The organism is Mucilaginibacter oryzae (genome assembly GCF_003148845.1).
GTDB classification, from domain to species: Bacteria; Bacteroidota; Bacteroidia; order Sphingobacteriales; family Sphingobacteriaceae; genus Mucilaginibacter; species Mucilaginibacter oryzae.
Map to the genome: position 1 here is coordinate 1 of NZ_QGHA01000016.1, position 86,793 is coordinate 86,793.

At 45.6% G+C, this 86,793-nt stretch carries 80 protein-coding genes; 47 read left to right on the plus strand and 33 right to left on the minus strand.

Annotation, left to right across the window (positions count from 1 at the left end):
* Nucleotides 1–320 (plus strand): transposase (locus LX99_RS23260; protein ID WP_146203123.1); only part of this gene is annotated, 320 nt, incomplete at its 5' end.
* Between the two features lie 232 nt (nt 321–552).
* Here the strand turns inward: LX99_RS23260 and LX99_RS23265 are convergent.
* The 4 genes from LX99_RS23265 to pdeM form a co-directional block, all read right to left on the minus strand.
* Nucleotides 553–1,338, minus strand: a complete 786-nt coding sequence (locus tag LX99_RS23265) for a succinate dehydrogenase/fumarate reductase iron-sulfur subunit (protein ID WP_109610157.1) — start codon at nt 1,336–1,338, stop codon at nt 553–555.
* A 107-nt stretch (nt 1,339–1,445) separates the two neighbouring features.
* Nucleotides 1,446–3,380: a fumarate reductase/succinate dehydrogenase flavoprotein subunit gene (locus tag LX99_RS23270; protein WP_022829940.1), complete on the minus strand. Its 1,935-nt coding sequence runs from the start codon at nt 3,378–3,380 to the stop codon at nt 1,446–1,448.
* A gap of 41 nt (nt 3,381–3,421) precedes the next feature.
* Nucleotides 3,422–4,213: a succinate dehydrogenase cytochrome b subunit gene (locus LX99_RS23275; RefSeq protein WP_109610159.1), complete on the minus strand. Its 792-nt coding sequence runs from the start codon at nt 4,211–4,213 to the stop codon at nt 3,422–3,424.
* A 182-nt stretch (nt 4,214–4,395) separates the two neighbouring features.
* Entirely contained in the window at nt 4,396–5,055 is a 660-nt protein-coding gene (pdeM, locus tag LX99_RS23280; RefSeq protein WP_109610161.1) for a ligase-associated DNA damage response endonuclease PdeM, read from the minus strand.
* 164 nt (nt 5,056–5,219) lie between these two features.
* On the opposite strand from pdeM, the gene LX99_RS23285 reads away from it, so the two are divergent.
* On the plus strand, nt 5,220–5,597 hold the full coding sequence (locus tag LX99_RS23285; protein WP_022829943.1) for a DUF6249 domain-containing protein: 378 nt from the start codon (nt 5,220–5,222) through the stop codon (nt 5,595–5,597).
* A 71-nt stretch (nt 5,598–5,668) separates the two neighbouring features.
* On the opposite strand, the gene LX99_RS23290 is transcribed toward LX99_RS23285, so the two are convergent.
* Together LX99_RS23290 and LX99_RS23295 are read right to left on the minus strand one after the other, a co-directional pair.
* A complete protein-coding gene (locus LX99_RS23290) occupies nt 5,669–6,184 on the minus strand; it encodes a DinB family protein (RefSeq protein ID WP_022829944.1) in 516 nt (171 codons plus the stop codon).
* Nucleotides 6,159–7,376: a sensor histidine kinase gene (locus tag LX99_RS23295; protein ID WP_109610164.1), complete on the minus strand. Its 1,218-nt coding sequence runs from the start codon at nt 7,374–7,376 to the stop codon at nt 6,159–6,161. Before LX99_RS23295 ends, LX99_RS23290 begins: the two co-directional genes overlap by 26 nt.
* Before the next feature lie 165 nt (nt 7,377–7,541).
* Between LX99_RS23295 and gltX the strand changes: the two genes are divergently transcribed.
* From gltX to LX99_RS23315, 4 genes are all read left to right on the plus strand, one after another.
* Nucleotides 7,542–9,065: a glutamate--tRNA ligase gene (gltX, locus tag LX99_RS23300; RefSeq protein ID WP_109610166.1), complete on the plus strand. Its 1,524-nt coding sequence runs from the start codon at nt 7,542–7,544 to the stop codon at nt 9,063–9,065.
* A gap of 212 nt (nt 9,066–9,277) precedes the next feature.
* Entirely contained in the window at nt 9,278–10,006 is a 729-nt protein-coding gene (locus LX99_RS23305; protein ID WP_109610168.1) for a 6-phosphogluconolactonase, read from the plus strand.
* Nucleotides 10,007–10,053: 47 nt separating this feature from the next.
* A complete protein-coding gene (locus LX99_RS23310) occupies nt 10,054–11,769 on the plus strand; it encodes a GMC oxidoreductase (protein WP_109610488.1) in 1,716 nt (571 codons plus the stop codon).
* Nucleotides 11,770–11,799: 30 nt separating this feature from the next.
* Nucleotides 11,800–12,549, plus strand: coding sequence for a 3-keto-disaccharide hydrolase (locus LX99_RS23315; RefSeq protein ID WP_109610171.1), 750 nt, complete (start codon nt 11,800–11,802; stop codon nt 12,547–12,549).
* Between the two features lie 130 nt (nt 12,550–12,679).
* On the opposite strand, the gene LX99_RS23320 is transcribed toward LX99_RS23315, so the two are convergent.
* From LX99_RS23320 to LX99_RS23370, 10 genes are all read right to left on the minus strand, one after another.
* A complete protein-coding gene (locus tag LX99_RS23320; RefSeq protein ID WP_245927999.1) occupies nt 12,680–13,171 on the minus strand; it encodes a phosphatidylglycerophosphatase A family protein in 492 nt (163 codons plus the stop codon).
* Between the two features lie 198 nt (nt 13,172–13,369).
* The gene (locus LX99_RS23330; protein WP_109610175.1) at nt 13,370–14,191 is read right to left on the minus strand and encodes a DUF475 domain-containing protein; all 822 of its coding nucleotides are present in this window, start codon (nt 14,189–14,191) and stop codon (nt 13,370–13,372) included.
* A 10-nt stretch (nt 14,192–14,201) separates the two neighbouring features.
* Nucleotides 14,202–15,164, minus strand: coding sequence for a hypothetical protein (locus tag LX99_RS23335; RefSeq protein ID WP_109610177.1), 963 nt, complete (start codon nt 15,162–15,164; stop codon nt 14,202–14,204).
* Between the two features lie 141 nt (nt 15,165–15,305).
* Nucleotides 15,306–16,475, minus strand: a complete 1,170-nt coding sequence (locus LX99_RS23340) for a toxic anion resistance protein (RefSeq protein WP_109610179.1) — start codon at nt 16,473–16,475, stop codon at nt 15,306–15,308.
* Nucleotides 16,476–16,603: 128 nt separating this feature from the next.
* Complete coding sequence (locus LX99_RS23345) at nt 16,604–17,218, minus strand: TerD family protein (protein ID WP_109610181.1); 615 nt, start codon at nt 17,216–17,218, stop codon at nt 16,604–16,606.
* Between the two features lie 4 nt (nt 17,219–17,222).
* Entirely contained in the window at nt 17,223–17,777 is a 555-nt protein-coding gene (locus tag LX99_RS23350) for a TerD family protein (protein ID WP_022831410.1), read from the minus strand.
* The gene (locus LX99_RS23355; protein ID WP_109610184.1) at nt 17,767–18,612 is read right to left on the minus strand and encodes a phosphoribosyltransferase family protein; all 846 of its coding nucleotides are present in this window, start codon (nt 18,610–18,612) and stop codon (nt 17,767–17,769) included. The genes LX99_RS23350 and LX99_RS23355 overlap by 11 nt, the downstream gene beginning before the upstream one ends.
* On the minus strand, nt 18,609–19,304 hold the full coding sequence (locus LX99_RS23360) for an HAD family hydrolase (protein ID WP_109610186.1): 696 nt from the start codon (nt 19,302–19,304) through the stop codon (nt 18,609–18,611). The genes LX99_RS23355 and LX99_RS23360 overlap by 4 nt, the downstream gene beginning before the upstream one ends.
* A gap of 143 nt (nt 19,305–19,447) precedes the next feature.
* A complete protein-coding gene (locus LX99_RS23365) occupies nt 19,448–20,119 on the minus strand; it encodes a TerD family protein (protein WP_022831407.1) in 672 nt (223 codons plus the stop codon).
* A 4-nt stretch (nt 20,120–20,123) separates the two neighbouring features.
* Entirely contained in the window at nt 20,124–20,699 is a 576-nt protein-coding gene (locus LX99_RS23370; RefSeq protein WP_022831406.1) for a TerD family protein, read from the minus strand.
* A 938-nt stretch (nt 20,700–21,637) separates the two neighbouring features.
* Here LX99_RS23370 and LX99_RS23375 point away from each other — a divergent pair.
* The 3 genes from LX99_RS23375 (at nt 21,638) to LX99_RS23385 (ending at nt 25,880) form a co-directional block, all read left to right on the plus strand.
* Entirely contained in the window at nt 21,638–22,885 is a 1,248-nt protein-coding gene (locus LX99_RS23375) for a DEAD/DEAH box helicase (protein WP_211319081.1), read from the plus strand.
* A gap of 178 nt (nt 22,886–23,063) precedes the next feature.
* Complete coding sequence (locus tag LX99_RS23380) at nt 23,064–24,059, plus strand: glycoside hydrolase family 43 protein (RefSeq protein WP_109610188.1); 996 nt, start codon at nt 23,064–23,066, stop codon at nt 24,057–24,059.
* 204 nt (nt 24,060–24,263) lie between these two features.
* On the plus strand, nt 24,264–25,880 hold the full coding sequence (locus LX99_RS23385; RefSeq protein ID WP_109610191.1) for an aminopeptidase P family protein: 1,617 nt from the start codon (nt 24,264–24,266) through the stop codon (nt 25,878–25,880).
* A gap of 94 nt (nt 25,881–25,974) precedes the next feature.
* On the opposite strand, the gene dinB is transcribed toward LX99_RS23385, so the two are convergent.
* The 3 genes from dinB to LX99_RS23400 form a co-directional block, all read right to left on the minus strand.
* Complete coding sequence (dinB, locus tag LX99_RS23390) at nt 25,975–27,093, minus strand: DNA polymerase IV (protein WP_109610194.1); 1,119 nt, start codon at nt 27,091–27,093, stop codon at nt 25,975–25,977.
* Between the two features lie 318 nt (nt 27,094–27,411).
* Nucleotides 27,412–27,972 (minus strand): DUF922 domain-containing protein, encoded by a 561-nt coding sequence (locus tag LX99_RS23395; RefSeq protein WP_109610196.1) that lies wholly within the window; start codon nt 27,970–27,972, stop codon nt 27,412–27,414.
* A gap of 26 nt (nt 27,973–27,998) precedes the next feature.
* Nucleotides 27,999–28,946 carry an SPFH domain-containing protein gene (locus tag LX99_RS23400; protein ID WP_109610198.1) on the minus strand — a complete coding sequence of 316 codons (948 nt, stop codon included), beginning with the start codon at nt 28,944–28,946 and terminating at the stop codon, nt 27,999–28,001.
* Nucleotides 28,947–29,038: 92 nt separating this feature from the next.
* Between LX99_RS23400 and LX99_RS23405 the strand changes: the two genes are divergently transcribed.
* Nucleotides 29,039–29,227, plus strand: coding sequence for a hypothetical protein (locus LX99_RS23405; protein WP_022831045.1), 189 nt, complete (start codon nt 29,039–29,041; stop codon nt 29,225–29,227).
* Here the strand turns inward: LX99_RS23405 and LX99_RS23410 are convergent.
* Both LX99_RS23410 and LX99_RS23415 read right to left on the minus strand, forming a co-directional pair.
* A complete protein-coding gene (locus tag LX99_RS23410; protein WP_170122778.1) occupies nt 29,224–30,354 on the minus strand; it encodes a CapA family protein in 1,131 nt (376 codons plus the stop codon). The genes LX99_RS23405 and LX99_RS23410 overlap by 4 nt on opposite strands.
* 64 nt (nt 30,355–30,418) lie before the next feature.
* On the minus strand, nt 30,419–31,024 hold the full coding sequence (locus tag LX99_RS23415; protein WP_022831496.1) for a C40 family peptidase: 606 nt from the start codon (nt 31,022–31,024) through the stop codon (nt 30,419–30,421).
* A 468-nt stretch (nt 31,025–31,492) separates the two neighbouring features.
* Between LX99_RS23415 and pdhA the strand changes: the two genes are divergently transcribed.
* Together pdhA and LX99_RS23425 are read left to right on the plus strand one after the other, a co-directional pair.
* Nucleotides 31,493–32,488 carry a pyruvate dehydrogenase (acetyl-transferring) E1 component subunit alpha gene (gene pdhA / locus LX99_RS23420; RefSeq protein WP_022831497.1) on the plus strand — a complete coding sequence of 332 codons (996 nt, stop codon included), beginning with the start codon at nt 31,493–31,495 and terminating at the stop codon, nt 32,486–32,488.
* Between the two features lie 130 nt (nt 32,489–32,618).
* Nucleotides 32,619–34,274, plus strand: a complete 1,656-nt coding sequence (locus LX99_RS23425) for a dihydrolipoamide acetyltransferase family protein (protein WP_109610202.1) — start codon at nt 32,619–32,621, stop codon at nt 34,272–34,274.
* A gap of 320 nt (nt 34,275–34,594) precedes the next feature.
* Here LX99_RS23425 and LX99_RS23430 read toward each other — a convergent pair whose 3' ends face one another.
* Nucleotides 34,595–35,509 carry a hypothetical protein gene (locus LX99_RS23430; RefSeq protein ID WP_022829737.1) on the minus strand — a complete coding sequence of 305 codons (915 nt, stop codon included), beginning with the start codon at nt 35,507–35,509 and terminating at the stop codon, nt 34,595–34,597.
* 335 nt (nt 35,510–35,844) lie between these two features.
* On the opposite strand from LX99_RS23430, the gene LX99_RS23435 reads away from it, so the two are divergent.
* Nucleotides 35,845–37,407 (plus strand): glycoside hydrolase family 10 protein, encoded by a 1,563-nt coding sequence (locus LX99_RS23435; RefSeq protein WP_109610204.1) that lies wholly within the window; start codon nt 35,845–35,847, stop codon nt 37,405–37,407.
* Between the two features lie 95 nt (nt 37,408–37,502).
* Here the strand turns inward: LX99_RS23435 and LX99_RS23440 are convergent, their stop codons facing one another.
* On the minus strand, nt 37,503–38,312 hold the full coding sequence (locus LX99_RS23440) for a hypothetical protein (protein WP_109610207.1): 810 nt from the start codon (nt 38,310–38,312) through the stop codon (nt 37,503–37,505).
* 244 nt (nt 38,313–38,556) lie between these two features.
* Between LX99_RS23440 and LX99_RS23445 the strand changes: the two genes are divergently transcribed.
* The 3 genes from LX99_RS23445 to nadD all read left to right on the plus strand — a co-directional run bounded on the left by LX99_RS23445 (nt 38,557) and on the right by nadD (nt 40,737).
* Entirely contained in the window at nt 38,557–39,420 is an 864-nt protein-coding gene (locus LX99_RS23445; RefSeq protein WP_109610209.1) for a YicC/YloC family endoribonuclease, read from the plus strand.
* A gap of 54 nt (nt 39,421–39,474) precedes the next feature.
* Nucleotides 39,475–40,077, plus strand: a complete 603-nt coding sequence (gene gmk, locus LX99_RS23450) for a guanylate kinase (protein WP_407937416.1) — start codon at nt 39,475–39,477, stop codon at nt 40,075–40,077.
* A gap of 87 nt (nt 40,078–40,164) precedes the next feature.
* Nucleotides 40,165–40,737 carry a nicotinate (nicotinamide) nucleotide adenylyltransferase gene (nadD, locus tag LX99_RS23455; RefSeq protein ID WP_022829741.1) on the plus strand — a complete coding sequence of 191 codons (573 nt, stop codon included), beginning with the start codon at nt 40,165–40,167 and terminating at the stop codon, nt 40,735–40,737.
* A gap of 127 nt (nt 40,738–40,864) precedes the next feature.
* Here the strand turns inward: nadD and LX99_RS23460 are convergent, their stop codons facing one another.
* The 5 genes from LX99_RS23460 to LX99_RS23480 form a co-directional block, all read right to left on the minus strand.
* Nucleotides 40,865–42,592 carry a glycoside hydrolase family 13 protein gene (locus tag LX99_RS23460; protein WP_245928000.1) on the minus strand — a complete coding sequence of 576 codons (1,728 nt, stop codon included), beginning with the start codon at nt 42,590–42,592 and terminating at the stop codon, nt 40,865–40,867.
* A 485-nt stretch (nt 42,593–43,077) separates the two neighbouring features.
* Nucleotides 43,078–44,058 (minus strand): 6-phosphofructokinase, encoded by a 981-nt coding sequence (gene pfkA, locus LX99_RS23465; RefSeq protein WP_109610215.1) that lies wholly within the window; start codon nt 44,056–44,058, stop codon nt 43,078–43,080.
* Nucleotides 44,059–44,200: 142 nt separating this feature from the next.
* Nucleotides 44,201–45,967, minus strand: coding sequence for a protein-disulfide reductase DsbD family protein (locus LX99_RS23470; protein WP_109610217.1), 1,767 nt, complete (start codon nt 45,965–45,967; stop codon nt 44,201–44,203).
* 20 nt (nt 45,968–45,987) lie between these two features.
* Nucleotides 45,988–46,440, minus strand: a complete 453-nt coding sequence (locus tag LX99_RS23475; protein ID WP_109610219.1) for a protein-disulfide reductase DsbD domain-containing protein — start codon at nt 46,438–46,440, stop codon at nt 45,988–45,990.
* Between the two features lie 20 nt (nt 46,441–46,460).
* Entirely contained in the window at nt 46,461–47,234 is a 774-nt protein-coding gene (locus LX99_RS23480) for a biotin--[acetyl-CoA-carboxylase] ligase (RefSeq protein ID WP_109610221.1), read from the minus strand.
* A 47-nt stretch (nt 47,235–47,281) separates the two neighbouring features.
* Here LX99_RS23480 and rsfS point away from each other — a divergent pair, with 47 nt between their 5' ends.
* From rsfS to LX99_RS23495, 3 genes are all read left to right on the plus strand, one after another.
* Nucleotides 47,282–47,656 (plus strand): ribosome silencing factor, encoded by a 375-nt coding sequence (gene rsfS, locus LX99_RS23485; RefSeq protein ID WP_022829690.1) that lies wholly within the window; start codon nt 47,282–47,284, stop codon nt 47,654–47,656.
* A 90-nt stretch (nt 47,657–47,746) separates the two neighbouring features.
* Nucleotides 47,747–49,864 (plus strand): ATP-dependent zinc metalloprotease FtsH, encoded by a 2,118-nt coding sequence (gene ftsH, locus LX99_RS23490; protein WP_109610223.1) that lies wholly within the window; start codon nt 47,747–47,749, stop codon nt 49,862–49,864.
* A 56-nt stretch (nt 49,865–49,920) separates the two neighbouring features.
* Nucleotides 49,921–50,559 carry a LutC/YkgG family protein gene (locus LX99_RS23495; RefSeq protein ID WP_109610225.1) on the plus strand — a complete coding sequence of 213 codons (639 nt, stop codon included), beginning with the start codon at nt 49,921–49,923 and terminating at the stop codon, nt 50,557–50,559.
* Between the two features lie 77 nt (nt 50,560–50,636).
* Here the strand turns inward: LX99_RS23495 and LX99_RS23500 are convergent, their stop codons facing one another.
* On the minus strand, nt 50,637–50,819 hold the full coding sequence (locus tag LX99_RS23500; protein WP_109610227.1) for a hypothetical protein: 183 nt from the start codon (nt 50,817–50,819) through the stop codon (nt 50,637–50,639).
* Nucleotides 50,820–51,328: 509 nt separating this feature from the next.
* Here LX99_RS23500 and LX99_RS25820 point away from each other — a divergent pair.
* From LX99_RS25820 to LX99_RS23620, 26 genes are all read left to right on the plus strand, one after another.
* On the plus strand, nt 51,329–51,502 hold the full coding sequence (locus LX99_RS25820) for a hypothetical protein (protein ID WP_170122779.1): 174 nt from the start codon (nt 51,329–51,331) through the stop codon (nt 51,500–51,502).
* Complete coding sequence (locus tag LX99_RS23505; protein WP_109610230.1) at nt 51,502–51,693, plus strand: hypothetical protein; 192 nt, start codon at nt 51,502–51,504, stop codon at nt 51,691–51,693. Before LX99_RS25820 ends, LX99_RS23505 begins: the two co-directional genes overlap by 1 nt.
* Nucleotides 51,686–52,651: a sterol desaturase family protein gene (locus LX99_RS23510; RefSeq protein ID WP_109610232.1), complete on the plus strand. Its 966-nt coding sequence runs from the start codon at nt 51,686–51,688 to the stop codon at nt 52,649–52,651. Before LX99_RS23505 ends, LX99_RS23510 begins: the two co-directional genes overlap by 8 nt.
* Nucleotides 52,651–53,790, plus strand: coding sequence for a formylglycine-generating enzyme family protein (locus LX99_RS23515; RefSeq protein WP_109610234.1), 1,140 nt, complete (start codon nt 52,651–52,653; stop codon nt 53,788–53,790). The genes LX99_RS23510 and LX99_RS23515 overlap by 1 nt, the downstream gene beginning before the upstream one ends.
* Nucleotides 53,791–53,983: 193 nt before the next feature.
* Nucleotides 53,984–54,157, plus strand: a complete 174-nt coding sequence (locus tag LX99_RS25825; protein ID WP_170122780.1) for a hypothetical protein — start codon at nt 53,984–53,986, stop codon at nt 54,155–54,157.
* On the plus strand, nt 54,154–57,243 hold the full coding sequence (locus tag LX99_RS23520; RefSeq protein WP_109610236.1) for a SusC/RagA family TonB-linked outer membrane protein: 3,090 nt from the start codon (nt 54,154–54,156) through the stop codon (nt 57,241–57,243). Before LX99_RS25825 ends, LX99_RS23520 begins: the two co-directional genes overlap by 4 nt.
* Nucleotides 57,244–57,267: 24 nt before the next feature.
* A complete protein-coding gene (locus tag LX99_RS23525) occupies nt 57,268–58,824 on the plus strand; it encodes a RagB/SusD family nutrient uptake outer membrane protein (RefSeq protein WP_109610238.1) in 1,557 nt (518 codons plus the stop codon).
* Nucleotides 58,825–59,173: 349 nt separating this feature from the next.
* Nucleotides 59,174–59,650, plus strand: coding sequence for a hypothetical protein (locus LX99_RS23530; RefSeq protein WP_109610240.1), 477 nt, complete (start codon nt 59,174–59,176; stop codon nt 59,648–59,650).
* A 13-nt stretch (nt 59,651–59,663) separates the two neighbouring features.
* Entirely contained in the window at nt 59,664–61,499 is a 1,836-nt protein-coding gene (locus LX99_RS23535) for an arylsulfatase (RefSeq protein WP_109610497.1), read from the plus strand.
* A 19-nt stretch (nt 61,500–61,518) separates the two neighbouring features.
* Nucleotides 61,519–63,396: an arylsulfatase gene (locus tag LX99_RS23540; RefSeq protein WP_109610242.1), complete on the plus strand. Its 1,878-nt coding sequence runs from the start codon at nt 61,519–61,521 to the stop codon at nt 63,394–63,396.
* Nucleotides 63,397–63,398: 2 nt separating this feature from the next.
* Nucleotides 63,399–64,130 carry a thioredoxin domain-containing protein gene (locus LX99_RS23545; RefSeq protein ID WP_109610244.1) on the plus strand — a complete coding sequence of 244 codons (732 nt, stop codon included), beginning with the start codon at nt 63,399–63,401 and terminating at the stop codon, nt 64,128–64,130.
* Between the two features lie 5 nt (nt 64,131–64,135).
* On the plus strand, nt 64,136–65,719 hold the full coding sequence (locus tag LX99_RS23550; RefSeq protein ID WP_109610247.1) for an arylsulfatase: 1,584 nt from the start codon (nt 64,136–64,138) through the stop codon (nt 65,717–65,719).
* Between the two features lie 318 nt (nt 65,720–66,037).
* Nucleotides 66,038–66,823, plus strand: a complete 786-nt coding sequence (locus LX99_RS23555) for a UDP-2,3-diacylglucosamine diphosphatase (RefSeq protein WP_109610249.1) — start codon at nt 66,038–66,040, stop codon at nt 66,821–66,823.
* A 221-nt stretch (nt 66,824–67,044) separates the two neighbouring features.
* Nucleotides 67,045–68,118: a peptide chain release factor 1 gene (prfA, locus tag LX99_RS23560; RefSeq protein ID WP_109610251.1), complete on the plus strand. Its 1,074-nt coding sequence runs from the start codon at nt 67,045–67,047 to the stop codon at nt 68,116–68,118.
* 199 nt (nt 68,119–68,317) lie between these two features.
* The gene (locus tag LX99_RS23565) at nt 68,318–69,970 is read left to right on the plus strand and encodes a S8 family serine peptidase (protein WP_109610253.1); all 1,653 of its coding nucleotides are present in this window, start codon (nt 68,318–68,320) and stop codon (nt 69,968–69,970) included.
* Nucleotides 69,971–70,130: 160 nt separating this feature from the next.
* The gene (locus tag LX99_RS23570) at nt 70,131–70,652 is read left to right on the plus strand and encodes a YceD family protein (protein WP_022832148.1); all 522 of its coding nucleotides are present in this window, start codon (nt 70,131–70,133) and stop codon (nt 70,650–70,652) included.
* A gap of 15 nt (nt 70,653–70,667) precedes the next feature.
* Entirely contained in the window at nt 70,668–70,859 is a 192-nt protein-coding gene (rpmF, locus tag LX99_RS23575; RefSeq protein WP_109610255.1) for a 50S ribosomal protein L32, read from the plus strand.
* Nucleotides 70,860–70,875: 16 nt separating this feature from the next.
* Nucleotides 70,876–71,814, plus strand: coding sequence for a phosphate acyltransferase PlsX (plsX, locus tag LX99_RS23580; protein WP_022832150.1), 939 nt, complete (start codon nt 70,876–70,878; stop codon nt 71,812–71,814).
* 10 nt (nt 71,815–71,824) lie between these two features.
* Nucleotides 71,825–72,814 (plus strand): beta-ketoacyl-ACP synthase III, encoded by a 990-nt coding sequence (locus tag LX99_RS23585; RefSeq protein ID WP_109610256.1) that lies wholly within the window; start codon nt 71,825–71,827, stop codon nt 72,812–72,814.
* Between the two features lie 242 nt (nt 72,815–73,056).
* On the plus strand, nt 73,057–73,530 hold the full coding sequence (accB, locus tag LX99_RS23590; protein ID WP_022832151.1) for an acetyl-CoA carboxylase biotin carboxyl carrier protein: 474 nt from the start codon (nt 73,057–73,059) through the stop codon (nt 73,528–73,530).
* 149 nt (nt 73,531–73,679) lie between these two features.
* Nucleotides 73,680–75,014 carry an acetyl-CoA carboxylase biotin carboxylase subunit gene (gene accC / locus LX99_RS23595; protein WP_109610258.1) on the plus strand — a complete coding sequence of 445 codons (1,335 nt, stop codon included), beginning with the start codon at nt 73,680–73,682 and terminating at the stop codon, nt 75,012–75,014.
* A 76-nt stretch (nt 75,015–75,090) separates the two neighbouring features.
* The gene (tatC, locus tag LX99_RS23600; protein ID WP_022829522.1) at nt 75,091–75,957 is read left to right on the plus strand and encodes a twin-arginine translocase subunit TatC; all 867 of its coding nucleotides are present in this window, start codon (nt 75,091–75,093) and stop codon (nt 75,955–75,957) included.
* 156 nt (nt 75,958–76,113) lie between these two features.
* Nucleotides 76,114–76,551: a ribose 5-phosphate isomerase B gene (gene rpiB, locus LX99_RS23605; RefSeq protein WP_022829521.1), complete on the plus strand. Its 438-nt coding sequence runs from the start codon at nt 76,114–76,116 to the stop codon at nt 76,549–76,551.
* Between the two features lie 184 nt (nt 76,552–76,735).
* Nucleotides 76,736–78,301, plus strand: coding sequence for a M28 family peptidase (locus LX99_RS23610; RefSeq protein WP_109610261.1), 1,566 nt, complete (start codon nt 76,736–76,738; stop codon nt 78,299–78,301).
* A 371-nt stretch (nt 78,302–78,672) separates the two neighbouring features.
* Complete coding sequence (locus tag LX99_RS23615) at nt 78,673–80,064, plus strand: LutB/LldF family L-lactate oxidation iron-sulfur protein (RefSeq protein WP_109610473.1); 1,392 nt, start codon at nt 78,673–78,675, stop codon at nt 80,062–80,064.
* A gap of 4 nt (nt 80,065–80,068) precedes the next feature.
* Nucleotides 80,069–80,617: a dihydrofolate reductase family protein gene (locus tag LX99_RS23620; RefSeq protein WP_109610475.1), complete on the plus strand. Its 549-nt coding sequence runs from the start codon at nt 80,069–80,071 to the stop codon at nt 80,615–80,617.
* 43 nt (nt 80,618–80,660) lie between these two features.
* On the opposite strand, the gene LX99_RS23625 is transcribed toward LX99_RS23620, so the two are convergent.
* The 3 genes from LX99_RS23625 to LX99_RS23635 all read right to left on the minus strand — a co-directional run bounded on the left by LX99_RS23625 (nt 80,661) and on the right by LX99_RS23635 (nt 82,742).
* Nucleotides 80,661–81,221, minus strand: coding sequence for a hypothetical protein (locus tag LX99_RS23625; protein WP_109610478.1), 561 nt, complete (start codon nt 81,219–81,221; stop codon nt 80,661–80,663).
* Nucleotides 81,222–81,357: 136 nt separating this feature from the next.
* The gene (gene gldD / locus LX99_RS23630; protein WP_109610481.1) at nt 81,358–81,939 is read right to left on the minus strand and encodes a gliding motility lipoprotein GldD; all 582 of its coding nucleotides are present in this window, start codon (nt 81,937–81,939) and stop codon (nt 81,358–81,360) included.
* On the minus strand, nt 81,936–82,742 hold the full coding sequence (locus LX99_RS23635; protein WP_022832738.1) for a shikimate dehydrogenase family protein: 807 nt from the start codon (nt 82,740–82,742) through the stop codon (nt 81,936–81,938). The genes gldD and LX99_RS23635 overlap by 4 nt, the downstream gene beginning before the upstream one ends.
* Nucleotides 82,743–83,128: 386 nt before the next feature.
* On the opposite strand from LX99_RS23635, the gene LX99_RS23640 reads away from it, so the two are divergent.
* Together LX99_RS23640 and LX99_RS23645 are read left to right on the plus strand one after the other, a co-directional pair.
* The gene (locus tag LX99_RS23640) at nt 83,129–85,837 is read left to right on the plus strand and encodes an ATP-binding protein (protein WP_170122781.1); all 2,709 of its coding nucleotides are present in this window, start codon (nt 83,129–83,131) and stop codon (nt 85,835–85,837) included.
* Nucleotides 85,838–85,986: 149 nt separating this feature from the next.
* Nucleotides 85,987–86,208: a hypothetical protein gene (locus tag LX99_RS23645; RefSeq protein ID WP_109610484.1), complete on the plus strand. Its 222-nt coding sequence runs from the start codon at nt 85,987–85,989 to the stop codon at nt 86,206–86,208.
* A 258-nt stretch (nt 86,209–86,466) separates the two neighbouring features.
* On the opposite strand, the gene LX99_RS23650 is transcribed toward LX99_RS23645, so the two are convergent.
* On the minus strand, nt 86,467–86,793 hold a 327-nt coding region (locus LX99_RS23650; RefSeq protein WP_109610486.1), incomplete at its 5' end, for an ISAs1 family transposase.

Sequence of the window (86,793 nt, forward strand, 5' to 3'; positions counted from 1 at the left end):
ATAAAGGCTATATATCCAAAGCTTTGGCCGACCTGCTTTGGGGAAATGGTATACAGATGATCACCAAACCCCGTAAAAACATGAAAGACTTTAACATCTCTCAGGCCGATAAAATAATGCTCAGAAAAAGGGCTATCATTGAATGTGTAAACGATGAGCTAAAGAACATCTGCAAACTTCAGCACACCAGGCACAGATCCGTGAATAACTTTCTGATGAACACAATGGGCGTGCTTTGCGCTTACCATTTCTTCCCTAAAAAACCTTCCCTTAATATTATATTTCAAGAAAATGACGACCAGCTTTTATTAGCTGCTTAAACCGAACTCACGTTAAATTACCTGTAAAATGCTAAAATGCCAAAACCGCTTTTGCCGGAATATTAAAAAATCATTTGGCTGCTTAGATTATTTTTAATGATAACGTGTATTCGCTGTTTGAGTCGGCATATCGTGGCTTTAACCAGGTATTTACTACGTTAGGGGGGCGCCTTTAAAACAAAAGCGGCCTGGTTTAACCGGGCCGCTTTTCATATCTAAACAACAAAATCAATTAATGATTTTGTTCGTGGATCTCTTCCTGCCTGAACAGTTTCGCGCTGAAATAGTCGTTGTTCATGCGGGCAATGTTCGTCAGTTTGATCTCTTTCGGGCACTCAGCTTCGCAGGCACCGGTGTTGGTACAGTTACCAAAGCCTTCTTCGTCCATTTGGGCCACCATTGATTGTACACGACGGTAGCGCTCGGGCTGGCCTTGCGGTAATAAGCCCAATTGAGTGATTTTTGCCGATACGAACAACATAGCCGAAGCATTTTTGCAAGCCGCAACGCAGGCACCGCAACCAATACACGTAGCCGAGTTGAAAGCCTCGTCGGCAATTACCTTAGGGATCGGGATGGCATTACCATCGGGTACACCGCCGGTGTTTACCGAAACGTAACCGCCGGCCTGTTGGATCCTGTCGAAAGCAGAGCGGTCAACCGCCAAATCTTTTACAATAGGAAAAGCTTCCGCGCGCCATGGTTCAATGGTAATGGTTTCGCCATCGTGAAACGTACGCATGTGCAGCTGGCAGGTAGTAACGCCTCTTTTTGGGCCGTGCGGGTGGCCGTTGATATATAATGAACACATACCGCAGATCCCTTCGCGGCAATCATGATCAAAGTTGATTGGCTCATCACCTTTATGGGTAAGGCTTTCGTTAACCACGTCGAGCATTTCAAGGAACGACATATCGGGCGATATGTTCTCAGCTTTGTAGCTAACAAATTTACCCGCGGTTTGAGCATTTTTTTGACGCCATACTTTAAGCGTCAGGTTCATATTTCCGTTACTCATCTTTTTAATTAGATTTGAGATATCGTTGTTTTTTGTTGATTGAGTGAGCAATTGATGGAGTGAATGGTTTGTTAACTTAAGCAACCACTCACCAAATCAACTATTCACTATGCATAATTTCTTTGAGACAGGTGTACTGCTTCAAATGTCAGCGGCTCTTTGTGCAGTTCTTCAGGCTGATTTTCACCTTTAAACTCCCAGGCCGCTACAAACGCGAAGTTTTCGTCATCGCGTAGCGCTTCGCCATCAGCAGTTTGCGATTCAACCCTGAAGTGGCCGCCGCATGATTCTTTGCGCATCAAAGCGTCGTCAATCATCAGTTCGCCCAGTTCAATGAAATCGGCTACCCTGCCGGCTCTTTCTAACGAAGCGTTTACTTCTTCGTTCTCGCCGGTTACTATAGCGTTTTTCCAGAAATCAGCTTTTAACGCCTGGATCAACCCTTTGGCTTTTCTCAGGCCTGCGTCGGTACGGGCCATGCCGCAGTACTCCCAAATAATGTGACCAAGTTCGCGGTGGTACTCGTTAACTGTTTTGTTGCCTTTAAGGGCCAGTAATTTATTTACGTGCGCTATAACATCCTGTTTGGTTTGCTCAAAAGCAGGATGGCTGGTGTCAACCTTTTTAGGGCCAATTTTAGCAAGGTAGTCGCCAAGGGTATAAGGTATTACAAAGTAACCATCAGATAAACCCTGCATCAACGCCGAAGCGCCGAGGCGGTTGGCTCCGTGATCGGAGAAATTACACTCACCCAAAGCGTATAAACCAGGGATGGTAGTGCTCAGGTTGTAATCGACCCAAAGGCCGCCCATGGTATAGTGAACAGCCGGGTAAATACGCATTGGCTGTTTGTATGGATTTTCGTTGGTAATTTGATAGTACATATCAAACAGGTTACCGTATTTGGCCGCCACGGTTTCTTCGCCTAAACGTTTAATAGCGTCGGCAAAATCAAGAAATACCGCGAAACCTGAACCGCCTACGCCTTTACCTTCTTCAACCATTTCTTTGGCGTTGCGGGAGGCCACATCGCGCGGAACAAGGTTACCGAAGGCCGGATATTTACGTTCAAGGAAGTAATCGCGGTCATCCTCTTTAACCTGGTCGGCTTTTAAGGTGCCTTTGCGCAATTGCTCTGCAATTGCGGCGGTTTTTGGTGCCCATACCCTGCCGTCGTTACGTAATGATTCAGACATAAGCGTTAATTTCGACTGATGATCGCCTGTTACCGGGATACAGGTTGGGTGGATTTGGGTGTAGCAAGGATTGGCGAAGAGCGCACCACGTTTGTGTGCCCTCCATGCCGCGGTTACGTTAGAGCCGATGGCATTTGTTGACAGGTAGAATACGTTACTGTAACCACCTGTACATAACAATACCGCATGAGCTGCATGGGTATCAATGGCTCCGGTTAGCATGTTACGGGTAACAATACCTTTAGCATGGCCATCAATAGTTACTACATCCAGCATCTCATGACGGGTGTACATTTTTACTTTACCGGCATGAATCTGGCGGTTAAGCGCAGAGTAAGCGCCTAATAATAACTGCTGACCGGTTTGGCCCCTCGCGTAAAATGTACGCGACACCTGCGAACCACCGAATGAACGGTTATCCAGCAAGCCGCCGTACTCGCGTGCAAATGGTACACCTTGTGCAACGCACTGGTCGATGATATTTACCGAAACTTCGGCCAGACGGTAAACGTTGGCTTCGCGGGCGCGGTAATCGCCGCCTTTAATGGTATCATAAAATAAACGGAAAACGCTGTCGCCGTCGTTCTGGTAATTTTTTGCGGCATTGATACCACCCTGCGCGGCAATAGAGTGCGCACGGCGCGGGCTATCCTGAAAACAATATGCCTTAACGTTGTAACCCAGCTCGCCTAAGGTGGCAGCTGCCGAAGCGCCGGCCAAACCGGTACCTACAACAATGATGTCGTATTTACGCTTGTTGGCGGGGTTAACCAGCTTCAGATCAAATTTATGCTTGCTCCATTTTTCGGCTAATGGGCCTTGAGGAATTTTAGCATCTAATGTCATCTCTTCTTGATATTTATGTTTGTGGCTTTTAGCCAGCTAACTTAGTGAGCTCCCTGGGTTGATAAATAATAATAGTAAACCGGCATGGCGGCGAAAGCCAGCGGAATAATTACCGCGAACAGCCATGTGCCGATAAAGTAAACTATCGGGGTATATTTACGGTGTACCCAGCCCAGCGTACGGAACGCGCTCTGGAAACCATGCAGCAGGTGAAACGCCACAGCGCCCATAGCTATTACATAAAATAAAACGTAAATGATGTTGCTGAAGCTGGTTGCAACGCGGGTATGCAGGTCTTTCACCCTTACAATCTCCACATTGTTTTCGGTTGCTACCGAATGGCTGAACTCCGCATTGGCCGGGGTATAGTCTGCAACGGTTGTTACGCCTGTAGCCAGATCGGTGCGGTACTCTTTAAAACCCATGTTTTTATCGTTATGGTAACGGTACCAGAAATCGCCCATGTGGATAACGATAAACAGGAACAGGATTGAACCCAAAAGGCCCATGTTTTTTGACGACCAGGAGGCATCAGATTTTGTAGCTACCGCGTAACCTACCGGACGCGCTTTGCGATTTTTTACCGTCAGGATCAGGCCGTACAGTGCATGCACCAAAATGGAAAGGTACAACAGGTATGCGATCACTTCAATAGGCGGAAAATGCGTAAGGAAGTTGGCATACACGTTAAAACTGAAACCATTATCGTTGTTAAACAACAGCAGGTTGCCGCCCACGTGCACAATTAAAAACGTGCACAGAAACAAGCCTGTTAAAGCCATGATCAGCTTTTTGCCCAGCGACGAGTTAAAGGTTTGTTTGAATTCGCTCATTATGAAATAGATTTATTTGGCAAAAGTATTTATTAAATAACAAAACATAGAAGAGGTTTTGGCTTATTGAACACCAAAAAACTATTTAGAATCAATCTAAAGCAATGCGCTGTGTTTTAAGCTATAAATACAATAAAATGACGGTAAATTGCTGTAATAAAGGATTATCAGCGCGGTGATTTTTAATCTATAGCGATCACTTTATCTTTCAATACCGCAAAAATCCTGTCGGTTTGCCGGCTGCGGATAGCTACGCGGCCGGTAAACTTGCCGAATGATGGTAGCACCGCCTGCCTGGCGCCAAAAGCGAAGCAGGGAAGCGTGATACTTTGCCTGGCGCGGCCGCTCAGGTTTACGCCGGGGTGGATATGCCCGCAAAAAACATAACCCGCAGCTTCCTGCGTATCGGCGGCCAGCGGATGGTGCATCATCAGGAAAGGACCGATCAGCAATTCATCGTACAGCCTGATATTTAAATTTTGGTAGTGCTTATCTGAAATAATATCGTGATTGCCTTTTACCAGGATAATGTTGAGCGCCGGGAACTGGCTGCGCCAAAGTACAAACCAATCCCAGTCGTTATTTAAATCGCTGTGAAAAAGATCGCCTAAAAAAATCAGCTTTTCTGGTTGGTATTCGTAAATCAGATCAGAAAGCACTGCAAGGTCGCTCTGTTCCATATCCCTTGGTACGGCAATCCCGGCTTTACGAAAATGGCCAACCTTACCCAAATGCACATCGGCAATGATGAGCGCTTTTTGTTGCTGCCAGTAAATTGCTTTTTGAGGGGTTAATAAAAGATCCTGCCCAAGCAGGTTAAAAGGAGTAGCCGCACTTATCATTAAGGCAAAGTTAAGAAAGCCCCCTGAGCCCCTGAACCTGGATTGAAAAATTTTTCAAATACGGTGTAACCTGTTTAAAAACCACGTGGTCATAGCTTACAAATACACCACGGTGAGTGATTTATACAGAAAACAGAATTAACTAAATTTAAAAAATAAATATTATGGATACCGGAAACTTAGCCATCTTGATGATCATCATTGTATCACTTGGCTTATTTTTAATGATTTTTGGGATAGTTTATCTTAACAAACGGGAAAATTTAGCAATGATTGAACGCAATATAGATCCCCGTAGCTTTAAGCCACAATCCGCTCCTTATCAAAACTTAAAATGGGGTTTATTATTGATTGGCGCAGGAGTGGGATTGTTTATCGCATTTATTTTAAACCATGCCGTATTTAATGGTTTTAACGATGATGTGTTTTTCCTATATGTGGCATTGATCGCCATCTTCGGCGGAGCGGGTTTGTTCATCTCCTACCGCATTGAAAAACGCGAAGTGCTGGATAAAGAAGACCAGCGGGTTGAAAAGCTATAAAACCACAATCGGATATTTTCATAGCCCTGCCCTGTGGCGGGGCTTTTTTGCTTTAAGCTCATCAAATAGCGCTATCCGATACCATATCGCTCTTTAAAAATATTCAGGTGGTGGCGCTCATGCCCGGCCATCATAAATACCAAAGCCGCTACGGTAAACAAGTGGTTGCTGGCAATGCCGGTACGTGCCAGTTGCTCATCGCTGAAGGCTTTGATCATATACAGGTTTGCCCGGCGAAGCAGCTTAAACTCTTCGGCCAATGCTTTGATGTCCTGGCTGTTGAAATCGGTATTGTTTACATAAATGTCCTGGTCAAAACCCGGCAGCTCGATATGGTTCCGCGAAAAAACCAACGCGCGGTAGGCAAAAGTGCGCTCGGTATCAATCATATGGCCAAGGGCCTGCTTCACCGTCCATTTGCCGGGAGCATAAGCATATAAACCCTGCTCATTACCGAGGTTGCTGAATAATTGATAGCTATGATGCATTTGCTGCTCCAGCATCGCAATTACATCAGTGTCGCCTACCAGGCCCACATATCCTGCCGCGAATGGTGAATAATCACCCGTGTTTGGTTTTTTTATCATTACGCGTGTTTTTAAGTACGATCCTGAAAGTTGTGCCTTTACCTAATTCCGAATCTTTTACAAAAATCTGCCCGTTATGGTAATTCTCCACCATACGCTTGGTAAGCGACAACCCTAAACCCCAGCCCCGCTTACGGGTGGTATAACCCGGTTGAAAAACGGTATCGAATTTAGAACGCGGGATACCTTTCCCCGTATCGGTAACATCAATAAAAATCTGGTTTTTTACCTTGTTGCCGCCTATTTCAACCTTGATGCTCCCTTTCCCCTCAATAGCGTTAACCGCGTTTTTCAACAGGTTTTCCAATACCCAATCAAACAGCGGAATGTTCAGGCCTGCTTTAAGATGGGGGTTGCCGGTTAACTCAAAACTGATGTTTTTACTTACGCGTACCTTAAAATAATCCACAAAATCTTTCACCACGGCATAAACGCTGTGCTCTTCCAGCACCGCTTTCGAGCCTATTTTCGAAAAACGGTCGGCCACTATTTCCAGGCGTTTTACATCGTTTTCCATTTCGGCTATCAGCACATCGTCTTCGGCATTAAACTTCTCCTTCATTAACTCTATCCAGGCAATGAGCGATGATATAGGCGTACCCAACTGGTGGGCGGTTTCTTTGGCGAGGCCCACCCAAACCTGGTCCTGTTCTGATTTACGGGAGGAACTGAACGCGGTATAGGCCATCAGCAAAAATATAGCGATAACGGTAAGCTGCACATATGGAAAAAGGCGCAACTGCGAAAGCAATTCCGAATCTTTATAATAAACAAAGTTATCCTCTCCAAAAACTTTGAGTTTAATAGGCGCGTGCTGGCCTTTCATGTAGTTTAGCTCCTCTTTAAAGTAAGCCGGATCATACTTTTTATACTTTTTGGTTTCTGCCTCAAGTTTGATGGCGGTGCGGGTTGTGTCGAGGCCACGATAGGTAACGATCTCGCCCTTACCATCGGTAATGATGGCCGGTACGGTAAGGCTATCGCGTACGGCAAATACATAATTTAAAAAGTCGTTATCGTCCGATGCCAGGATCTGCCTCATGCTTATAGCCCAAACCTGCGCGCGTGTACGTTCAGATCTGGCTATATTTTTTACCAGGTAGCTGGTATAAAATAACGAACCGCTGGCTATCACTACCGCGAACGCGAGGAGCAAATATTTCCAACGTTTTTTATGTTGATATGGGTTCATGGCGGACACAAGCCAAATAACGTAAAATTGGTTTGGAAAATATAATTTTATTGTAGGGAGGCTAATTGTCCATGGCCGATAGTCGATAGTCCATGGACATATTTAGGTAATACTATGGGCTATCGACTATGGACTATGGACTTTCCTCTTATCTTTGCCCCCATCATGACCGATAAAAAAGTAAGAGTTCGTTTTGCACCCAGTCCTACCGGTGGTTTACACCTTGGCGGCGTGCGTACCGTATTATTTAACTACCTGTTCGCCAAAAAGCATAATGGCGATTTTGTTTTGCGGATTGAAGATACCGACCAAACCCGCTATGTGGAAGGTGCCGAACAATATATTTTAGATTGCCTGAAATGGTGCGGCCTGAACCCGGACGAGAGCCCGGAGATTGGCGGCCCTTACGCCCCTTACCGCCAAAGCGAACGCAAGGCGCTTTACCGCGAATATGCCGAGCGCCTGGTAATGGAAGGCCATGCTTATTATGCATTTGATACTGCCGAAGAACTGGATAAAAACCGTAAAGAGATCCCTAATTTTCAATACGGGCAGGCTTATCGCCAAACTTTGCGCAATTCGTTATCATTACCTCAGCACGAGGTTGATGAGCTGCTTGCCGCGGGCACCCCGCACGTAATCCGCATTAAAATGCCGGAGGGGGAAACAGTGAGCTTTAATGATATGATCCGCGGTTATGTAAGTTTTGAAACCGGTTTGGTGGATGATAAGGTGTTATTGAAAGCCGATGGCATGCCAACCTATCATTTAGCCGTAGTGGTTGATGATTACCTGATGAAGATTACCCACGCCTTCCGCGGGGAAGAGTGGCTGCCATCTGCCCCTGTGCATTTATTGCTTTGGGAATATTTAGGTTGGAAGGCCGATATGCCGCAATGGGCACATTTACCATTGATACTAAAACCAGATGGCCACGGCAAGTTAAGCAAACGCGACGGCGCACGGCTCGGTTTCCCGGTATATGCCATGAACTGGTTCGACGCTAAAACCGGCGAATTAACGCCCGGTTTCCGCGAGCTTGGCTTTTTACCCGAGGCCTTCCTGAACCTGCTGGCAACTTTAGGCTGGAACGATGGTACCGACCAGGAACTGTTTACGCTGGATGAACTGATCGAAAAGTTTTCGATTGAGCGTGTTAATAAATCGGGCGCTAAGTTTGATTTTGAAAAAGCCAAATGGTTCAATGCCGAGTGGATTAAAAAATCGGGAGCCGAAAGCCTGAAGTTGGAAGTTGCGAAAGTTTTGGCTGAGAAAGGAATATTGGTTGAAGATCAGGAATATCTTGAAAAAGTTATTAAACTGGTAAAAGAGCGCTGCACCCTGATCCCTGATTTTTACCAGCAGGCGGGTTTCTTTTTTGAGCAACCTAAAGAATACGACCTGAACGCGGTGAAACCAAAATGGACGGATGCTAAAACCGACTTCTATAATACCTACATCACCCAGCTAAGTGCAGAAACAGCTACCGACCCGCACGAGCTTGAAACTAAATTCAAGGCTTTAGCCGAAGAAAAAGGTTTGAAAATTGGGGATGTGATGCTGCCTTTCCGCGTTATGCTGGTTGGTGGCAAGTTTGGTCCACACGTGTTTGATATTGTGGCTTTGTTAGGGAAAGACGAAACCATTAGCCGGATTACCAAAGCGCTTGTTGAATTTACAGCCGCTTAAAAACCGATAAAATAAAAGCGAAGGCCATGTTGAATTTATTCACATGGCCTTCCGCTTTTTAGGGCACTGGTTTTCGGTTTGATATTCACAGCGGGACCGGAATATCGTCTCCGGCTACTCGCACGGATACCGTCTGTACGGGAAAATGTTGTACCTTTAAAACATACTTTTTTGCCGCGGACTCAAAACCATCCGCGCTATACCAATTAATAATGAAAATACATATCTATCCTGACTACAACACCATGTCTAAAGCGGTAGCCGACCTGGTGGTTACCCTCGTAAAACAAAAACCCAACGCGCTGATCTGTTTCCCTTCCGGCGAATCTCCTACCGGGATGTTCGATTACCTGGTACAATATGTTAGCCTTGGCCAGGTTGGTTTTAGCCAAACCAATTTTGTTGGCCTCGACGAATGGGTTGGCTTAAGCAAAGAGAACGACGGCAGCTGCACACATTACCTCGAAAAGCACTTTTTTAAACCCTTAAATATATCTTCTGCCAAGGTTAAATTTTTTGACGCCACCGCTGCCAACCTGGATGCCGAGTGCGCCGCGATGAATGAGCATATTGAAAAACACGGCGGCCTTGATATGATGATAGTAGGCGTAGGCCTGAACGGGCATATTGGCTTAAACGAACCCGGGGCCGATTTCCATTCGTACGCGCACCACTCGCCGCTGGCCCAAATTACTATTGATGTAGCACAGAAATATTTCACCAACGATACCGCTGTGTTAACCGAGGGGATCACCTTGGGTTTGCGTCATCTTGCGGAATCGGCCGTGCCGGTGCTGATTGCAGGCGGCGCAAAAAAAGCAGCGATCATAGCCGAAGCCCTGGAAGGCGTGGTGACCAATGATGTACCGGCCTCGATATTTAAAACGCTGCCCAACGCGCAGGTGTTTTTAGATAATGCGGCTGCATCAAAGCTTAATTAAAACCTAATTGCTGTTTGATAGTTAATTATCCATAACCAATTATGCTGATGCCGGATCAACCTGAAAATAAAGCCGAACAGCTTACGTATGATGCCATTGTAATAGGCTCGGGCATTAGTGGCGGCTGGGCTGCCAAAGAGCTTTGCGAACAAGGGCTGAAAACGCTGGTACTGGAACGTGGCCGTGATGTGCAGCACATCAAGGATTATCCGACCGCTACCATGGATCCCTGGGAATTTAAACACCGCGGCCAGGTGACCAAAGCTATTTTGGATGAAAATCCGCTGATCAGCAAGGCGGCAGGTTACGGCGAGGATAATAGCCACTTTTTTGTAAAGGATAAAGATCATCCTTATATCCAGGAAAAACCGTTCGATTGGATCAGGGGCTACCAGGTTGGCGGTAAATCGCTGATCTGGGGGAGGGCCTGCCAGCGCTGGAGCAAGTATGAGTTTGAAAACCCCGCCCGCTTTGGTTATGGTATAGAATGGCCTATTGGTTATGATGATGTAGCGCCCTGGTACTCGCATGTGGAAAAATTTATCGGCGTTTGCGGAAATAAAGACGGAATAGAAGCTATGCCCGATGGCGAGTTTTTACCCCCCTTTGAGATGAATGCCGTGCAGGAACATATCAGCAAAAAAATAAAAGAAAACTATCCCGACCGCCATTTGGTACATGCCCGCTGGGCACATATCACCCAGCCCGAACAGATCCACATCGATCAGGGCAGGGTGAAATGTATGGCCCGGAACCTTTGCATGCGGGGCTGTCCCTTCGGCGGGTATTTCAGTTCGGTAAGTTCAACATTGCCCTGGGCTAAAAAAACGGGTAACCTAACGGTAAGGCCGTTTTCGGTAGTACACTCCATTATTTATGATGAAAAACTGGGTAAGGCAAGCGGGGTAAAGGTTATTGATACGAATACCAAACAGGAGATTGTTTTTAAAGCGAAAGTTATTTTTATGAACGCCTCAGCCTTAAACACCAATCTGATCCTGCTTAATTCAACCTCCCGTCGTTTCCCGAATGGTTTGGGGAATGATAACGGATTGCTGGGCAAATACATTGCCTTTCAAAATTACCGCGCCTCTGTTAGCGCCGATATTGATGGCTTTTTAGACAGATACTATTTCGGGCGCAACCCTACAGAACTGATCCTTGCCAATTACCGCAACCTGCACCGGCAGGAAACCGATTACAAGGGTGGCTTTACCACGTTTATGGGCGCATATAGAAATCAACACCGGGATGAAAGCGACAGTGGTGAAGTGGGAGGCGCTTATAAAGATTCGCTTACCGAACCGGGGAGCTGGAGCGCGTACATGTACCTGCAGGGTGAAACGATCCCGAAGGAAAGTAACCATGTGCGGTTGAGCAAAGATCAGAAAGACCAATGGGGTATACCTTTGCTCATCACATCGGTTGAGTATGATGATAACGACGAGCGTATGATTAAGGATTTTTTAACCCAAACAGCGGAGATGTTTGAAAAGGCGGGCTGCAAAAATATCCGCAAACACGAAAACAAACAGGCCCCGGGATTAGATATTCATGAAATGGGAGGCGTACGCATGGGTAAAGACCCGGAAACATCATTGCTTAACAAATGGAACCAGCTGCATTTATGTAAAAATGTTTTTGTTACCGACGGGGCCTGTATGACAACTACAGGCAACCAAAGCCCGTCGATATTATACATGGCCCTTACCGCCCGCGCCGCTACTTACGCGGTTAACGAAATAAAGAAAGGTAACTTATAATACTGCTTACAAACTAAACAGATAACCAAAATGAATAAACCACTTTTAGCACTGCTTGCAGGCGGCATAGCCCTGAGCGCCTGCAAGTCATCCACCCATAAAAATTACAATAAGGAGGATACTACAGCTGCAGCTACCGCCGCCAAAGATACCGGCTTTACGCCCTTGTTTGATGGCAAAACCACCAGGGGCTGGCATGCTTACGGCAAAGCGGTTGCGGGCGCGGCCTGGAAAGCAGAAGATGGCGTACTGCATCTTGATGCCTCGCAAAAAGGCGACTGGCAAAGTAAAAACGGCGGCGACATGGTAAGCGATGAAGAATACACCAACTTTGATCTGAAACTGGAGTGGAAAATCTCGAAAGGGGGTAACAGCGGCATCTTGTTTTTGGTTAAGGAGGATACCGCCAAATATAAATACAGCTACTATACCGGTCCCGAATGCCAGGTGGTTGATAATAAAGAGAATGCTGATGGCAAGCTGATTAAACACCGGGCCGGCGATCTGTATGACCTGATCTCGATATCGAAAGAAGTAGTGAAGCCGGCTGGCGAATGGAACCAGGTAGAGATTGTGTGCAACAATGGCAAGCTTGATTTTACCATTAATGGTGAACAGGTGCTCTCAACCACGCTTTGGGATGATAACTGGAAAAAACTGGTAGCAGGTAGCAAATTTAAAGAATGGCCCGATTTCGGCACGTTCAAAACAGGTCACATCGTGCTGCAGGATCATGGCGCTGATGTGTGGTATAGGAATATTGAGATGAAGAAGCTATAAGGGCTAAAGGAATTTGTTCTTGCGCTCTCGTTTATAATATTCTTGCGCTCGTTTAAAACGAGCGCTTAACATGGTTTGGCGTTTGCAACGCCATCCGCGTTCTTATACTTGTTTAAGCGAGCGCAGGATTTTATTTCCCAAACTTCATCCACAAAAAATACCCTGCCCAAAGCAGGATGTTTGAATAAACACCTGCCAGCACATCGTCCATCATTACACCTAAGCCGCCACCCAGGTCTTCCATTTTGCGTATGCCAAGCGGCTTCACAATATCAAAAAAGCGGAACAGCACCAAACCAGCCAGCAGAAAATATAAATTGGCCGGGATAAAAAGCATTGCTATCAGCATGCCTGCCACCTCGTCGATCACTACGCGCGAACTGTCTTCGCCCCACTCCGGTTCAACTTTGTTGCCTACATACACGCCAAGCGCTGTTATAAAAATGGTAATAGCGAATAGGTACCAGGGGTTTTGCAGCGCCGGGCTTTGCCAAAGCAGCCAGATCAACCCGCAGGTTACAATAGCCGCGTAGGTGCCGCCGCCTTTTAAAAAGCCGATTCCGAATATAGAGGCTATGGTTTTGTTTAAGAACATGGTATAATTAATAAAACGAATTGTCATTTCGACGAAGCGGTAATGGCCTTGCGCAAAAGGGTGAGGAGAAATCTTGTACATCCTTCTGCGCAATTTGTATTGCCTGCAAGCATGGCGTATAAGATTTCTCTTTCGCCCCGGTGCGCTTTCCTACCCACAGCTCTATCGAAATGACATTTTTCGTAAGTGTTTTTAACTGCAAACAGCCCAACTGCCTGATTTGAACTACTGTTTATCCAAAACATCCTCTGCCGCTTCGGCAACCTCAGGCTCAATAGTATGCCTTTTGGGGAAGTTGAATAGCATAGAGGTTATTACCGGGATAATAAATATAGCTACGGTAAATACCGATGTAAATATATCGGCGCTTTCGCCTTCCATCAATTTGGAGAAGCCTGCTTCCGGGTAAAAATGTACATATAACGAAGATGCCAGTTTAATGCCCAGTACGCCGATTACAATGAACGCTACGGTTTCAAGGAAAGTGAATTTTTCCATCAGCTTAACAAAGGCCTGCGCTACAAAACGCATAGCCAGGATGCCGATGAACACGCCGATATAGATGAGCATTTTATGATCGGTAAAAGCAACAGCGGCAAAAACGTTATCGATAGAGAAGGCGAGGTCCATTAATTCAACCAGCGCTATTGTGGCCCAGAGCTGCCCGATCACACCAACGGTTGATTTATACAGCCAGTTTTGGGTTTTATCAACAGCTTCATCTTCGCCGCCGCCGTTGGCTTCCTGTATTTTGCCTTTAAAATAGTTAAAGCAAAGGTAAATAAGGTATAAACCGCCAAGGGGTTTTAACCACCAGACAGATACCAGCCATGCCGCTAAAAACAGGCAAACGCCGCGCAATACATAAGCGCCGATAATTCCATAGCGCAGCGCTTTTTTACGCTGATGCGGAGGCAGATCGAGCACCATGGTAGCCAGTACGGCGGCATTATCTACCGAGAGCAAACTCTCAATAACTATCAGGTTTAAAATGATCAGAACGCCGGCCTTCAGGTCGGGGCCAAGCAGGTAGTGTAAAAACTCCATAAAAAATTATTTATATGATATCGGTGTTAAGCATTGATTTTAATATGTTGGCCTGTACGTCAATTTCGCTGATATTTTGCAGAAAATTGATATCGTTTAGCTTTTTATAGTTTTCGGCAAGCAGGCTTTTAATTTCGGCAGGCATTTGTGTTTTCATAGCTGTTACATCGCTTTGCAGTTTGTTGGTCTTGTTCTGTAGTTCGTGCATCAGCCGCTCTTTGCGCGATAAGTTATTGGAGCGGTCGATGCCATCCAGCTTATCTACATCGCAAAATAGGAATAAATTATTGGCGGGTGAAAATAAAAAGTGCCTGTCCTCATCCAACAACCGGTAAACTTCGAGTACCAGGTTACCCGCCTTTAAACCGCAATAAAATTCGGAGCGGAAGGCATATTTATTTAAGATGCCCATCAATTTACGCTGAATAGTGGCGTAGGTGTTATGATAGGTGTCGTTATAATTGTAATTAATGAGCTCGGTATAAAGTTCCGGATTGATATTGAAAAAGAAATCGGGCGCATAACGCAGGCTAAAAGCATTGATGTTTTTAGAAAAAGGATAATCGGCCGAGTTATCTGAAAGTACCTGGTAAAGCTTCCGTAACGACAGGTTAATTTTTAAAGCCTGCCGCTGCTGGTCAATCTTATAGCTTTGTTCGCTCAGTTGGTTATCCTCCATCTTATCGATCATCTCGCGGGTAAGCTCAATTTCATCAAAAACCAAACTTACATTGGCTTCATTATTCTTTTTGATCTTCCGTAGCAGATCGACCAGGCTGGCCGTAAATTGCAGGTGAAAAAGCTCGAGTTTATTGATATCCAGCTCGGGGTTGGTTTCAAAAAGCTTGTGGATAACCTGGGTACGCAGGTAAATCTTGTAAATAAGTTCATCCTCGAAAAAAACCGAAAGCAGCTGAAGCTTGCTCAGCATCCTGTTCGATTCGTTAAGAATATTTAACCTGTTTTCATCCATCAACGTGCAGCACCCAAACTTGGTAGATGTAAAAATACAAAATTGTAGCCTCACCCCAAACCCCTCTCCAAAGGAGAGGGGCTTAGAAGGCCCCTCGTTGTTTTTTTAAGCCTTCCCCCTATGGGGAGGGTTGGGAGTGGTTTAACTTACATTCGTAACCGTTTTCTTCAATTCTGTTTCCAGGTTTTGAAGCTCGGTATTCAGTGTGCGGCGGTTGGCGGTGCCTTCGTCGTGGATGCGTTTCACCTCGGTAAGGGTTTCAATGAGCGATGCTGTGGTACGTTTAAGCGTATCCAGCGATACTACCGTTTTTTCATTTTCGCGGGCCACGTCAATGCTGTTTTGTTTCAGCATTTCGGCATTTTTTTGCAAAATGGTGTTGGTGGTATCCGAGATCTTTTTCTGCATCTCCACGTTTTCCTTTTGGCGGTGCAGGGCAACGGCAATGGTTAACTGGTTTTTCCAGACAGGGATAGTGGTAGATACTATAGACTGTGCTTTTTCGGCAATGGTAGTGTTATTGTTCTGTACCACGCGGATCTGCGCCAGCGATTGCAGCATTATGAAGCGGACTACTTTTAAATCGGCCAGGCGTTTATCAAGGCGGGTAACAAAATCGCGCAGGTCGGCAATTTCATAATCCTGGTAGCCCGATGGGTTGCCTTCCATCACGGCCAGCTTTTCGTTAAGCTCGTTGTACTTGATCTGCCCGGCAATAATCAGGTCTTCCATTTGCTTAATGTAGGTAACATTGCTATCAAACATGGTTTGCAGCGAGCTGTTATCCTTCAGCGAGTTTACACGGCCGGCCTTAATCTTGTTGGTGATCTTATCAATGTTGTTCACCACGGTATCATACTTCTGGAAAAGCTTTTTGGTATCAACCACCAGCTTTTTCATAAAAGGGATATGCGATATGAATGAGGTGAACGCGTTTTGGTTCAGTTCGTCAACATCAATATAATTCAGCTCGGTAAGCAGGTCATTGATCAAACCGCCAACCTCGCCCGAGTTATAGGTACGTACCGATGTGAGGAAGTTGTTACTGTATTTCTCCATCGAACCCTGCAGCTCAACACCATAGTTCAGTATCGAGTTAACATCGGCGGGATTGATATCCTTGCCCATGTCATTATATTTTTGCAGGTCTTGCGTAGGTATAGCCTCAAGGTTTACGTTGCCTTGCTTATCTACCTTCATGGGCACATTGCTGCCCTGTGGAGCTGCAGCCGCCGGTACATCCAGGCTGGTTGGCGTAATTAGCGGCGGTATATTTAAGTTTAGTTCATCATTATTTGGTGCACTTTCCATAATCTTATTTTTAATTATTTAGTGGTAAGGGCTACTAAGTTTTGGTTAGCAGTCTGTTTAAGTATATATGAAACAATTCATGTTGAAAGCCATCCGACTTAATACTCAAGACTAATGACTTTAAACTTCTACAAATAAGTCGCCGTTACGGTTTTAACAGTTTCTTCCAGCTTGCGGTCGCGGGTTGGCTCGCCAATGGCATTAAATTTCCATTCGCCGTTCTTTTTGTAAAATACGCCCATCACCATCGATACATGGCCTGCAAAATCTTTGCTGTGCGCTATATCATAAGTAGCGAACACTTCGTTAACCCTGGTGGGTGTGCCTTCGTAAATGCGGATGGAGGCAAACGGAATGGTACCAAAATCCTGCCCGCGGAAACTATTCAATACAAAGGCTACATAGGTTACTGTGGGGCTTAACGTTGCAAAATCAACAGTAATCACCTCGTTGTCGCGGCCATCGTTACCGGCCATATCCCCGGTCAAATCGTCGCCGCTGTGTTTTACAGCACGATCTTTTGATTGCAGGTGGCCGAAGTAAACTACATCAATAAGTTTCTTGCCTTCATCATATAATATACAGCTGGCATCAAGGTCAACCGCTTCCTTAGTGGCGCCTAAACCAAAAAAACCTTTTTTTTCGATAGCGCCCCAGTTTATACCCACGCACACATTTTGCAGTTTACTTCCATTGCTTTTTTCAAGGCTGATGCGTTGCCCTTTTTGAAGATTGATTGCCATGTTATTAATTGTATTTGGTTAGATAATCCTGCAGGCCGCCTTTCATGCCTACCCCTACAGCTTCAAACTTCCAGTTGTTATCTTTTTTGTAGATCCGGCCAAACTCAACAGCGGTTTCTATCGAAAAATCTTCTTCCAGTTCGTATTTAAGCAGATCGGTACCGGTAGCCGAATCAAAAATGCGCACGAACGAGTTGCGCACCTGCCCAAAATTCTGGCGGCGGCTTTCAGCTTCGTGAATAGTTACCACGATGCAGATTTCGGTAACACGCGGGTCGATCTTCGACAGGTCGACAATAATCTGCTCATCATCGCCATCACCTGCACCGGTAAGGTTGTCGCCGGTATGTTCAACCGCGCCATCCGGAGATTTGGGGTTGTTATAGAAAACGAAAAACTCGTCGGCCAATATTTTTTTGTTATCACCCATGATGAATACCGAAGCGTCAAGATCAAACGCCGAACCGGTAGATGAATTATTGGTGTCCCAGCCAAGGCCTACAGTAAATTTGGGAGCGTTGATGGCCTCCCGCTGGCCTTTTTGCAAGTTAATTGCCATGTTTAATTAGTTTATGCTTGTTTGTTAATAGGTTATGTTTAATAAAGTTAAGGTTACCGGCATAGGCTTCAATGGTGTGATAACCGTTGCCTAAGGCCATATCATACAGCAAGTTTATAAAATTGCTGCTTTGATCCTGAATAAAGATGCAAAAACTTTCATGCTCGTAGTTCAGGATGTATTTTACGATGCGGGTGTTGATGCAAAAGTTATCGGCCTTGATGATATCATTAAGATGAAAGATGTTTTTTACATGATGGTAGTTCAGATAGTTTTCGATGTTGGGGTGGATGTTTTTATTCACCAGCTCGGCAAAGTACAGCATGTAAATATCGTTCTGCAGGCCGTACTCATCCACCATTTTCATGATCATGCGCTCATGGCTGCCCGTAATCCTGATGTCATCTAAAAACAGAAGTGTTTTACCGGCCAGGAAATCTTTGTCAATATGGAACGAATCGTTACCAATCAGCTTTAAACGTTGCTCGGCGTTCAGCGCGCCGTAATCTTCCTTATAGGTTATGGTGCGGTGTACCTTGGTTTCCTGTACTACGGGGTGCCCATGTTCGGCCAGCCAGCGGTTAAGGCCGCACACAAAATGGTTTTTCATGGCGAAGGTAGCCGTAGGGATAAATGAATACGGACTTGAAATCACCACGATTTGTTGATGGATAGGTTGTTTACTTAACTGCCCGCGGATAAAACCATCGGCCAGATCGGTACCGAAGGAGCGGGATACATCTCCATCGCCAAATTTAAAGCGGCTGTAATCGTCGGCATCAAAACCAAAATGCGTGGCACTGTTGATGTGGTGTAATGACCAGGTTGCTTTCATAAACTGAGCAGGCTTAGTATGGATGTATTGTTTGAGTTGATCAAATGGCTTTTCAACCCGGCGGCATTGGCCCCTTCAATATCAGCCTTTGGGTTATCGCCTATGTGGATAATGTTTTCGGGCTTTATTTGTTTGGTTTTATTGCAATCCTTAACATTTTGTATCATCAGGTTAAATAAGGTTTGGTTAGGTTTCGACATGCCTTCCTCGTCAGAATACAGCTGGAAACTGAAAAAATCATGCAGGCCTAAGTTAACCATTACTTTTCTTAAAGTTTGTCCCTTTATAAAACCTGTATTACTTAAAATACTGAGGGTGCAATCACCTTTTTGTTTTAGAGCATGCAAAACCTCAATTGTTACAGGCGAGTAAATAACAGGGAGGTAATAGAACAGCAGTTTCTCCATATCCCGGTACAGTTTATCCGCATCAACATCGGTAAGCGGGTACTGGTTATCGTTAATTATGCTGATCACCATCAGGTACATTTCGTCGGCATCAATATTTTTACCTGTACGCTCGTTCACGGCATTGCACATCAGGTCGACCTGGCGAAAGGCCCTGGCCACATCATCAATACTTTTACCGGAAGGGTTAAAATCGCGGTGAAAAATTTTGGTGCGCTCAACCTTAAAATATGGGTTTGATTTGATGAGCGTAAGCCACAAATCAAACGAATAGTGGTGGTACATGTTTTTTAGGAAGATGTGATGTTTTCTGATAGGGAAATAACCGCGACGTCATTGCGAGGATACGAAGCAATCGCACGGAAGCATAGCCGCTCTGCATAGTTCGCGATTGCTTCGTATCCTTATAATGAAGTAGTGGGTGTTTTTTAATATCCTTTCAGTATCTCCACAAAAGTATCCGTCATATGCGGTTCGCCGATGGCGCGGAATTTCCAGGTGCCATCTTTGCGGTACACCTCGGCAAAGGTCATGGAGCACATGCCGTTGTAAGTTGAATCGCCGGATAAACTGAACTTAGCTATCTCCTTGCCGTGATTATCAACCGCACGGATAAAGGCGTTCTCCACCATGCCGAAGTGCTGGTTGTTTTTGCGGCCCTGGTATATGGTCACGATGAAAACAATCCGGTCATATTTCGGGTCGAGCGCGTCCAGTTTAACAATAATCTGCTCGTCGTCGCCTTCGCCCGCGCCTGTACGGTTATCGCCCGTGAGCCAGATGTGGCCCGATGGGTGACGCATAGAGTTAAAGTAAACCACATCACCCTCAAACATGTTAATGGTGCGCCCGTTTGGTGTTTGCTTAACATAACCGCGATTGGCCACTTTACCGTTTTTATCTAACAGAAAGGCTATCGCATCCAGGTCGTACTCGGCCTCTTCGGCGGCGCCCCCAAATAGTTTTCCTAAAAAGCCGCCGCCATGGTTTTTGCGCACATCCCAGCCTAAACCGATAGTAACCGATGAAAGATCAAAACTTTCACCTTTATCATTTTTACGAAGATCAATGGTTTGACCTTTTACCAGATTGATTGCCATTATCTTATTTAATTATTTGTCCTTTAAAATATTTACCTAAAAAGAAGGCCAGGTCTTCTTTATACCCCACGCCAGACGCCTCAAATTTCCAGGCGCCGTTACGTTTGTACAGCCTGCCAAATTCGATGGCAGTTTCTATAGAAAAATCCTCGCCAAGCTCGTATTTGCAAACTTCTGCACCGGTTTGGTCGTCCAGGATGCGGATATACGAATCGCGCACCTGGCCAAAATTTTGCCTGCGGGCTTGCGCTTCGTGAATGGTAACCACAAACAGGATCTCCTGGATGCGGGCATCAACTTTGGTAAGGTCAACTATAATCGATTCATCGTCACCCCCGGCGCTGTTGCCGCCTGTAGGGTCATCGCCGGTATGGTGTACGGATTGTTCGGGCGAATCGACATTATTATAAAAAACAAAAAACTCGTCTTGAGGAACCAGGCGGTTGGCATCGATCATGATGGCGGATACATCCAGGTCGAAATCATAACCTGTACCCTCGTTGGGGTTCCAGCCCAAACCAACTGTCATTTTTGAAAGGCCGATATCTATCTTCTGCCCTTTTTGTAAATTAATTGCCATTGTGTTAGTATTATTTTTTGATAAACCTGTATCACCTGTTGGGTTTAGCGCGGCGCTGCAGGCGGTAGCCGGTTATAAACCGGGATTTAAACATTTAATCTAAGGTAGATGTTTTATTCGGAGTGGTATTGTAAAATTGTTTACACCATAGTAAGACTAATTTATTTTCCCGATGTTACAGATTTCAGGGCGATATACGATAGTTTTATTGCCAGATAATGGATTATGATTTCGGAGATCTCCCGGTGACTTCATTGCTATATCGTACAGGGTGAAAAGCCAGTCAATCAAAATAGCCGTCTGAAAGCGGAAGCGACCGATACTTTACAGAAAACAGTGATTAAAATCACTATTATTTAACATAAAGCATACTCCCTTTAGCTATATTTGAACCACCAATAGTATACCAAATTTATGGGCAAGAATTGATTAAACTTATAAATTGGTTATGCCCCCTACATTACCTTCTAAAATTTCTGCAAAAACGTGCCGTTGCGGTACCCCCGGCTCTGATTTTGAACGAATTCCGCGGACATTATTCATGAAAACTTTCTTGTTTTGGCTACCTTTAAAACGATATCAATGTTTGCGGTGCATGCGTAAGCATTGGATCATTGACAGCAAGTAAGGCTGTTTTTTAGTGGTGACTGATGAATGTAAAATGCATGCAAGCTATGGCATGAGGCTTTGAGCGCAGCATATTCAGGCCTGGAAACTTGTTTTAAAGAATGTAACAAAAGGCCTCAGCTCGATCCTCGCCAAATGGAGCGGGCTTAAATAAACAAGGCTCTCCCGCGCATTGGCAGCAGGCAGGGGTGATGCTATTTCATGCAGCCAACTGCAGCCCTGTTTTCAAAACCATTTCCCTGCTAATTAGGCATAAAACCCTCATTTACCGTTAAATTTTTATACCTTGCATATCTTACATACAAGATAAAGTGACTTTTCAGGATTTTAATTTTAACGAGCAGTTGTTTGAGGGTGTAGAGAGCATGGGGTTTACAACGCCCACCCCTATACAGGCCATGGCCATACCTACCATTATGGAAGGGCGGGATTTAATAGCCTGCGCCCAAACAGGCACAGGTAAAACCGGCGCCTACCTGCTGCCGGTACTCAACGCCATTAGCCAGGGTAATAAACATCATACGTACGCGCTGGTTTTGGCGCCCACCCGCGAACTTGCACAACAGATAGACCAGCAGATAGAAGGGCTGGCCTACTTTACCGGCATCAGCTCGATAGCTGTATTTGGCGGCGGCGACGGTATTGTTTACGAGCAGCAGCGCCGCGGCATCCAAAACAATGTTAATATTATTGTGGCTACGCCGGGGCGGCTAATCGCGCACCTCACATCGGGGGTGCTGAAGCTTAACCACCTTACCCATTTGGTGCTTGATGAGGCCGACCGCATGCTGGATATGGGTTTTTCGGACGATATTATGCGCATTATCAGCTACCTGCCCAAAGAGCGCCAAACGCTGCTGTTTTCGGCTACTATGCCCGGCCGCATCCGTTCGTTAGCCAAGGCTATTTTGAAAGAACCGGAGCAGATCAATATCGCTATTTCACAACCGGCGGTAGGTATCGATCAGCAGGTGTACCGGGTGCACGATCAGCAGAAAACACCGCTGGTACAGCATATACTTAAAGACGCGGTTTTTACCAGTATCATCATTTTCGCATCCCGGAAGGAAATTGTTAAAGCCTTATACAAAGAGTTAAAGGCTATCAAAATCAAAGCGATGGCATTCCATTCCGACCTGGAACAGAAAGAGCGGGAAGAAATACTGCTGCAGTTTAAAAACAAACTGTTGCCCGTTATTATTGGCACCGACGCGCTTTCGCGCGGTATTGATGTGGAAGGAATTGACCTGGTAATTAATTACGATGTTCCCGGCGATCCGGAAGATTATATCCACCGCATAGGCCGTACTGCACGCGCGGCCACCACAGGCACCGCCATCACCTTTGTAAACCACCGCGACGAGCGTAAGCTGAAAAACATTGAAAAGCTGATTGAAAAGCCTATCAAGCTGATGACCCTGCCCGATGAGCTGGCCGCCATACAGCCCCTTAAGCCCGAGCAGCCACAAAGCGGGGGAAGCGGGGATAAAAAGCGGAAGCCCAACCGCCGCTGGGGTAAAAAGAAACCCAGGCAACAGAATACGGGAAATCAGGGTTAAAAACCAATCCCTTAATTTAAATTTGTTTCAGGCGAATTACACGGATTATTGAGTTTGTTGGCAAACCTTGCCAGGGAGGATAAATGATCCGCGTAATTTGTTCTGACGATAAGTAATCAGCATTCAAAGTAAAACGTTTTACTAATTTTAATATCTTAGGGCTCAAATCTATCTGTAAATGCATATCCTCAAAAAACTCACTTTCCTGTTAGGCGCCGGTTTAACATTGTTACCGTTTGCCAATAAAGCATTGGCACAGGAGAAAAAAACATCAGGCAACCCCATTTTTGAAGGCTGGTATGCCGACCCGGAAGCCAAAATATTCAACAAACAATATTGGGTATACCCCACGTACTCGGCCAAATATAACGAACAGGTGTTTATGGATGCCTTTTCATCGCCCGACCTGGTGCATTGGACAAAGCACCCGCGCATTATTGATACCGCTGCCGTTAAATGGGCCAAACGGGCCATGTGGGCCCCGGCCGTAACTGAAAAAGATGGCAAATATTACATTTTTTTCGGCGCGAATGATATTCAGAACAATAACGAGGTTGGCGGCATAGGCGTTGCGGTTGGCGATAAACCGGAAGGGCCTTTTAAAGATTTATTAGGTAAACCATTGATAGGGCAGATCATTAACAAAGCGCAGCCAATTGATCAGTTTGTTTTTAAAGATGATGATGGCCGGTATTACCTGATTTACGGCGGCTGGGGCCAGTGTAACATTGTAAAACTTAAAAGCGATTTTACCGGGGTTGAGCCTTTTGATAACGGCGAAACCTATAAACTGATTACGCCGAAAGATTACGTGGAAGGCCCGGTGATGTTTAAACGCAAGGGCAAATATTATTTTATGTGGAGCGAGGGCGGCTGGACCGGTCCGGATTACCGCGTGGCTTATGCCATCGGCAATTCGCCTTTTGGGCCGTTTAACCGTATTGGCACTATCCTGAAGCAGGATGCCAACATTGCTACCGGCGCGGGCCACCATTCAATGATCCAGGTGCCGGGTAAGGATGAGTGGTATATTGTTTATCACCGCCGCCCGCTTACCGAAACCGACGGTAACCACAGGGTTACCTGTATCGATAAGATCTACTTTGATAAGAACGGGAAAATCCTGCCGGTGAAGATAACCAATGAGGGCGTAGCTGCGAGGAAAATCAAGTAAGCCTCCTTTTATACATTATCGTCATTATAAGGAACGAAGCAATCGCATGGAAGCAGGCCCCCGCCCTGTATAGTTCGCGATTGCTTCTTTCCTTATCATGGTGTTTTTTTATTACCTCTCATCTTTTCCCCCTAAAAGGGTGACGATAATTTACCCTGATATTTAGTATCTTAATCCGTTTAATTGACTGACATATCCTTTATCATGATGACAACCCGATCTTTCTGCAGGGCCCTGGTAGCAGTACTTGCCTTTTGTGGTAGCAGCAGTTTCGCGCAAACAGCCCAAAACCTGCCCACCGATTATTTAAGTAAAGAGTTTCATGCCGGGAGGCGGCAGGCGCTTCGCGATCTGATGCCGCCTAATTCGGTAGCGGTACTTTTTTCGTTTCCCGAGCAGGTTTTTGCCAACGATGTAAACTATGTTTACCATCCCAACCCGGATCTGTATTATTTTTCGGGCTATAAGGAACCCAACAGCGTGCTTTTGATATTTAAAGATCTGCAGGCCGACGGCGACAGCAGCTATAACGAAGTGCTATTTGTGCGCCACCGCGATGCTGCACGGGAGCAGTGGACCGGGCGCCGTTTGGGTGTGGAAGGCGCCAAAACGCAATTGGGCTTTAAACGGGTTTACAACAGTGAAGACTTTGCCAGTTTTGCCATCGATTTTAAAAAGTTTGCCAATGTTTACTACGATAACCTGCCCGAAGATGTTACCGGCGACGGAACTGCCGGAGAACTTAAAAAGCTGGTGGCCGCTTTTAAAGCCAAAGCCGGTATACCGGATGTTGACCGGCAGACCATGAGCGATATGATGATTATCGCTAACCGTACTACGCCTCAAAACCTGCCCCGAATGGTTACTTTTTTCAAAAGCCGGTATAGTGATTTAAGCAAGGCGAGCCCGCTGGTGCAGCAGTTATTAGCTAAACCCGATTCTGTTACCCTTGCGGCTGTTAAAGGCAAAATTGGCAATACTTTAGGCGGCACCATGGGCTTTAACAACTTTACCTCGAAGTTGCGCGGCGTAAAAACCCCCGAAGAAATAGCGGTACTGAAAAAAGCCATCGAAATATCGAGCTTGGCCCACCTCGAAGTGATGAAAGCGATCAAGCCATCCATGAGCGAGCGTGAGGTAGAAGGCATCATGCTGTACGTACACAAACGTTACGGCGCCGAAGATGAAGGTTATCCGCCAATTGTTGGCGTGGGTGCCAATGGCTGTATCCTGCACTATGAAGAAAACTCGGCCACTGAATTGGATAATCAGCTGTTACTGATGGATGTGGGCGCCGAATATCACGGCTACTCTGCCGATGTTACCCGTACTGTACCTGCCAACGGCAAATTCAGCGAAGAGCAAAAGGCTATCTATCAATTGGTATATGATGCACAGGAAGAGGTTTTTAAACTGTGTAAAGCCGGTGTACCATATGTCGGGCTTGAGCAAAAAACAGCGGAGGTGCTTTCGGCCGGCCTGATTAAGTTAGGCATTATTAAAGATGCATCAGAATTGCGCAAATACTACCCGCACGGCGTTTCGCACCATTTAGGGCTCAATGTGCATGATAAGGGCGGTCGTGGTAACCTGGAAGAAAACATGGTAATCACCGTTGAGCCCGGCATTTATATTCCGGCAGGTAGCCCATGCGATAAAAAATGGTGGAATATTGGCGTACGTATTGAAGATGATGTACAAATAGGTAAGGATGGGCCAACAATCTTATCGGCAGACGCGCCGCGCAAATGGCAGGATGTGGAGAAAGCTGCTACCGAAAAAAGTATTTTTGAAGCGGCTAAATTCCCCGCTTTGAAGTAAGGCCTGAAAACCGGCTCTTCAGCAGTTTATTGCAACCGGGCTACCAGGTAGCAAAGCAGGGAAAGCCATGCGAAAGATAGCGCACTTAAATGCGTTACAATTCCAGCTCCAACTGGTCGCCCGGTCCCGGTTCTCTATCCACTTGTTGTTTAGCGGCTACCTCGCCGAAATTGGAAAGGGAAATACCCAGCAACCGTACTTTAACATCATCCACTCCGGTAGCCGCCATTAATTGTTTGGCGGTATTGCTGATGGTTTCCAGATCATTTATAGGCGAAGGGAACGATTGGTTACGGGTGATCTGCTTAAAATCGTGGTATTTTACTTTGAGGGTAACTGTTCGTCCTTTCAACTCATATTTCAGCAGGCGGTTATGTACGGTTAGCGCTATTTTATCCAGCTCCGCTTCCATCTCCTCAAGCGTGGTAAGATCGTAAGCAAAAGTATCCTCGGCCCCCATGGATTTGGTTTCGCGGTGGGGCTGTACTTCGCGGTTATCAATGCCGCGTACTATCTGGTAGTAAAACCGGCCTGCCTTACCAAAATGCTTTACCAGTTCGGCTTCTTGCAGCCGCTTCAGGTCGGCACCGGTGTGCAGGCCCATCTGCTTCATTTTTTGAGCGGTTACCTTGCCAACGCCAAAAAATTTATCCACGGGCAGTTGCTCCATAAAAGATTCGATACTTGACGGGCCGATGAATTTTAAGCCGTCGGGCTTATTGATATCAGAAGCGATTTTAGCAACAAATTTATTGATAGATACTCCGGCTGAGGCGGTGAGTTGCAACTCATCTTTAATAGCCTGCTTAATAAGCCTGGCGATCTCGATAGCGGAGCCTACACCCTGTTTGTCGTGCGTTACATCAAGGTAAGCTTCATCAAGCGAAAGCGGTTCGATCAGATCAGTATAGCGGCTGAAAATTTCGCGGATATGCTGCGACACTTCCCGGTAAACATTAAACCGTGGCCTTACAAATAAAGCATGGGGGCACAGCTGCAAGGCCTTTTTAGATGACATGGCCGAGCGGATCCCAAACTTCCGGGCTTCATAGCTGGCGGTTGCCACTACGCCCCCGCGCCCCTCGGGCAAGCCGCCAACTACGATGGGTTTACCACGGTACTCCGGAAAATCACGTTGCTCAACCGACGCGTAAAAAGCGTCCATATCAATATGGATAATTTTACGGTGGTTTACGGATTGTTGGTCGGCCATTGGATAATGGCAAATATAGGCCAGTTAAAGTATAAAAGAGGCAAGACTACAAGAGCCATGAAGCAAGACTTGAAAAAGGATACCTGTTTGTAGAAGATGGAAGCGGACAGTTTTTGCCTCGTAGAGGCTATCCTCTTCAGGACATTTATAAGCATGGTTTATAGGGGTAGTCTCTACGAGGCAAAGGGTTTTTATCTTTATACTACAAACGGGTTGCGCCTAACGGCGCATTGGAAAATTTGCATATAGCAGCTTAAGTTAACGGCTATGGCGAGGACTCTTGCGATAGCAGACGGTTCTTAAATATAAATAACTTATTTACCCCTCATCATCCTCAGGCAAAAACTTCAGCTTTTTTTGAAAATACAGGTCCCAGCTATGCTGCTGAACACGGTCTGCCATGTGGGCGGTATCCTCGTCATAATCGATATTCAGCTGTTTATATTTGGCATCTATGCGGTTAAAAACAGCCATGGCCTCGTAGTTGTAATTGCTGCTGAAGCGCATCCGGCTTACTGTACGCAACAACTCCTGTTGTTCCAGAAAGGCGATGGTATAATGACCCTGCTCATGTTTCAAGATCTCGGCCATTTGTTGTGCCGTACTTACCCTGCTCCTGTCAAGCCATGATTTATTATTATTGAGGATGAGCCTGATGTTAAAGTTGAGCCTGTAACCGCCGTTTTCACGCCGGGCCTGGTAACGGTAATCGATAGTGCAATTGGTATAAGCAACAACGCCACCGGCATTAGCCCGCGGCGTTCCCCAAAAATCATTGGCGGTAAGCTGATGAAATGATGTTTGTGCCGAAGCTGCCGTTATCAGCGTTAATAAACACAAGGCCGCAAAGCCCATCGTTTTCACAATATTATTTTTCATTTAAAAAAAATGGCGGTTTCAAACTTTTACTTTTTGACATTGTCAGTATGTAAAAGGTTTAAAGCCATCATTTCCTTTAACGTATGCTGCATCTGATCGGTTGAGCCATCAAGGAAAATAACATTGCCCTTTGAGTTTTCCGAAAAATGTTTGATGGATTCTGTCCACATGGTAAACAAAATCACCGAGGTATCCATATTGGCTTCAGCCATTTCTTTGGCGGCAACAGTCATACCGCGGGCAACCTCTTCACGGAATAAGGCGATGCCCTGCCCGCGTAGCTGGGCGGCTTCGCGCTCGGCCTGCGCCGAAATTTTGATAGCGTTACCCTCGGCCTCGGCGGCTTTGGTTTTGGTGATCAGCAGGGCCTGGCCTTCGTTTTCGGCGGCAGCTTTCAGGTTGTTGGAGGCTACTACCTGGCTCATCGATTTCATGATCACGTCATCAAAGGTAATATCGTTCAGTTGCAAATCCTGCAGGTGATAACCCCAGGTTTCCAGGATCTGGTCCAGTTGTTCTTTTACGTGCTCAACAATATCCCGGCGCAAAATCAACACCTCGCTCTGGCGTTTTGTGGCCACAAAGGCACGTATCGACCCTTCAACCGTACGGATGAGGGCCTGCATCAGGTTGCGCTCATCAACAAACTTAAAGGCTACGTTTTTAATGGTTTCTTCCTGCTGATCAAGCACCGAGTAAAGCAACATGGCCTTGAAGTAAACGTTGGCCTGATCATAAGTAACGGCCTGGAACTCCAGCTCAACAGACCGGTTCTGGATGGAAATTTTGGAGTAAATACTTTCAATAAAAGGGATCTTGAAATTAAGCCCCGGTGTAAGAATGCGGCGGTACTTGCCAAATACGGTAATAACTACTATTGTGCCCTGTTTTACAGACACAAACGAGGTGAAAATAGTTATCAGGATCACTACAAAAATGAGTAATCCAACAAATGATCCTAATGATTCGGGCATGGTTTAGCTTATTAGTTTAAAATAAAAGTAACACTAATTATTGGTGTGTTATTTGTTTTTGTAAAAATGCTTACAAAAACAAGCGTATTACCATGAACTTGAAACGTACATTCGGAACAATATTAAGCGTACTCGGTATTATTGGCCTCATTTACACAGGTATCGCCATTATTAACCACAGCGCACAGTTAACCACCATGGTGGTGATCGGTATTATTTCGCTCATCTTCTTTTCCACCGGGATTAGTTTGGTGAGGAACACTAAAGATGAAGCGGCTTAAATAGCCGGAGCAGGGCTCACTTCCCCGGTATCGGAAACAACCAGTCCGGCATCGGGGAAATCGGCCTCCGTTAATTGTTTGATCCGAACAGCGGCCCGGTTAAGCGTATCTAAGCCCAAACCTTTGCTATGGTCCTGCCTTAAGGATATGATGCGGGCGTTCAAAAACTCGCCTTTTTTATTTAAGTGTACTTTGAGTAAAGGGGCTAACCCGCAAACCCCAGCAACGCTCACACTTTTATAGGTGCAAAAATTACCCAGGCTATAAGCTATCAGCCTGTTTTTATAAACTTCCATCGCGCGGCATACATGCGGTCCGTTCCCAAAAATAACATCAGCACCGGCGTCAACAGCGTTATGGGCAAAGGCATTCACATCGCCGCGTTTTTCGCTGATGAACGATTCCATCGCAAAAGGCACATGCTCATAAGCCGCCCCTTCGCCGCCGCCGTGAAAGGATACGATCAGTATATCGCAGCGTTTTTTCAGCTCGCTTATAATTTTAGCAGCATCGGGTAAATTAAATATAGACAGCGTATTGGCGTTAGGCGCGAAAGCACAAAACCCGTACTTAACGCCGTTTCGCTCAAACACGGTGCCCGGATGGCTCTGCAATCCACCATAAGCAATACCGATGCTATCTAAAACGCGCATGGTACTCGTACGGCCAGTATCGCCAAAGTCGCCTACATGATTATTAGCCAGGCTCAGCACATCAAAACCGGCATCTTTAAAAACACCGGCATATGCTACAGGCATCCTGAACAGGTAGGCTTTGCTTTTTTGATGCAGCTTATAGTGAGCCGGGCTTCCGCCGTCAAGCAGGCTGCCCTCCAGGTTACCAAAGGTTACGCTTGCATTGCGTAGTTCATGGGCTATTGCCTTAAAACTGTTTTTTGCGCTATCGGCGGGTAATGTATAATTATTGGGGTACGACGTTCCGAGCATCATATCGCCAACGGCGGCTATGGTTATGGTATCGGATTGGGGAGCAACCGGGGCTGCCGCCGTTGCTTTTTCGGGTTTAGGTTTTGGCGCAGGGCCCGGGGCTGTAGTTTTACGGGGTGGTTGATTACACGCCAGTAAAAACAGCGCCGTACAGGCGGCTGCTAATAAATAAGGTTTCATTGCAAAAAAAAGTCCCTTCATTAATTAATGAAGGGACTAAATTATATAATTATTTTAAAATCGTTTAGTTTTTACTTTCGTCAACGTCATCGCCCATGTCGTTATTACCGGTGGATGCCGAGCCTTTAAACTCATTTTTAAAAGAGGCTAATAACCGGCCACCTTTGTAAAAGTAACGGCTGTAATAGGCGTCATCCAAACTGCTGATGGCTACTCCCCTTGACGAGGCGTGGGCAAATTTGTTGTTGCCCAGGTAAATGCCTACATGCGAAATACTGCGGCTGTGAATTTTAAAAAACACCAGGTCACCTTCTTTCAACTCATCTTTAGCAACCGGGTTAACCATGCTAAAAATATCGCGGGAGTTGCGTTTAATATCAAGGTTAAAAACTTCGCTGTACAATTCCTTAGTGAAGGCAGAACAATCAATGCCTCTTCTTGAGCTTCCGCCAAAATGGTAAGGGGTACCAATCCAATCGTAAACAAAGTGAAAAAGTTTCATGTTTGAGGTGGCCGACAAAGCAACTCCCATAATTTGGGAAAAATATGCTTTGCCTAAACTTTCCTGGTCGTCTTTGCTGTCATCACTGGTGCTTGCTGCACTTTTGGTTTGAGCTTGTGAGGCTACGACACTGAAAAAGAGGGCAATAGCGAGGGCAAATTTCTTCATTTAATCAGTTTGTTTGTTGAGTTAGGGACAACAAATTGTTCATTAAAAAAGACACTGTGTCTATCGTTCCCTACAAAACTATCTATTATTTATTTATTTGCAAATAATTGGTGCTTTTTTTTCAAAAAAGATAAAAAAGAGCCGCTTATTGCACATGTATTAAGAAAACGCGCTTTTTTACGCGTTGATATGTAATTTAGTTGTAATTATTTCGGGCATATTTTTCCTTGACCGATGAGGATAATCTCCATTAAACTTAACCAAACAATAATTTATTGCTTTGCTGTGAATATTTTTTACATTTTATTCGGTATGGCTTGAGCATGCCAAACTTATATTGGGGTAATTGGGCGCTCAGTAACAAAGGTTTGCGCACCAAATAAAATTTTGCAACAAATTGCCTGATGTTTCGATATTTTGCAGGATATAATTAGATTTGCGCTTTACTCCAAAAAGGTTGTTTAATACATGAGTTCAATCGAAATAACTAAGGACACCTACCTGATGTGGTACGAACAGATGCTGTTGATGCGCAGGTTCGAAGAAAAAACAGGGCAATTATACGGACAGCAAAAAATAAGGGGCTTTTGCCACTTGTACATTGGGCAGGAGGCTGTTTTGGCCGGAGCCATGTCTGTAATTAAACCTGAAGACAGTTTAATTACCGCCTACCGCGACCATGCACACGCGCTTGCCAAAGGCGTTACGCCAAAAGCTATTATGGCCGAGATGTATGGTAAAGTAACCGGTTGCTCAAAAGGCAAAGGCGGTTCCATGCACATGTTTGATAAAGAAAAGAATTTTTACGGCGGTCACGGTATTGTGGGTGGCCAGGTGCCACTGGGTGCCGGTATCGCCTTTGCCGAAAAATATAAAGGCACCGAGTTTGTAAACATCGCTTACATGGGTGATGGCGCCGTACGCCAGGGCGCGCTTACCGAAACCTTTAACATGGCTGCGCTTTGGAAATTGCCGGTAATATTTGTTTGCGAAAACAATGGTTACGCCATGGGTACTTCGGTTGAGCGTACTACAGCCCAAACTGATATTTATAAATTAGGTTTGCCTTACGGTATTCCTTCTTCGCCGGTTGATGGTATGGACCCGGCAGCTGTTCACGTAGCGATGGACGAAGCCGTTCAGCGTGCACGTGCAGGCGAAGGCCCAACCTTCCTGGAAATGCGTACTTACCGCTACAAAGGCCACTCGATGTCCGATCCGCAAAAGTACCGCACCAAAGAAGAGCTGGAAAGCTACAAAGCAAAAGACCCGATAGAGGCTACAAAACAAACCATCCTTACCGAAAAATATGCTGATGAAGCATGGTTTGACGAAATGGACGCTAAGATTAAAGCTATAGTTGATGAAGCGGTGCAATTTGCCGAAGAATCACCATGGCCGGATGCTTCTGAATTGTATACCGACGTATATGTTCAGGAAGATTATCCTTATATCAGGGATTAAGTTTTAAGTCGAAAGTTTTAAGTCTGGAGTCTTAAGTCGGAAGTTATTAGTCAAAAAACTTCCGGACTGCAGAGATCGGACTTTCGGACTACAAAGAAGTACTAAAAAATTAAACACATATAAATAGTATATGGCCGAAGTAGTAAAAATGCCTAAGATGAGCGATACCATGACCGAAGGGGTATTGGCTAAATGGCATAAAAAAGTTGGCGATAAGGTAAAATCAGGCGATGTATTAGCCGAGATTGAAACCGATAAAGCTACCATGGATTTTGAATCGTACCAGGACGGAACCCTGCTGTATATCGGTATACAGGAAGGCGGCGCTGCCCCGGTTGATGCCGTTATTGCCATTTTAGGTAAAGAGGGCGAAGATTACAAATCATTACTTGACCAGGCTGGAAGCGCCCCTGCTGCAGAACCGGCTAAAGAAGCTGCCCCGGTAGCTGATAAAGCGCCTGCCGCTGCTCCTGCACCGTCCGCCCCTAAGGTTGACCTTTCGAGCATTCCGGCTACGGTGATCCGCATGCCGTTGCTTAGCGATACCATGACCGAAGGCACCATTGAAAAATGGAACTTTAAAGTTGGTGATAAAGTAAAAGCTGATGATTCATTAGCTGATGTGGCAACCGATAAGGCTACCATGGAAGTTGTGGGTTACGAAGCTGGCACTTTATTATATATAGGCGTAAAAGAAGGCGAAGCCGCTAAAGTAAACGATATTATTGCTATAGTAGGTAAAGAAGGTACCGACATAACTCCATTATTACAGGATGGTGGTTCGGCCCCAGCCGCTGAAGCTGCCGCACCCGCTGCTGAAACCAAATCATCAGATGCTGCTCCTGCTGCTGCAACTGCAACTTCCTCTGAAGATGACAGCCGCGTGAAAGCCTCTCCATTAGCACGTAAAATTGCTAAAGATAAAGGCATCAACCTTAATGATGTAAAAGGCAGCGCCGAAGGCGGCCGGATTATCAAAAAGGATGTTGAGGAATATACGCCATCCGCTAAAGCCGCCGCACCAGCTGCCGAAGCCGCGCCTGCCGCTGCTCCGTCTGCCGCACCAGCAAAAGCGCCTATCGTATTGCCAACCTTTACAGGCGAAGAGAAATTTAGCGAAAGGCCGGTTACCCAAATGCGTAAAGCGATCAGCCGCCGCTTAAGCGAAAGCTTGTTCACTGCTCCGCATTTCTATGTAACCATGAGCATTGATATGGACCAGGCTATCACCGCCCGTAACCGTATGAATGAAGTTGCCCCGGTTAAAATTTCATTTAACGATTTTGTAGTTAAGGCTTGTGCTGTTGCATTACGCCAGCACCCGGCTATCAACTCATCGTTCCTTGGCGATAAGATCCGCACTAACGAGCACGTTCACGTTGGTGTAGCTGTTGCCGTTGATGAAGGTTTGTTAGTACCGGTTATTAAATTTGCCGATGGTAAATCATTAAGCCACATCTCGGTTGAAGTGAAAGAGTTTGCCGGCAAAGCAAAATCTAAAAAATTACAACCAGCCGAAATGGAAGGTTCAACCTTCACCATTTCAAATTTAGGTATGTTTGGCGTTGACGAGTTTACTGCCATCATTAACACACCAAATGCTTGTATCCTTGCAGTAAGCGGTATCCAGGCTGTTCCGGTTGTTAAAAATGGTGCTGTAGTACCCGGCAACATCATGAAGGTAACCCTGAGCGCCGACCACCGCGTGGTTGATGGTGCTACAGCTGCTGCCTTCCTGCAAACCTTAAAGCAACTGTTAGAAGAGCCGGTAAGGCTGTTGATATAATTTATTGATTTCGGATATCGGATTTTCGATTTCGGATTTCGAAAAGCGATGGGTTTAGGCTCATCGCTTTTTTTGTTACTTAAGTAAAAGACTTAAGTAATTTTACACTATGGGTTACTTTAGCTGGCGCACGTGTGCCGCGTGTGCCTTTTAGGCTGTGTAAGATATTGTTGAGCATACGGAGGACAAGCGACACGCGTGTACCAGCGAAAGGGCAATGATCAACACCATCAGCAAAAAAAGTAAAATAAAAAACTCCCGGCGCATAGTCTGCCGGGAGTTTTGTTGCACAGCTTTCTTCAAAGCTGCCTGTGCTATTTTTATTTAAGCGTTATGCTTGTTTTCCCCATGGTACCGCCGTCGGCGTATAACATAATGGTATAAGTACCTTTCTGGAATGGCAGGGCGGGGTTGATCCAGTCGATGGTATATTGCGCACCGTCGTCTTTAAAATCAATAGAAGTTTTATAGGTATACTGTAAGTCCTGGCCATCGGCGCTGAAGGTGCCCGAATCAGGAGCGGTGATCAGGTTGCCTGTAGGATCGATCACCCGTACATAAATATCATGCATGGCTTTGTTAGCCAGTGTGTTACTTGCAACGGTAAAGTTTATTTTTAGTTTTTTTGCAGGATTGGCCCGGGTAACGTCAACCTCTTTGCCGCTGCCCTTTATTTTGTAGGCAACCACATCAGACGTTGCCAGCTTGAGCGCCTGGGCTACTTTAACCTTGGCCCCCAGATCTTCGTTTTGTTTGGATAGCGTATCAACCTTTTTTGATACCGTGGCCAGGCTGGTTTTCAATGTATCGCGCTCGGTGGCCAGGGATGTGTTTTGCTTTTTAAGCTCTTCAATCTGCGCAGTGTAATTGGTAACGAAATAACGCAGCTGTTTAACGTCTTCCTGCACTTTAGCCAGCTCCCGGGCGGTAAGCTTGCCCTTAGCCAGTTTAGCTCTGAGTACTTTAATGGTTGATTTTAATGAATCGTTTTTAGCGGTAAGTTCGGCGGTCATTTTGGCTTTACCGGCGGTAACCTGCTCCACCTGCGATTCGAGGCTGTCCAGTTCGGTTTGCAACCGTGTTTGCTCATCATGCTGGTAAACTATCTTCTTATCCGAGTTGTTTTTTTGCAGGTACAGGTAAACATCGGTTCCTAACAAAGCAAGTACAACCACAATTAAGAAATAAATAACATTCGAATTTTTTTTAGGTTCTTGCCCAGACTGGTTTTCCATAGCAATTAGTATTTAGTTTTAGCATAGTAAGCCGTGTTATAACAACGGTTTTACTATTGTGTTTAAAAAATTAGGTTACATCAACTTTTAAATGATATAACCGGTTTTCCTGCAGGTTTATACAGGCTGTTTTATTTCAGGCATTTAAACGTATTGAACGTTAAAACACTAAAAATATGATTTTTAATAAATTTTACTGCGTAATTGTGTAGGCGTAAAGCTAAAATAAATACAATATGTTTAAAACACAATAAGGCTTCGTTTTTTATACTTCACAATAAAGCCGCTACGTTATGAGTTTATATCTTTGCAGCTTTCACCATTAAATCTATTTAATGCATATATTTCAACGTCTTATACCCCTTGTTATTATCTTGTTGGCAGGCCTGGGCGTCAACGCGCAACCCGCCGAACTTGTACCCGCCCCGGTTGATGTAAAAATGCAGCCCAAGCGCGAATTCAGGGGGGTATGGATAGCAACGGTGGTTAATATTGACTGGCCTACCAATTCCAGATCGCCATCTGATAAGCAGAAACAGGAACTGATCAATATCCTCAACTCGCACCAGGAAACGGGCATTAACGCCGTGATGTTGCAGGTTAGGCCTGCCGCCGATGCTTTTTATGCTAAAAGCCGCGAGCCATGGTCAAAATATTTAACCGGCAGGCAGGGGCAGGCACCAAGCCCGGCTTATGACCCGCTGGAATTTGCCATTACCGAAGCCCACAAACGCGGTATGGAGCTGCACGCCTGGTTTAACCCTTACCGCGCCACCTTTGATGGTAACTTTGCCGCGTTAAGTCCGCAGCATATCACTAAAATTAAGCCTGAGTGGTTTTTTACGTACGGGGGCATCAAAACTTTTAACCCCGGCCTGCCCGAAGTGCGCGACTATATTGTGCAGGTGATACTGGACGTGGTTGATAATTACGATATAGACGGCGTACACATGGACGATTATTTTTACCCGTACCCTATCGCCGGGCAAAAAATAAACGATGAAGAGACATTTAAGCAGTATGGCCAGGGTTATGATAATATTAAAGACTGGCGCCGCCATAACGTAGACCTGCTAATCCATATGATTGCCGACAGCGTTCACGCGCATGATCCTAACATTAAATTCGGCATCAGCCCTTTCGGTATCTGGGCCAATAAAGCTCAAAATGAAGAGGGTTCAGAAACAAACGGCGGTTCTTCATATTATGAAAACTACGCCGATACCCGCAAATGGGTACAGGAAGGCTGGATAGATTATATTAACCCCCAGCTTTACTGGCAAATAGGCAACCGCGCCGCCGATTTTCAAAAACTGCTAAGCTGGTGGAGCGATAATACGTTTGGCAGGCACTTATACATAGGACAGGCGGCATACCGTATTAACGAGCGCAAAGTGCTCGCCTTCAGAAACCCATCGCAACTGCCGCAACAAATCCAGCTGATCCGCGATAACCCGAGGGTGCAGGGCAGCGTATATTTCAGCTCAAGCTCGCTTACCAATAACCCGTTGGGTTTTACCGATTCTCTGCGCGATAATTATTACCGGTACCCGGCCCTGCCGCCGGTAATGCTCTGGCGCGATTCGATACCACCCAATGCGCCGCAACAGGTTACTGCAAAGGCCCTCGGAAAAACAGTATCATTAAAATGGCTTACCCCCGCACCCGCCAAAGACGAAGAACCCGTTTACGGCTACGTGATTTACAGGTTTGATGATGGTGAAAAGATCAATATCGACAACCCTAAAAATATTTTAAAAATTAAGTACGATACTGCTTTAAACTACGATGACAACACGGTGATAAAGGGCAAAACTTATTTTTATGTGATCACCGCGCTGGATAGGATGAAAAACGAAAGCGAGCGGTCGCCCACTATAGCGGTTACGGTACCGTAATTTAATATCGGATTTCGGATGTTCGGTTTTGGATTTGAATGATACCGGTTTAGTTATTCAGCGATAGCAATCCGAATTTTTCAGATCGATCAAAATCAAGGCTTTGTCTGATCGGGCTTTTTAAATTGCACCGGTCCTTCGCCAAGCTTTATCGTGGTATCCTGCTGAATAAAAGTTGGGCTGTTGAGGCTTTCCAGCTCGTTTTTGTCTTTACTGTCTTTATAATAATTATACGCTTTCAGGGTGTGTTTAATAAGATCGTACTGTGTCCAGCCTTTAATGTCTTGATAGGTTGGGGTGTAGTAGTTCATAAACTTGCGGGCCAGCGTATCTGTAGTTAAACCGGTATATTGCTTAACAAATGGGATGTTATAGCGCTTATTAATTTCGGCCTGTTCCAATTCGCTTTTGGCATCGCGCGCGAAGCGGCGCGCACGGCTGGGTGTTTTGCCAAAAAGCTCGTAAATTCCCTGCAAGGGGTTTGAGAGCATGGATAATACCGGCGGCTTACCATTGTAATAACTACCCTGCTTTTTATACTCGTTCATAACCTCGTTCAGCTCCTGGCGTTTGGTTTGCCCCACAATTTTAACTTCGTTTAGTTTAATAATGGGTTGCATTGCAACAGGCATATCGCTGTTATTAAGCACCACTACCTTTAGGGGCGTATATTCTTCTTTAGTAAAAAGCAGGGTATCTCCTATGCGGGTTTTAATGGTAAACCAGCCAACATCATCGCTCAGCATCATTACCTTGGTATTAAGGTCTTTAATCAGCACCTGGCCCACCCTGTCGGGCGAACTTTTTTTGGAGATAATGCCCTTCAGGGTAAACTCCTGTGCAGCAGCGCTGATGGAAAAAAGGCATAGCATGCCAACTATATGCAGGTAAAAACGGGTGCGCATCAATTATAATTGAACGTAAATATATAAACTGTATTTTATACTAAATGTGAAAAAGTGTTAAAGCGCGCGCTTGCGCGCCGGTGATTAGTGATTGGAGGTTAGAGATTAGTTTTTTTTAACAATCATCCCGAAAATTAAACTTTTTTAAATCCGAAATCGAACATCCGAAATCCGAAATCAACCCAACCTCCAACCTCTAACTAACTAATCTCCAAAAATGCTATCTTTGCACATGATAAAATCCATGACAGGGTATGGAATTGCCAATTTTGATACAGGCAATACAAAATACACCGTAGAGGTTAAATCCCTGAACAGCAAATTTTTAGAATTATCGCTTCGTTTGCCGAAAATTTTCGCCGAAAAAGAGTTTCAGCTGCGTACTGATTGCAGCAAGCTGATTGAGCGGGGCAAGGTAAACCTATCCATCAATGTTGAACAGGTGGGCCAGGCAATTAAAGCTGCCGGTATCGATAAAGAGTTGTTAAAACACTATTATCAGCAGCTAAAAACCGTAAGCGAAGAGCTTGGCGAACCAACCGGTAACCTGTTGCAACTGGCTTTAGGTTTGCCCGAGGTAGTGAAATACGAAGAGGATACCATATCTGAAGACGAGTGGAAAGCTGTTGAGAAAACGTTTCAGCAGGCGTTGGCCGCTTTCCAGGATTTCAGGGCGCAGGAGGGCAATGTAATTGAGCAGGACCTGAAACAGCGCATCGGCACTATACTTAAAAATCTCGAACTGGTTGAGCTGGAAGATCCTAAACGTATCCCGCTGATCCGTGAACGGCTGGATACATTTTTAGCCGAAGCCACCAGCCGCGAAGCTATCGACCAAAACCGTTTTGAGCAGGAATTGATCTATTATATCGATAAACTTGATATCACCGAGGAAAAGGTAAGGCTTAAGGCCCATTGCGAATATTTTATCGAAACTCTTAAAAACGCCGATGCCAACGGCAAAAAACTGGGCTTTATTTCGCAGGAGATCGGTCGCGAGATCAATACCCTGGGTTCAAAGGCCAATGATGCCAATATCCAGAAACTGGTTGTAGGTATGAAAGAAGAGCTTGAAAAAATTAAAGAACAACTTTTAAACGTATTGTAAAGTTCATAGTTGTTGGTTCATAGTTCATGGCACTCCATTTACTAAAAACCAACCATGAACCATGATCCATTAACTATGAGCCAAAACGGTAAACTCATTATATTCTCGGCTCCGTCGGGTGCCGGCAAAACCACTATAGTACATCACTTACTGGGCAAGATCCCAGCGCTCGAATTTTCCATTTCGGCAACCACGCGTGAGCGCCGCGGCGATGAGGTGCACGAAAAAGACTATTACTTTATCAGCAAGGAAGAGTTTTTGCACCGTATTGCCAAAAAGCAGTTTGTTGAGTTTGAAGAGGTTTATACCGGGACTTTTTACGGAACCCTGCGTACAGAAATTGAGCGCATCTGGGCAAAGGGTAAAACCGTAATTTTTGATATTGATGTTGAAGGCGGCTTGCACCTTAAGCGTAAATACGGCGCACAGGCGCTGGCTATATTTGTTCAGCCCCCATCGCTGGAGGTTTTAATTGAAAGATTAACCGGCAGGGGTACAGACAGTGAAGAAAAGCTTAAGGAACGCTTTGCCAAAGCCGAAAAAGAGCTTGAATACGCTCCGCAGTTTGATATTATCCTAAAGAATTACGATCTTGAAACGGCTTGCAGGGAAGCAGAGGAATTAGTGAGCGCGTTTATTGGCCCCCCGGCCCCCTGAAGGGGGAGTACGAAAAACTCATTTTGTACATAGGGTCTTTTTTAATCTACTAACTTTTATTCCCCACTTAGGGGGTTAGGGGCAAATATGAAAATAGGCTTACTATTTGGTTCGTTCAATCCTATACACATAGGGCATTTAATTATTGCCAACTATATGGCTAACCATACTACGCTTGATAAGGTATGGCTGGTGGTATCGCCCCAAAACCCGCTGAAAAAATACGGCGACCTGATCAATACTTACGACAGGCTGGAGATGGCCCGCCTGGCTACTGATAATGCCACAAACATCAGCGTGAGCGATGTTGAACTTAAACTGCCGCAACCATCATACACTATTGATACGCTCACACACTTAAAGGAAAAATATCCTGAGCATGAGTTTGCCCTCATTATGGGGTCAGACAACCTGGGCACCTTGCATAAATGGAAAAATTACAAGCTTATCCTGCGCGATTACCGCATTTATGTATATCCCCGCCCGGGCTATGAGAACGCAGAACTTGCCGATCATCCCTCAGTTACCATCACCATGACACCACAAATGGAGCTTTCGGCAACCTTTATCCGTAAATCCATCGCCGAAAAAAAGAATGTACAGTACTTTGTACCCGATTCGGTGTTGAAGTTTATTGAGAGTAAGAGTTTGTACAGATAAAAGCTATAAAATGTAATCATTCGCGGCCATTTTTGGTAAATGAGATGATAACGCTTATTTTAAGGTGGTGAATGTTGATGATGTTACCTTCAAAAAGGTATTGGAGCAGTAGGCCGTTAAACCCCAGCTATCTTAATTCATAAACAACAGCCTCATAAGGTAATAACTTTCCGTTTTTTGATGGCTGCCTGTAATTCCCCGTTAAAACCCTGCTTTTTGCAAAATCAACGCCGGTGTTCGTGTCAACGGGTTTGCCCCTAAAGTTTAGCATGATCAATAGTTTTTTGCCATCCAGCTCGCGTGTATAGGTGTAGGCATCCGGGTTTTGCGCGTCAAGCAGCGTATATTTCCCATATACCAGCACCAGGTTGTCCTTCCTGAGTTTCACCAACCGCCTGAAATAATTTAACGGGCTGTTCGCGTCTTTTTCCTGCAGCGCGGCGTTAATGATTTTATAGTTAGGATTCACTTTTATCCATGGTGTGCCGGTTGTAAACCCGGCGTTATTATCGCTATTCCACTGAAAAGGTGTGCGGCCGTTATCCCTGCTTTCAAAAGCTATCCGTTGCAGGTATTTTGACAAATCGCCACCCGTGTTTTTTAGCCGCCGGTACTCATTAAGCGTTTGTACATCCCTGTAATCATCAATAGAGGTAAACCCGGCGTTGGTCATGCCCAGTTCATCGCCATTGTAATAATAAGGGGTGCCCCTCATGGTCATTAAAAATGTGGAAAGCATTTTTGAAGAGAGTTCCCTGAATTCCGGCTTATCATTACCAAATCGGCTCACCAGCCGGGCCTGGTCATGGTTGGCCAGGAAAACCGATAACCACCCCTTCGCTGCAAATGCGCTATCCCATTTGGTAAACACCTGTTTTAAGTGAATAACGCTATAACCTTCGGGCCTGGCAATATCCACACCTTCAAACGCGTAGGCCATGTTTAATTCATTCCGGTCGGCATCCACCAGGTTGTGGGCGTCCTCAAAGGTATTGCCGGCGCCTTCCGCAACACTCATGAGGTTGTATTTGCGCAGCACCTGCCTGTTCATTTCCTGCAGATAGCCGTGTAAATTGCCCTGCATGGCATAATATTGCGTAAAGTTTTTTTCAAATCCGCGCGGAAAGGCCGGGAAGGTGGTATCCTTGGCCGCAAACTGGAAGGCGTCGAGCCTGAAGCCGTCTATTCCCTTATCGGCCCAAAATTTCATAATGTCATATACCTCGTTTCTGAGCTTTGGATTTTCCCAATTCAAATCAGGCTGCTTGCGCGAAAAATAATGCAGGTAATACGCATTACTAAGCGAATCATAGCGCCATGCATCGTGGTTAACATCAAAAAGACTATAACGGTACGGTGGTATGCCTTGCTCAGCATTCCACCAATGATAATACTCCCGGTAAGGATTACCGCGCGAACTTTTGCTTTGTTTGAACCATTGGTGCTCATCACTGCTGTGGTTTACCACCAAATCCATCACCAGTTTTATACCTCTTGCATGCATGCCTTTTAACAGGGCGTCAAAATCGTCCATGGTGCCAAAATCCGTCATAATATTGCGGTAGTCGCTTACATCGTAACCGTTGTCATCATTCGGCGAACCATAGATCGGGTTAAGCCAAACCACATCAACACCCAAACTTTTAATATAGTCAAGCCTGGATATAATCCCCTTCAAATCTCCTATCCCGTCTCCGTTATTGTCTTTAAAACTGCGGGGGTAAACCTGGTAAACTACGGCTTCTTTCCACCATTTACGGTTTAATGTATCCGCTTTATTTTGGGCACGGCATAATAAATGAGGCAGCTGCAAGGCAACAGTTGCTATCAAAAGGAAAAGTAGTTTCTTCATCATAACGATCAACTAAAATGAAACAGCAGGAATTATTGGTTTATACTGGCAAAGTATAGCAGTAATGTAACAACAATTTGTTAAACAAGCAAATACCAGCAAGTTACTCCAGGGCAATTTTTTTCAAAAACATAGCAGGCATTGCTTAGGTGAAAAGGCCTTTATCCCAGCCCTGCAAAGGAGAGGCTGTGTCCTGTTATCAAAAGAGGGCTTTGTTACAATGAAAACGATGCTTCCTCTTTTATGTTATGGCCAGTCGAGGCTTAAAAAGTCAATAAATGAGGATTGTTGCTGATTGTAGGGTGTGAAAAGATATGACTTTATGGCCATTTATTTGTGTATATAACAAATATATGAAATCAGATGATTGAATAATTTTTCAGTTGTCTTTAATAGCTTTTTATCAAAGTAAAAGAGGCTGTACCATGATTTTGGGGTTCACTCCACCACCATGATATAGCCTCTTTTTATTATCGCTTCAGCTGATATTACATCGATAACATCTCAACCAGCTTAATCATATTAGGATCAATACCCTGGTGGTGCTTAATGGCGTGCTCAAACGGCGTATAAGCAATTTCACCGTTAATTAAGCCGATCATTTCGTTGCGGTGACCGTCGCGCAGGGCCTCAACGGCTGCCGCGCCTACACGGCTGGCCAACACCCTATCCATACAGCTTGGCGCACCGCCGCGTTGTATGTGACCTAAAATAGAGATCCTTGTGTCATAATTAGGAAATTTTTCCTGCACCAAACGGCCAACCTCAAAAGCGCCGCCCACGGTATCATCGCCTTCGGCAACAATTACAATACGCGATGTTTTATCTTTACGGCCAAACTCCAAACGGTTAAATAAACCTTCCAGTCCTGTTTTGCTTTCGGGGATCAGGATAGCCTCTGCGCCGGTAGCTATACCTGTACGTAAAGCGATCAGGCCCGAATCGCGGCCCATTACCTCGACAATAAATAAACGATCGTGCGACTCGGCGGTATCGCGTATCTTATCTACCGCGTCAACCACTGTATTGATAGCCGTGTCATAACCAATAGTAAAGTCGGTCCCTACCAAATCGTTATCAATAGTGCCGGGTAAGCCTACAACCGGAATGTCATACTCGTTTCCAAAAACTTTGGCGCCGGTAAAAGTACCGTCGCCGCCAATGGCTACAAGGGCATCAACTTTATGTTTTAACAACTGTTCGTAAGCGTTTTTGCGGCCTTCGGGGGTGCGGAAATTATCGCAACGCGCGGTTTTTAAAATAGTGCCGCCGCGCTGAATAATGTTTGATACCGATTTGCGGTTCATGGTTACAAACTCGCCTTTGCCCATGCCATCATAGCCACGGCGGATACCCGTAACCTCAATTCCATAGTACATTGCGGTACGTACCACCGCCCTGATGGCGGCATTCATACCAGGAGCGTCACCACCGGATGTAAAAACGCCGATATTTTTGATCTGAGTCATTTTTTGTTGTGGTTATGATATAGGTTTCCCTATTCATAACTTAATTAGGGTTATAAATATTGTTCGCTGATTAACGCCGCCAACCAATAAAACGCGGCATTTAATATTTTGCGCGAATTTACACTAATTTTTTACCCGATTGTTATTTTTTATACGCCGAAATGCCGCTATCTAAAAATTTAATGTACAATGGTATGTGATATTCGGCAGGCAGCGGAGCTATTTCATTACCCGCAGCATCCTTTAACAGGTTGCCATCGCTATCAAGCATAACATAAAGCGGCTGCGAATTGGCGTTGAAGCGTTTGGCTTCCAGGTCGCTCCATTTACCGCCCAGGGTTGTGATTTTTTTGCCGCTGTAATCAGATGTGAACTGTTCGGCCACCGGCAAATCGGCTTTATCGTCAACAACCAATTGCAGCAGTACAAAATCGTTTTTAATCCGACGGAAAACTTCTTTGTCCGACCATACATCAGCTTCCATTTTACGGCAGTTAACGCAGTTAAAACCTGTAAAATCTATCAATATGGGTTTGTGCAGCGCTTTTGATACCTGCAGGGCCTGGTCGTAATCGTACCATGCATCAAGTCCCCTTGTTTTAATGCTGGTGTAATTATCAGCATATTTTGGTTTGCCGATATTTACCGGTAAAGCTACGCTGGCCGCATTGGAGCCGACAACAGCAGAACCAGCATCGGGTACGGCAGAAAGGTTAAAGTCCTGTGTGCCTTCGGGCGGTAAAAACGCGCTGATGGATTTTAAAGGAGCGCCCCATAAGCCTGGGATCATATAAACAACAAACGCGAACACCACTATAGCCAGAAAAGTGCGGGGAATAGTAAGGTATTTAACATCGCTGTCATGCGAAAATTTGATCTTCCCTATCAGGTACAAGCCAACAAGCAAGCCTATGGCAATCCAAAGGGAAAGGAACACTTCCCGGTCCAGCCAATGCCAATGGTAGGCTAAATCTACGTTCGACAAAAACTTAAGCGCGAAGGCCAGTTCCAAAAAGCCCAAAACAACCTTTACACTGTTAAGCCACCCGCCGGATTTTGGCAAAGTTTTTAATGCGGATGGGAATAACGCGAATACGGTAAACGGCAATGCCAGTGCCAGCGAGAAACCGAACATACCCATCGCCGGGCCCAATCTGTCGCCTTTTGAGGCGGCATCAACCAGTAAAGTGCCGATGATAGGGCCGGTACATGAAAAGGATACCACAACCAGAGTGGCCGCCATAAAAAATATTCCGGCGAGGCCCCCCTTATCGGAGTTCTCATCAAGTTTATTGGCTAATGAACTTGGCAGCGTAATTTCAAAAGCCCCCAAAAACGAGGCTCCGAATACCACAAGCAATAAAAAGAAGAAAATATTAAATATTCCGTTGGTTGCCAGCTCATTCAGCGCGTCGGACCCGAAAATGATCGAGATCAGCAAGCCCAATGTAACATATATTACAATGATGGATACCCCATAAATAAGCGATTGCATCACCGCCTTGCTTTTGTTGCCGCTTTTTTTGGTAAAAAAACTAACGGTTAACGGCAGCAACGGGTAAATACAAGGGAGGATCACCGCTGTAAAGCCGCCTATAAGGCCCTCAATAAAAATTTGCCAAAGCGTTTTTGGCTTTTCGCCCTTACTTTTTGATGCAGAAGTTTTGGCTACCGCTTTTTTTGCCGCATCGGCTTTTTTAACCGAATCCAGGTGCTTTTTCCTGATTGCAATACTGTCGGCAGCGGTGGGGATATCTGTAAATGTAACATCGGCTGCCGATACGGTGGTATCGGCAGCTTTTTTCTGCACCGCGTAAACAGGGTTTACTGCGGCTATGTTTAAAATAAAAAGGGTAATTAATGTAATGAACCCGGCGCGCAGGATAACACCTTTATCTGATAATTTCATGACTACTAAAGCGTTGCTGATTATTTACCTAAAGGGATAGTGAAATCAACATCTTCGGGGGGCAGGCATTTCATGTCGTTACAGGTCATGTAGGTTAATTTACCGGTAACGGCTGTAGCTTTTGGCGATTTTAAACTGATCTTTTGGCTAAACACCACCTCTTTTTCAAAATAGCTTACATTCATGTTGAATGATTTTTCGAATTTGGTAACCGGCGTTGGTTCGGTGGTTTTGCCAACAGGGGTATATAATTTTGACGGGCTAAACTCGAATGAAGTTTTAATTGGTCCGCCATCTTTTCCGGTTTGTGAGTAAATATGCCAGCCGCTCTGTATGGTTGCTTTTAAAAATACAATAGCTTCCTTGTCATTCACCTTCTTTGCCGCGTACGACCACCTTACCGGCGATTCAATTTGTGCGTAAGCGCCGGCGCTGATAATAAGCGCGGTTACCAATACCAATAGTTTCTTCATTTGTGTTTTGTAGTTATTATTTATTTGTTTAAAAATTTCAATTCTTTGAGGTTAAACTCCATTTGCCGTCCGTTAGTATCTGCAATAACCAGCAAACCCTCCGGAAGCACGTTTTTTACCATCCCGGTAAATATACCACTGTCTGACTCAAAACTGCGCTCTTCGTTTAACCAGTAAAGGTGCTGTTGGTATGCATTCCTCACCAATTCTGTTTGCCCGGCCCTAAGTTTTAAATAGTGCGCTTCTATGCACTTACAAATTTCAGATAATATCAGGGTTAAATCATAATCCTTTTGTAAGATTTGTTTTACCGAAGTGGCGTTTGCCGCCCCTTCCGGGAAATTTTCCTGGTTGATGTTGATGCCGATACCTACTACCGAGTCTTTAAGACTGTCGCCTTGAATAGTGTTTTCAATCAGCATGCCGCCAAGTTTTCGGTCGCCGTAGTAAATATCATTGGGCCACTTTATCTTTAACTGATCGCCAAGCAGCGGGTATAAAGCATCGTACACACCAAGGCTCGCGGCCCTGTTCAGATCAAACTGTTGATGAGGGGGCAAAAAATGCGGCTTGAGCAGGAGGCTGAAAGTGAGGTTTTTGCCCGGTTCACTATGCCAGGTATTTTGCTGCTGGCCCCGGCCGGCATATTGCTCTTCTGCCATAATGACCGTACCTTCGGATACTGGCGTGGAATTTGACAATAAATTTTTAAGGAAACTATTTGTGGAGTCGACTTGTTTAATTGTTACTAAATTTTGACCAACAAATAATCCTGAAAATATGTTATTTTGCAATGTGTAATAATTTTATACTCAAAAACGTTCAAAACTAATTCTTTTTGATGGTAAAAAACAAAGTGTTAAGTGAATCTGCCTATATTTCGGAATTGGCCATACATGGTATCCAGGAAAAAAAAGGCAATGATATTATCAGGTTAGACCTCCGTAATATATTCAGTTCGGTATCAGATTATTTTGTGATTTGTCACGCCGATTCGTCAACACAGGTAAAAGCAATTGCGAATAGTATTGAGGAAGAAATTTTCAAGGCCACCCGGCAAGATCCCTGGCGCAAAGAGGGTATTGAGCACGGCGAGTGGATTTTGCTTGATTACGTGGATGTTGTAGTTCATGTATTCAGGACCGATAAACGTGAGTTTTATGGAGTGGAGGATTTGTGGGGCGATGCCGAAATTAAATATTATAAAAGTGCATAAACATTCGTCACATAAAGGCTCAACGCATAGTCTTGCTGTTACCGCGTAAAATTTAAATTATAGATTGTAAGTTTGAGCTCGTTTAAAGAAATGAAAGATATTAAAGATTCTAAGTCAGAAAATCCCAGACCTATCCGTAAAATTGTGAATAAAAGGCCATCATCACCCAAGCCGCCCAAGTTTAACATCATGTGGCTTTACGGCATTGTTATTTTAGCTTTTTTACTGATTCCTACGCTGATGACCAACGGTAGCGGGAAGTTGGTTAATTTTAAGGAGTTTGAGGCCAACATGCTTCGCACCAATGATGTTGAAAAAATTGTAGCCTATAAAAACGGCGACCTGGTAGTGGCTGAGGTTTACATTAAAAAGTCGAGCCTCTCCAAACCATATTTTGTTAACAACGCGCAAAAAGACAAGAGTATTTTCAATACCAATACCAGCAACAGCGGCCCACAGTTTTCGTTTACTGATGCCACTTACGAAAGCTTGAAAAAGTCAATTGCCGATGCGCAAAAAGATGTACCCGACGACCAGAAAGTTCCGGTTACCTTTGAGCAGGGCCACGAAAGCCTGTTATCAAACTGGTTGGTGCAGGGCATAATTATGGTGGTGTTGTTTGCAGGCGTTTGGATTTTTATCATGCGCCGGATGAGCGGTGGTTCAGGAGGCGGCCCGGGCGGGCAGATCTTCAATATAGGCAAATCAAAGGCTACCCTGTTTGATAAAGAGGCCCAGGTAACGGTTACTTTTAACGATGTTGCCGGTTTGGAAGAAGCCAAACAGGAAGTTATGGAAATTGTTGATTTCCTTAAAAACCCTAAAAAATACACTAACCTGGGTGGTAAGATACCTAAGGGTGCGCTACTTGTAGGCTCGCCGGGCACAGGTAAAACCTTGCTGGCAAAAGCTGTTGCAGGCGAAGCCCAGGTGCCGTTCTTCTCGCTTTCAGGTTCTGATTTTGTGGAGATGTTTGTGGGCGTAGGTGCATCACGTGTGCGTGATTTGTTCCGCCAGGCAAAAGATAAAGCTCCTTGTATCATATTTATCGATGAGATTGACGCCATCGGTCGCGCCCGTGGTAAAAACAACATTGTTGGCGGTAACGATGAGCGCGAAAATACCCTGAACCAGTTACTGGTTGAAATGGATGGTTTTGGTACCGATTCAGGTATTATAATCCTCGCTGCAACAAACCGTCCGGATGTACTGGATTCTGCATTATTGCGCCCGGGCCGTTTCGACAGGCAAGTGTCTATCGATAAGCCGGATTTGATCGGTCGCGAGCAAATCTTCAAGGTTCACTTAAAGCCTATCAAATTATCCGATGGTGTCGACGCCAAGAAGCTATCAGCCCAAACACCTGGTTTTGCCGGCGCAGAAATAGCCAACGTTTGTAATGAGGCCGCGCTGATTGCCGCCCGTAAAAACAAGGAGTCGGTAGATATGACAGACTTCCAGGATGCTATCGACCGGGTGATCGGTGGTTTGGAAAAGAAAAACAAGATCATCTCTCCGGAAGAAAAACGTATTGTTGCTTACCACGAAGCCGGTCACGCAATCGCGGGCTGGTTCCTGGAACACGCTGATCCGTTGGTTAAGGTATCTATCGTTCCGCGTGGTGTTGCCGCTTTAGGTTATGCCCAATATCTGCCAAAAGAGCAGTTTTTATACACCACCGAGCAGTTGCTTGATGAAATGAGCGTATCAATGGGGGGCCGTGTTGCCGAGGATATCGTTTTCGGTAAAATCTCAACAGGCGCCCTGAGCGATCTGGAACGCATCACCAAACTTGCCTATGCCATGACTAAAATTTATGGTATGAACACCAGTGTTGGTAACGTTTCATTCTACGATCCGCAGGGCGAGTACCAGTTTAATAAACCATACTCTGATACCACTGCCGAAATGATTGACAACGAGGTGCGTAAGCTGGTTGACGTGGTTTATCAAAAAACCAAAGACCTGCTGATTGAAAAACGCGATGGGCTTGAAAAAATAGCGCAAAAACTTTTAGAGAAAGAAGTGCTATTTCAAACCGACCTGGAGGAGATTTTGGGCAAGCGCCCGTTTGATGAGCGTACCACTTATGATAAGTTTGTAAACGGAGAGGCTGCATTGAATCCGGATGTGGATAACAATGCCATTCCCGATACGCTTACCAATCCCGAACTTTCGAGGATTGACAGCGAGGATCCGAAACTTTAATTTTTAATGATAATATCAAACCACCGGCACTGCCGGTGGTTTTTCTTTTTACCACTATGAGGGATATCACCACATCAAAAGAAAAACTGCTTAAAAAAATACGTAAAGCGCTTCTGGAGAAACGTGATAACCCCTATCCCCAGCTGGAGGATCTGCCGCTTTATCCCCCTACAGATGAAATGCCCGAAGTGATCTTCGCCGAGCAGTTTACCAATGTTGCCGGACAGTTTGTTTTTTGCGAAGATGAACTGCAATTTATCGAAAACCTCATTAACCTGGCCGAAACGCGCCAGTGGCGTAAAATTTACTGCTGGGAGCCCAAACTACAGGAAATATTAAACCGGTTTGAATACCCTTTTTACACAACCGATAAGGATTTTGAACAGGCCGAAGTAGGCTTTACCCTTTGCGAGGCCCTGATTGCCCGTAACGGCAGTGTTTTACTCTCAAACGGAAACATGGCAGGGCGCAGGTTAAGCATCTACCCCCCGGTGCATATCGTATTGGCCTACACATCGCAAATGGTGATGGATTTGAAAGATGGTTTTAAGCTGATTAAAACCAGGTATGGCAGCAACCTGCCTTCTATGATCAGCAATGTTACCGGCCCCAGCCGTACCGCTGATATCGAAAAAACGCTGGTTTTAGGCGCACATGGCCCTAAAGAGCTTTTTGTGTTTATGCTGGATGGGTAATAGTTTCTAACCCTTTAATTTATCTATGGGAGTTAGTTCGTATTAAACCGCTTAACCTTCGCCTCACAACATCTCTTTCAGTTTACATTCGTCCAATATTTTATTTCACTTTCCCTTTGATCGTTGTTTTCCCATTTAATGGGGCGGATTCGACCTTTGGCAATTTCTATTCCTGTAATATCACCACCATCAAAGCAGCAGAAGCCGCTGTTACATAATGCGGTTGTGATCAGTTTTAACAGCTCATTATTGGCTGGCATGTTCTGGTTGATTTTAAGGAAATCCTGGAGCGGTATCCATATATCAGATGCAAACCATTTACTTAATCAGTTCTCATCGCTTTGTCACCTAACAAATCCAAAAGTGCTTGAAATTCCACTGTAGTTTGTAGAATATTTCAAAAAAATAATGTGAACTATCTATTCGTTAAATTAATTATATAATTTCTATAGAAATAGTAGTATTTGTCAAATCTTTTTTTACATTTGTGCCAGTAAACAAAATCACTATCATTAAATAGTTAAAAGCAACCACCATGCAACCCGAACTTTTACTTATAAACGGCTTTGCTAAACATCAATTACCTGCTCCTGCTTTTACCCGCTGTTGTACCGCTTGTTGTTGCTGTTAATACAGCACACAGGGGTTTTTCTCTCTTATCTGCCATTACAGGCAGATTCTCTGATCAAATTTTAATTAACAGGTGCTTATACCGGTAATGCGGACCGCTATAGGGTGCCTATGCTATAATCACTTAATCAGATTTATCATGACCCTTAACGACGTTTCCCTTATCGGGAAGAAGGTATTGGTGGGCATTATTGTAACCATCGTTCCTTTCATTATCATTTTCGGAGGCCTGTGGCTTGGTCGCAAATTGCTTGAAAGAGCGCCAAAGGCTAAAACCTCGCAAATTGTTCAACCTCAAAATAGTAACCCCTAATGAAATTGGAACAATCAACCCAAATACAGATAGCTAAAAACGCGGCCCTCAGCCTGTTGCTGTATGCGTTGCCTATCGTGCTCATGTTCGGCACTTTCGCCATCACCGGGCAGCGACCATGGGAAAAGAAACAGCATAAACAGGAAACCTCAGTAAAAACTAAAACTTCAAACCATCAAGACAATGATTGAGCAGATAAAACAAGTAATAGCTAACCTCAACGGATATGGTTTTTCCGTTTTGGTACTGGTATTGGGCGTACTCGAATTCTCGTTCGGCCTGTACAAAAAACGCTGGAATACCAATGAAAAATGGGTGGACATAGCCTGCTTTACCATCCCTAAACTGGTGGTAAAACCACTGGTTGCCTACTACAGCCTGTTGGTTTTACCGGCCGTATTACCGGCCTTAAAAAACACTTTTGATTGGGTGCCATTTTTATGGGGATGTGCTATTATAGCCGTGGCCGATGATTTGACCCAATACTGGTACCACCGCCTGCACCACCAGGTGCCATGGTTATGGCGTTTTCACCGTACGCACCACTCGGCATCGTATATGGGTATGGCCATGGCTAGCAGGCAGAATATCATTTACACGCTGTTTTTTTCGCAAACCTATTTAACCGCGGCACTGGTTTACCTGGGTTTAGGCATTCCTGCCCTTGTAGTTAAAGGCATTAAGGGTACTATCACCACGCTGGCGCATTCAAGCATCCCCTGGGATAAGCCTTTTTACCAGTATAAGGTTTTACACCCGCTGGCCTGGATCCTGGAGCGTACCATATCAACCCCGGCTACCCACCATGCGCACCATGCGGCCACTACCGATGATGGCGTAGGTTACTATAAAGGCAATTTTGGTAATATGTTTTTTTGGTGGGATATCATTTTCGGTACGGCACATATTTCGCGCCAGTACCCTAAGGCTTACGGCATTTCGCACTACGAGGGCGACCAATGGTATGCCCAGCTGGCCTGGCCAATTTTTAAATCGAAAGTGGAGGGTAGTGAGTTGGCTGCTGATGGCCCCATGGTAAGGGATGATGTGCCTTTACAGCCCCACCAGTTATACCGTCTTGATCCGCTGGCCAAAGTTGAAGAGGAGCAGCCTGTTGAAGAGTTCCGGTTACAGCCTGTAAAAGCGTAATGAAAAACAGGATCTCGATACTTTTTGGGGCGATACTTTTTGCTGCGTGCGGGCAGCAGGAAAGGCCGGTAACCATTGCGGCTTTAGCGCAGGTTCCCGGCAGTAAAAAGAAGGTTTGCTGCGAATCGAATTTGCCCGGCAGGTTTAAAGCGGCAGGGCTGAGCAGTGCGGCGCTCAGTCTGCCTGATACGGGCAGCGCCCATGCCAGCCATGCGGGGATGGTGTGGGTGCCCGCCGGAACCTTCAGAATGGGCGCTGATAATCAGCAGGCTGAGCCTGACGAATATCCCAAACATGATGTTACCGTTGATGGCTTCTGGATGGATAAAACCGAAGTAACCAATGCCCAGTTCGCTAAGTTTATAAAGGCCACCGGCTATATAACCACAGCCGAGCGCAAGCCCGACTGGAACGAACTGAAAAAACAAATGCCCCCCGGCACCGAAAAACCTGCCGATAGTTTGCTGGTACCGGCATCGCTGGTATTTGTACCGGCCGATCATCCGGTTAACCTGGATGATTACGCGCAGTGGTGGGCATGGAAAACAGGTGCCAACTGGAAACACCCGCATGGCCCGGGCAGTGATATTAAGGGTAAGGAAAACTACCCGGTTGTGCAGGTTTCATGGTACGATGCCGTAGCCTACAGCAAATGGGCAGGCAAACGCCTGCCTACCGAAGCAGAATGGGAGCGGGCAGCCAGGGGCGGACTGGAAGATAAGGTATATCCATGGGGCAACGAAAAAGTGAACGAAGGGCAGCCCAAGGCCAATACCTGGGAGGGGAGTTTTCCCTATAAAAATACCCAACGCGACAGGTATTATTATTTAGCCCCGGTAAGCTCATTCAAGCCCAACGGTTATGGTTTGTATGATATGGCCGGCAATGTTTGGGAGTGGTGTGCCGATCTGTACAACAATAACTATTACAAAACATTGGGTACAAACGGCGTGAAAAACCCGAAAGGCGCTTCAAAATCAAATGATCCGGATGAGCCCTATGCCATAAAGCGGGTGGTACGCGGCGGATCATTTTTGTGTAACGATGCCTACTGCTCGGGTTACCGGGTATCGCGCCGGATGAAAACCACTGAAGACAGCGGGATGGAGCATTTGGGTTTCCGATGTGTTAGTAACTAAATTAAATACCCCGAATTAAATAATTGAACAGCCCGCCTAATGCCGGGCACAAACAGAAAGGAACATGAAACGATAATATTTTACTACTGCAAATAAGGGAAAAGCAATGCTTTTCCCTCCGGATCAAAACAACGAAACAGGGATCGATTGGCGTTGAGCCTGTTTCATGGTGTCATTTTAATTATTCAAATCTATGCAAAATATTGCAAAGGCGGGAAAAGGCTATGCGTTGCCTTTTGCCCGGCAGGCAGCACCCTTTACGCTGCAAATTATAGAGGATGCTTTTCATCCGCAGCAATTATACAAGCTGTTTTACGCAGATAATCAACCGGCAGAGTTTTCACCCTTTAACAACCTGTCGACATGAAAAAACTTTTATTCATACCATTTTTATTGCTGGTAGGCTTGCCCTTACTCACCATCGCGCAGCAAACCCAACCTACCATTAACTCGCATTTGGTTGGCCGTGTAATTGACAGCGCCACCCACGAACCATTGCCCGGCGCGGTAGTGAAAATTCAGGGTACTACTCACGTGGTATCAACGGATATTGAGGGGAAGTTCAGCTTTGTAACAGGGCAAAAGTTCCCTTATAAACTGATCATCACTTTTACAGGCTACGAAAAAAAGGAATTTATTGCCGACGGCAGCCCGGTAGAGATTAAGCTGAAGGATGCACAAACCCAGCTAAACCAGGTAGTTGTTGTGGGTTACGGCTCGCAAAAACGTAAGGATATTACGGGTTCAGTAGCATCAGTTCCGGCATTGGCTTTAAAGCAACCCATCCCGTCGTTGGATAGGGCTTTGCAGGGCTCGGTATCGGGCATCCAGGTTACGCAGGCTACCGGGCAGCCGGGGGCCGGTGTAACCGTACAGGTACGTGGAGTAAACTCCATCAATGCCGTGGCCGAGCCTTTGTATGTTATCGACGGCTTTCCTACCTCAAACAGTAATTCATTAACAGACGCGGGCGTAACCAATGGCCCCAAGATCAATCCGCTGGCATCCATCAATACTTCAGATATTGAAAGTATCGAGGTGCTGAAAGATGCTTCGGCTACAGCTATTTACGGTACGCGTGGCGCCAATGGTGTAATCATAATCACCACCAAAAAAGGCAAAGCGGGGGTATCATCTATCAATTATGATGGTAGCTTTGGCAGGCAGGAGGTGATCAAAACTTTATCGCTGCTCAACACTACCCAATGGGAGGCCTTGCGTAATGACGCTTTGGTAAACACCGGCAAAGCGGCGCAAACCGAAGCCCAGCTTAACCCTTATGGCGCCAATACCGACTGGCAGGCAGCCGCCTTCCGCAAGGCGTACTCACAAAATCATAGCCTTTCGATATTTTCAGGTACCGAGCGCACCAGGCTGGCATTTTCGGGCAATTACTTCAAGCAGGATGGCATTCTGCAGAACACCAACTTTGAACGTTATGCAGGCAGGGTGAATGTGGAGCATGATTATAACGATAAATTCAAGATCTCCTCATACATTACCGGCAGCCGTACAACCGCGCAGGTTGCGCCTCAGGGTGTTGTTCCTGCCATTTTGCTGATGACACCTACCACACCGGTTTATAATGCCGATGGTTCGTTCTTTGTGAAAAACGTTTTTGAAGGTACTTATGGTAACCCCATCAATACGCTGTATAACCAAACCAACCGCACCACCACCAGCCGTATCTTAGGTAATATCGCAGGCGATTATAAGATTACCGAAAACCTGACCGCGAGGGTGCTGGCTGGTGTGGATATCATCGATAATAAACAAAACCGCTACCTGCCTGCCACCGTGTATGAAGGCGCCGGTTATTCGGGCCTGGGCGAGGTTGGTACGCTTAATTCTTTCAACTGGCTTAACGAAAACACGCTTACCTACAATAAAAAATTCGGCAGGCATTCACTGAACGTGTTGGCGGGTTTTACCCAGCAGCAGTTTAAGGCCGAGGGCGCCATAACCGGTTCATCGGGCTTTGTGAGCGATTATGATACCTTTAACAACCTCGGCTCGGGTAGTGTAACTTCGGTATCGGGCAGCGGTTTCGCCATCGCACCATCGTCCTCATCAAACGCGTGGGCATTGAAATCATACCTGGGCAGGGTGAACTATGGCTTTAACAGCAAATACCTGTTAACGCTTACCTTAAGGGCGGACGGCTCATCTAAATTTGCTCCCGGTCACCAGTGGGCATCGTTCCCTTCGGCGGCTGTTGCCTGGAATGCTTCGAGCGAAGATTTCCTGAAAAACGTAACGGCTATCAGCCAGCTTAAACTACGCTTTAGCGCGGGGCAAACGGGTAACAGCGATATCCCTGCTTATCAATCATATTCGCAGCTGGGTTATTATCGCTATAATTTCGGTAACTCCACCGTTGCAGGCTTCGCGCCCAACAGCCTGTACAACCCTAACTTAACCTGGGAGAAAACCAGCCAGTACGATTTTGGCTTTGATCTTGGTTTATTTAAAGACAGGATCAGCGTAACGGCCGATATCTACTATAAAAAAACAACCAACCTGCTGCTTTACCTGCCCCTGCCGGCAACCAGCGGTTTAACTATTATTACCAATACAGCCGTCACCAATCCGCAGCAATATGAAAACGTAGGTTCGGTACAGAACAAAGGTTTCGAGATCGGTATCAACTCGCATAACCTTACCGGTGGTTTTGCTTGGAATACCAATGTGGTATTTGCGCTTAACCGCAACAAGGTTTTGAGTTTGGGCGGTAACGGCGTAAACCAGTTTATCCCCGATTCGTCGCTACCATCTATTATTAAAGTAGGCGAACCTATCGGTTCATTTATCGGCTACAAAACCAATGGGCTGATCCAGGCCGGCGGTCCGGTGCTTACCCCGGCAGCCAACACACAACCGGGCGGACAAAACTATGTGGATATTAACGGCGATGGTAAAATTACCCAGGCCGCAGACAGGGTGATCCTTGGTAACGCTCAACCTAAATTTACAGGGGGTATCACCAACACCTTTTCATATAAAGGTATTGACCTGAGCGTATTTGTACAGGGATCGTATGGTAACAAGATCTATAACCAGCAGCGTAACGTGCTGGAGCTGGGTACCGGCTATACCAATGCCACCACCACTTTGCTTAACCGCTGGACACCAACCAACACCAATACCGATGTGCACAGCGCCTACCAGGACCCGGCGCCAACCATATCCGACAGGTTTGTGGAGAACGGCTCATACCTGCGCCTCAAAAGCCTCAGTTTAGGCTACACTTTCCCGCAGTCGGTATTGTCAAAATCGCCTATCAAAAAGATCAGGATTTATGCCAACGCTCAAAACCTGGCTACCTGGACCAAGTACACCGGCTACGATCCGGAGGTGAGCAGCAACGAGCAATCGGCCATTACCTCGGGAGTTGATAACGGGGCGTATCCAAACAACAAATCATTTATTGTGGGTATAGGTATCACCCTGTAACCAGTAACCTTTGATTTTTTTAACATGAAAACTAAAAATATTAAATACTGGGTTTTACTGCTGGCTTTGGGCGCGGTATCATGCGCCAAGCTTAATGAAGACCCGCGATCATTTATCCCGGCCAGCCAGTTTTACAAAACACAGGCCGACGCCGTTGCGGCTGTAACAGCTGCCTACTCGCTGCTTAACGCGGGTGCGAACAGTGTGCAAACGCCATATAATACCCTTTTTAACACGGGCATGAACTTTATGGCCGACGATGAAGGCCCCGGTCCGGGTGCTACCAATGCCGACGTACGATCGCAGGCTGTATTGGGTCATTCAGCTTCGGGATTGCGTGTCCTGCAGATCTGGCAGCAGCATTACGCCGCCATCAAGAAGGCCAATATCGCTATTGATACCATCCCCGATATAAAATTTGATGCCACCCTTAATAAGCGCCTGGTGGCCGAAGCCAAATTTTTAAGGGCGCTGTATTATTTTAATTTGGTGAGGTTATACGGCGATGTACCATTGGTACTGCACGATCAGACTTCCATTAACCTGGCCGATTTGCAAATACCGCGTACACCCGCAGCAACAGTTTACGCGCAGATAGAAACCGATCTTACCAACGCCGCTGTCGACCTCCCGAAGAGTTACACCGGCGCCGATGTTGGCCGCGCTACCGCCGGTGCCGCAAACGCCTTACTGGCCAAAGTTTACCTAACCGAACGCAAATGGGATAAGGCCGTAACCCAGGCCGAAACCGTGATAAACGGACCTTATGGTTACGATTTGTTCACCAACTATGCCGATGTGTTTTTGCCAGCCTCCAAAAATGGGAAAGAACATATTTTTTCGGCACAGTTTAAATCAAACTCGCAGGGACAGGGCAATAACCAGGCTCCGCGCTCGGTACTGAACGGGATTCCCGGCATGATAGGCAGCTATGCCGACCAGGTGGTATTTTATTCGGTACCTGATGCCACCAAACCAGGCGGCGTTGATAAATTCTTCAGCATTTATAAGCTGTACACAGCTAATGATAAGCGGAAGCGTGTAAGCTTTGTAACCCGTTTTCAAAGCCCTACCACCAACCTGTGGTATGGTAAGCTGAACGATCCAACCATCGCCAATGATTCTATCCCGTTTTTCAATAAATATTACGACCCGAGCGTGGCCGCTAACGAAGCCGAATCGGGGGCTAATGTGCCTATTATTCGTTTTTCGGATGTGCTGCTGATCCATGCCGAGGCCGAGAACGAATTGAACGGACCAACCGCTAAGGCCTATGCTTCCATTAACCGGGTGAGAAGACGTGCCGGGTTAGACGATCTGTCCGGCCTGGATCAGAACTCATTCCGTGATGCGGTTTACTTAGAGCGCCGTCTGGAGTTTGTGTTCGAGTATCAGCGCTGGTTCGATCTCATCCGCGAACGGGATGCATCTGGCAAAGGGATTTTGGAGGCGGCCCTGCTTAAAGTGGGTAAAACCAACGTGAGCAAAGGCGCGGCAGGTAAGTTTTACCTGTTCCCGATACCGCAGCAGGAGATTGATAACAGTAACGGTAAGCTAACCCAGAATCCGGGCTGGCAGTAAGCCGGGGACGCTGGGGTGCGAAACGCAAACGATGGCCCTGTGCGATTTCGCTCTTGAGAGCATAGCCGTCAACTTAGGCAAAAAGCGGTGGATTGTGCGAATCCCCTCTTGAGAGGGGTGGAGGGGTGTGTTACGCTACCAGAGGTTATCCCTCGTATAACACACCCCTGCTCTCGCTCTTTCCCGTCGCCTCTCAAGAGGGGAATATGAATTAAAACCCAATACCTATGAAAAAGATAACACATGATCTAAAGAAGTAACACTAATTGAAACGAAAAAACCATGCCTCTAAAGTGGTGCGGTGAAAACACCGACCACAGGCTCCATAAGAATTTAAAAGCGATATCCTATGAAAAATATAACACTACTCTTGTTCATCCTCGCCGCACTACCGGGTCGGGCATTAGCACAAACTGCCGTGATCGAAAGCGGCTCACATGGTATCGACCCGCGTGTGAGTGCCGCCGTGTTCCAGGTGCTTGATGAATACATGACCACCTTCAATGCCAAAGACCTGAAAGGCTGGGAGGATACCTACCAGTTCCCGCATTACCGGCTGGCTGGCGGCAAAATGTCGGTGCTGGAAAGAGCTGGTCTGCGAGATTCGGTTAAAGTATTTGGCGAGCTGCAAAAACAGGGCTGGGACCACAGCCAGTGGGACCACCGCAATATTGTGCAGGCCTCGGCAGATAAGGTGCATGTAGATACCCGCTTCTCACGCTTCCGGGCTGATGGCAGCCTGATAGGGCATTATGAATCACTATACATTTTAACCAAAGAGAACGGCCGTTGGGGTGTAAAGTTTCGCTCCAGTTATGCCGAATAAAACCTATTACAACATGAAAACAAAAAAGATAACCTTGTTCCTGTCGCTTGGTCTGCTCGCAGCAGTTACAGCCAAAGCACAAAACGGACAAGCACCGGTATTTGGCGGCACGGTGGGCAAAACGCTTGATGATTCGAAGGAGTGGTGGCCCGAGCCTCATAAAGCGCCCGCCGGCGCGCCAAACATATTATGGATCCTTTTGGATGATGTTGGCTTTGGTGCAACCAGCACTTTTGGCGGCATCATCAAAACGCCAAACTTTGATACGCTGGCCAATAACGGTTTACGTTACACCAATTTCCACACGGCGGGTATTTGCGCGCCAACCCGTTCGGCCCTGTTAACCGGGCGTAACCACCATTACGTGCATGAGGGTGGGTTTTCGCATGTCATCTTATCGGCCGGGTTTCCGGGATATGACGGGCGAATCCCATCGGATAAGGGAACTATTGCCGAGATTTTGCGCGAGAACGGTTACAATACCTTCGCGGTTGGTAAATATGGCTTAACGCCCGATGAGGATGCCACCGATGCCGGTCCGTTTGATCGCTGGCCTACGGGCAAGGGTTTTGATCATTTCTTCGGGTTTTTAGGTTCGGCCACAGATCAGTACAAGCCCGACCTGGTGGAAGATAATGCCCACGTAACGCCGGATGGCCGTCACCTTACCGATCAGATTACCGATAAGGCCATCTTTTACTTAACCCGCCAGCATAAGGCAGCGCCTGATAAACCATTCTTTTTATACTATGCACCGGGAGCAACCCACTCGCCGCACCAGGTAGCCAAAGAGTGGAGCGACCTGTACAAAGGTCAGTTTGATAGCGGTTGGGACGATTTCAGGGAAAAGGTTATCGCAAGGCAAAAGCAACTGGGCATTATCCCCAGGTACGCCAAACTGCCTGATCGTAACCCGCGCATCCCGGCCTGGAAAACCCTGCCCGATGCCGAGAAAAAACTGTACGCCCGCTTTATGGAGATCTATGCCGGGTATTTAACCTATACCGATCACGAGGTTGGCCGTTTAATCAACCACCTGAAACAAAGCGGTCAGCTGGATAATACTTTGGTATTTGTGATTATTGGCGATAATGGCGCAAGCAAAGAAGGTACGGTTCATGGCGTGATCAATCCTAAAAAGAACTCGTCGAGGTTGGCTACCGAAGAAGCTTATTTGAAAACCAATATCGAAGATATTGATGATATAGGTACGCCGCAGGCAGCCACCAATTACCCCTTAGGCTGGGCGCAGGCAGCTAATACCCCGTTTAAATACTGGAAACAGGATGCCAACTCCGAAGGTGGTACCCGCAATCCGCTGATAGTTTATTATCCTAAAGGGATTAAAGATAAGGGTACAATCCGCACCCAATACGGCCATGTGATTGATTTGTTGCCAACTACGCTGGAGTATACCGGGATTAAACTGCCCGAATACATCCGCGGCATTAAACAGGATACCATTCAGGGTACCTCGCTGGTTTACTCGTTCGATCATCCGGAAGCCAAATCAAAACATGTGTTGCAGCATTACTACATTTTTGGTTCGAGATCAATTTACAGCGATGGCTGGAAAGCCGAAGCCGCGCACCATCCGGATAATGTGGAACTGGGCGATTTTAAAGTGGGACAAAACGTGCCGGATAAAAGTTTTGACGAAGATACCTGGGAGTTGTACAACCTGAACGAGGATTTTAACGAACGCATAGATCTCGCCAAAAAATATCCTGAAAAGCTGAAAGAACTGAAAGCGGTATTTGAAGCGCAGGCACAGAAAAATAACCTGTACCCCTTTATTGATTGGTATGATGTATACCACCTGCGCATCCACAAAAACTATAAAAAATAACCAGTAAGCCCTTATGATCATGAAAACATATCAACGAATCGCGGCAATTTCGGCTTTAGCCCTTGCCTTTAGCACGCCGGTTTTAGCGCAGTTGCCGCAGGTGAAGGTAACGGCTGCCAACATAGCGCCTATCGATCCGGCTAATTACAGGGGAGTGGAAGGCAAAACCCTCGCCGAATCAAAAGAGTGGTGGAACAAACCGCTTAAAGCGCCAAAGGGCGCGCCGAACATTGTATGGATTTTGCTGGATGATGTCGGTTTCGGCGCATCGGGGACGTTTGGAGGGTTGATCAGTACGCCAAATTTCGATACCCTGGCTAACAACGGCCTGCGTTATACCAACTTCCATACGGCGGGTATTTGCGCGCCTACCCGGTCATCGCTATTAACGGGGCGTAACCATCATTATGTGCATATGGGTAACTTTGCGCATGCTTCAACAGCGGCCGGTTTTCCGGGCTATGACGGTCGTATTCCTCCGGATAAGGGAACTATCGCCGAGGCATTGAAGGCCAATGGTTACAGCACCTTCGCGGTGGGTAAATGGGGCGTTACGCCGGATGAAGATACTACCGCTGTTGGTCCGTTTGACAGGTGGCCTACCGGAAAAGGTTTTGATCACCATTTTGGTTTTCTCGAATCGGCAACCGACCAGTATAACCCGCCGCATTTGGTGGAAGATAACTTTCACATTAAACCCGATGGCCGCAACCTGAACGAGCAGATCACCGATAAGGCCATCGCCTACATCGATGCCGTCCACAAAGCCGCGCCCGATCAGCCTTTCTTTTTATACTACGCGCCGGGCGCAACCCACGCCCCGCACCAGGTAAGCCACGAGTGGAGCGACCTGTACAAAGGCAAGTTTGATGAAGGGTGGGATGTGTATCGCCAAAGGGTTTTTGAAAACCAGAAAAAAGCGGGCTATATCCCGGCTTACGCCAAACTGCCCGAGCGTAACGAGCGCATTAAGGAATGGAATAGCCTGCCTGCCGATCAGAAAAAACTGTACGCCCGTTTTATGGAAGTTTATGCGGGGTACTTAACCTATATCGATAACCAGGTAGGCAGGGTGATCAGCTACCTGAAAGCTTCGGGCCAGTTTGATAATACCCTGGTTTTTGTAATGATAGGCGATAACGGCGCCAGTAAAGAAGGAACCGTTCATGGGGTGATCAACCCTAAAAACTCGGCTGCCACAACACCGGAGGCTGATTATATCAAAAGGAACGAAAGCGATTACGAAACTATCGGTACGCCTGAGGCTTCAACAAACTATCCTTTAGGCTGGGCGCAGGCGGCCAATACGCCTTTTAAATACTGGAAATCTGACGCCGATGCCGAGGGCGGTACCCATAACCCGCTGATTGTTTACTATCCGAAACTGATCACCGAAAAAGGGGGCATCCGTACGCAGTACAGCCATGTATCTGATGTGTTTCCTACTACTATTGAGGCGGCCGGTTTAAAACTTCCTGAGTATGTTAAAGGTATTAAACAGGATACCTTGCAGGGTAAATCGTTTTTCAGTTCGTTTAATAACGCGCAGGCAAAAACGCTGCATACACAGCAGTATTATTACATCTTCACCTCAAGGTCTATCTATAAAGATGGCTGGAAAGCCGAAGCCGCGCACCGCCCGGATAATGTCGATCTGCTCAACTTCCCGAAAGAGAAAACTATCCCCGAGCGTAACTACGATAAAGATGTTTGGAAACTTTACAACCTGAACGAGGATTTTAACGAGCGCATTGATCTTGCCAAAAAATATCCTGAAAAGCTGAAAGAGCTCAAAAACCTGTTCGACACCGAGGCCAAAAAGAACCACGTATATCCGTTTATCGACCGCGACGATATCAACAACAAACGCATCCACAAACTCGAAAACAATAATTAACCATGAAAAACTTAAAAGTTGTTTTACTGGCCCTACTGGTAATTATCAGTGCAGGGGTAAAAGCCCAATCGCCAAAGTTGCTTTCACTCCAAGCCTTTGCCGCGAAGCTGAAACAAGCTAAAGAACCGCAGATCCTGGACGCCCGCTCAGCTGAGGAATTTGCGCAGAACCATATTAAAGGTGCTATCAATGTGGATGCAAAGGCAGCCGGTTATCAGCAGAAATTAGATGCTCTGGATAAGGATAAGTCCACCTTTGTTTATTCCATAGCCAATGGCCGGAGTACAGTACTATCGCGTGAGCTAAGGGCGAAGGGTTTTAAAGATGTGGAAGAATTGCCGGGAGGTTTAGCTAACTGGATCGGTTCGGGATATCCTATTATCTCAACCACAAAAAAAGGTGTATCGCTGTCTAAAAGCCAGTTTGATGAACTGGTAGCCTCATCGCCCGAGGTTTTGGTTGATTTTGGGTCGAGGTATTGCGGGGCCTGCAAAAAGCTGGTGCCTGTACTGGATTCGCTCAAAGCCAATAAGGCGTTTTCGCCTAAAGTGATCAGTATTGAGGTTTATGACAATACCAGCCTGGCCAAAGAGTTGAAGGTGAATGTGCTGCCTACCCTGGTGCTGTATAAAAAAGGTAAACAGGTTTGGAAAAAGCAGGGTTTTTCATCAACTACCGAGGTTATCGCCGCAACCGAAACGGCAAAAAGTCCGCTGGCTGCAAATAATAAATAAGCTTTATGTTCAAACACATCGGCTACATCATCATCGCCATATGTTGCACGGGGCCTGTATTGGGGCAGGCCCCACAACCAAAGCCCAATATCGTGGTCATCCTGGCCGACGATATGGGCTTTTCTGATATCGGTTGCTATGGCTCGGAGATCAGTACACCCAATATCGACAGGCTCGCCCGCGAAGGCTTGAAAATGACACAGTTTTATAACGCGGGCAGGTGCTGCCCCTCGCGCGCGGCCTTGCTAACCGGGCTGTACCCGCACCAGGCGGGCTTGGGCGATATGGTAAAATATAAAGGCTCGCCGGCCTACCAGGGTTACCTGAATGAGCACAGCGCAACTATTGCCGAACTACTGAAAGAGCAGGCCGGTTACAATACCATCGTATCGGGCAAATGGCATGTGGGTTTGCAAAAATCGGCGCTGGCTTATAATCGTGGTTTTGATAAATCGTTCACCATGCTCAACAACGGCAGCAGTTATTTTAATTCGGCACCGCTGTATAACGATGGCAGTAAGATCACCTTTATGCTGAACGATCAGGAGATTACCCGGAACGATACGTCCAAATATCTAACGCAAGCCATAACAGATTTCGCTGTCAAATCATTAGAAGAAATCAAAAACGATCAAAAGCCTTTTTTGATGTATGTGGCCTACAACGCCCCGCACTGGCCCATCCAGGCCCTGCCGGGAGATATTGCAAAGTTTAAAGGACAATACCTGGAAGGCTGGGATGCCTTGCGCAAGCAGCGTTATAAAAAGCAGGTGGCCTTGGGTATTATTAAAAAGAGTTGGGCGTTATCCTCCCGGGATAAACGTGCCCCGGCATGGGATTCTCTATCCGAAGAAGATAAAGAAAAATGGGATACCCGCATGGCCATTTACGCCGCCATGGTTTACCGCATGGATGCCTGCATAGGCGAAATTATGGCTAAACTGAAACAACTGGGGAAAGATAAAAACACCATCATCCTTTTCGCATCCGACAACGGCGGAAGTGCCGATGAGGTAAGAAGCCTGAAAACAGTGATCCAGAAGAACGGCGAGCCGGGTTCAGTAAATTCTATCGATAGTTACGAGATACCCTGGGCCAATTTAAGTAACACGCCTTTTAAACTATTTAAGCGCAACACCCACGAAGGTGGGATAGCCACACCGCTGATTGCCTGCTACCCGGGGCATATCAAAGCGGGAAGTACCGGCAGCAATGTAGGGCACCTGATCGATCTGATGCCTACCTGTTTGGAGCTGGCCGGGGTAACTTATCCGGCTCAGTTTAAAAACCGGGAACTTACGCCATTGGCAGGTAAAAGCCTCATTCCCGTTTTTACAGGCAAGAAAAATAACGTGGAACGCACACTTTTTTGGGAGCATGAGGGCAGCCGCGCCATCCGTAAAGGCAAATGGAAACTGGTTGCAGAACCGAAACAGCCCTGGGAACTATACGATCTCGAAGCAGACCGTTCTGAAATGAATAATCTGGCTGCAAAATATCCCGCAAAAGTTATTGAACTTGAAAGAGAACATAAGGCCTGGGCGGATAAAGTAGGTGTAGTTGATTGGGAAAGGATAAAGGATTTGTAGCCTGAATTATTAATGACCATTATATCGCCTTTATTAGAAGGACTTTTTTATTGACTACTCTCAACGATATAGTTAGTATTCGTAATTGGTTTGATTAAAGCATAGGCAGTGTCAAAGTTAAATCGGCCGACAGTGGTCGATATATTATACTTATCCGGCGTGAGATGTGTTGAATTCTTTCTGTTTAGGTTAATGGAAATATATGCTTAAGTTCTATTATCCCCCCCCCAACTTTTCTGCTTGATCCGTTGTTTGCAGCCGGTTATGTTACAATGTTTATCCTTTTTGGTGTGATGCTTAAAGTGTACTTTTGCGCCTATGCCCGTACGCCATAAACTTTATTTTGCCTCTGATTTTCATTTAGGCGCCGGCGGCTACGCCGCCAGCCGTACACGCGAAGACCGGATTATACGCTGGCTTGATATGATTAAGCACGATGCCGCCGAAATTTTTCTGGTAGGTGATGTTTTTGATTTCTGGTTTGAGTATAAAACAGTTGTGCCCAAAGGCTACATCCGTTTTTTAGGCAAACTGGCCGAGTTAAGTGATGCCGGGATAAAGATTTATATGTTTAAAGGCAACCACGATATGTGGATGTTTGATTATTTTGAAAAGGAGTTCGGTGCAACCATTATCAGTAACGAACTGAAAATTGAACGCGGCGGCAAAAAATTCTTTATTCACCATGGCGACGGTCTTGGGCCGGGCGATAATTTTTATAAACTCTTAAAAAATTTTTTTCGCAGTCCGTTTTGCCAGTGGCTGTTTGCGCGCATCCACCCAAACCTTGGCGTAGGCATAGCGAATAACTGGAGCCAGCACAGCCGCGATACCAACGAGAAAAAAGACAACCCCAAACCCGGCGAACAGGAATGGCTGGTGCAATTTTGCCGCGAAGAACTGCGAACCAATTTTTACGATTACCTGGTTTTCGGTCACCGGCACCTGCCGCTTGATGTACAGCTAACACCCGGAAGCCGCTATATTAACCTTGGCGAATGGGTTAATTACTTTAGCTATGCCGTTTTTGACGGGACCGAACTGAAGCTGGAGTACTTTGAAGCTTCGGTTAATGGTTCGTATATCATGGTTCATGGTTTATAGATCACATGATGGGTCAATTTGGGACAAGCTTATCAGGAACTTTCTTAAACCATGATCTATGAACCATCAACTATGAACCTAACAATCTATCCACTATAAACTAAAAATTACGTACCTTTACACACTTTTTTGCAGCAGGTTTGTAAACCGCCCCGAAACGTTAAGTTTTTGATAAGCAGGTTAGATATCAACAGCTTAGCTGCATTTATATTTTTACTATTATGTTAGATAAATTAGAGCTGATATACGACCGCTGGAAAGATGTTGAAGGCCAATTGAGCAGCCCGGATGCCATGCAGGACATGAAACGTTTTGCCCAATTGAATAAGGAATATAAAGATTTGGCTAAAATTGTTGACCAGTATTATATATACCGCAATATTTTAAGCAATATCGATACCAACAAAAACATCCTCGCTACCGAAAAGGACGAGGAGTTTAGGGAAATGGCTAAAATGGAACTTGACGAACTGTTAACCCAGCAGGATGCCAAGGAAGAAGAAATCCGCCTGATGCTGATCCCTAAAGATCCGGAAGATTCGAAAAACGCTATCGTCGAGATCCGCGGCGGTACCGGCGGCGACGAGGCAGCACTTTTTGCAGGCGACCTGTACCGCATGTACATGCGCTATTGCGAAAAGCGCGGCTGGCGTACCGAGCTGGTTGATTACACAGAAGGCACCAGCGGCGGCTACAAAGAGATTGTGTTTAACGTAAATGCCGAAGATGCTTACGGTACTTTAAAATACGAATCGGGCGTACACCGGGTACAACGCGTGCCTGATACCGAAACCCAGGGCCGTGTGCATACTTCAGCGGCATCGGTAGTGGTTTTGCCGGAGGTAGACGAGTTTGATATCGATTTGCAGGTTAGTGATATTCGTAAGGATCTTTTCTGTGCCTCAGGGCCGGGCGGGCAATCGGTAAACACCACCTACTCGGCAGTAAGGTTAACCCACATCCCTACAGGTATAGTAGCTCAATGCCAGGACCAGAAATCGCAATTAAAAAACTACGACAAGGCGTTACAGGTATTGCGTTCGAGGGTGTACGAAATGGAATTGCAGAAGCACCTTGAAGAGACATCCAAAAAACGCAAAACCATGGTATCAACCGGCGACCGATCGGCTAAGGTACGTACTTATAACTACCCGCAGGGCCGTTTAACCGAGCACCGCATTGGTTTAACGATCTATAACCTCCCCGGCGTATTAAATGGTGATTTGCAGGAAATACTGGAATCGCTGCAATTTGCAGAGAATGCCGAGAAACTGAAAGAAGGTACGGTAGCGTAAGCCGATGTTAGTTGGAATTAGAAACTTGCAGTTATTTTGCTTTTTGTCTGAAACCCGAATTTGCGTGAATTATTAGAATTATGAATTGGCAGGCATTCTGTAAATCCACAATTTCTATAAATCGGGGTTCAGACAATATTCTGCTAATCCTAAAATTCTGTAAATTCTGATTCAGACAATTAAATATTAAAATAAGTTCATGTTCCATTTTTGCAAGTACGTTACCGGCGCAGCCTTATCAGCAGTATTATTATTTAACTATCCGGCCTTGGCGCAGCAATTGCCTGCAGCCGAAGCAGCCCCGCCAAAAGCATGGCACCTGCTTGATTTAAAGGAGACCGGTTACTACGGTGTAAGCCTGAAGCAGGCCTACCTGTTTGTGAAAGCAAAAAAGAGCAAGCCCGTGGTGGTTGCTACGATTGATAGCGGTGCTGATACCCTGCAAAAAGACCTGAAGCCGGTACTTTGGGTAAATACCAAAGAAATTCCGGGCAACGGCATTGATGATGACCATAACGGCTATATTGATGATATACACGGCTGGAACTTTTTAGGCGGACCGGATGGTAAAGCAGATTTTACCGAGACTACCGAGGAAGTGCGTGAATACAACAGGCTGAAAGGGAAATATGATATAATAACCGATTCGGCGGCGGCTGAAAATAAGAAAGAATATGCGTATTGGCTGCGTGTTAAAACGGTTCACGATTCTACAGTGAATAAGGCCAATACCGAGATTGCTCAGCTTTCGCCGGTAATGAACGCTTTGATGGTTACCAGCGGGTATATTAAGCGCAGTTTGAACCTGCCGGCCAACGGTACTTTTACCAGGGCCGACCTGGTGCGTGTTAAAGCCGCCAACGATACCCTGAGCCAGAGCAAATATGTTTGGGAATCGGTTTTCATGCAGGAGGGGCCCGGCGCCGACAATGCCAGGATCATTAAAGACCTGAGCGAGTACCTGGCCAAACTGAATAACGATATCTCGCCCGACCTGACCTCCCGCAAACGCATTGTAGGCGACGATCCGGATGTGATGGATGGCAAACCTTACGGAAACAACATCCTGAAATTTGCCGATGCGGCCCACGGAACCGGTGTTGCCGGGTTGATTGGCGCGGTACGTAACAACAACTACGGCATTAATGGCGTGGCAGATAATGTTAAGCTCATGATCATTAAAGCGGTACCAAACGGCGATGAATACGATAAGGATATAGCCAACGCCATTCGCTACGCGGTTGATAACGGCGCGAGGGTGGTTAATATGAGCTTCGGTAAAAAGATCTCCCCGCATAAGGAGTGGGTTGACGCGGCTTTTAAATACGCCGCATCAAAGAATGTTTTACTGGTGATGGCTGCCGGTAATGACAATAAAGATATGGACACCGAACCGGAGTTCCCGAACGATACTTTTTTAGATGGATCGGCAACGGATGCGGATAATGTGATCAGCGTAGGCGCCTCGGGCCCCAGAAAGGGGCAAAACCTCGCGGGCGATTTTTCGAACTACGGTAAAAAAAACGTGGATGTTTTCGCGCCGGGTGTAAAGGTAACATCCATTACCACCGACGCCGAAACAGCTACCGAAGATGGCACCAGTTTCGCATCGCCAATTACGGCCGGTATAGCCGCTTTAATACTGGAATATTATCCTAACCTGAGCGCCAGGCAGCTTAAGGAAGCTATTTTAGGTTCGGCCACACCGCTTACTACTACCGTGGTGTTAAAGCCCGGCAGCAAAACCGAAAAGGTGAATTTTACAACACTCTCAAAAACAGGAGGTATAGTAAATGCTTATAAAGCGCTGCAACTGGCCTCCAAAATGAAACCGGAGCTTGCAGGTAACTAATTCGTTGATTGTTAAGGAGATTGTTTGCAATGAATAATCTCCTTAACTATCAACCTTTTACCTTTCGCCTTTAACCTTTCATCCTTCAAAAAAGGCAAAATTAAAAAACACTTTTCAGTTATGGTATTTTTGCCTACATTTGCGGGCTAATTGTTGCTCATTGAAATCGCTTAAAAAATATTCGATTCCCTTTACGGGGCTTAAACTGGGGAAACACCTGTTTGAGTATGACATACAGGATGATTTTTTTGACGGGTTTGAATATTCGCTCGTTAAAAAAGCAACCCTGCACTGTGAAATTGAACTGGATAAGCAGGAAACTATGCTGATCCTGAATTTTAAGATAGATGGCACAGTTGAAACCACCTGCGACAGGTGTTTGAAAGCATTACCCATTCAGCTCGATATTACCGAACAGCAGATAGCCAAGTTTAGTGATGAAGAGATTGATGAGGATGAAGAGATTATAACACTGGGCAAAAACGATCATGAGATTGACGTTGCCGGGTTGATATATGAATATATTAACGTTGCAGTGCCGTTTATATCTATATGCGGCGAGGGTAATACCTCAACCTGCGATCAGGAGATGCTTGATAAGCTGAAAAGTTTATCAGCAAATGGTGAACAAAGTGAGCAAACAGACCCACGGTGGGATGCGCTCAGGAACATGAATAAATAATTAATTTAGGATATTATGCCACATCCAAAGCGGAAATTTTCGAAATCAAGGAGAGATAAACGCAGAACTCATTACAAAGCGGAAGCTCCATCTTTAACTACTTGCCAAACTACAGGTGCAATACACTTGCCTCACCGCGCGTATACTGTTGATGGTAACGTTTACTACAACGGTAAAGTACTTATTGAGAAAGCAGCAGTAGCCTAAGCTAAATTTTCTGAAAATGAAGATTGGCTTGGACATTATGGGCGGTGATTACGCTCCCAAAGCAGCTGTTTTAGGAGCTATCGAAGCTTATAAGGCTTTATCGGCCGACCAGAAGCTGGTACTTATTGGCGATAAGGAAGTTACAGTAAATATTCTTCAGGAAAACGGTGTTAGCCCCGACCACTTCGAATTTGTACACACAACCGAAGTTATTGGCATGGGCGAGCACCCAACCAAAGCTATTGTTCAGAAACCTGATTCAAGTATTTCAGTTGGTTTCCAGCTGTTAAAAAATAACCAGATCCAGGCTTTCTCATCAGCTGGAAACACAGGTGCCATGCTTGTTGGCTCTATGTTCAGCGTAAAAACTATCCCGGGTGTTGTACGCCCGGCTATGACAACTATTGTACCCAAACTTAAAGGAGGTTTGGGTATTTTGTTGGATGTAGGTGCCAATGCCGATTGTAAACCCGATGTGCTTGTTCAGTTCGGTGTGCTCGGCAGCTTGTTCGCTCAATCTGTTTATGATATGAGTAACCCGAGGGTTGCCCTTATCAATATTGGCGAAGAGGAAGAAAAAGGCAATTTACTTTGCCAGGCTACCTACCCTTTAATGAAAGAAACAAAGTTGTTTAACTTTGTAGGCAATGTTGAGGGGCGCGACCTGTTTAGCGAAGGCACCGACGTGTATGTATGCGATGGTTTTACAGGCAATATCATATTGAAGCTGGCAGAATCGTTTTACGTTATCACCCGTAAAAAGGGGCTTAAAGACGAGTTTTTTGACAGGTTTAATTATGAGCAATACGGTGGCAGCCCTATTTTGGGCGTAAACGCGCCGGTTGTGGTTGGTCACGGCATCTCGAGCCCCGAGGCCATTAAAAACATGGTACTGCTATCAAGGAACATGGTAGAAAGTAATCTTGTGGATAAAATAAAACAAGCATTCCAGTAATTTTATAAAGATGAGTAAAATTCATGCCGCTATTACCGCTGTACATGGTTACGTTCCCGACTATGTATTAACCAACCAGGAACTGGAAACAATGGTTGATACCAACGACGAATGGATTACCAGCCGTACCGGTATCAAAGAGCGACGCATATTGAAAGGCGAAGGCCTTGCTACATCTGATATGGCGGTCCCGGCCGTTACCCAGCTTTTAAAGAAGCGCGGTATCGGTGCCGATGAGATCGATCTTATCATCTTCTGTACTACCACCCCCGATATGATTTTCCCGGCTACGGCCAACGTTTTAGCCAACAAAATTGGCGCTAAAAACGCCTGGGGATTTGATTTGCAGGCAGCCTGCTCCGGGTTTCTTTACGGCTTAACATCGGGCGCGCAGTTTATTGAAAGCGGCAAGCACAAAAAGGTACTGGTTGTGGGCGGCGATAAAATGTCGTCTATAGTGAATTATAAAGATCGCGCCACCTGCATTATTTTTGGCGATGGCTGCGGCGCCGTTTTATTGGAGCCTAATGATGAAGGTAACGGCCTGATCGACTCTATACTGAAAAGCGATGGCGCGGGCGGTCAGTATCTTAACCTTAAAGCCGGCGGTTCATTAAAACCTGCAAGCCATGCTACCATTGATGCCGGCGAACATTTTGCCTACCAGGAAGGCCAGGCGGTGTTTAAATTTGCGGTAACCAACATGGCCGATGTGGCTCACGAGGTTATGGAGCGCAACCACCTTACGGGCGAAGATGTTGCCTGGCTGGTACCGCACCAGGCCAATAAGCGCATTATTGACGCTACTGCCAACCGCACAGGCATCAGCCCCGAAAAGGTGATCATTAATATTGAACGTTACGGCAATACCACCAACGGTACCATCCCGCTTTGCTTATGGGAATGGGAAAGCAAGTTTAAAAAAGGCGATAACCTTATTTTAGCAGCTTTTGGCGGTGGCTTTACCTGGGGTTCGGTATATTTGAAATGGGCTTATTAATTTCGGATGTGCAGATTTTAGATGTGCAGGTGTGCAAATTCAGTTTTTAAGTACATTTGCAGCATAAAATAAAACATCCGTAAAAAGCACCTGTTTACAAGGAAGTGTATAATCCGGATCACAACAGCAATTCGATCCAGTAATTAATTAACATATAATATGCACATCTGCACATTTGCATATCTGCACATTTAATATATAATTTAGGTATAAAACTGTCCAAAACCAATTAATCCTTCAACATGGATATTAAACAAATTCAGGACCTTATTCGCTTTGTTTCAAAATCGGGCGTAAATGAAGTATCGATCGAGCAAAAAGACTTTAAGATCACAATAAAAACCAACGAGGTTCAGCCTACGGTAGTACACGCAACTATCCCGGCAGTTACCCAACCGGTTACACCTGTGTTACCTGCCGCTCCTGCACCTGCTCCAACCGAGCCTGCAGCTCCGGCCGCTCCTGATACATCGAAATACATTACCGTAAAATCACCAATGATTGGTACTTTTTACCGTTCGGCCGGTCCGGATAAGCCTATGTTTGTAAATATCGGCGACGAGATCAAGCCGGGCAGCGTGGTATGTATCATCGAAGCCATGAAATTATTCAACGAGATTGAATCGGAAGTTTCGGGCCGCGTAGTAAAAGTACTTGTTGACAACGCCTCACCTGTTGAGTACGATCAACCACTGTTTTTAGTAGAACCAGTTTAATTGATGTGCGGATGTGCAGATTATCAATGTGCAGATGAATGCGATAAGTCATCTGCATATTGATAATTTGCCCTGTTCATTGAATTTATCATATTCGTTTTTTCATCTGCATATTTGCACATCTGTAATTTGCACATTAAAGAAAAACCATGTTTAAAAAAATACTAATAGCTAACCGTGGCGAGATTGCCCTTCGTGTTATCCGTACCTGTAAAGAGATGGGTATTAAAACGGTAGCTGTATATTCAACCGCCGATCGTGATAGCCTTCATGTGCGCTTTGCCGATGAAGCTGTTTGTATCGGTCCGCCGCCAAGCCGCGATTCATACTTAAATATCCCTAACATCATCTCGGCTGCCGAATTAACCAACGCGGATGCGATCCACCCAGGTTATGGCTTCCTTTCTGAAAACGCCAAGTTTTCGGCTATCTGTGCCGAGTATGGTATCAAGTTTATCGGCGCTACCGCCGAGCAGATCAACCAGATGGGGGATAAGGCTTCGGCTAAAGATACGATGAAAAAGGCTGGTGTGCCTATCGTTCCCGGTTCGGAAGGTTTGTTAACCGATGTTAAGCAGGGTATCTCTATCGCCAACAAAATTGGCTATCCTGTGATATTAAAAGCTACTGCCGGTGGCGGTGGCCGTGGTATGCGTATTGTTTGGAAAGACGAAGAGTTTGAAAACGCCTGGGATTCGGCACGTGCCGAGTCTGGCGCGGCTTTCGGTAACGATGGCCTGTATCTTGAAAAATATGTTCAGGATCCACGCCATATCGAGATCCAGGTGGTGGGCGACCAGTTTGGTAAAGTTTGCCACCTTTCTGAGCGCGATTGCTCTATCCAGCGCCGTCACCAGAAGCTGGTTGAGGAAGCGCCTTCGCCCTTCATGACCGAAAAACTTCGTAAAAAAATGGGTGAGGCCGCTATTAAAGGCGCTAAAGCCGTTAATTATGAAGGTGCGGGTACTGTAGAATTTTTGGTTGATAAAGACCGTAACTTCTACTTTATGGAGATGAACACCCGTATCCAGGTGGAGCACCCGGTTACCGAAGAAGTGATTAACTTCGATTTGATCAAAGAACAGATCAAGGTTGCCGCGGGCATCCCGATATCAGGTAAAAATTACGAGCCAACCATGCACGCCATTGAGTGCCGCATCAATGCCGAAGATCCGTTTAACGGCTTTCGCCCCTCGCCTGGTAAAATTACCAATTTTCACTCGCCGGGTGGCCATGGCGTACGTATAGATACACACGTGTATTCGGGCTATATTATCCCGCCAAACTACGATTCGATGATTGCCAAGGTAATTTGCGTGGCTCAAACCCGCGATGAAGCTTTAAGCACCATGGAGCGCGCCCTGAGCGAGTTTGTGATAGAAGGTATCAAAACCACTATTCCATTCCATTTAAAATTATTGAAGGATCCTAACTTCCGTGCGGGTAACTTTACCACCAAGTTTATGGAAACGTTTGAAATTTAAAATATCAAATTCAAACTATCTTCATATAAAAAAACGTAATTAGCGCAATAGCGTTTATACAGCGGTATTTATTACAATGAGCGAAAACAAGATCATCAAGGCCATAAAAGATAAAGGGAAAACGTTAGAGGCGGAAATGTCGTTCTTTGATCACCTTGAAGCTTTAAGATGGCACCTGGTACGTGCTTCGGTAGCCATTGTAATATTTACCTCTGTTGTTTTTTATTACTACGATTGGATCTTTGATACCATTATCATGGGCCCGAGTAAGTCTACCTTCTGGACTTACCGTATGTTATGCAAAATTGGCGCGGCATTGCATCGCGATGGTTTTTGCATAAACAATGTACACGTTAAGCTGATCAATACTGAAATGGCGGGTCAGTTTACGCTCGAAATCAATTCCGCATTAATTATTGGTATCACTATGGGGATACCTTACCTTATATGGGAGATTTGGCGCTTTATCAAGCCTGCTCTTCATGACGCGGAGCGCAAAGCCGCTACCGGCTTCGTATTTTATGCCTGTTTACTTTTCTTTACAGGTGTTTTATTTGGTTATTTTGTGATCACGCCAATGTCTATCAACTTTCTTTCAGGTTTTACTGTAAGTTCTGCTATTCAAAACCTGTTCGATGTTGATTCTTATATTTCATCAGTAGCTACTTTAACCCTTGCCACCGGTGTAGTGTTTCAATTGCCTATTATCGTTTACATATTGGCCAACCTCGGCGTCATGACCCCTAAATTCATGAAAGAGACCCGCCGTTATGCCATTGTAGTGATCCTGATTATCGCCGCGGTGGTAACCCCAACGCCGGATATGCTGACCATGACCGTGGTAAGTATCCCGTTGTTTGTCTTATATGAGGTAAGTATTATAGTTGCCGGCCTTGTTGAAAAACGCAGGATCAAAAAAGAGCAGGAATTGAATAAGGCTTAAACCGCCCTTTTTAAATCAGCCCTTCCATCTTAAACTCAGGTTTTTTTTCTTGTGGTGATAAACAGGTGAGATACGCACATTTTCTGCTGCTGTTTAACCTTTTTATAACAACTTAGTTACCTTTGAAAAACAGTAAAACGTTATATTTTTGAAAAAATGAAAGAAGGACTTAAGATTGCTATCGGTTCAGACCACGCGGGGTTTGATTATAAGCAAATTTTAATAGAGGAACTGTCATCAGTCGAGGTGAAGGACTTCGGCACTTACTCGGCCGAATCAGTTGACTATCCGGATTTTGCGCACCCTGTAGCCGGGGCTGTGGAGAGTGGCGATTGTAATCTGGGTATTCTGATTTGCGGTGCAGCTAACGGCGTAGCCATAACAGCTAACAAACACCAGGGCATCCGCGCAGCCATTTGCTGGAAGGAAGAGATAGCAGTACTGGCGCGAAGCCATAACAACGCCAATATAGTTTGCATACCGGCCCGCTTTGTTACCCCCGAAGAAGCAAAGGCGATAGTGAATACATTTTTAAATACCGAATTTGAAGGCGGCAGACATGATACCCGGATAGGGAAAATTGCGTGCGCGTGATTTGAGGTGAAAGGATAAAGTAAAAGGCAAAAGGATAAAGGCGAAAGGTAAAAGGTTGTTCCCGTTTTAATATGATAATGCAGCTCCCTTTTACCTTTATCCTTTCAGTTTTAACCTTAAGTCGCAGCTACCTTTCGCCCTTAGCCTTTCAGCTTTTACCTTAAAAAAACTATTAACTAAAAGAATGAATAAATTACCCTTATTGATCCTCGCGCTGGCATCGGCTACGGCGGCCTGTGCACAGCAAAACAAAACGGCTATGAAATATGCCGGGTTAATTACTGCCGAGGATGCAAAAAAACACTTAAGTATCCTCGCTTCTGATGCCTTTGAAGGCCGCGAAACAGGAAAGCCCGGCGCCGAAAGAGCTGCCAACTATATAGCAGGCGAGTTCAAAAAGTTAGGCTTGCAGGGCCCTGTTAAGGGGTCGTACTTTTTTGATGTGCCGCTTACCGAAAACGGGTTAAAAGTTAACGCGTTTACCGTTAACGGCAAAGCTTTTCAGTTTGGTGCCGACTTTTATTTTGGCGGCTCGTTAGCGGATAAAAGCACATCGGTAAATGACATTGTGTTTGTTGGCTACGGCACCGAAGAAGAAATAGGTACTACTGACCTTGCGGGTAAAATTGTACTTTGGATAAACGAAGATAAACCGGTAGCAGGCGCCACGCCAAACACCAGTTACCGCATGACTGCAGCACGCACCAAAATAGTTAAGGCGTTACAGGCTAAAAAGCCTGCCATCATATTGGCTGCCAACCCGGGTATTGCTACAGTGCTTAGCCGTTTTGGTAAAAGCATCACCAGTCCGCGGTTAACTATCAAAGAAGAAGGCAGCAAACCTGCAAATCCTGATGCTCCTGTTATTAACATTACCCTGGCTGTTGCCGATGAGCTGGTAAAGCCAACCGGTAAAACTTATACCGATTTAAAATCAGCTGCCGCCGCCGGGGTAGTTCCTGCATCGGTTATTAAAAACGATGTGGTGATTAACTACGCCAGTGTTAAAAAAGATGTAAAAGCAGTAGATGTATTAGGCTACATGCCGGGTACCGACCTGAAAGATGAAGTATTGATTTTCTCCGCTCACTACGATCATATCGGCCTGGTGCAGGATGAAAAAGCAAAAGATAAAGTAAATAACGGCGCCGACGATGATGGTTCGGGCACAACCGGTATCCTTGAAATTGCCAGGGCCTTCTCTAAAGCAAAAAAAGATGGTCACGGTCCGCGCCGCAGCATCCTGTTTTTAGGCAATGTTGGTGAGGAAAAAGGGTTATTGGGTTCTGAGTATTATTCAGATCATCCTGTGTTCCCGCTGGCCAATACCATTACCGATTTAAATATCGATATGATTGGCCGCGTGGGTGAAGAATACATTGGCAAGCCCGATTCTGCTAATTATGTATACCCTATTGGCTCGGCAATGCTGAGCAAAGAGCTGCACCAGATAGGCGAAGACGCCAATAACACGTACACCAGGCTGAAATTGGATTACAAGTACGATGACCCTAACGATCCTAACCGTTTTTACTACCGCAGCGATCATTACAACTTTGCCAAACACGGCGTACCCATCATCTTCTACTTTAACGGTGTACACGCCGATTACCACCAGCCGGGCGATGAAGTAAGCAAAATTAACTTTCCGCTGTTAGCTAAACGTGCCCAATTGGTATTTTACACAGGTTGGGAACTGGCCAACCGCGATAAACGCCCGGTTGTTGACGGAAATGCGGGGAAAGAGTAATTGTTAGTGGGTGATTGATTGGGTTGATTAGGTGAATGGTTATCTCACTACAATAACAAAACAGAAAAGGTGCACAATGTGCGCCTTTTGCTGTTTATAGATAATAGCTACTATCTACTGTGGGTTTAGCGCAGCGTAACCCGTGGGAATAACAGGTTAAGTTGAAAACTTAACCCCATTGATCACTGAAGTTGAAAACTTCAATGATTTTACACTACTGGTTACGCTAAACCCGCGGCAGATTGTTTTTTGTTTAAGAGCTGTTAAAACCATCTCCTCATCCAGATGTTCCTAAACAAAAACTACCCACTCAATCAACATAATCAACCATTCAGTAAACAATAAAAAAACAAAACCCTATTTTCGCATATATGGGAGTAACCTCGGAAGAATTCCTGGTAAAATCAGAGGAAAAAGCCTTTGATGCCGATCATCGCCGCATTATCAATTTTAATATCGACCGGTACAATACGGCCGTAGCCCGCGGCTTGTCGCGTGTTATTAATCTGGATAATGCCAAAAAGAAGGGGCATGTGATTAAGTGGAAGGTGATGGAAAACCTGGATAAATTTCTTCCCGAGTTTGAAGCCAATTTTCAAAAACGGGGCGGCAAGGTGATCTGGGCCAATGATGTGCAGGAGGCCCAGCGCGAGATCCTGAACATCATTCAAAAAGCGGGTGCAAAAACCGTGGTGAAATCCAAGTCGATGGTTACTGAAGAAATTCATTTGAATGAGTTTTTGGAGAGCAATAACATCGAATCGCTCGAGACAGACCTGGGTGAATACATTGTACAACTGCTTGGCCAGAAGCCATACCATATAGTTACGCCGGCCATGCACCTGAGCAAAGAGGACATAGCTAAACTTTTCCACGAAAAATTTGGCACCCCGCCAGATGCCACACCCGAGCAGGTAACTCAAAAAGCCCGCGAATTGCTTCGCGAAAAATATGTACAGGCCGATGTGGGTATTACCGGCGCTAACTTTTTGCTGGCTGATACCGGCAGCATCGCCATCAGCGAAAACGAGGGTAACGCCCGTTTGTGCACAACCTTTCCTAAAATACACATTGCCATTGTCGGCATCGAAAAAATTATCCCTTCAATTACCGATCTTGATTTGTTTTGGCCAATGCTGTCAACCCATGGCACCGGGCAAAACCTTACGGTTTATAATACCATATTAAGCGGCCCACGCAAGCAGAACGAAACTGACGGACCCGAAGAAATGTATGTGGTTTTGCTGGATAACGGCCGCACTAACCTGCTGGCTCAAAAAGATCAGCGCCAGGGTTTGTATTGCATCCGCTGCGGCGCTTGTTTAAACGGCTGCCCGATTTATAAGAATATAGGAGGGCATACTTATGCTACCACCTACAGCGGACCGATAGGCTCCATCATTACGCCGCACACGCAGGGTATGGAAGATTTTAAACACCTCAGTTATGCATCCAGCCTGTGCGGCAAATGTACCGAGGTATGCCCCGTTAAAATAGATATCCACAAAATGCTGCTGCTTAACCGGCGCGACGCGGTTAACGAAAACCTGGTAACCAACAAGGAACGCTGGGGCTGGGCTATCTGGAAAAAAGGGATGCTGAAACGCAGTATAGCCGACTTTTTTGGTGGCGGCATGAAAAACTTCCTGCTTAAGATCTTTTTTAAACATACCTGGGGGCATTTGCGCGAAATGCCTAAGATAGCCGATAAGTCGTTCAGTAAACAGTGGCAGGAGATGCACAAACGCGAACCGGAAGATTAAAGCTATGCGTAAAGTAATACTGAACCTCGCGGTAAGCCTTGATGGCTTTATAGAAGGCCCAAACGGTGAGTATGACTGGTGTTTTAATGACCAGGATTATGGGTTAACGGAGTTTTTTAACGCCAGCGATGCCATTTTTGCTGGCCGTAAAAGCTACGAGCTCATCATGAATACCGATCCTGCTATGTTTGCGGGGATAAAGCTGTACGTGTTTTCAGATACCATCAACCAATCCCCGGCCAACAATGTTGAGTTTATCGGTTCTGCTGATTTTAAGGAACGTGTTGAGCAGATCAGGGAACAGGAAGGAAAAAATATCTGGCTTTTTGGCGGCGCGGGCCTGGTATCGGCATTTATTAAGCATCATCTTATTTCAGAACTTTTATTATCAGTTCATCCAATTATTTTAGGAGCAGGAAGATCGCTTTTTACAGATATTAACGAACGGGTACACCTGGTGCTGCTTGGCAGCGAAACATTTTCGAGCGGGTTGATCCAGCTGCGGTATGCCATGAAACCTAAGTTTGATTTGGGTATGCTTGAAGGGATGTAATTAACCAAAACGATTGTCATTTGTATGAACGGGCCTGCAGGTTTTATTCGATCGCTATCACCACAAATTCTTTTTGCATCTCTTTTACCCTTGCTGCTATGCGTTTAATGAACAGGTAATTGGCTGTGCCGCCAATTACAGCGCCCACAACAGGTACAAGGCGCTCGGCAGTTCGGGTACCCAATATCATGAGCATCCGCTCGGCAATGCCCTCCATCATACTCCGGGTAATGGCTACACCAGCCTCCACTTTTACCGAAGTTGCAACGAGGGCCATAAAATCTTCAAAGCCATTCTCGTAAGTGCCGCGGTAATAATACATAATGCCCATAATAGCCCTGAATTGCTGGGTAATGAGGTTAATAAAATCAAAAGGGATCCCGGCAACCAGCGTAAACATGCCGCCGCTGCCGGCCATAGCGCCTGAGCCTGCAGCCAGGCAGGCGCATTGGTTAATAAAACCATCGATGCCAAGTTTATCAACACCTTTTTTTATTTTAAGCTGATCGATACCGTCGAATATTTTACGGAAGCCTACATGGGCAAGGTTTTCAGTATGCAACCTGAGATCGCTGCCTATTTTATTGAGTTTGATGAGTTTCATGGTGATGAGCACTGTTGTTACATATTGAATAACAACTAATGCAGCAGGCTGTTTGTAAACGAAGGAATTATCTTAACGCCTGTTCAAATTCAATCCGACAAATCATGAAAAAACAGTTGCGGTTAAATAAAGGCTTTTACTGTTTCCATTTAAAACTTTTAATCATCACCGCCATATCCTGTTTAATAAAGTTTAGCACCGGTTGGATGGAATCCAGTCGAGGTTCGCTGTTAAAATACAGCGCTCCGCGGATATAATGATGGGTACTATCGGTAAGGAAAAACTGTGCCGATGATGCCGCGTTACCATCAATGGTGTAGTAAATGCCATAAACCTTTTTCTCGGGGTAATGAATAATCCCTTCATCAATAGATGTCGCCTTTACCGTATGTTTAAACGCAAAGGTGCGCGAATCTTCCACCAGTTCATTAAAATCTTTTTTTGAGTTTACCGGCTGATAGCTTAAATGTAAAGTTGCGTTAAATTGCGGGAACTGCATATTTACCCAACAAGGTTTAGCATTAGCTTTTTTATCAGGCTCGATGAACGCGTACTTAGGATACCTAAAAGTGTAAGGGCAACCGGCGGTATATTCCTGGTACTCTTTTTTAGGGAACACGATGCGGTAAAACCCTCGTGGCTTGGGTGCGTAATCGTGATCTCCTCCGCATGAAGCAAAAAACAAAACAGCTAACGTTACTAAAGCGGCATATTTCATGGATGCTTTTCTTTTGAGGTCCAGATCTCCCATGATTTTTCGGCCTGCAGCACCAGCATTTCGTACCCATTTTTAGTAACGGCTCCCCTCAGGCGACCTTTTCTTAAAAACAGGGTTTCTTCAGGGTTATAAATCAAATCGTACAATATATGGCCCTCTTCAATATAATCATACGGAATAGGCGGGCATTCTTCCACATTGGGATAGGTTCCCAGCGGGGTGGTATTGATGATGATTTTGTGGTGCATAATATGGTGCGGCTTCAAATCCTTAAACAGGATATTATCGTGATGCTGCGTGGGCTTACGCGTGACCACCTTATAGGCGATCCCCAAATTTTCGAGTACACATTTCACAGCCTTGGCTGCCCCGCCATCGCCAAGTACCAGGGCATCGTCATTGCCATCGCCTATCAGGGGTTTTAATGATTGCTCAAAACCATAAATGTCGGTATTATAGCCCTCCAGCCTGAAATCATGATCCTTTACACCTATTTCGCCCGAAAAAGCGGCCTCTATCGGGCTTTGGGCCGTTACGCGGATACAGTTTACTGCACCTGCGGTACGGGCGTCGTGTTCAATCCAGTCAAGGTAAGGCAACACATTTATTTTATGGGGGATGGTAACATTGAGGCCTTTAATGTCGGGATGCTCATCCAGCAAGTCCTGCAAATCCTTAATATGTTCTATCGGGTACAAGTCGTAGTGGCAATCCGTAATACCTTCGGCTTTAAACTTTTCGGTAAAAAACTTTTTCGAAAACGAATGCGAGAGCGGATAGCCTATTAGTCCGTAATGTTTCATTATCAATTTTATATCGATGCAATGCGCTAAAGTAATCAATTATAGCAGTACAACGGCATCTTGTTTTAAGGTACCTGTATCATCCGAAGCCGGGCCTGGTTAAATGAAAATTTTGATTAAATGCCGCTAACCGGCTGTTCTCTGTTTAAATTTCCTTTATTCATTTTTTTAACTCCAATCAAACGGGATTTTTTTCAAATTAAGCAATTCAAAGCATCCTTAAAATTGTAATTTGGGCAGCAATAATGACCCCTGTTAATTTCTATTCCGCTTATCCTGTAAAAAGGATCGTTTTGTGCTGCCTTTTAATATGCTGCCTTTTAAGCGCACTCGCGCAAAAAACAAGTAAACCTGTAAAAGAACCGGTGCTTAAAAAGCTGAAGGGAATGAAAAACCAGGACTCAGCGGCTATGCTTGCCAAACACCTGGTTGATTCGGCACGGAAAAATAAGGATGTTGCCTTTGAGGCAAGGGTGTTATTAGCCAGGGCCTACCAGGCTTACGGCATAGGCAATGAGCGCGATGCCCTCATTTTTGGCCGCGAAGCTACCAGACTGGCTACCCCTGCCGATTCGGTTACGCACGAAAAAGCTCCCATTATGGTGGCTTACATGCTTAGCCGCGAAGCAAAGACAGTTGAGGCGCTGAATGTTGCTTTCAAAATATTAAAAGAATGCGATAATCGGGGATGGAAGGGCCTGAGCATTGACTGTCGCTCCTGCATTGCTGATATTTACCGATCGATAGATAAGCCTAAACAGGCTTTACTTTATGCAGAGCAGGCTGCTAAAGACGCCCAAAGCCTTAAAGACACGGCAGCCTACATATTTGCCCTGAGCAATATCTCCAACATCCTTTCAGGGCACGGCATGGCTACACCGGCTAACCTTGCCAGGTCTACAAGGCTGATGGAGCAGGTGCTTGATGAAAAATACAGGCACTTCCTGTCAGATTTCAGTATTGCCCGTTACCAGGGTAACCTTGGCCGGCTTTACATGATGGCCCACGAGGATGCGCGGGCAGAGAAAATCCTGAACCAATCGTTAGCCTTATCCCGCAAAGGCGATTTTAAAACACTCCAGAAACATAATCTTAACGAACTCATCACCCTATATGTTGACCATCATGAGTTTAAAAAAGCCGTGCTGTATGGAGAGGAGGCCGTTGCAATCCAGCCGGAAGAACAGAGTAACCTTACCATCCAGAAAAACATCTACAACCATTTAACAGATGCCTATGAGGGCCTGGGCGATTATAAAAACGCGTTTAAATACACTAATTTATATCACAGGCTTAAGGATAGCATCAACGCTATTGATCAGGCGCGGGATGCCGATGAGCTGGATAAAAAATACCGCGCCGATAGACGCCTGCTGGTAGCTGCGGGCCAAACCAGGCTGGTAAAAGTACAACGTAACTTTCTGATAGCGCTGGCCGTTATTGTAATTATTGCTTCGGCAATTGGTTACCGGTGGTTTATTGTGAAGAAAAGAAAGGAAGCGGCCCGCCTTGCCGAAGAGCACCGGCAGCTGGAAAAACTCGACGCGCTGAAAACCCGTTTTTTTGCCAATATCAGTCATGAGTTGCGTACGCCATTAACGCTGATTATGGGGCCGGCAGATCAGTTGTTAACCCTCAATACGGCAGATCACGAACAGCAAAACATGCTGCTCACCATATCGCGCAACAGTAAAAAACTGCTCAATATGGTTAACGAATTGCTGGACCTCAGCAAACTCGAATCGGGCAATTTGGAATTGAAATTGAAGCCGGTTGCCCTTGCCTCATTTATTAAAGCGCTTTACCAGGCGTTTGTGTCGGCCGCCGGTTACAAGGAAATTGATTATCGTTTAATCAACTCGGTGGCGCCTACACTTTTTGTATCGCTCGATGAGGAAAAATTTGAGAAAATAGTTAATAATTTAATTGGCAACGCCCTTAAGTTTACACCATACGCCGGTGTTATTACCGTAACGGCTGCTACAGAGGCCAACCGGTTAGAATTTAGCGTATCAAACAGTGGTAAAGGGATCCACCCGGATGACCTGCCCCATATTTTTGACCGTTATTACCAGGGCAAAGCCGAAGATGCCCCCTCGGAAGGGGGTACAGGCATTGGTTTGGCCCTTGTACGCGAATTTACCGAATTAATGGGAGGACATGTTGTTGTTGATGATAATTGGGGTAAAGGCATTGCTTTTAAAATAAGTATTCCTTTCGCTATCGCTCAAATGCCGGAAGGGGAGGAAGGCCTGCCTTCCGCGGATGGTGAAGTGCTGTTGCCGGTTGATACAGCGCTTGATGAAAATGCGCCCATCGTAATGCTGGTTGAAGACCACCACGAAATGGCCGCCTATATAGCCGCGGTGCTAAAGCCACATTACAATTTAATTATCGTAAATAATGGCCGGGAGGCGTTGAATAAGCTGCAGGAGCTAATGGTGTTGCCAAACCTGATTATATCAGATGTAATGATGCCCGAAATGGATGGCTTTACCCTGCTCGAAACCCTGAAGCAAAGCAGTACATATTACAATATACCTGTAATTATGCTTACCGCCCTTGCGCATCAGCGCGATAAGTTAAAAGCGTTGCATATTGGTGTTGATGACTACGTTACCAAACCCTTTTTAAGTACAGAATTACTTGCCCGGGTTGCAAACCTGATTAGCAACGCGAGTTACCGTAACAAAATCAACCAGGAAGAGGCCGGGGAAATGACAGCAGCTCCGGCACCCAAATCTCAAACCAATGAAGCAGAGTCCACACTTTCGCCCGCTGATATGGCCTGGCTTTGGGAACTGGAAGCGGTTGTAAGGAAACATATTGGTAAAACCGATTTTACCCTTGCCGAACTGGGTTATGAACTAAACATCAGCGAACGCCAGTTATTCCGCCGTATAAAAACGCTCACGGGGCTTACTCCCAACAAATATATCCGTGCCATCCGTTTGCAGATAGCCCGCGAAGCTATTGAAAGCGGGAAATACCGTACCCTGGCCGAAGTATCGTACATTGCCGGTTTTGATACGCCGTCTTACTTCAGCAAATTATTTAAAGAACAGTACGGGCGGGATGTAAACGATTTGCTTTAAAGCTTTTAAACGCATGCGTTTAAGTTTTGTTTTTTGCCTTTTATGCTAATTGGCTGTTTTGTTAATGCCGATGGCGGTTTCTTCAAGGTTAATGGCAGTTTTGTTTGGTTGATTCAAGGCATTTTTGTTAGATACAATCCCCGTGAATAATGACCCTGATTTTTAATAGTGATGAACCCGAAGGTTCGCGAAATGACGGCGATACCATACCCACTATAGGGAAGGTAGCCGTAGCGATCTGCCCTAAATGTAACAGTAAGTTTTGCGACAGGATAAAACGCGGTCGTGTTGTTAAATACCTGTTGCCATGGCTTAAGCTTAAACGCTACTATTGTTCCAAATGCCAGAACCGCTTTTACAAGCGTTCATAATTAATTAGTCACCGTTTTTTCTTAATTAGGATAACAATTAGATCGGCCACTCAACCTAAACCTAAAAAACAGGCCCGATTTTAATTGTGCATTGCCGGTTCGCTTACCTTGGGACCGGCTTTGTTGTTTTATTTTGAGGCGTTATCGGCAAATGTACCTACCATTAGCCGGGAATAAAGAAATAGTAACTGTTTATAGTTGAAAACCGGTAGATATCAGATGTGAGGTGATTGATGCACAGGGAAATCGCTTTTAACCTTATCCAGCTAAAAGCAAGCTTCTGTATTCATCATCCAAAGCTGCCCGTCTACGTTTTTGTGGCTTGCTGGCTTTGGATGATGTTTCCCTTTCGATCATAGTTAGGGCCATTTTGGCGATGATATGATAGTTTTGGGCGGCATTTCCTTTCTTTTTTAAAGATGCATCTTCTTTAAAAACAACGTCAAGCGACCAATGGAGGTTATTTTCGATAGCCCAATGACTTCTGACGGCACGGGCGATAACTGAGGGCGTTGCCGGAAGCGAGCTGATGTAATACCTGGTTTCTTCCGATTGCTTTCCGCTCTGCTTATCGGTTCGTTGGCA

Coding starts and splice junctions, on each gene's coding strand:
- LX99_RS23555 (WP_109610249.1), top strand. CDS start 66,038: ATGCCCGTACGCCATAAACTTTATTTTGCCTCTGATTTTCATTTAGGC.
- LX99_RS23385 (WP_109610191.1), top strand. CDS start 24,264: ATGATGACAACCCGATCTTTCTGCAGGGCCCTGGTAGCAGTACTTGCC.
- LX99_RS23275 (WP_109610159.1), bottom strand. CDS start 4,213: ATGAGCGAATTCAAACAAACCTTTAACTCGTCGCTGGGCAAAAAGCTG.
- LX99_RS23440 (WP_109610207.1), bottom strand. CDS start 38,312: ATGCGCACCCGTTTTTACCTGCATATAGTTGGCATGCTATGCCTTTTT.
- LX99_RS23535 (WP_109610497.1), top strand. CDS start 59,664: ATGAAAACAAAAAAGATAACCTTGTTCCTGTCGCTTGGTCTGCTCGCA.
- LX99_RS23510 (WP_109610232.1), top strand. CDS start 51,686: ATGATTGAGCAGATAAAACAAGTAATAGCTAACCTCAACGGATATGGT.
- LX99_RS23295 (WP_109610164.1), bottom strand. CDS start 7,376: ATGAACCCATATCAACATAAAAAACGTTGGAAATATTTGCTCCTCGCG.
- LX99_RS23615 (WP_109610473.1), top strand. CDS start 78,673: ATGGGAGTAACCTCGGAAGAATTCCTGGTAAAATCAGAGGAAAAAGCC.
- LX99_RS23405 (WP_022831045.1), top strand. CDS start 29,039: ATGAACTTGAAACGTACATTCGGAACAATATTAAGCGTACTCGGTATT.
- LX99_RS23525 (WP_109610238.1), top strand. CDS start 57,268: ATGAAAACTAAAAATATTAAATACTGGGTTTTACTGCTGGCTTTGGGC.
- LX99_RS23445 (WP_109610209.1), top strand. CDS start 38,557: ATGACAGGGTATGGAATTGCCAATTTTGATACAGGCAATACAAAATAC.
- gmk (WP_407937416.1), top strand. CDS start 39,475: ATGAACCATGATCCATTAACTATGAGCCAAAACGGTAAACTCATTATA.
- LX99_RS23625 (WP_109610478.1), bottom strand. CDS start 81,221: ATGAAACTCATCAAACTCAATAAAATAGGCAGCGATCTCAGGTTGCAT.
- LX99_RS23435 (WP_109610204.1), top strand. CDS start 35,845: ATGCATATATTTCAACGTCTTATACCCCTTGTTATTATCTTGTTGGCA.
- LX99_RS23380 (WP_109610188.1), top strand. CDS start 23,064: ATGCATATCCTCAAAAAACTCACTTTCCTGTTAGGCGCCGGTTTAACA.
- accB (WP_022832151.1), top strand. CDS start 73,057: ATGGATATTAAACAAATTCAGGACCTTATTCGCTTTGTTTCAAAATCG.
- ftsH (WP_109610223.1), top strand. CDS start 47,747: ATGAAAGATATTAAAGATTCTAAGTCAGAAAATCCCAGACCTATCCGT.
- LX99_RS23585 (WP_109610256.1), top strand. CDS start 71,825: ATGAGTAAAATTCATGCCGCTATTACCGCTGTACATGGTTACGTTCCC.
- prfA (WP_109610251.1), top strand. CDS start 67,045: ATGTTAGATAAATTAGAGCTGATATACGACCGCTGGAAAGATGTTGAA.
- LX99_RS23305 (WP_109610168.1), top strand. CDS start 9,278: ATGAAAATACATATCTATCCTGACTACAACACCATGTCTAAAGCGGTA.
- LX99_RS23365 (WP_022831407.1), bottom strand. CDS start 20,119: ATGGCAATCAATCTGGTAAAAGGTCAAACCATTGATCTTCGTAAAAAT.
- LX99_RS23360 (WP_109610186.1), bottom strand. CDS start 19,304: ATGTACCACCACTATTCGTTTGATTTGTGGCTTACGCTCATCAAATCA.
- rsfS (WP_022829690.1), top strand. CDS start 47,282: ATGGTAAAAAACAAAGTGTTAAGTGAATCTGCCTATATTTCGGAATTG.
- LX99_RS23330 (WP_109610175.1), bottom strand. CDS start 14,191: ATGGAGTTTTTACACTACCTGCTTGGCCCCGACCTGAAGGCCGGCGTT.
- LX99_RS23620 (WP_109610475.1), top strand. CDS start 80,069: ATGCGTAAAGTAATACTGAACCTCGCGGTAAGCCTTGATGGCTTTATA.
- LX99_RS25825 (WP_170122780.1), top strand. CDS start 53,984: ATGCAAAATATTGCAAAGGCGGGAAAAGGCTATGCGTTGCCTTTTGCC.
- tatC (WP_022829522.1), top strand. CDS start 75,091: ATGAGCGAAAACAAGATCATCAAGGCCATAAAAGATAAAGGGAAAACG.
- dinB (WP_109610194.1), bottom strand. CDS start 27,093: ATGGCCGACCAACAATCCGTAAACCACCGTAAAATTATCCATATTGAT.
- LX99_RS23335 (WP_109610177.1), bottom strand. CDS start 15,164: ATGGATGAAAACAGGTTAAATATTCTTAACGAATCGAACAGGATGCTG.
- LX99_RS23530 (WP_109610240.1), top strand. CDS start 59,174: ATGAAAAATATAACACTACTCTTGTTCATCCTCGCCGCACTACCGGGT.
- accC (WP_109610258.1), top strand. CDS start 73,680: ATGTTTAAAAAAATACTAATAGCTAACCGTGGCGAGATTGCCCTTCGT.
- LX99_RS23500 (WP_109610227.1), bottom strand. CDS start 50,819: ATGCCAGCCAATAATGAGCTGTTAAAACTGATCACAACCGCATTATGT.
- LX99_RS23315 (WP_109610171.1), top strand. CDS start 11,800: ATGAATAAACCACTTTTAGCACTGCTTGCAGGCGGCATAGCCCTGAGC.
- LX99_RS23645 (WP_109610484.1), top strand. CDS start 85,987: ATGACCCTGATTTTTAATAGTGATGAACCCGAAGGTTCGCGAAATGAC.
- LX99_RS23475 (WP_109610219.1), bottom strand. CDS start 46,440: ATGAAGAAACTATTGGTATTGGTAACCGCGCTTATTATCAGCGCCGGC.
- pdeM (WP_109610161.1), bottom strand. CDS start 5,055: ATGATAAGTGCGGCTACTCCTTTTAACCTGCTTGGGCAGGATCTTTTA.
- LX99_RS23415 (WP_022831496.1), bottom strand. CDS start 31,024: ATGAAGAAATTTGCCCTCGCTATTGCCCTCTTTTTCAGTGTCGTAGCC.
- LX99_RS23505 (WP_109610230.1), top strand. CDS start 51,502: ATGAAATTGGAACAATCAACCCAAATACAGATAGCTAAAAACGCGGCC.
- LX99_RS23635 (WP_022832738.1), bottom strand. CDS start 82,742: ATGAAACATTACGGACTAATAGGCTATCCGCTCTCGCATTCGTTTTCG.
- rpmF (WP_109610255.1), top strand. CDS start 70,668: ATGCCACATCCAAAGCGGAAATTTTCGAAATCAAGGAGAGATAAACGC.
- LX99_RS23400 (WP_109610198.1), bottom strand. CDS start 28,946: ATGCCCGAATCATTAGGATCATTTGTTGGATTACTCATTTTTGTAGTG.
- LX99_RS23395 (WP_109610196.1), bottom strand. CDS start 27,972: ATGAAAAATAATATTGTGAAAACGATGGGCTTTGCGGCCTTGTGTTTA.
- LX99_RS23460 (WP_245928000.1), bottom strand. CDS start 42,592: ATGATGAAGAAACTACTTTTCCTTTTGATAGCAACTGTTGCCTTGCAG.
- gltX (WP_109610166.1), top strand. CDS start 7,542: ATGACCGATAAAAAAGTAAGAGTTCGTTTTGCACCCAGTCCTACCGGT.
- LX99_RS23270 (WP_022829940.1), bottom strand. CDS start 3,380: ATGACATTAGATGCTAAAATTCCTCAAGGCCCATTAGCCGAAAAATGG.
- LX99_RS23310 (WP_109610488.1), top strand. CDS start 10,054: ATGCCGGATCAACCTGAAAATAAAGCCGAACAGCTTACGTATGATGCC.
- LX99_RS23425 (WP_109610202.1), top strand. CDS start 32,619: ATGGCCGAAGTAGTAAAAATGCCTAAGATGAGCGATACCATGACCGAA.
- LX99_RS23540 (WP_109610242.1), top strand. CDS start 61,519: ATGAAAACATATCAACGAATCGCGGCAATTTCGGCTTTAGCCCTTGCC.
- LX99_RS23290 (WP_022829944.1), bottom strand. CDS start 6,184: ATGATAAAAAAACCAAACACGGGTGATTATTCACCATTCGCGGCAGGA.
- LX99_RS23565 (WP_109610253.1), top strand. CDS start 68,318: ATGTTCCATTTTTGCAAGTACGTTACCGGCGCAGCCTTATCAGCAGTA.
- plsX (WP_022832150.1), top strand. CDS start 70,876: ATGAAGATTGGCTTGGACATTATGGGCGGTGATTACGCTCCCAAAGCA.
- LX99_RS23350 (WP_022831410.1), bottom strand. CDS start 17,777: ATGGCAATTAACTTGCAAAAAGGCCAGCGGGAGGCCATCAACGCTCCC.
- LX99_RS23370 (WP_022831406.1), bottom strand. CDS start 20,699: ATGGCAATTAATTTACAAAAAGGGCAGAAGATAGATATCGGCCTTTCA.
- LX99_RS23470 (WP_109610217.1), bottom strand. CDS start 45,967: ATGAAATTATCAGATAAAGGTGTTATCCTGCGCGCCGGGTTCATTACA.
- pdhA (WP_022831497.1), top strand. CDS start 31,493: ATGAGTTCAATCGAAATAACTAAGGACACCTACCTGATGTGGTACGAA.
- LX99_RS23355 (WP_109610184.1), bottom strand. CDS start 18,612: ATGAAAGCAACCTGGTCATTACACCACATCAACAGTGCCACGCATTTT.
- LX99_RS23515 (WP_109610234.1), top strand. CDS start 52,651: ATGAAAAACAGGATCTCGATACTTTTTGGGGCGATACTTTTTGCTGCG.
- LX99_RS23345 (WP_109610181.1), bottom strand. CDS start 17,218: ATGGCAATCAATCTTCAAAAAGGGCAACGCATCAGCCTTGAAAAAAGC.
- LX99_RS23265 (WP_109610157.1), bottom strand. CDS start 1,338: ATGAGTAACGGAAATATGAACCTGACGCTTAAAGTATGGCGTCAAAAA.
- LX99_RS23340 (WP_109610179.1), bottom strand. CDS start 16,475: ATGGAAAGTGCACCAAATAATGATGAACTAAACTTAAATATACCGCCG.
- LX99_RS25820 (WP_170122779.1), top strand. CDS start 51,329: ATGACCCTTAACGACGTTTCCCTTATCGGGAAGAAGGTATTGGTGGGC.
- LX99_RS23320 (WP_245927999.1), bottom strand. CDS start 13,171: ATGACAATTCGTTTTATTAATTATACCATGTTCTTAAACAAAACCATA.
- LX99_RS23285 (WP_022829943.1), top strand. CDS start 5,220: ATGGATACCGGAAACTTAGCCATCTTGATGATCATCATTGTATCACTT.
- pfkA (WP_109610215.1), bottom strand. CDS start 44,058: ATGACTCAGATCAAAAATATCGGCGTTTTTACATCCGGTGGTGACGCT.
- nadD (WP_022829741.1), top strand. CDS start 40,165: ATGAAAATAGGCTTACTATTTGGTTCGTTCAATCCTATACACATAGGG.
- LX99_RS23550 (WP_109610247.1), top strand. CDS start 64,136: ATGTTCAAACACATCGGCTACATCATCATCGCCATATGTTGCACGGGG.
- LX99_RS23410 (WP_170122778.1), bottom strand. CDS start 30,354: ATGAAACCTTATTTATTAGCAGCCGCCTGTACGGCGCTGTTTTTACTG.
- LX99_RS23545 (WP_109610244.1), top strand. CDS start 63,399: ATGAAAAACTTAAAAGTTGTTTTACTGGCCCTACTGGTAATTATCAGT.
- LX99_RS23640 (WP_170122781.1), top strand. CDS start 83,129: ATGAAAAACCAGGACTCAGCGGCTATGCTTGCCAAACACCTGGTTGAT.
- LX99_RS23520 (WP_109610236.1), top strand. CDS start 54,154: ATGAAAAAACTTTTATTCATACCATTTTTATTGCTGGTAGGCTTGCCC.
- rpiB (WP_022829521.1), top strand. CDS start 76,114: ATGAAAGAAGGACTTAAGATTGCTATCGGTTCAGACCACGCGGGGTTT.
- LX99_RS23610 (WP_109610261.1), top strand. CDS start 76,736: ATGAATAAATTACCCTTATTGATCCTCGCGCTGGCATCGGCTACGGCG.
- LX99_RS23495 (WP_109610225.1), top strand. CDS start 49,921: ATGAGGGATATCACCACATCAAAAGAAAAACTGCTTAAAAAAATACGT.
- gldD (WP_109610481.1), bottom strand. CDS start 81,939: ATGAAATATGCCGCTTTAGTAACGTTAGCTGTTTTGTTTTTTGCTTCA.
- LX99_RS23430 (WP_022829737.1), bottom strand. CDS start 35,509: ATGGAAAACCAGTCTGGGCAAGAACCTAAAAAAAATTCGAATGTTATT.